Below are 115,343 nucleotides of genomic sequence, written 5' to 3'. Positions count from 1 at the left end.
GGCTTTCCAGCTGCTCAAGGCTCTTGCTTTTTCGACTGGCCTGCGTCAATTGCTGATTCAACTCCTCTCTGTTGGTGAAATTTGCTTTCTCCAGCTCTTTCTCAATCGGGATCAGCTGCGCCTTAACATCATCAATCTTTACTTGCAGCAGGTCTATCTTTTGCGCCCAATTGCTGCCTTTACGGATTTGATCGCGTAATTCTGTGCTTTTTAATGCTGCGGCTTCCTCTTCCAGTTTCGAGTAAGTCCTTTTTATCTGATCCAGTTGTTGATTCACCAAAGGCAATAGGACAGGAACCTCTTCAAGAGCTTTGTCCCTTTCCAATATTTTTTCTATTTCCTCTTTCGATTTTCCACAGCCTTTCAAATCGAAATTGTATTGCTCCTGTTTGGTTTTTAATTCTTTGTTTGTTCGAACGGCCAGGTCCAATTCTGCCTTGCGTTCTTTCACCTGATTTGCAAGCATTTTTAATTGCTCATCCAACTGAGAGACTTTACTGAGGATAGGACGCAATTGTTCCCGTTCTTTTACCACAGTCTTCTCATTTTCAAGATCGTTTTTCAGCTGTTCCTTACTTTGCTCCAGCTCTTTCTTCTTCTTTTCTATTTCTGCTTTGTATTCCTCAATCTGTTTTTTAAGCTGCTTAATCTGCAGCTCCTGTTGTATGTTTTGCTGCAAATCCCCTTTACTATGAATTAACTTGTTGTGTTGCTCAAGTTGCTGCAAGAGAGGCGTAAATGCCGTAATCTCCTTTCGAAGTTCTTCTTCATCCGTCTTGTTTTTATCAAGGGAAAGCTTCCACTCTGCTTCTTGCTTTCGAACAGAGACCTGCTCTTTGGTGATTTTGATTTGCATCTCTAAATTTTCCAGCTCTTGTTTTAGGGTCTTAGCATTCCCTTCGATACTGGTTTTGTCTTCCGGGCTTAGCAGTTCAATACCCTGCATTTTATTATTGATAGCGGCAATAAAATCTTCTTGTTCCTTTAGCTTGGCATAGGCCGCTTTTCCAATCTGCCGGTAAATTTCGGTTCCGGTGATTTTCTCCAACAATTCGGAACGTTCATTGGCATTTGCTTTCAGAAATTTGGCAAATTCACCCTGCGATAAAACAATCGATTTTACGAACTGATCGTAATTAAGCCCTGTTATTTCTGCATTTCTGCCGGGAATAAGTCTTTTTGCCTGCTCCAGAATATCCCATTCACCATCTGGGTTCAATTGGGAAAGCTCCATTTCGTAATCGCGGAGATTGTGATTTCTGTTTCGGCTAATGCTCCATTTTGATCGGTAGCTATTGCCATTTACCTGGTATTCCACTTCGGCATAACAATCGGATGTGCCGCGTGTGATAAGAGTCCCGAAATTTTCAATATTGTTTCTCGATAGTTTGCCGCTTCTGGGAATTTGATTGTACAGGGCAAGGCTGATGGCATCAAGTAAAGTGCTTTTGCCTGCTCCCGTTGGGCCGGTAATGGCAAATAAACCTGTTTCACTCAGTGGGGCCTGATTAAAAGGGATCACGTGTTCCTCTTTTAACGAGTTCAGGTTTTTTATTCTCAATTGGGTAATCTTCATTTTATCTGATATAAATCTTACTGTTCCTTGTCATTCATTTCCTGCAGCAATTGCTGATAGCTGTTCTGTAATTCGGCACCATCCTCAAAATTCGAACGCTCAAGTAGTTTGTCAAATACTTCCTGATCGGTTAAATCTTTTAAAGCAACCTGTTCTTCGTACAATTCAGAGACCCCTTTTACTCTATCCTTAAAGCTGATGGATGGTTTCACAATTTCCAGATCAAAATCCATTTCCAAAAGTTCCTTGTATTTCTGCAGAAGATTTGGATCGTAATTTTCTTCCTCGATATGAATTTCGGCCCAATCGGTATCTTCTCCTTCTGAATGGTGCTGCTGCAGTTGACTGGCAACTTCATCCAAACTTCCGCTAAAACCAATCAATCGTCTAAATAGAGGGACTTTTACTGATTCAACAGAGCTGAGTTTATTTTCCATAAATTCGATCACGACAACTTCTTTTTGATCATTCTTCTCGCTAAAACTTAAGGGGATAGGAGATCCTGAATAGCGAACCTGTTCCTGATTCGAAATGCGCTGCGGACGATGGATGTGTCCCAGAGCCACGTAATCGAAGTTTTGAGGAAAAGAATCCCATCTAAAGGCTGCCTGATTTCCCATTTGAATGTCTCTTTCACTATCGCTGGTTGAGACACCTGCCATGTAAAGATGCCCCGTGGCAATAACCGGCAACTGATTTGTATTGATTTTTTCTACACAATCCGCCACTTCTTTGTAATGATTCGCAATGCCCATGCTTGTGGCTTCTATTCTTTCTTCGTGGCTTTCCCCAACAATACCTTTACGGATATCCCTGTCGCGCAGATAGGGAACAGCACAAACAAAAGCCGCTAACTGTCCGTTTTTGTCCTTAATTTCTACAATTTCCTGTTCAATAGAATCGGGTACACCCCCAATTACTGAAATGTTCAAGGCATCCAGAAGACTTTTGGGCGCGTTCAAAGTACTCACATAATCATGATTTCCCCCGGTAATAATTACCTTCTGACAGGTGCTTTCCCGGCATAGGGTTAAGAATCGGTAATATTGCTGCAGAGCTGAATTTGAGGGGTAACCTACATCAAAAATATCTCCTGCAACCAATAGTAAATCAATTTGTTTATCCTGCAGGACTTGCAGCAACCAGGAAAAGAATTTTTCATGTTCTTCAAATCTGTCTTTGCCATGCAAGCGTTGTCCGATGTGCCAATCGGAAGTATGTAGTATTCTCATGAATCAATCATATTTATAGGAATGGTGAATATAGAAAAAGATTAAGAAGATAGGTACATAATACTTGAATAATGAGAGCATTTTATAAGATTCGGTACTTGAGTGAATGCAAATTTAAGAATGCTCATCGCCAAACTGTGTCGAATTGGTTGCTTTTATACTATTTTTCTCTTCAGTATTCATCCGTTCCCTTCCTCCGATTGAAAGATTTCTAAAAAGCAGGAGATTTTTTCACCGCTCTCCAAAATATTCAATTCGTCGATGAAATCATAGTCTGCTTTCATTGCTGATCATTCAACAAATTTGCATTAATTGTGACGAATAATTAGAATTGAGGATCATAACAAGCTTCGTCAATTGAAACCTAATCAAATATTACAGGCATTAAAAAGGCTTCTCCAACAGCCATCAACACAATGCCCGAAGTTTTGTCTTTTCGGACACAGAAGAAAAGAACACCTAATTCAATAGCAATGCTGGTCAATAAAAGACAATAGGTCTTAATTCAGATGGGAAAAAATCACATTTTCCAAATAAGTAGGTATCCGGAAATGATTAAAATAATACCGAATACAACTCAATTATTTAAGTTTAATTGACAATATAGTTTCATAATAATTCCTACCTTAAATAAACGTTTGTCATTTGTTTGTATGGTAAAAGTAAAATATCAGGCTTTTTTAATGGTGTAATCAGTTAGGTGGCAATAAAGTCGCTAAATGGTTTAGAGGTATGAAAATATCGCAATGTAGATAGTTGTATTAGGTGTTATTTTAAATTCGATAAGTTTTTTATAGTAATAATACATTCAAATTATGATTTATATTAAGATGTGCCTATTGTGTAGCTTTTTTGTAATGATACCATTTTTGATGTTTTGCCAAAATAAAGACAGTATCATACAGAAAAAAGAGCGCAATGATTCGATTGTGTTTGTGATAACCAATAAGGTTTTTGACAGCTTGCAAAATAGATTTAGCATTTTTGAGAATCATACAGATACTAAAGATCCATTGAAGTGCTATACGTTTACGAGTCAGGATTCAACTTTGAATGACCATTCAATACATAAAATGGAAAACCTAAATGAAATATTGAATTGTGATAAGGATTTATTGATTTTTATTCATGGTGATGGAAAGACAACTAACAATGCGGTTATGAGAGGTCTTAAAATTCAAAATTTATATGATTTGAAGATTATAGTCTTTAGCTGGACATCCAAAATGGAGAAAGTAAATGGACTTAAGAATTTTAAAAATTCAAAAAAGAACATAGAGCTGGGTATATTAAAATTTAAGGAAATGTTATTGCAAATACAAGAATTGAAAAAAATGAGAGATTTTCAAACGAAGAAGATTCATATTAGTCTTTGTATGCATAGCCTTGGAAATTACTATATGGAAAGAATGGTGAAAGATAGTTTATTAAGCGGTTTGCATGATGAATTATTTGACAATATAATTTTTAATGCGGCCGCAGTCAATCAGAAAGAGCATTCTAAGTGGATGAATCAACTCCATATTCAAAAACGAATTTACATTACAAGTAATAAGAAAGATTTTAATCTAAATGGGGTCCGAGTTTTCACAAAATCAAGAAAACAGTTAGGAGAGCGTCTCAAATTACCACTTTCAGAGAATTCCAATTATATTAACTTCACAAAAGCGATTGGATTTATGTTTCCAACCCACTTGACACATACCTATTTCCTGGGAGGAATAAGAGGGGAAAATATCAATCAGTTTTATTTCAATTTATTCCATGGTAAGGAAATCCAACTAAACGACAGTACATTATTTATCCGAAGAAAAGATGGATTGGGCCATAACATCCTGGTCAATTAACTTAAGAATTGTTTGCTCCCCTTAACTTTTAATAAAGTAATTAGCGCCCCAAAGTTATATAATTCCATTCAGCCAATATTACATTCACAGACTTAAGTGCCACAACTTCAGACTGTCTATTAATTGCTGCTTCTTTATTTGTTTTTTGAGCGTTTTAGTAACTCAAAAGGCCTTTATTTATTGTTTCATTTGTATCTTTGCACCGCTTTTTAATAGCATTTACATTGTACTATAATTGTGAGATTTTAGTTTTTATCTGCAATTGGAATTATGGTAGTATAAAGATTATAGATAATGAGTTTAGTCGTTCGGAAAACAATAGATATACGGTTTAGTGAAGTTGATTCAATGAGAGTTGTTTGGCATGGCAGTTATGTCAAATTTTTGGAAGATGGACGCGAATGTTTTGGTGATAAATTTGGTTTGGGGTATTTGGATGTAGCTGCGCAAGGTTTGTTAATCCCAATCGTGGATATGAAATTGAGTTATAAAAAATCCGCAAAATATGGCGATAAATTGGTTGTCGAAACCAGATTTATAAGTTCATTAGCCGCTAAATTAATTTTCGAATATACAATTTATCGAAAAGCTGATATGGCGGTGTTAGTAAAAGCTCAAACCACACAGGTTTTTACTGATAAGGAAGGTCAACTGCTATTGTGTTGTCCTGATTTTTATATTGATTGGAAAAGTTCGGTTGGAATTTTGAAGTAGAATAATATTATACGCTTTACCTATAGGTGTGCATTTAAGTTGACTAGAGCAAAGGGGAAAAATAAAATGAATAAAGTATTTATAGCAGGAAGCAATATTATAAGTTCATTGGGTTTTACCTCAAAAGAAAATTTCAATAATGTTTTGAAAGGAAATTCAGGATTACGTTATCATTCTGAAGGTGAGATTCATCCAATTTCATACATAAACAGATCATTCTTTAAAGAACATTGTTTAAAAAATAAAGTAGAAGCCAAAGTATCTCTTTTTGAGAAATTGTGTATCCTTTCGATAAAGGATGCTGTCTCTAAAACGATAGTTGATCTTAAAGAAGAGAATTGTTTGTTAATTATAGCAACAACAAAAGGGAATGTAGGGTTTCTTGAGAAAGCAAATGAAAGAACTCAAGACATTCATCTGTGGGAGAGTGCTAAGAAAATAGGGGACTATTTTGGAGCTGTAAATCGCCCCATGCTTATTTCAAATGCTTGTGTGTCCAGTATTTTAGCTCAAGTAACGGCAGTACGATTATTGAAGGCGGAAAAGTACAAACATGTGATTGTTTGCGGTGCTGACTTGATCTCGGAGTTTGTGTTATCGGGCTTTACTTCTTTTAAAGCACTAAGTAATAATTCATGCAGACCATTTGATAAAAACAGAGATGGTCTTTCATTAGGTGAAGGCGCTGGAACTCTTGTCCTAACCACAGATTCCACACAAGCAATTTTCAATGGAGCTTCATGCGTTGCAGGGGCTTCTTCTAACGATGCAAATCATATTTCCGGGCCTTCTCGCACCGGTGATGGTCTTGCAAATGCCATTACATCTACTTTGAATCAAGCACAAATTAAACCGGAATTCATTTCAGCACACGGTACTGCAACAATGTACAACGATGAAATGGAATCGAAAGCAATAAATTTAGCTCAGCTAAATGATGTGCCGGTAAATAGTTTGAAAGGATTTTTTGGGCATACTCTTGGTGCAGCAGGAATAATTGAGACAATAATAACTCTCTGTGCTATGAATGAATCAAAGGCTCTGGAGACAAAAGGATTTGTTGATTATGGTGTGTCCGAACAAATTAATTTAGTGACAAGAACAGAGGATTTAAACTTCAATTCATTTCTGAAAATTGCTTCAGGATTTGGTGGTTGTAATGCTGCAATTCTTTATTCAAAATACTAATCTATGCATATTTTAAAATATTGTTCTGTATCCGATGCAGAAATTACGGATGGTTCTGAGGTCCTTTTTAAATCGAATGAAAAAGATTTAAAACCTTTTTTAAAAGAGTTTTATAAATCAGAAAAATTAGAATATCCAAAGTTTTATAAAATGGATGCACAGTGTAAACTTGCATTTATAGCTGCTGAGGTTCTGTTTCGAAATATAGGCCGGGAACAATATCAAAATGAAGAGATTGCATTGGTATTTGCGAATTCCGAATCTACATTAGCAACCGATATGTCTTACTGGGAAAGCACTAAAAATATTGCGAGTCCGGCATTGTTCGTATATACGTTACCTAATATCTTAATGGGTGAGATTGCGATAAGAAACAAAATAAAAGGAGAGAATTACTTCTTCGTATCTGAAAATTTCGATGCCCAATTGTTGCATCAGCAAACCGAAATGGTGTTTCAAAACACAGCGACTAAATTAGTTGTAGTCGGGTGGGTGAATTACGAAAGCGAAACAAATTATTCCGCAAAATTATTTTTGATATCTAAATCAGAAGTAGGCTTGTTCCCATTTACTATAGATAATATTAACAATTTAAATAAATAATAGAATGGATTCATTAATTGAAGAATTAAAGATCAAGTTAATTAAGGAATTAAACCTGGAAGATATGGAACCGGATGAGATTGAAGCTGATCAAGCTCTTTTTGGTGATGGATTAGGCCTTGATTCTATTGATGCTTTGGAATTAATTGTTTTAATGGAACGTGATTACGGAATTAAAATAACAGATCCGAATAAAGGACGTGAAGTGTTTGTTACTTTAACAAGTATGGCAGAATACATAAAGGCGAATTCATAAATAGTTCAACTCAGCATTATGTCGAGAAAGGTTGTTGTAACAGGTTTAGGCATTGTTTCCGCTCTAGGTTTAGGGGTGAAGCAGAATATCCATGCACTTCAAAATGGGCATACGGGAATTGCCCCAATTAAATACTTGCAGACAAGGCTTCGAGACAAGTTTGTTTTGGGAGAAGTTAAATACTCCAATACAGACTTGAAATCCATTTTAGGCATTGATGAAGATGAATTGATTTCCCGAACCAGTATGTTGGGGATTCTCGCTGTTCGTGAAGCCGCTAATATGGCTGGTCTAACGCTTGATGAGCTAAAAACATGTGCTTTAGTTTCAGGAACAACCGTTGGAGGCATGGATTTGACTGAACAGATTGTCGATTTTGATTCGGAGAAAGACTTGCATAAAGTTCTGAATCTTCACCCATGTGGTGATTCTACCGAAAAAATAGCTTCCTATCTGGGAATAGGAGGATTCGTTACGACTTATAGCACAGCTTGTTCATCGGCGGCAAACGCCATAATGATGGGTGCTCGCCTGATTAAATCGGGTAGAGCAGATCGGGTAATTGCAGGAGGAACAGATGCATTATCTTGTTTTACTTTAAATGGATTTAATAGTTTACTGATACTCGATTGTGAGTATTGTCGACCTTTTGATAGATCCAGAGCTGGCCTAAATTTAGGCGAAGGAGCTGGTTTTATTGTTTTGGAGGCTGAAGATATTGCCAAACCAAACAAAGCTCTTGCTGTTTTATCAGGATATGCCAATGCGAATGATGCTCATCATCAAACAGCATCCTCGCCCGAAGGGATTGGAGCCAGTCTGTCTATGCAAAAAGCGATGGAAGTTGCTGGCTTAAAATGTGCCGACATTTCCTATATCAATGCCCATGGCACTGGCACACCAAATAACGATTCATCAGAGGCGAGAGCAATTGGTAATTTGTTTGGAGATAATCCACCTTTTAGTTCTACAAAAGCATTTACAGGTCATACTTTAGGTGCTTGCGGAGGTATTGAAGGTGTTTTTTCAATCATGGCGATACAGAATCAGGAACTTTATGCTGGTTTAAACTTTTCTGAAGCGGATGAAGATTCACATATTGTTCCGATAGATCAGTATGAGAAGTCTGAAATAAAACACGTGCTGTCAAATTCTTTCGGTTTCGGAGGGAATAATAGTAGTCTTGTGTTTTCAAAAATATAAAAATGGCCATATATATAAATGCATCATCAATGGTTTCAGCTCAGGAAACTCTGGGAACTACAAAATGGCCGGAGAATACTGTTTTATCTGAAAACTCGGGTCTTAAGGTGATCGATCCTGTATATAAGGAATACATACCACCAGCCATGTTGCGACGCATGAGCAGACTCGTGAAATTTAGTTTGGTGTCAGCATTTGATTGTTTAAATCAAGTTGAACCAAATAGTATTGATGCCATAATAACAACAACCGGACTAGGTTGTATTGATGATACAGGTGTGTTTTTAAAACAAATGCACGAGAATGGTGAGAAATTAATGAATCCCACTGCTTTTATTCGATCGACACACAATGCCGTGGGAGGACAAATTGCCTTGATTAAAGGTTTGCGAGTACCAAATTATACTTTTTCGCAAAAAGAAACGTCTTTTGAAACGGGTTTGATTGATGCGATAATGATGATTGAGGAAGGAGAGGCTAAAAATGTATTGCTTGGTGGTTTTGATGAACTGACGCCTCTCAGCTTAAATCTGTGGAAACAAATGGGTTGCCTGGCAGAGAAAGAACTGGATAAGAATGGACTAAAAAAGGCTTCTAATTCAGGTGTAATAGTAGGCGAAGGTGCTGGGTTTTTTGTTGTATCCTCGAAAGAGGGAAGCTCAAAATCGTCCAAACTGGTAGATATTGAGATTCATCGTACTGCAAGCTGCGATTGCAATAGTTTAGTTCAGAAATTTTTAGCCAAGCACAATTTACATTCCAGTGATATCAATTTATTACTATTGGGTCTGGATGGAACTCCTAACACCAAGAATTTAGTTCCTTTGCTAAATACCGATTTTGAGAATTCGATAGTAGCAGGATTTAAACATTGTTCGGGCAGTTTCGATACAGACACTAGTTTTGCTTTGTGGATGGCACACACAGCCATACAGAACGATAGTATTGGCGAAGCGACTTATTTACAGGGAGAAAAAGATCAAGAAATTGAAAAAGTTTTACTTGTAAATTCATCAAGACATAATTCATATACATTTATTTTATTGACAAAATGTCGAAGTTCACAATAAGCAATATAGTCCTTACTTTACTTGCTCTGCTTTCCTTTATTTTGGAAGTTGTTGAGTTTTCCTATTCTTGGGTCGTTCTGATTTTGGGTCTGTTGGTATATGTATGTGTGTTGATTTGTGGAGTGGTAAATGTAAGATGGCAATTTTTTATGCCAATTATTTGTGAGATTCCTAATTCGGAGAAAGAAATATTCTTAAGTTTTGATGATGGTCCGCAAGAACAAAGCGAAGCTGTTTTGGATTTGTTGAAAAAACACGAAATAAAAGCCAATTTCTTTTGTATCGGAAAACATCTTGAAGAAAATCCCATATTGGCACAACGCTTGTTTACCGAAGGTCATTTTGTTGGCAATCACAGTTATTTACATGAAGTGAAATTCCCCGCCAAATCGGTCACCAATATTATTGCAGAACTTGAAAAAACGAATGAGCTTATTGAGCGCTTATCAGGAAGTAAATCGGAATATTTCCGACCTCCTTTTGGCGTTAGTAATCCAAATATTGCAAAAGCAGTGACAAGCCTTAATATGAAATGTATCGGTTGGACGATCCGTTCTTTTGATACGTCAGACTCTAAGGGAAGTAAGGCTTTGCAAAAAATAAAAAAGGAATTAAAATCGGGGGATATTGTTTTGTTACATGATCATTCACCTCATGTTCTCACAATTTTAGAAGGCTTACTGCCTTTTTTGAAAGAAAATAATTACAAAACTCAAAGGATTGATATTGCTTTGAGAGTAAATGAAAAAAGCTAAGTCTTTTATATGAAAACAGATTGTATGAATAATATATGTTTAAAAGCTTTATTGTGTTTTGGTTTTATCTTTTGCATAACAACGTCAGAAGCAAAGGCTCAAAATTTCACTTCTGTGAAAGATATAGAGGCTGTGCAAATAGAGATTAATAAAGTGGCTTCGTCTATTGAAACCATTAAAAGTCGATTTGTACAAGAAAAGCATTTGAGTTTTATGACCGAAACAATTGTCTCAGAGGGACTTTTTCGTTTTAAAAAGGAGAATATGCTTCGATGGGAATATACTCAACCATTTGAGTATCTAATTTTATTTAATGGCGATAAAATCATCATTAAAGACAAAAATAAAACGAATCAATTTGATGCAAATTCCAATGCCGTATTTAAGCAAATAAACGATTTGATGTTAGGAGCTATCAAAGGTGATTTGGGTAAAAATAAAGATTTTGAAATGAGTTTAAAGGAATCTGCCAAGCAATACCTTTTAACTCTTAATCCGCAGAATGAAGCTTTGAAAGCTTACGTTTCTGGTGTTGAGATTCGGTTCGAAAAAACAGATTTGGCCGTTAGCAGTATTAAAATGATTGAATCTACTGGTGATTTTACTGATATCAGGTTCGAGAATAGAGAATTTAACACGATAATTGATGAGAGTACTTTTAGTCCTAATTAGTTCCTGCTTAATTTGTTTTTCATGCAGTACAAATAGAACAGCCTCTAAATTATCAAATAGCAAGAGGGTTGAAGAGAGAACTCCACTGTTTAAGGAGGGATTGAATGAAGCTGTTTTTCGGGGAAGTATTAGTGTTTATAAGCATTATTTTTCGGGAATTTTTGCTTTGAAACAAGATGGCATTGATCAATACCGCATGCTTTTAATGTCGGAGGTTGGAATGACTTTATTCGACATGAGCTTTACGTCAGATAGTTATGATCTGAATTATTGTATGGAGCCAATTCGGAAAAAGAGTTTGTTTAAGTTGATGCATCAAGATTTTCTTTTGCTTGTAAAAGCTCCGAAACAAGAAGGTTTACGATTTAAAGATGAAGAGAAGGCAATCTTAAAGTATCAAAAAAAGGAGAGTAGGGATTTCTATTTTTACGAGAATACACTGATGCAGAAAATCGATTCTAAAGGATTTTTTAATCGAATACATATTGAATTTAATGAGCAGGAAAAAGGTGTTTCAAATTCCATTCAAATACAACACTGGCCAATAAAGTTGAAAATGGAGCTTAAAAGAATTAAGTAGTTATGTTGCTAAATAAATTATATACATACGAACAGGTAGAGAGTGAATTGCCTTCTACTTTAAAGTTTAAGGTGAGTATTAATGCTGGCCATGAGATTTTTGAGGGACACTTTCCCGGAAATCCAATCACTCCAGGGGTTTGTCAAATGGAGATGGTAAAAGAAATTCTTAGTGATCATTTAAGTCAGGATTTGTTTTTCAATTCAATTTCCGATATGAAATTCATTAGTATGTGGGAGCCTAAAGAATCTGAACTTGTTTTTGTGGATATTGCGCATAAAATGACTGAAGATGTTTACAAAATAAATGCAAAAATTTATGGTGAAAGCACCGTTTATTTTAAACTAAAAGGGAATGCGAATGTCAGTGAATAAGTTGTTTAAAGACCTAAAAGTTTGCGTAATTATTCCAAGTTATAATAACGAACGGACAATTGCTGATGTAATCGATAGGGTATTACTGCATACAAGTAATGTAATTGTTGTAAACGATGGAGCGACCGATTCAACGGATTCCATTCTGAAAAGCTATCAATCATCGCTTGAAATTGTAACGCATAGTAAGAACAAAGGAAAAGGATGTGCTTTGCGAAATGGATTCAAAAGAGCATTGGAATTGGGTTACGAATATGCAATCACCATAGATTCTGATGGGCAGCATTTTCCCGAGGATCTTCCAAAGTTGATTCAACGATTGAAAGAGGAACCTAATTCATTAATTATAGGAGCTCGAAATATGAGCCAGAAAGATGTTCCTGAAGGAAGCAGTTTTGGGAATCGTTTTTCGAATTTTTGGTTCCTGGTCGAAACTGGTGTAAGACTTCCGGATACTCAATCCGGCTATCGGGTTTACCCAATAAAAAAACTTGCGGAAATTACTTTTTACTGTACAAAGTTCGAATACGAAATAGAGGTTCCCGTACGAGCATCATGGAGTGGTATACCTATTATTTCGGAACCGATACAAATTATATATGATCAGGGAGAGGATCGAGTTACTCATTTCCGACCATTTAAAGATTTTTTTAGAATCGGTGTTTTAACCACAATTTTATGCTTCATCGCTTTTGCTTATATCAAGCCACGTGATTTTTTCAAGAACCTGACGTGGAAAAATATAAAAGCTTTTTTGGACATTAAAGGTGAAAACAATTTCAAGTTAGCAACATCAATAGGTTTTGGTGTTTTTATGGGAATTGTACCTATTTGGGGGTATCAGATGATTGTTGCGCTGGCCTTGGCATACTTATTAAAATTGCATAAACCCTTCGTAATTGTTGCCGCGAATATTAGCATTCCACCCATGATTCCATTCATTATTTTCGGGAGCATAGCAACCGGAGCATTAATTATGGGGATTCCCATGGCTAATTTAAGTTTTTCGGATGGTTTTGGTCTTGATTCAATCACCAATAACTTGTTGCAATATGCCATTGGTAGTATGGTATTAGCTAGTGTTGCAGGTATTTTTAGTGGGAGTTTTTCATATTTATTGTTGTTAATCTTACGAAGAAAATAGAAGATTTGATGGGAACTTTCTTTTGGAGTATATTCTTATTTATTAAGCGCTTTCGTATTGTTAGTTCTATTGCTGTTGCAGTATTGCTGGCTTTTTTGTGGCTTGGTACCTCAAAAATTCATTTCGAAGAGGATATTTCTAAGGTGCTGATGAGTAGTGGGGAAACGAAGGTCGTCAACCAACTAATGGAGAACATCGATTTCTCAAATAAAATCGTTTTAATAGTTTCCCAAAAAGACACCCTTTTAGCACCCAATTACGATTCCTTAATTGTTACTGCTACTCGATTTGTTGAATCAATGAATCCAGCTGACTCTTTAATTAAAAAGATGAGCTTAGGCCTTGGGAAAGACAAAGTGAGTCAAGCCTATGATGTTTTTTATAGAAACCTTCCTCTCTTCTTGGAAAAGGAAGATTATGAAGTCATTGCCAAACGCATTGATGAGTCATCTATTAAAAATACGATTGAAGGGAATTTTAAAGCTTTAATGACACCTGCCGGCATTGGAATGCGCTCCTATATTTTAAATGATCCGCTTCATTTTACGCCATTGGTTTTGGAGAAGCTAAAGCGTTTGCAACTAGGCGATGCATATAAACTGTACCAAAACTATTTGTTTTCTGATAATGGTTATCATTTGTTCTTTTTCATGGAGTCGGCTTTTGCTTCTTCTGATACAGGAAACAATGCCCTTTTGGTTGAGAACATTGCTCGAGCCAAAACCGAAGTCGACAATGCAATTTGCACTTTAGATTATTATGGCGCTCCGGTTGTTGCAGTTTGTAATGCAATTCAAATAAAGAGAGATATACTACTGACTGTTAGTTTGGCTTTGGTTCTTTTAATTTTACTAATTAGTCTGTTGTTTCGCTCATGGCGGATTTTCATACTCGTGTTTTTGCCTGTTGTTTTTGGCATTTCTGTTAGTTTGGGGTGCTTTTACTGGGTGAAAGGATCCATATCAGCAATTGCCTTAGGTGTTGGATCTATTTTAATGGGAATAACCATAGATTATACCCTTCATGCATACGTTAATTTCAGATCTAAACGATCGGTAAAAGGACTTTTAGATACATTGTCACAACCTTTATTGATTAGTGGTGTCACCACTTCCATTGCATTTTTGTGTTTGTATTTTGTTGATTCGCCAGCACTACAGGAGCTTGGAGTCTTTGCCGCCCTTAGCATAATTAGTGCTGTACTATTTGTGCTCATCATAACACCTCAGTTTTTAGAGTCTGAATCGACAGCCAAAAAAGTAAATGAGATTCCATTCTTAGATAAAATTACAGCAATAGAATTTGACAAGTTTAAGTTGACGAAATGGATTATCCTTGCTTGTACAATAGCTTCTATATTTACATCTAGTCGGGTTGTTTTTAATACCGATTTGAATGCTTTGAACTACCAAACTGAGTATTTGAAAAATACAGAACAGAAATTAAAGGAGATTAGTTCTGTCGCTTTTCGTTCAGTTTTCTTTGTTGTTGGAGGGGAGTCGGTCGATGCTGCCTTAACTAAATTTGAGACATATACTGCCGTAATAGATTCTTTACAAACTCAAGGAGTTATTCGTAATATTTCAAGTCCCGGTTCTATTTTAAAATCAAAGAAAGAACAACAGATAAGATTAGATCGTTGGAATTCTTTTTGGACAGAGAATACAAAGAAGAATAGTATTCGGTTAGTAAAGGAAGCCGGTGCTCAAAATCATTTTAAACCAGAAGCTTTTTCTTCTTTCGAGAACATATTGGCAAAAGAGTATACCTACCTGTCAGAAAGCGATCAGGAATTCATTATTGATGGATTGTTCTCATCCCTGCTTAAGAAAAAGAAGGATAAAGTCTATCTTTTAAATACCCTTCGGGTGGATCAGAAAGATAAAAAAAGCTTGTATTCAACCATTGAAACAGACAATGATGCGGTGCTTTGGGACAAACAATATTTTTCGAACCATCTGGTGGATACCTTAAAAGATGATTTTAGCCGATTGGTATGGATATCGTTATTTGCAGTATTCTTTGTGCTTTTAATTTCTTACGGTCGGTTCGAGCTGGCAATAATTGCCATGATTCCTCTTTTACTTAGCTGGCTGTGGACACTTGGTTTGATGGGGCTGTTTGGCATCGAATTCAATATCTTTAACATCATTATTTCAACCTTTATTTTTGGATTAGGTGTTGATTACGCCGTTTTTATTCTAAACGCACTCATCGAAAACCGAAAATATGGTACTAATGAACTTAAATCCGCTAAGCTTTCCATTTTATTATCAGCAATAACGACTTTTGCGGGCATCGGAGTCTTGATATTTGCCAAGCATCCTGCTCTACAATCCATTGCCGCCTTATCAATTATCGGAATCGGATCCATTCTGTTTCTGAGTTTTACCTTATTACCTCTTTGTTATCGCTTTTTGTATTTTACGAATGGTAAAGAGCGAACCAGCCCGGTAATTATCTCCAATTTGTTTTCTTCGGTATTCGCATTGATCCAATTTGTAACCGGATGTTTAGCATTAACATCACTGATACCTGTTTTACTGATTTTGCCCATTCGAATGAAAACGAAGAAGTATATTTTTCATTCTTTGGTTCAGTTCTGCAGTAAATTTATAGTCTACAGCATCTTTGGAATTAAAAAGAGGTTTATCAATCGCGAAAAATTCGACCTAAGCACTCCTAAATTAATTGTTAGCAACCATCAATCTCATCTCGATTTGGTTTTGCTTTTCATGTTACATCCAAAAATTGTAGTGATTACGAATAATTGGGTTTGGAACAATCCCTTCTATGGGTTTATTGTGAAATTTCTTGATTTTCATCCAACAAGCAAAGGAATGGAGGAGGTTGTTGAACCTCTTCAGAAATGTGTTGACAATGGCTACTCGGTACTTATATTTCCCGAAGGACGCAGAACAAGAGATGGTGAAATAGCTCGATTTCATAACGGAGCTGCATTTTTGGCTGAGAAATTATCACTTGATGTATTGCCCGTTCTAATTCATGGTGCAAATCATTGCATGGATCGAAATGAATTCTTCCTTAAAAATGGTCAGATTACACTGCAATTTTTTGATTTGATAAAGAAAGAGGAGTTTTCTAAAACAATAACCTACGTTCAGCGAAGCAAACAATTGTGTTCTTTTTTCCGATCAGAATTTGATAGAATGAGACAAGAGCTTGAGACTCCTGATTATTTTGCCAATAAATTGGTTCAAGCCTATATCTACAAAGGCCCGGTATTAGAATGGTATTTACGTGTGAAGATGAGACTGGAACACAATTATAATTTTTTTGACAAAACAATCCCCAGAGAGGCTGTTGTTTGTGATATTGGTTGTGGATATGGATTTTTAGCAGCCATGCTTAAGTTTGTTTCTCCAAAGCGTGAAATTTATGCATTGGATTATGACGAGAAAAAAATTAAACTGGCAGCGCAGGCTCATGCTAAAATCGAAGGATTGCAATTTGAGATTTGTGACATCTCAAAAGTTGATCCGCCAAAAGCGGATGCCTATATTTTAAATGATGTACTGCACTATATGCCAGAATCGCTGCAATCGGTTTGTATCAAAAAGTGCATGCAGAATCTTAAGCCCGGAGGACAGATTATTATTCGTGATGCAGACACCGATTTGGAGAAGCGCACGAAAGGAACAAAACTAACAGAGCTCTTCTCAACAAAATTATTGCATTTTAACAAAACAAAATACAAGAACTTATTCTTCTTTTCGGGAACAAGAATAGAGAAAATTGCTGGTGAAAATGGATTCGAATTTGAAATTTTTGATCAATCCAGGTATACTTCAAATATCATTTACAAACTAAAAAGGAAGACTGGGATATAAGTGGGGGAATTCGATGTTATAATAATTGGTAGTGGCTTAGGCGGTTTAATCTGTGCCAACATTCTTTCGAAAGAAGGAATGAAGGTTTGTGTATTGGAGATGGACAAACGAATTGGTGGAACCCTTCAGTCGTTTGCCAAGGAAGGTGTTCTTTTTAATACAGGCCTTAATTATACCGAAAGTTTGAGTGAAGGCGAAGTATTGTATCGATACTTTAATTTTCTGGGTTTGATGGATGATTTAAACATCCAGCGATTGGATGTAGATGCTTTTGATAAAATTTCATTGGGAGAGGATGGAATTGAATATCCATTTGCTCAGGGGCATGAGAATTTTATTGAGCGAATGAGTGCGTTTTTTCCCAAAGAGAGAGCCAATCTGCAAAAATACTTCACTGAAATGGGCGAAGTATGCAATGCCTTTCCCTATTACAATTTAGAATCAGATAATTATTCCTTACAAAGCCTAGGCAAGCAACAAAGTGTTTCCGAATTTTTAAGAAGGAGTACTCCGGATGGTAAACTTCAAAAAATCTTGGCCGGAATGAATTCCTTGTATGCCGGTGTTGAAGGACAAACACCCATGTATATTCATTCTTTAATCAATTATTCATTTGTAAAATCAGCATGGAGATTGGTGAATGGAAGTTCTCAGTTGGCTCTCTTATTGGCAAAGGGGATCAAAGCAAATGGAGGTGTAATTAGAACAGAGGCTCGTGTAGTTGCATTGGAAGGCGAGAAGAATACAATTCACAGAGTCCAATTAGAAAATGGAGAGTATTTAAATGCAAAACAAGTCATTTCAAATGCTCACCCAGCCTCTACAATAAAGCTTCTTTCTGAAAATATGCTTCGGAAAGTGTATCGAAACCGGATTCTTTCCCTGGAAAATTCAGTGGGAATGTTTAGTCTCTATCTGGTACTTAAAAAGGACAGTTTAGATCAGTTCAATTACAATCACCATCATTTCCCAAATTCGAATGTTTGGGGAACTCAATATACTGCAGAAAATTGGCCGGAGCATTTTATGCTCTATTCTCCTGCAAACTCGAAGGGCGGAAAATATGCCAATGGTTTAACCGTGATTAGTTACATGAAGTTTAGTGAGATCAGTCAATGGCAGAACACAAGGAGAGAATCAAGACCTCAGTCCTATCATGATTTTAAAGATCAGAAATCAGAGATCTTGCTAAAAGCAGTGGAGAAAAGGTTTCCTGGTATTCGAGAGCATATTAAGTCAGTATATTCCTCAACCCCTTTGTCTTATCGTGATTACACAGGTACTCCTAATGGTTCGGCCTACGGAATTAAGAAGAATGCAGAGAATCCAATGCTGTCATTGCTTAGCCCAAAATCGAGGGTGAACAACCTTTTATTTACCGGTCAGAATTTAAATATGCATGGCATTTTAGGGGTTACAATTGGTGCGGTAATGACCTGTCAGGAATTACTGGGCAATGATTATTTAATTAATAAGATTAGAAACTACTAATGATACCATTTTGAAATCAAAACAAGTCGGTAGTAATAGTAGTTTCAGAAAATAAAATATGGCTAAAGAAAAATACGATATTGTAATTGTTGGAAGCGGACTGGGAGGACTGGCCTGTGCATATATCCTGGGAAAATTCGCTTATAAAGTTTGTGTGCTTGAAAAGCATTTTAAAACGGGCGGTAACTTACAAACCTTCAATCGCAAGGGTTGTAAGTTCGACACAGGCATGCATTACGTAGGTAGTTTAGGAGAAGGAGAGGTCTTGCACAAGTTTTTCAATTATCTTGATTTACTGGGAAAGGTAGATGCCCGTAGATTAGACGAGGATGCCTTTGATGTGATTAATATTGCCGGGCGGGAATACAATTATGCCATGGGCTACGAAAAGTTTACCCAAAGCTTACTTCGTGATTTTCCCGACGAGGAGATTGCTATTTTGGCCTATGCAGATAAAATAAGAACGCTTGGGGAAGGTTCTGATATCTTCAATTTGCGTGAAGTAGATTTGATGGATACATCCAATATGTCGTATTATGGGCAGAGCACTTCTGATTTTATTGCTTCGCTGACCGAAAATTTTGAACTGAGATCTGTGCTGGCAGCATTGAATCCTTTATATGGTGGTGGTGAACATACTACACCACTTTATGTGCATGCATTGGTTAATCACTTTTTTATAACCAGTGCCTGGCGCTTAACCGAAGGTGGAGATCAAATTTCCGATGCTCTCGTTGACTCCATTCAGGGAATGGGAGGTAAGGTCTTCACTAAAGCTGAAGTTGTGAAATTTCATTTTGAGGGAAAGCTCATGTCGGCCGTGGAAACCCAGAACGGAGATCTATTTGAAGCAAAGCATTTTATTTCAAACATGCATCCTTCAATCACAATGGATTTGGTCCCCGATGAAAAAATCAGAAAATCATACAAGTCAAGATTGACCAATCTGAAAAATACCATATCCGCATTTAGCGTGTATATTGTCTTGAAAAAAAATCATATCCCTTATTTGAATAAAAATTATTATTACTACAAAACAAATAATGTTTGGGGTGTTGATAATTATGACAAAGGGGATTGGCCACAAGGTTTGATGCTTTATTTTGCTGCTGATAAAAACAATCCCGAATATGCCGAGAGCCTAACAATTATAACTTATATGAAATATGAGGAAGTAAAGAAATGGGAGGGCACTAAGATTGAATGTCGGGGGGAAGAATATTTGGCCTTTAAATCAGAAAAAGAAAGAGAAGTGATGGCTTGTGTATCGGAGGTGTTTCCAGATATTATAGATGCTATTGACGCAAGCTATACATCCAGTCCGTTAAGTTTTAAAGATTACACGGGCACCAAGGAAGGCAGTATGTATGGGATTGTAAGGGATTGTAACAATCCAATTGAATCCTACTTACCATCGCGCACCAAAATATCAAATTTACTTTTAACCGGGCAGAGTGTGAATTTGCATGGCATTACCGGAGTGCTTTGCGGGGCCTTGCTAACCTGCGGACAACTTATAGATATTAATGCCATTCTTCAAGAAATTAATTCTTGTTATCCTGAAGAATATACGATATAAAATAAAATTGATGAGAAAAAGAACAAAACTGTTATTGGCTGTAATCATACTGCTTGCTGCATTTTTAATTTACCTTTTTACGGTAACAAAAATGGAAGAGCCAGAGCACATTCGGGTAAGCGATCAGGATTTGCCTGTGCATAGGATAAATGACTCCTTGTTGGTTTGTGGAGACAGCTGGATGAAGTTAAACGAATATGGTTTATGGGAATTGTTCGTACAGGGCGATCCTTATACCATGGGGTTTAAGAATGGACAATTAAGTAAAAATTTGGTTCAGTATCAGGAGGAAGCTTTTGTTGCCCAACTTGACAAATTGGTGCCTTCAAGATTCTATCTTCAGTTTCTTCGTGTCTTTTTGGGTTGGTTTAACCGCGATTTACTAAACTACATTCCCAAAGAGTATCAGTTGGAAGTAGCAGGTATTTCCAAATCTGCATCCGATGAATTTAATTTTATAGCACCCCCTTTTCAAAGAATCATGTCCTATCATGGAGCCCACGATATGGGCCATGCACTGCAAAGCATGTGTTTGGTTGGTTGCACTTCTTTTGGCCTTACAAATGATTACAGCGCTGATTCAAGTGTACTGATCGGTCGTAATTTTGACTTTTATGCGGGAGATAAGTTCTCAGAAAATAAGATCATTGCTTTCATGAAACCCGATGATGGTTATCCATTCATGTCGGTTACCTGGGGAGGGATGATTGGAGTTGTTTCAGGAATGAATTTGGAAGGTTTAAGCATTACCTTAAATGCTGAGCCTACCGGAATACCGAGTAGTAGTAAAACACCAGTTTCTATTCTGGCCCGAAAAATTCTGCAATATGCTTCCACCATCGATGAGGCCTATGCAATTGCTCAGCAATACGAAACATTTGTTTCAGAATCATTCCTAATCGGGTCGGGCAAAGAGAATAAATTTGCATTGATCGAAAAAACGCCGGATAAAATTGCTCTTTTACATCCAAAAGAAAACTATTTGGCCGTTACAAATCATTTTCTTGATTCAAGTATGCTGTTGAATCGTGAAGACAGTCCATCCAATTTTGTAGATGCCTCTCACTACCGACTGAATCGTGTTGAAAATTTAATTGATAGTACGGGTAAATTCTCAGTACAACAAGTCGCTGATTTACTTCGCGATCGAAAAGGAACAAAAGGGGCGAATATTGGATTGGGAAACGAAAAAGCAATCAATCAGTTGATTGCTCATCATGGAATTATTTTTAAACCTGAAGAGAAAAAAGTTTGGATCTCTGCAGCACCCTTTCAGTTGGGCGCTTTTGTGGCTTACGATTTGGATGAGATTTTTGCCGACCCTCAAGCTTATCGTTCTAAAAACTTGTATCTATCTGATGATGTAATTGAAGCGGATGCAATCTTGCAAAACGAGGAGTACGCTAACTTTTTGAAATACAAAGCCGAACTGCTGAAAGTTCAGAAAGGAATAGAGGAAGAAAGAGATTTTCCCAAAGAGGAATTGGATGCTTTTATTGCTTTAAATGAGGCATTTTATTACCCTCACTTATTGGTTGGTAAGTATTATTTTGAAAAGGGAGAATTTGCTGTAGCAAAAATACATTTCGAAAAGGCTCTGCAATTAGAAATTCCGCAGGAGTCAGAATACGAAGAACTATCGAAATTAAGTAAGGAATCAGATGAGCTCATGCTCAAGGAAAAATAAATTAGAAGCATAACAAAACTTAGATCTACTATTTAAAATATGACTCTACTGTCCGACTAAATAATGAGCATGCATCGCAAAAGAATTCTTTTTACTTGGTTTTACACGATATCGCCACCTACGGGGCTCTTTTCGTTGATTGTCTGTAAGCTACCATATTCTCGCTCCTCTGGAGCTGTTCAGAATCCCGTAGGGATGTTATTATGGTAGTAGTCAATTAATATCAAAATAAGAAGTGCTGTAAGCACGAAAGGAAATAATATAATGGCAAATGTATCCGGTTAGTAATGAAAATATTATATTTTTTGAAACGTCCATGCCAAAGTAATTTATATACACAGGGAGATGATTATCCCACCATGTTAATCCCGAAAGCTTTCGGGACCATATAGCAACTAAAAAACAAATAATAAACATATGAATAAAACAGTTTTAATTATCGCCATTATTTTATCTTCTTCAGCTACATATGCATTGGATACAATAAAGACAATACGAGGTGAAAAAATACCGACAGAAGTGATTGCTTATGAGTGGTCTTGTGACTCAAAAGGATTAAATAAGGCCATTGAAACTGATGATTTCTCACAATTAACAAAGGCGGAGAATAAAGTTTTTATTGAATCAACGGATAAGAACGGGACTATTCATGCAACTAAGGCTCTTGCAAGTTGGGGATATTGGATTATTACTGACGATAAAGAGGAAGCTGATTTTATTTTGAATTTCACATATAGGTTCGTTGGTGTGGGAGATGTTTTTGGATATGTAGAATTCCTAAATCCTGAAAATGGAAATATTATGAAGACTACAAAAGAAGTAAATTCAATGATGTCGATGGATTTTAATTCAAAAAGAGCCGTTATAAAGAAACTTGTAAAGAAGAGGATTAAGCCCCTGTTTCGTTAATAAATAGGAGATAGACATCGATTCTGGTTCACTATCAGAACTAATATTTTATCCTTTTTTATTTCTAATTAATATCCTTACTAAAAAAGAACACTTTATTGTCTCATTCTATTTTTAGGTATGAGAATTTTAAACTTGTTCGAATACAAAAATAAACCATGTTTATACCCGAAATAGAAAAAGCCAGTCAGGAAGAGATCGTGAACTATCAGGAAGGTCGTTTGCCTGAACTGTTTGATTACTTAACTGAAAACTCTCCTTTTTATTCCAGATTTTTTAAAGAGAATAATATTAAAACGGAGAGCATAAAAACCATGGCTGATTTCGCCACAATTCCTGTGACTACAAAGGAGATGTTGCAGGAACACAATATGGATTTTTTATGTGTAGACAAAGGCAAGGTGATTGATTACATTACAACATCAGGTACTTTAGGCGATCCGGTTACATTTACCATGACCGATTTGGATTTGGATCGATTGGCTTATAACGAATACATATCCTTTTTATGTGCGGGAGGATCTTCGGCTGATATCTATCAGTTGATGGTGACCATGGACAGACGATTTATGGCCGGAATGGCTTACTTTTTGGGCATTCGGAAAATGGGAGCGGGTGTTGTTCGTGTCGGCCCAGGAAATCCTGAACTGCAATTTGACAGCATTCAGCGCATTCAACCCACAAGTATTGTAACCGTACCCTCATTTTTGATTAAGCTGATCGAATTTGCCGAAACAAACAATATCGATCTCAATAAAACGTCGATCAAAAAAGCCATTTGTATTGGTGAAGCCATCCGTAATAACGATTTCTCATTAAACAAACTGGGCGCACGAATAAAAGAGAAGTGGGATATTGAATTGTATTCTACTTACGCTTCAACCGAAATGGGAACGGCTTTTACCGAGTGTGAGTATGGAAAAGGAGGACATCATCATCCCGAAATGATCATTGTTGAGTTTTTAGATGAGAATGATCAGCCTGTTAAAGAAGGGGAAGCCGGAGAGGTGACCATCACGAATTTGGGTGTTGAAGGAATGCCGCTGCTTCGCTTTAAAACAGGAGATATTTGTCATCATTACACCGATGCATGTGAATGCGGAAGAACAAGCATGCGTTTGGGGCCGGTAATCGGTAGAAAAAAACAGATGATCAAATTTAAAGGAACCACCCTTTACCCGCCAGCCCTATACGATATATTGAATGATATTAAGCTGGTGGAAAATTATGTGGTAGAAGTTTCGACAAATAGTATTGGAACCGATAATATTTTGCTGAAATTAGGCGTCGAATCTCCATCGAAAGAGCTTGAAAAATTAATTAAAGATCATTTTAGAGCCAAGATACGAGTAGCTCCCTTTGTGGAGTTTTTAGATATTATTGAAATTCAAAAAATGCAATTCCCGAATTTGAGTCGAAAACCAATCACATTTATCGATAAGCGATAGCGATCTGGAAGGGAAGAAAACGAATATTCACCGCATAGATTACAACATATATGACAAATCAGACCAAGGAAAATACTTTTGATAGAATTAGATGCTATAACGATTCGGAAGCCGTTGATGCTTTAAAAAGAATGGTTGAGTACGATGAGTTTTATCCGGTTTTTAAGCATGTATTTCCTAATCTTGATCAGTCTGCACTTACCAATTTATTCTTATCAGTTACAGGTTCATACGATTTTCAAAAGAGAGTCATGAATGATGCTGTAAAAACAGTAATCAAATTCAGTATGGATGAATTCTCTTGCGAGGGAATCAAAAATCTGGATAAAAATGAAGCTTATTTATATGTGGCCAATCATCGCGATATTGTGATGGATGCGGCATTATTACAGCATAGCTTGGTCACCAATGATATGAATACAACTCAAATAACCTTTGGGGATAACTTGATGTCTTCAGATTTCATCATCGATTTTGGGAAGATAAACAAGATGTTTACCGTAATTCGCGATGCGGATGGGAGAGAGGCTTTGCGAAATTCTCAAGAGCTATCGGCATACATGCGCTACGTAATTCGAAGTAAAAAGGAATCGGTGTGGATTGCACAGCGACCCGGACGTACCAAGAATGGATTGGATAAAACCCAGGAAGGTTTACTGAGAATGTTTAGCATGAGCGGCGAGGGGAGTTATAAAGATCGTTTAAAAGACCTGAACATTGTTCCCTTAGCAATTTCGTATGAGTTTGAACCTTGCGATTATTTAAAGGTTTATGAGCTTTGTGAAAAGAAAAGAGGAAAGTATATCAAGAAAAAGGGTGAAGATTTTAATAGTGTTGTTGAAGGAATCAGAGTATCTAAAGGCCGCACAAAACTGGTAATGGGTACATCTTTATCTCCCTTTATAGATGCATTGCCTGATGATATTGATAAAAAAGAAATTCTAAAAGTAGTTGCTGGTGAAATCGACAGACAGATTTATAGCAACTATCAGCTTTGGCCTACTAATTATATAGCTCACGACATGTTGAACGATGGCCAGCAATATGCTTCGGAGTACACGCTTAAAGAGAAAGACCGCTTTGTTGCGCATATGACGAGTTGTGCCGCCAAGCTTGATTTGGATGCCGACGAATTCAAAACAGCTTTTCTCAGTCTATATGCCAATCCGATTAAGCAATAAAATCTAAATAGATTGCATTAAAAAAGGAGAAACTCTGGGAAGTTTATCCTTTTTTTTTGTGCCCTATTTTAAATTAAGTTTTTTCGGTGGTGTGAGAGGTTTTCCGCTAGGCTAATTTTAAATAATCACAAAATCAAGCTATATTATTGTCTTTAACCAAACACCAAATAGATATCCACTTTTAACTAAAACAATAATAGAAAAAACAATCATTATACCAATGACTATTTGCATTGGCTTAGAAATGGATTTATAATCCTTAAATATTTTTTTCATTTTTTAAGTTTTTGATTATTAACGGTTCGGCTATGTGTAGGCCGACGTTAGGAGGCTTGTCATATAGCCATTAGCCACCGTTTTTTAATTTGAAGTTTACATTCTCTGCGAAATAGCTAGTTCCTTTCGTGTCATCTTTTTCGATTTGCTCAAAAATTTCACTTCCTATACTTGATGTTAGATACAATTCACCATTATTTCTAAAATATTTAATTTCAAGTGATTTGCTGTTCGTAAGTAGCCAAAGCCGATTAAGCAATTGTGAAGAATGAATCCCTCTATCTTTTGGGTCACCTTGCGTTAAGTCGAATAGCTCTAATGATGCATTGGCTGAATCATAATTGACATTCTGAATTTCAAACCCTTGACTCATTAAAGCTGAGGAAAACATTAGAAATCCAATTTCAGGTCTTGCATTTCTTTTGTCTTTATCAATTCGTTTACTTATTTCTGGAAGGTTATCGAATCCAAATATTTTATGTGCCATATTTAGAATTTCTGTAGTCCTCATACAGTAATTTATTCTTTCAAATAGCTCATTTCTGTCTATATCAAAAGTGACTTTTCTTATTCCTTCGCCTGACTCACAACGGATTCTATCATCAATAATTGAATAGGTATGATGTGCACCAATATTTCTCCAATCAGATAGTTTGATATTCTCTTTCGGCACGATGAAAATTGAGCCATAATCAGAGTTGTCAATCAAATCTTGGATTAAATTCCCAAGTTTATTCGACATTGTTTTTTCAACATCAATCAGTTTACCTCGTCTAATTTTATTGATTAAGACATTTTCGACATAAACTGATTTTGAAATACCTTCAATAATGTTTGAAATATCCTTCATTGAAGTTTGAGCAAACTCATAAATTTCTAATCCTTTTTTGTTAACTTCTAGATTAAGAAAACTCCAATATTTATTCCCCGATTCCAAGTGAAAAGGAATCATTTTCGACAAAACATCGGTTGTGCTCTCATAATTCTTCACCTTTGCTTGGTCATATGCATCCAATACAGTTTTGATGTCATTTTCAATTCCTGTATGTATTATTGATATTCTTAAAAAATTTATCCAATCTGGCACAAGAAAATCTATCGCATACTTTTCGAGGTTAGAATGATTTTTAAAATACGGTTTGAATGTTTCAATTATTTCAGTTTTGATAGTCAAAGGCGTATATCCATTTTCCAAGAGTAATGGAATTGGACTTTTGTCTTTCAATCCTTCAAGTATCTTCTGAAATTTCTTCATTTTTTTCTTAATGGTGGCTAGCGGTTTTGCCAAGTTTCTTCGGCGAATTAAAACAGTTGCCTTATCAATGCGCCAAGTAAGCAAGCCTATTAAATTTCCTATATATTTTTAACAAACCCTATTTTATGGGCTTGCTGGTGTTTAATAATTGAACTAAACTTTCAAATGGCTCATCAACGCCCATGAAATTTAGTTCCCAACTGCTTTTTTTATTTACAACTGACTCTATATAATTTTTTAAAAGAGTCAACACTTAGAACAAAGTTTATTATTGCATTAGCAATTTCAGATTCTTCACCACCTAATATTTCATGAAGATTCTGGGATTTTAAAGTATTCACAGATGTACCCCAAATTGTGTCATAATATCCATTACTTCCTTGCTGAAATTCAATGTTTAATTCTTCAATAGGAATTAGAATACTTGGATTAGTATTTAATTCCTGAAATTCCTTTCCAGATAATATTCCTGAAATTCTTAGTTTATTTTGCTTTGAATTATAAATAAATACAGAATAATTATTTGTTCCTGTGTTTAATTGAAAACCTTCATCGTTATGCTGAATTCGAACATCTCTTTGCAATTTTTCCGACAAAGTTTGAATCAGAAAGTCTCTCCAGTCTACATTAAATTTTGATTCGGATGTTTTAGTTTTATTAAATTCATAAAATAAATGTCTGGTACAAAACTCCTTTAATTCATTATATTCCTTCTCGTTTTCAGTTTGATAACCTATTTCTATTGAATTTATCTCAGAACTTAATAACAGATTCATAGAAGAAACAATCGCATATTTCTCATTTAAATACAGTTTGCAATGCAAGTCCTTTATTGAAGAGTATTTTAATCCTAAATCGTTTAGTTCTTTAAAGGAATTATGATTTGTCTGATCATCTCTAATTATTAATTCAATATCAATATTTCTTTGTTTGGCAGCCTCTAATTTCTTTAATAGTTTATACCACTTCGATATTTTTACATAAGGAGAAACCAATAAAACGAATTCATCGCTTTCTTCAAGCAAAGTCATTATTTTACTAGAAATTTCACTCGGCTTTATTAACTTCATTGATTTAGTTTAAAATTGTTGGTAACGGCAGTCTGTCTAAAACTGATTAAACTGCTCAATTAAGTCTTAAATATAGCGGTTTAAAGCATACATAAAATTGAAAACACCTTCAAAATATGAAATGCAAATTATTATATGTGGCTAAAGCCTATCTATTAATTTGACAACCCCAGTTGGCTAAAGCCAAACTGCAATAGATGTTTTGCATTAGTTTCATTTCAATCATTTACATTTCTATTATCTGTTGCCTGAAAACAAGTGCAATAAACACTCTAATTTTCTACTTACAACAGTAAATAGTTTGTGTTATTTATTGCAGTTCGGCTTTAGCCAACTGAATTTAAAATATTCCTAGCCTTTTGCTTTAGCATCATTCTACTCCTTCATTAATGTAAAGCTTCGAGATTTTTAAGCTGAAAAAATGAAGCTTTAAAAGCTCGCTAATCAGCAAACTTTTAAAGCTCTCATCTTATTTTGTAGAAATATTATTTGCTTGCGCAACGCTTACTTTTGTTAGCATTTGTTGTTTTTGCCTCAATATAATTATTTGCCTTCTCAGCTATCAAATTCAGAATATGTCTATTTGATTTGTATTCTTTCTCCTTATTCAGATTTGTTGGATAAATATAAATTTTTCTTCCTAGTGTAGTTTCTTTTTGAAAATTAACAACAATTATATCTTCAGTCATAAGATGTATATAAAATGGATGATACTTCAAATATTTAATATTACTCAATTCAATTTTGTCTGTCAGCTTACCATTTTCTAAATACAAATATTCATCATCAATATATGCCTCACATAATCTCGAAGAGTATTTTCTCGATATTAAGGTAATTGTTGAAAATAAAACAAGGATCATTAAAGCAAGTAGGATGACTAAACTATTCCCCTCTATTATATTGACAATAAGAACAACAAGTATGGCAAGGTCAACTAGATAAAATACATAAACTTGTATTTTGTGCAAATCAGTGGCTGAGTTTGATAGTTTAATCTTCATCGTTCTTAAACAATTAATGCTAACTTATTAGAATGTGCACCAGTGCACTTATTCTTAATATGCCAGTAGGCAGGTGCACAATACATTGTCTTATGCTATGTCTTGTGCCTTGCTACCGCACAATTGCTATCCCTCCAATAAACCAGAACAACAACAACAACAATTTTCTCTAATGGCCATTAAAACTAAGCATTAAATGAACTAAACAGTAGTAATTAGCTAGAGAAAGCAATTTGTAGAACTAAAAAAGAACTGCTCTACATAAGTTGAGGTGAAAAAAGCAGAAGAAGGTGCGATTTATTGCGGAAGAATATCTGTACATAATCATTTTTGGACTGGAAATGCCCGTTTTTACTGCTGCAGCGTCCATTTTAACCCCTACAAAGTTCATTATGAGTGTGTAAAAAAGTAGGATAGGATCGTGTTTTATGCTGATTATAATTAGTTAGTGATCGGTCGCTATCTCGTTGCTTGGGGAAAACTTCAAATTGAAAAAAAATGCCCTTCCCGAACAGGGGAAAGCTTCGATTTGAAAAAAGACGCCTTTCCCGAACAGGGGAAAGCTTCGATTTGAAAAAAGAGACCTTTCCCGAACAGGGGAAAGCTTCAAATTGAAAAAAGAGACCTTTCCCGAACAGGGGAAAGCTCCGATTTGAAAAAAGAGACCTTTCCCGAACAGGGGAAAGCTCCGATTTGAAAAAAGTCGCCTTTCCCCAAGTGGGGAGGCTTTACTTTTGAATTTTTGGGCTTATCCCCGAAAGGGGGAGATTGGAATTTGAAAATTGCCGGCAATGAAGAGTAGGGGGAGAGGTGATTTTTTTGAGGTCGATTTTACTTTAGACTTTTCAGCTAATTCTTAGGGCTTGTGTCCTTCACTACAATACTCATCTCGCTTGAAATTTCGTCGGCAGCTTCACTAATGAACCGACCTTAAATACAATTCTTTTTTTTTACCAACTCTCAAAAGCGATACTTTAAATTTTAGCTTTCTTAGGTTTTGTCTTCAAGCCAGATGGGCTTTTCATTTTTGATTCATGCCTAATTTTAACGGGTATTCATGATCTCACTACGCTCAATTGAGTGAAACGAAATCGATGAGGCCCGCAAAATTATCTCGATTCAAACAGCTTTTTGTTCTTAACGCTATCTTCACTAAACGGGTCCCGATCTCCGGACTCAATGTCAAATTCTTCCTAATTAATAGACTGCAAGGTGATGCTTTCAAAAAAGACAAAACAAATAATACCACGGTACTCTGTACCTAAAAATCATAACCATGGCTCTTGCTAGTCTTTTCACTTGCTTTTACATTGTATCGCCGCCTACGGGGCTTTTTGTTGTTGATTCTCTGTCAGCTACCATATTTTCGCTCCTCTGGAGCTGTTAAAAATCCCGTAGGGATGTTATTATGGTAGTCTGTAAGCACGAAAGAATATAATGGCAAGTTTATCCGATTAGTAATGATAATTTATTAAAGTTTTATGAAGGACAATAAATCTTCATGTTACAACTTGCAATCAATTCATCATTCAGAAAAACCTCGCCCTTAATTAAATTATAGTCCATCACTCTGTTTTCCTGAGTAACAATTGTTTTAAGAATGCTAAGCACATCAGGAAGACGAATGATTTTTACCTTTTTAATTCCGGCAATAAATCCTATCGGCACTTCCATTCCCAATTCCTTAGCCTGATATCCATTGCCTGCAGCTGCTGTTTGTGCAATGTTTTCGACCAAGCCGCCTTCGCTTAGTTTTCCATTATCTACAAGAGGATGATTTTCGGGAACCGTAAAATGACAAATGGTTATTTTATCGGAGACTGAAATGATCTGATCCACCAAAACAAAAGGATGTTTTTGAGGAATTAGGCCATTGGTGGTATGAGGTAATGTCATCATTTTATTTTTAGACAAAAAAACGGAAGAGTATGGCTTTATTGATTGTTATTGCAAAAGCCATACTCTGATACTTAAGCTTTTATTTTACACTTATAAAGGCTATGGCTGACACCTATGTCATGAATTTCTTCATCAACATAAAGTCCTGCATTGTCGATAATGGCTAGCATATCTTCAGAATGATACATTTGCGAACAGCCATTTGCCAAGCACGTGAAATATAAAGATGTAGCATGCAAACTATAGGTTGAAGCCTCGTATTTTTGTTTGTCCCAATAGGTTTCCAGAATATATACAGAACCATCTTCTACAATTGCATTTTTTGCTCTCTGAAGCAATTCCAGGATATCCTTTTGTGAGAAACAGTCCAAAAACTGACTCATCCAAACAATATCAAAGCCCTTTGGAAAAGGAACAGAATGATCGAGTAGATTTAGAGGGATACCCCTAACACGATCGCTAAGATTGTTCGATTCTATATTTACATAGGCTTTCTCCAATTGACCTGGTAAATCGAGTATGGTAACCTGAACATCCTCGTCGTATTTTCCACATTGAATCGACCATTTTCCTGTATTGCCACCAACATCAAGAAGCTTTTTAGGCTTATTCGCAAAAACGATGGGTAATACTTCCGGAAAAGCAGTGTCGGAGTAGTAGTGATCAAATTCGAACCAGCTTTTTTGAACTTGATCAGGCAACTGTGAAAGTCCCTCGTATACCGTAGCCCATTCACCAAATACCTTTAAACCCTCAGGCTTTCCATTTTCTATGGATTTGTCAAGATCGAAAAAGCCTTCGTAATTCACATCGTGCACAAAGTTCATGTTCACCTGAGTCAAAGGATCGCTCAATAAAAAGAAACCGGTTTTGGTAAGAAAGTATCGGTTTTCTTCAACCCGAACAATTTCCATGCTTAGGCCGGCCTCAAGCAGAACTTTAACGCCATAAACCGCGATGTCTAGTTGTTTGGCTATCTCTGAAATCAGAATCCCCTTATTTCTTTGTTTTTTAATGATTTCAAGAATGCCCATTTTTTGTAGAGAACGTGCGGCCTGAAACATGATGGGTCCAAAAGCAATCTTTTGAGCATCAAATTTTGCTTGTAAAGCAGTCTTATTATCGTTACCAAAATTCATATGTTTTGCTTTATAGGTCTTTTAGTTGACAGAGTTTTTATCACCCCAAAATGAATAGAAATTGAACCATTGATTCGGATTTTCGAGAACAATTTGCTCCAGATTCCTCACATAAGGTTCAATCATATTTTTAAGATCTTGATTTCTTGTTTTTAGCTTGTTAGGGTAGGGAAGTACCTCTGGTTTGGTGGCCTTAAAATGATAGTGATATCTACTTGTTTTAATTGCAGAAACATAACAAACAGGAGCCCCGAATTTAGATGCCATATAGAAAGGACCACTTGGAAATTGTGCTTCCTGCCCTAAGAATTCAGTACAAATTGTTTTACTGCCCGGTAAAAAGCGATCGCCATGTAAGGCAATAAATTCGCCTTTTTTAAGAGCTTCTTCTATGGCGTGCAAATGATCGAAATTGTTTTTTATGGGAATGATCGCCATTTGTTTATCACGCAGTACATTTTGCATTAATTCCTTTATTTTTTGATGTTCAGCATCGAGCATTACAACATGTACTTTGGTGTTGATTCGCGTTAGTAAATGACCGGCAATTTCCCAATTTCCAATGTGTGCACCAATTAAGATTCCTCCTTTTTTATCTTTGGCCAGGGCATGTAAATAGTCTTCTCCATCAAAGTCGAAGGTAAATTTGTTTTTAATTCCAGCCATAACAACAATTTTGTCGAGCAGGCATTCGCCAAGCATTACGTAATTTCGGTAAATCGCTTTATAGGCATCAAATTTACCATGCTGAAGGCGATTTTGATAGAAATACATCAAAGGACCCTTATCAGAAAAAAACCAAAAGTAGACAGCAACCGCTCGCAAAAGAGCGTAAGAAAACCGAATATTCACCTTCTTTAGTAATAGGATAAATATTCGGTATCCCGTTGTACCACCCCGGGTTTTACCTTCCCATGAAGCCATTAGGAGTGTACTTTTACTTGTTCTTCAATATAGTCGTATAGATCGGAAAGCTGACGAATGTGAGTCATTTCCTCGCCTTTTACTTTAAATCCAAATTCTCTTTCGATGATTACTACGATATCAACAAAATCAAGACTTTCAATCTCCAAATCATCTTTAAAATTGGCATCAGGTTTAATCTGATCCGCTTCAATTTCAAATTCATCAATTAAAAAGGCATCCACTTTTTTGATTACTTCTTCTTTAGTCATATAGGTTGTTATTTTACTTTTTTCACGATTAAGGTTGAGTTTGTACCTCCAAAACCAAACGAGTTGGAAAGGAAAGTATCAATATTTTTTTCAATTCGATTTCCTGAAATATTTAGTTTGGCCGAATGCTCATCAGGGTTTTCAAAATTGATGGTTGGGGCAATGTATGAATTTTGCATCATCAGTATCGAATAAATAATTTCACTGGCACCGCACATCCACATTTCATGACCCGTCATCGATTTGGTTGAATTGATAGGTGTTTTGGAGCCGAAAATATTGTATAAAGCTTGCGCTTCATTCGTGTCACCAACAATAGTTGACGTGGCATGAGCATTTACATAGTCGATATCCTGAGCGCAAATACCTGCGTATTTAAGTGCTTTTTCGAGCGATTTGCTTGGCCCTTTAATATTTGGAACCGAAATATGCTCACCATTCGATGAGAAGCCATAGCCGGTTAATTCGGCAAGAATTGGAGCCCCGCGCTTGATGGCCGATTCGTAGCTTTCAACAACTACTGTTGCTGCACCACCACTAGGCACAAGTCCGTCACGATCCCTATCAAATGGGCGAGAGGCTTTGGTCGGATCAGCTGTGTTCGTCGAGAAGGCACTTAAACCATCGAAGGAACCCATCGATTCGGCATTCACCTCTTGTCCGCCACCACAAATAATAATGTCCTGTAAGCCTTGCTGAATAAGAATCATTGCCATTCCAATGGCGTGCGAACTACTGGCACAAGCTCCACTAATGGTGAAATTCACGCCTGTTAGTTTTAAAATAACCGACAAATTCATGGTTATGGAGGAGTTCATCGACTGAAAAATGCTTCCTGATCCCACCAAAGTGGTATCTTTTTTGGCACGAACGATATCAATTGCATTAATTACCGGAACTGCAGAACTATCATTCCCATAAAGAATACCAACCTCATTCTTGAGTCTGAATTCTTCATCAAGTTGAGCCATTTCCAAAGCTTCCATGGTTGCAACGTAAGCATATTCGCCTTGTTCGGGCAATCCGATCCGCATTCTTCTTGGCAATACCCCTTTCAATATAGGGCGTTCAATAATTCCTGTTAAGGGAGATCTAAAACCGTCATCAATTCGTTTTGCATCAATTCCGATTCCAGAAACACCATTGTAAAGGGAATCGTTTACTTCTTCAATATTTTTTCCTATTGTGGAGTAAACTCCCATCCCTGTAATGACTACTCTCTTCATATTTTTTGGTTTGTCGAATACTATTTAATGTTTACTTACTAGCTGTACATGCCACCATTAATAGAAATGGTTTCTCCTGTTATGTAAGCTGCTTTATCTGAGGCTAAAAATGACACCGCATAGGCTACCTCCTGGGCAGTTCCAAATCTATTTAGAGGAATTAGTTTTTTAAGTTCTTTTTCGTCTAAATCAGCAGTCATATCTGTTCTGATAAAGCCGGGAGCAACAGCATTTACTGTTATTTTTTTCTTGCCAATTTCCATTGCCAGCGATTTGGTTGCACCAATAACACCCGCTTTTGCAGCCGAATAATTCGTTTGACCAGGCATTCCTTTTTGTCCTGATAAAGAAACCACATTTATGATGCGGCCCCATTTATTAATAACCATATTTGTTAGCAACCTACTGGTAATGTGAAAGAAGCTATCCAAATTCGTTTTTATTACTGATCCCCATTGATCCTCAGACATAAATACCATCAGGTTATCTTTGTTGATGCCGGCGTTGTTTACCAGTACACTAATGTGTTGATCAGGATTGGAAGTATGCCAATTATCCAGGCTACTTTTAATCTCATCACTATCGGAAACATCAAAGGGAAGGAGTTCTCCATTACCTCCTTGATCTTTAATTTCCTGTAAGGTATTTTCAGCTTCTTCTTTGTTCGAACGATAGTTGATAAGAACATACATTCCATCGGCAGCCAGTTCTGTACATATCGCTTTACCAATACCTCTTGATCCCCCTGTTACAAGCGCATATTTCATAAGAGTCTAATTTGTTGCTTTTACTATATTTTGAGATCTAATTGGCAAATTTTTCATTCCCAATTTTAAATATTCTTACTTCTCATCTAAATATTGTAGCCTATACCGTAAGGCTCATTTCGGACTCTACAAAAGTAGGAAGTTTAATTTCGCATTCCTTTATTAGTTTTTCAATAGCAGCCATCTCCTCATACTTAGGAGTATCCTCGATAAATACAGGCACAATATCTCGAGCCATGCTATATAATTTCTGAGTAAAAGGCGACAGCTTTGATTCTATTTTCAAGTAATCAATAGCCTGGCAAACAGCAATTATTTGTATGGCCAGCACTTGTCTGGTATTGTTTAAAACCCTTTGACACAATATTGCCGAGTTGGTTCCCATGCTCACAATATCCTGATTGTCGTTATTGTTAGGAATAGAATGAACGTACATTGGGTTTGATATTGTTTGGCATTCGGCGGTAGTAGAGGTTGCTGTAAATTGCATTGCCTGCATGCCTAAATTCAATCCCAGTTTTCCTAAATTGATAAAAGGAGGAAGAATTTTATTGATCTTATTATTGAAGAGAAAATTTAGTTGTCGTTCCGAGAGCATGCTCATTCGGGTAGTAACCATTTTTAGTTTGTCCATTTCCAGGGAGATATAATCCCCATGAAAATTACCACCATGCAATACATTTTCTTCACTAAGCGACACAATAGGGTTGTCGTTTGCCGAATTTAGTTCGTCCTCTAAAACATGCGCACAATTGTTTATCGTATCGAACACCGGACCTAAAATTTGCGGAACACAACGCAAAGAGTAATACTCTTGTACCTTCTTCGAGAAAATATCCTGATCCAAATTTTGATCCGTAAAGAAATGCTCTTCCCGTTTCAAAATTCGCTTGCTGTTGCCAAGAATGGCTTGCATTTGTCTGGCAACTTCTCGCTGTCCTTTATGTCTTTTAGCAAAGTTGAGTTCATCTGAAAAATGATCATCGAACGATTCAACAATTTCATTCATGATACAAGATAAACTCAAGGACCAATTGAATAGATTCTTAGCTTCCTGCAAATTGTTGATTCCCATACCCGTCATTACCGAAGTTCCATTTATGATGGCCAAACCTTCCCGTAATTTTATTTGAATGGTCTGAAGTTCTTCCTTTTTGAATACTTCCTCAGTAGAACACCATTCTCCCTGATATTTTACTTTGCCTTCGCCAATGAGATTTAATCCTAAATGTGCTAATTGAACCAGATCACCACTTGCTCCAACACCACCATGTTCAGGAATAAATGGAAGAATATTTTTCTTTATCATCTGACTAAGCAGTTCGATACACGAATAATGAACGCCCGATTTACCTTGAAGAAAAGAGTTTAGCCGGGCTAGCATTGCAGCTTTTAGTGTTGCATCATCAAGAGGATTGCCAGCTCCAACGGCATGACTTCGAATAAGATTTAATTGCAGTTGAACCTGTTCGTCTTTTTGAATCTTATATTGAGCCATGGGTCCCAAGCCCGTATTTATACCATAAATTATTTTGTCTTTAGAAAAATCGAACAGAAAATTATATGATTCCTTTAGCTTCTCGCATCTTTCTTCTGAAATTTCGAAATCATGATCATTATTAATAATTGAGATAAAGTCGTTTAGTTCTAATAATGAATTATTTAAAAGTAGTGGCATTTGCTTGCTTGAGTTGTTTTAACAGGTTGCAAAAATAATAGAATAATAACTAAAATAGCAACGGTTTTCTTAAGTTAATTGCAACTAATCGATTTCTATATTCAATAAATTATTTGATTGCGCTATCCGTATTTTGTAACCAAATGATTATAAGCGTATTTTATCCTTATAATCATATTTGCCCAAGCTTCGCTATATATTCTCTAGTCTTGATAAAAGCATTCTTTGTTCGAATTGCTCTTTACTATAAATCAATTGCAGATCATTTTTCGCCATATCTTTTATGGTGAGAATCATATTTCCCAATTCTTATTTGATTAAAATGCCTACACATCTTGTTGAATCCATCCATGTAGGATTGCCTGAAATTAAATAATCAGATCTTGTAAAAGGAAATTGATCAGTTTATGCAACATTTGGGCTATGGTGATCAGACCTAATTACCAGAGAAACACAAATGCGAGCTCAGCGTCTCCTGGTTTCAATTAACGAATAATGCTTTCTTCTTTTAGGATGAGCCTTTTTAATGATAGGCAGCATTTACATAGAAGAAAGTAATCCATTGTGTATTTTATTTTAGGTTTTGTGTTTTAATAACGACAAGTTTTGGCGAAGTGTTGACATAAATTTATGCTTTTAAAATTGAATCGGTAAGTTTAAGATAAACAATTGTTTATAACTTATTCTTAAACTTGGCAGGTTTGACACCTTCTTAATGAAGTGCAAATTAGTATATTGTAAAGCCAACATAATAAGAGTGTGGTTTTGTGAGGGTTTTATTGCTCAATATGGGGCTATTAGATGCCGTGGACAGATAACAATTACCATCTGCAATACCTTATTTATAGCATTGCACTAAAGCGTTACCTGGAAATGCGTTTGCCAAATTTTACTTACGAACGTGATTTTGGTGGCGTGTATTATCTGTTTTTGCGTGGTTGCAGGGCAGGAGGCAATACCGGTGTATTCTATGCCAAACCAGAAAAAGAAATGATAGAGACTATTGATGAGTTGTTTTTAAGTCCGACAGTTTATGGCGAATAGTAATGGAAACACAAGCGCAGATAATAATAAGTAAGAACCCATATTGAAATCTAATATATCTTGAAATGAATAAACAATGGTACTATGTCGAGAATGGAGATAAAAGAGGTCCCTTTTCGATAAATGAATTAAAAGGAAAAATTGAAAAAGACAGTTTGCTTTGGTGCGAAGGCATGAAAGACTGGGAAAAAGCCGAACAAATTGCTGAATTTCAAAGTTTTTTTGAAGTAATGCCTCCTCCTGTTTGTTTAAATTTATGAGGTCATCTTTTAAACCCTTAATCATATCACTATGGATACAAAAGAAATACACCAATTAGAAGCACTTGAATTGAAAGTTGCTCAAGCTCAAAAAGAAGTCAACGCTTTACTTTTGCAGGCTAAAGAAAAGAGGTTGCAGCTTGAGAATTTAAAATTTCATCAAAATAATGGAATTGCTGAAATTCAGAAAAGGAAAGAAAACGAAAAATAGTAGAGACAAAAAAGATTATTGACTTGGAAGAAAATTTGGGTGGCATTAGTCAATTTGAAACAGATGTTCAAATAATACTTGTGTGCATGTAATAAGATATTGAAAAAAGAAATTATCAATTTAGTATTTAAACAAATAAACAATTCAAATTTAATTATGAAAGAATTAAAAACTTTTATTCTTGTTGCTTTATTCTCAGCAGCCTGCTTTTCTTGTTCAAAGGATGATTCTCCCGAAAAGGACATAGAATTATCCGGAAAAGGAATGTTAGCAATAGGTGTTTCAGAAACAGGAAATACCAAATCTTCAGCAGGAACATCTTTTGAGTTAGAAAATTTAAAAACTGCAATTATTAGCATTGAGAAAGATGGAGCAGTGTTAGATGGTTTCAACTCCAAAGAAGTTCAACTTGAAAATTGGGGAGACAATAGCTTCACCATAAAAGGAGTTGATCTGGATAATGGAGATGGCTATGCCATTACCGGTTTTTTACTTAAAAATGAGGATCGTGCTACTACTTTTGCCTCTCCTGTTGATGGTTCACTTGCTGCCGCTTGGGTACAGGAAGCATTGCCAATTAGCTTTAAAATAGCTGTTGATGAAACAACACAAATAGATATACAGGTTGTAACTACACTAGGATCGAAACCACAAGATTTTGGATATAGTTCACTTTCATTTTCTGATAAAACGCCAAATGTGCAATCGTACCTGAAGAACATTGAAACTTTCTTTCTTGATAAGAATGAAAAAATTGTTCATCATTTTACCCAAAGAGGTATCCCAACTTATTCAGAGATTTATAGAAATCATGCAGTAAATAAAAATATTACTCTTGATTTTATCGGCCAAACGATTAAGCATTATTACCCTGTAGATGGAAGTTTGCCAGAAAAGATAACTGTAGAGGATCACACAAGAACAAATACTCAACCAACAGTTGATTATTTCTTCACTGAGCATTATGAATCAGGAAATATTAAGAAAATAAAAAATAATTTAAGTCTGTTGACCCTAAATGAGGAGGGCTTCGTAACTAAGAATGAAAGTCTGAATGCGACAGGTGTTGCAACAGGGCATATAGACTACCTATACAATGAGGATGATTACATCACAGAATATAAATATTATAATGTTGATGGAAGTTTTTCTTCTGCACTTAAACTAACGGTAGATAGTGATGGAAATGCATTATCAAGAATTAGATTTAATCAGGACGGAGAGATACTATATCCAAAATATGAATCAGAATATACCAATGGTTTAGAGGTGAAACTTATTCGGATTGAATTAAATGAAAATGATGAAGAAACAGAGAGTTTCGTATATGATTTTGAGTACAATTCCGAAAATCTACTTGTAAGAGAATTGCAAACTCAAATATATGAGGAAACTCAGGTTAACACAATAGAATACAACTATAGTGGCAATAATCTTACTTCTTCAACCAGTACAAGTCAAGCTTATAGCTATACAACTTATTATGATGAGATAGGAAGAACGCTTTATGATGACAAAGAAGTTATAAATGTTCTTGATTACAAGGGCAGATTACTTGAAAGACAGTACGAAGATGATGGATACAATGTAGTTGAAATATTTGATCTTTATGAGGAGTTAATGGAGAAGAAATTTTACGATTCTAACGAGAAACTGGTGAAGAAAATTGATAACAGTGTAGTAATAAAATACTGGGAGAATGGTCATCGAAAATTTATGACTTCTTTTGCTGTTCGAAATATGAATTTAATTGAAAGTTTCTCTAAAACTGATTTTGAGTATCATCACCCAACGCAAAAAGAGCAATTTGAACTATTAAGTTATGTTGGGAATCATTTTAGTTATGATGAAAATGGAGTTAAACTTGCGGATTGTCAAATTCGATGGCAAAACAATAGTGAGTATTCAGAAGGAATAGAAATTCATGTTTATGAAAATCAATATGAAAAAGTGGATGGTAAACTTTCGGCAACTAAAAGAGTAACTTCGATATTTTCTTATAGCCAAGGCGATCGCAGTTTACGTATAGTTAATACTGATGACTTGTATCAATATGTTGTAGTAACAGAAGATTTATTAACGGGTGATATTACGTCTAAATATTATGACGCTCAGGGGACTGAGTTTTAATAATATAACACAAAGACTTGCAGTTAACTAGTAATATAGATAGCAAGAATTGAAATACTACTGACCCGACAGGTTTTGGAAACCTGTCGGGTCTTATTTTTTGAACTATCACCTTCAAACTCCTATAAACAGGTGGCTCCGTAAGCATTAAAAGCCCTGCAGACAGTCGTTGAGCCGAAAAAAGGCAGTCTGCTAAAATGGCGAGTTTAATTAAGGAGTTAGATCTACCAGAAAATCAGGTATTGATAACAATATTGGAAGCCACTCCGTGGTATCTTGAAATGATGGAGGACAACAGAGCCTTTAATCAGCAAAGCGAGGAGAGAAGTATTGCAAAAAATGATGACGTGGATTACGACACCCAAGAAGTATATAAATATGTACGAATTGCTTGCGAAGAGTTGTTTGACGCTATTGAGGTACTTAATTGCATTGCTTCGAATGAAAAAAACGAAACAAGAGCTAATTTCATTAACAAATGCAATCAAAAATATTTGACCGTTGTACGCACAAGAAAAACAAGAACTGGGAATGCTATGGAAGTAATAGGGGCTTAATAAAAAAGCAGAGACTTCTGAAATTATCTTGTAAACCGACAAAAGTTTAAAATGGGAATTGAGGGCCTCGGCTTGTTGGTAAAAATGCAATCAATTTTATTAACATTAATTATTCTTCAATTTAATTTACAAACCGATATCTACTTACAGACAAATCCTCCAAGTGTTAGAGGATTTTTTTTATGAAGAAAAAGTGACGAACTGATCGTGCAGGGTATTACTGTTTTACAGATTTGTAATCTGCGACCAAAGAGTTCAGGATTTTTAATCCTGCTTCCGAACCCTAAAGGAAATAAAACTAAAAAAAAACGATAGTGGCTTTTCACCCTAAGGGAGGTTTCAAATTTCACATCTCATTGCGGGGAGGTAGAGCTTGTTCCGAAAAATAAGGAACGTGGCAATCTGTTTAAATTCAGGAAGTTCTCTTTCAAAACCTTAATCATATCACCATGGAAACAAAAAAAACGCACCAATTAGAGGCACTTGAATTGAAAGTTGCTCAAGCTCAAAAAGAAGTTAACGCTTTACTCTTGCAGGCAAAAGAAAAGAGGTTGCTGCTTGAGAATTTAAAATTGCATCAAAATAAGGAAATTGCTGATATTCAGAAAAGGAAAGAAAACGAAAAATAGTAGAGGCAAAAAAGATTATTGCTGAAAATTCGTAGTGCTTTGCTTCCGATTGTAAAGTCATAAGTAAATCAACTCATGGCCTTATGCGATAGTTTAGAGCAGGGGATCGTCAGCAACAAACACGCTGCTCAGCAATTAATGCAGTCGGTACTGTGGGCGGTTTTCAGGGGAAACCTGACAGCGTTGAAAGGGAAGAACTACTAATGGCTGCGAAACCAGAAGCGAAATACAATTAATAGTTCAGACCTGACAGGTTTAAAAAACCTGTCAGGTCTTTTACCGTGAGAATCATATTCCTCAATTCTTATTTGATTAAGTAGATTAATAAACTTCGGAACAGCTTGTCTATATTTTTTTAACTCAATCCGAATTAGTTGATAGCAGCTTATTTTGTTTTTGAATTAAAAATATAAACGATATTAGCTGATCGACTCATCATTTTTCTTTTTCCATTTGTGAAGATATAAATGGTATTCTCGGGGCAAGAAAATATCCGGTTAAACTTGCAAATAGTATGGGAACGAAATATGTAAATCCTGTTAAAGTTGCCAATAAAATAGTCGTACTCATAGGAGTCCTGGTCACGCAGGCGTTGATTGCCGCCATACAACTGATTACAGTTAAAGCCAGATTGATGGATGGAAATAATTGGTGAAGAATCAGCCCTAATGTAACTCCAAGAAAGAACATGGGGATAATAAATCCACCTCTCCAACCGGAAGTGACGGCCACAGATATGGCGAGGATTTTAAAGATCAGAATTGCAAGCAGAAAATCAATTGATAAATTGCCAATCATAATCTCATTAATTTCCTTGAGTCCAAAATACCGGGTTAATGGAAAATAAAGAGCAATAACACCGAGTATTATTCCGCCGATTAATGTTTTGAGGTAGGTTGGAATATTCAATTTTCCAAAAAGATATTTAAAACCCTTCGTACAACAAATAAATAACCATCCTATCATCGTAGCTAAAAAAGCAAAAAAGACCACATATACGAAATCAAATTTGTCAATCATTTCATAGGCATCAAAATGCCACACAGATCCTGATTTTAAATGGATGATAAAAGCAAATGTAATATAGCTAAAAGAACTTGCCACAAGTGCTGGAACAATAGCTTTATAATATTCAATAGCATATTTATGATGCAGAATTTCCAGTGAAAAAAGACTTCCGCCTAATGGAGCGCCGAATAATGCGGTAAATCCAGATGCCATACCGGCAATGCTAAGCGATCGGAGTTCTTCTCCTTTTAAGCGCAATATTCTCCCTAGCCATGAGCCGGTTGAACCTGTCACTTGCACTAATGGTGCTTCGGGACCCAGGCTTCCTCCTGAAGCAATACAGAGTAATGAGGACAGAACCATTGATGGATTTTTCTTTGGATCGAGCTTGCCTTTATTAAAGCGAATATTATTTACAATGAGATTTATTTCACCCGGATCACCTATAAAATGAGAGACCAAACCTGCTAATAGGCCACAAATAGCCATCACTGGAATAACCAGCCAGCCTTCAAAATAGGCGATACTATTTGTCAGATATTCAAGAACAATCAAATACACTGCTGCAATGATGCCACCGACTATGCCAAGAAATGCCCATAACAAAAATGTTCTGCTGAATACAAATGGGTTAAACCGAATAGGGTGATCTAAAATATCTAAATATTTATCAAATTTTCTTCTTTTCTTCAATTTCATTATTCGATGTCTTATTAGGCAATTCAATATTTGTGGGGCAGAGCTTTGTAATGAAGAACTATTGAAGATTAGCTGTTACAATATCAATAGAAACGTAAGCTGATTGCAGGTCTCGGTAATTTAAAACATCCCTTTCTATTTGTGATTGATGATTGATGATTGAAAACAATCCGTTTTTTTATTTATTTTTCACTTTCGAATGATCAAAAGACAAAATTCTTTTTCGAATGTTCATATTACAGCTAAAGAAAACTAGTTTTCCTTTGTTATCGATAAAACACTCATCGTATCAACATTGATCGAAAAACTTCTGATAATACTGAAAGAGCCTAAATCGATATGATTCAGGCTCATGGCAATAAAGAGAAGTGTATTTATATCTTTATTACTTTCCGATGCAGAAAGTAATCAGATGTTTATTAAGTAGAGTGTTGTCTTATTTGGGTAACAAATAAGAAGCAATAAAACTTTATAATAGCCTGTTTGTCAGTTGGTTACATTTGAATTAATTTGACATGAAATGATTTGTTAAAATGCTTGTTAAGTCACTTAACTGTATTAAATTTAAGCAAAAGTACCTAAAAAAAGGATAATTTCTTCCCTCAATATCAATCGCGTCCTAAACGAATAAAAAAAGAGAGAAAGAATTTAAGTATCTCAAAGTATCTTTGAGTTGCACAACAAAAACCACTTTCTGCATCGACAAATTTAAATATATTCCCACAAATCGTATCTAAATTGGATCGAACAAGTTTTAAAAAGATTGTTTCAACTCCTGCGAATTTGATGACACATTAATGATATTGCGTACTGTGAAACCCCTCCTCGCAGATAATCATTAATAGGTGAGTAGTTTATGGCTGGCAGAAAAGCATTAACCTTATGATATTTATCATTCTGAGCTGTTTTTGAAGCGGAAAAATCATCACTAACTTAAGGAGGATATTAAATCTCTTTAGTCATGGAATCAATTTCAATAATCTGCAAAGAATTATATGACCTAGTATGGTCTAAGCCAAAAACTCAACTTTCGAAAATTTATAGTATTCCTGAATCAATACTAAGGAAAACATGCCATGAAAATGATATACCTCTTCCTGCAAATGGCTATTGGTCCAAACAAAAAGTAAATTGGTTGGATCCTTTAAAAGATCAATCTGATGATTTTTTATCAGAGGAATATAAAGTTAAGTTTTTTCAATATTTGAATAAGGGAAATAGCTAATTGAATAGGAAATATGGCGTTCTCCCGAATTTTCGGGATTGGTCGTTCCATTTGTTCTCCAAATCGGCTCTATTTCTTTAAGAAAGGAGCTGCACAACCAAAAGGAATTTATCACAAAATAGCTGTAGATTTAATAATTTAGGAGTCCCACTTTTGTTGGGGCTCCCAATTGTTTTTAACTGCAATACTAAAATCCGGTAAGTTTATTCTCTTTATTGCTTTGCAATTAAAGTTATAAAATCCGTCTCTAATTAGTTTTCTAAGTATAATCTTTCAAATTATAAAGTTGATCCTTTTAAAAATGCAATTAAATTTCTTCTGCTTAGGTTGATCCTGTCTCAATAGTTTTTCTTACTTTGTTTATTTGGCAATGCATCACAATATGGATGATCTTGATTCTTAATAAATTCAAAATAGTGGTACTTAATAGCATATAATTAAAACTTTATAAATGGGAAAAAGTAAAATTCACATTAAGAACATGGTGTGTCCTCGATGCATATCTGCGGTAAAAGATGTTCTTGAAAGATTGAATATTAAGTATATTGAGATTGACCTTGGAACTGTTCTTTTTCAGAATACAATAAACGAATTGCAGTGCAATGATCTTAAAAAGGCTTTAAATGAGATTGGATTTGAATTGTTGAATGACAAAAAATCTCAATTGATTGAGCAGGTAAAGAACGAAATTATTAAAATGGTACACCACCAGGAATCATCAGAACATTTAGGGAATTTAACAGAGTACTTGCCAAATACCATAGGGCATTCATATTCATCTTTAAGCAAACTATTCTCAGAAATTGAAGGAACTACCATTGAAAAGTATCTAATTCTTCAGAAAATAGAAAAAGCAAAAGAGTTACTTTGCTACGAAGAGTTAAATGTTAGCGAAATAGCCTACCAATTAAATTACAGCTCAAGTCAGCATTTTTCTCGTCAATTCAAATCAATAACTGGGCTAACTCCCAGAGAGTTCAGTAAGGATAAGAAAATAGGGAGAAGACCTATTACAGAGGTGTAAATCTCAATGAATCCAAAAATTGTGCACTTCTTTAAAAAAATTATACACACTAATTGGATAAACTATTTTTACATTTGTGCTATATATTAATTTCAATGCTGAAAAAAATCATTCATACATTACTTACTTTAGTTTTATTTGTTGTTACAACAGGTATGACTATCTCTACACATTATTGTGGAGGTAATGTAAAGGATGTGTCTTTTTTATCAGCACCGAAGTCATGTTGTGATATCCCGGAAGGATGCTGTCACGATGAGGCTTTTACATTAAAAATTAAAGATGATTTTTCCATTTCATCTTACACTTTTGATTTTAGTCAATTTGAGATTGTTTTACCAATTTCAAATGAATTAATCGACATGGAGGTCGCAGTTAAGGCAATAGGATATATTTTCAGAAATTCTATTCCGCCACCCAAAATTCAAACCGTACTTTCTCGTTTGCAGAATTACAGATTATGATTTGTAACTTTTCTTTATAAGATGCGTTAGGACAGCTATGCCTTATAGTTTCTAACATGTCAGGTATTTTAAAGTTAAGATTAAATCATAATTGAATAACTATGCTTAATAAGATTATTCGTTTTTTCCTTGAGAATAAACTAGTTACTTTTTTGGTGCTGATTGTCATGATTAGCTGGGGAGTTATAAATTCTCCTTTTGGTTGGGATACCGGGTTTTTACCAAATGATCCTGTACCTGTTGATGCAATTCCCGATATTGGTGAGAATCAACAAATTGTATACACCGAATGGCCGGGAAGATCTCCTCAGGATATTGAAGACCAGATCTCTTATCCATTAACAACATCTCTTTTAGGGATTCCAGGTGTAAAAACCATTCGTAGCAACTCCATTTTTGGTGTTTCAAGTATCTATATCATCTTTGAAGAGGGGATTGAGTTTTACTGGAGTAGAACCAGAATTCTGGAAAAACTAAACTCTCTTCCTACCGGTACACTTCCTGAGGATGTATCACCAGCCTTAGGACCAGATGCAACTGCTCTTGGCCAGGTTTATTGGTATACATTAGAAGGAAGAGATAAGGAGGGAAATCCTGCCGGAGGTTGGGATCCGCATGAGCTAAGAACCATTCAGGATTTCTCCGTTCGTTACTCTCTTACATCAGCAAAAGGAGTTGCAGAGGTTGCTTCCATTGGAGGTTTTGTGAAAGAGTATCAAGTAGATGTTGATCCTGATGCCATGAAAGCGCATGGCGTAAATATCAGTCAGGTAATAGCTGCTGTTAAAAACAGTAATCTGGATATTGGAGCCCGAACCATCGAGTTCAATAAAGTAGAATATTTAATAAGAGCATTAGGTTATATCAAAAGCCTGGAAGACATTGAAAAAAGTGTTGTTGTTGTTAGAAATAATATTCCTATTAGAATAAGCGATGTTGCCAAAGTGAATTTTGGACCAGCCACTCGCCGTGGTGGCTTGGATAAAGGAGGAGCCGAAGCAGTTGGTGGTGTTGTAGTAGCAAGATATGGCGCCAATCCTTTACAAACCATTGAAAATCTAAAAGCAAAAATTGCGGAAATTGAACCTGGTTTACCATCCAAAACATTGGCTGATGGTACCGTATCTAAAATAACAATTGTTCCTTTTTACGATCGAACAGGATTGATTAAAGAAACCCTGGGAACACTGGAGGAAGCTATTTCTTTGGAGCTTTTGATCAGCATTTTAGTGGTTATTGTGTTGGTGTTAAATCTCAGGGCCTCTTTTTTAATATCAAGTTTATTGCCGATTGGGGTGTTAATTACCTTTATCGCGATGCGTCAGTTTGGTGTGGATGCCAATATTGTTGCTTTGTCTGGTATTGCCATTGCAATCGGTGTTATGGTTGATGTGGGAGTTGTCTTTACCGAAAACATCATCCGGCATGCCGAGGCGGTTGAAAATATTGGAGCCAAAGGGAAAAAACTTTTGGAAATTGTTTATACCGCTACAACTGAAGTTGCAGGGGCGGTTGTAACAGCTTTGGCAACTACCATCGTAAGCTTTTTGCCGGTGTTTGCAATGGAGGCAGCCGAAGGTAAACTGTTTAAACCTCTGGCATATACCAAAACCTTTACCATGCTGGCGGCCTTGCTAATTGGTTTAATTATCATTCCAACATTGGCCCATCTGGTATTTTCTATTCGATTTGATAAAAACAAATATTCTAAAATTTGGAATAGCCTGATTATTGTGGCAGGTCTTGTTTTGTCGATTGTTTCAGGGAACTATGTGGCATTAGCTTTGGTTGCATATGGCTTAAATGGTTTGTTTGCCGATAAGTGGGTTGAGTCGAAAAAATCGTGGGTGAACCTAATTAATATTGCAATTACAATTGTGGTGGTGGTCTTTTTCCTAACAAAGGCATGGTTGCCTTTGGGAGCAGGGAATAGCCTGTTTGCAAACTTCCTGTTTGTAATAGTTATTGTAGGAACAGTACTGGGAGTACTTTCTTCAGTGGTATTCTTTTATTCGAGGATATTAAAATGGTGTTTAAATAACAAATGGAAATTTTTATCTGTTCCAATCATGATTGTTGTATTTGGAATTTCAGTTTGGCAGGGTTTTGATAAGATGTTTGGTTTTATGCCGGAATTCGTGCAGAAAACCAGTGTTTATAAAAAATTGGATGCTTCTATTCCAGGAATTGGTAAAGAGTTTATGCCATCTCTTAATGAAGGATCATTCTTGTTCATGCCAACAACTATGCCACATTCCGGGATACAAGAAAACCTTGATGTAATTGCCATTCTTGATAAGAAGATTAATTCAATTCCTGAGATTGAAAGTGTCGTTGGAAAATGGGGCCGGGTAAATTCGGCTCTCGATCCGGCACCAACTTCGATGTTCGAAAATTTAATTAATTACAAGTCGGAGTATATGCTGGATGAATCCGGACATAGAATGCGATTTAAAGTAAACAAAAAAGAAGCGTTTGTGTTGAAGGATGGTTCTACATTCAATCCATGGGAGGAGGAGTTTCGTTTAATTAGTAAAGAAAATCTGATTGAAGACAATAATGGAGTGTATTTCCGACAATGGCGTAAAGAAGTAAAATCGCCAAATGATATTTGGGATCAAATCATCAAGAAAGCGTCAATTCCGGGTCTAACCTCAGCACCAAAATTGCAACCAATTCAAACTCGGTTGGTGATGTTACAAACCGGAATGAGGGCACCAATGGGAATTAAAGTTTTCGGTCCCGATTTGGTGTCAATTGAAAAAGTGGGCTATGATATAGAAAAGCACTTAAAACAGGTAGAAGGGGTGCAGGCAATGTCTGTTTTTGCTGACAGAGTGGTTGGAAAACCTTATCTGGAGCTGGAAATTGATAGAGATGCTATCTCACGCTATGGCATTTCAGTTAAGGGGCTACAAACGGTAATTAGTAGTGCTATTGGAGGAATGAAATTAACGACAACGGTTGAAGGAAGAAAACGATTCCCGGTACGTTTACGTTATGCAAGAGAATATCGCGATAACCCAGAAGATTTAAAAAAGATATTAATTCCCACAGCAGGTGGAGCTCAAATTCCATTAGGGGAATTGGTTAAAGTAAATTACATCAGGGGACCGCAGTTAATTAAAAGTGAAAACACCTTCCTGGTAGGTTATGTTATTTTTGACAAAAAGGAAGGCTTTGCGGAAGTTGATGTGGTTGAAAATGCACAGGCTTACTTAAAAGAAAAACTTTCTGAAGGCGAATTTGTATTGCCTGCAGGTGTTAGTTATGTCTTTACAGGTAACTATGAGAATCAAATTCGAGCAACAAAAAGGTTGTTGATTGTTGTGCCGATATCTCTAATGATCATTTTTCTAATTCTTTATTTCCAATTTAAATCTGTTGTATCTACAGCTTTAGTCTTTACAGGGATTATTGTTGCCTTGTCAGGTGGGTTTATAATGCTTTGGTTGTATGGTCAGCCTTGGTTCATGAACGGAGAGTTAGGGGGTATTAATCTAAGGGATTTATTTCAGGTACGAACCATAAATTTAAGTGTGGCCGTTTGGGTTGGCTTTATTGCTCTCTTTGGAGTGGCAACTGATGATGGTGTATTGATCAGTACTTACATCAAACAACTACAGGAAAAAAAGGCTCCTAAATCAATTCAAGAGGTACGCGATTTGGTTCATGAAGCTGGTTCAAAAAGAGTACGTCCTGCAGTGATGACAACTGCAACGACCATTATTGCACTGGTTCCAATTTTAACATCAACAGGAAAAGGTTCCGATATTATGGTGCCAATGGCAATACCTCTATTTGGAGGAATGACAATAGCGGTATTAACTATGTTTGTTGTACCGGTGTTGCATAGTATGTGGCAGGAAGCTATAATTAAGAAGGAGTTAAAAAAACTAAAGGAGTAGAATCATGAGAAAAGTAAATATAATTATCACAGCCCTGTTTCTTTTGACCTCCTCAGTTGTTTTTGGTCAGCAGGAACTGTCAGCTTACTTGAATACAGGAGCAGAAAATAACCCGGGATTGCAAGCCCGATTTAAGGAGTATATGGCGGCTTTAGAGGTAGCACCTCAGGTGAAAGTATTGCCTGATCCTCAACTTGCATTCGCTTATTTTATTAAACCTGTTGAAACAAGAGTGGGACCTCAGGAATTTAAATTTTCTGCCTCCCAGATGTTTCCGTGGTTTGGAACACTAAAAGCAAAAGAAAATATTGCTATTCAGAATGCGAAAGCAAAATATGAGGTTTTTCAGGATGTCAAGTCAAAATTATTTAGTGATATCAGTGCAAACTATTACAACATCTATTTTAACAAGAAAGCGATCTCAGTCACTAAGGAGAATCTTGAGATTCTAAGTGCATTTAAAAAGCTGGCTGTTATTAAAGTAGAGGCAGGTTTGGTTTCTGCTGTTGATGAGTATCGAATTGAAATGGAAATTGGTGATTTGCAAAACCAACTGGATCTATTAACAGATAAACAGCAGGTATTGGAAATTGCTTTTAATAATCTATTGAATGCAGATAAATCAAGTATGGTGAATACACCTGAAGTCTTGTGGGAAAACAACATTCGTTTTACAAAAGAAGCCTTGTTGGATTCTGTGAAAAGCAATAATCACAAGTTGTTGGGGATTGCTCTTCAGCAGGAGTCATTGAAATATCGAAAGGTGTTGGCTGACAAGCAAGGCAAACCCAGTTTCAATTTAGGTTTTGATTATACCATTGTCGGAAAGGGAGGTAATAATCTTGCAGGAAAAGATGCCTTTATTTTCCCGAAAATTGGGATTACAGTTCCTCTTTACCGAAACAAATACAAGGCAATGATTAATGAAGTTGTTTTGCTGGAAACCGCCAAAGAGATGGATAAAGCCAATACATTAAACATGTTAGAATCCATATTCGAAAATTCATGGAAAGATTATAAAGATGGACATAGAAGAATTGCTTTGTACATCACTCAGTTAGAATTGGCCAATATATCTTTAAATCTGTTGGGAACCGATTATGCAACAGGGAATAAGAATTTCGAAGAAATTTTAAGAATGGAAAGAAAGGTTCTAAAGTACAATTTGGAGCTGGAAAAAGCCAGAGCAGATAAACAAGCTGCAATTGCATTCATCAACTACTTAATGGGTAAATAAATCGTTCTGTTATGAAAAAAATAATCAACAATATAAAAGGGAATTACAAATTAGTAATTGCAGTTTTAGTAATTGGGGTTCTTCTTGGACTTGTGTTTTCAGGATCGTCTGATAAAACGATGACACCTTCAAATGGTATTGAGGGGCACAATCATGAATCTGAAGATCCAACGACCTGGACTTGTTCAATGCATCCACAGATTAAACAAGATAAGCCAGGGAAGTGCCCGATATGTGCAATGGAATTAATACCCCTTACCACTATGCAGTCATCTGGAGATGATGTTGATCCGAATGAACTTGTTATGTCTGAATCTGCAGCTAAATTGGCGGATATTCAAACCATGAAGGTTCAATTTGGAGTTCCTGAAAAATCAGTTCGATTGCAAGGTAAAATTCATGCTGATGAAAGAAATATATCGGAATTAACGGCTCGCTTTGGAGGGAGAATTGAAAAATTATTTGTCAATTTCACAGGACAAACTGTGCGTAAAGGGGAAAAACTAGCTACCATTTATTCTCCAGACTTGGTAACAGCGCAACGTGAATTGTTGGAGGCTATTAGTTTTAAATCTTCACGTCCGTCGTTATACCAGGCTTCTAAAGGAAAACTTAAATTATGGAGTCTTACCGATAAGCAAATTGAGGCGATTGAGATTAAAGGAGAACCGATGCTTTATTTTGATGTATTGTCTCCAATTTCTGGAACGGTTACTATGCGGCATGTTGCTGTTGGTGAATATATAAAGGAAGGAACCAAATTATTTGAAGTGGTTGATCTATCAAACCTTTGGGTGATGCTAGATGCGTATGAAAGTGATTTACCATGGATAAAGATGAATGATAAAGTTGAATTTACAGTTCAGGCTTTACCGGGTAAAAATTATGTGGCCAATGTAACTTTCATCGATCCTTTTATTGATGCTAAAACCAGAGTTGCTAAAGTGAGGGCTGAAGTATCGAATACCAATCAGCTGCTCAAGCCGGAAATGTTTGTGAATGGATCAGTTAAATCTGAAATTGGGAAAGGTCTAAATAAATTACTCATTCCGAAATCAGCCATTCTTTGGACAGGGAAAAGAGCCGTGGTTTATGTGAAAGTTCCGAATCGGGAAACACCATCATTCTTGTATCGTGAAATCGTTTTAGGCCCTGAAGCTGGATCATTCTTTGTTGTTGCAGAAGGCTTGAAGGAAAATGAAGAAATAGCCATTAATGGTGTCTTTAAAATTGATGCTGCATCTCAGCTAATTGGACTTCCTAGCATGATGAACCCCAGTGGTGGAGCAGGTTCTACTCCTCACGATATGTCCAAAATGGATATGGGAGCTTCAATAAAATCTAAGACTCTAAAAGGCGATTCCAAATCGGTTGATGAAAAATTTAAGAGCCAACTAACATCAGTATATAAGGCATACTTGAACATGAAAGACGGGTTTATTGATTCTGATGCAGATAAAGTTAAGAAAACAGCCAGGGTAGTGAAAGAAGATTTGAATAAGGTGGATATGGCTCTGTTAAAAGGAGATTCTCATATGCTTTGGATGAAAGAACTACCTACTTTGAAAAAATCTATTGGCGAGATTCTGAAATTTGATAATATTAAAAAGCAAAGGGAGGCATTTGTTACTTTTAATCAAGTGTTTTATAATGCGATAAAAGCTTTTGGATTAAATAAAGTTACTACTTATTATCAATTCTGTCCAATGGCTAATGATAACAAAGGCGCCTATTGGTTTAGTAATTCTGAAGAAATCAAAAATCCATATTATGGAGAAGATATGATTGGGTGTGGTGAAGTTAAGGAAACTATTAAATAAGGTTTTATAAAAAGGAGGGAGTGGGAACTCCTTCCTGAATTTCAATCTTAAAAATAGATAGTAAAGAGTAATATTATTTTTTATTTAAGAACAGGTAATGTCACAAATCCTCTGACTACTAGCGAAACAGTTAGGTATCTACAATCAAGACAAATCATTAAAAATTAAAATTATGAAAATAAATACGTTATTAACCATTCTTCTGCTTTTTATAGCTACAGTTGGTTATACCCAGATTAAATATGAAGCAAAAATTGATTCAAAATACAAATCCATTCAGTTGGATGACGGATCTTTTAAGTATGTGAAATATGATAAGAAAAAGCAAACTATTTTCATCTATAATATTGATAACACCCTTTGGAAAACTGTTATGCTACCTCTGCCTAAAAACCATCTTTTAGATGAGGTTAAATTAATTTCACAAACAACTTTCAATAAAGACGAAAAAGTTGAGGTTGTATATTCTTGTTTGGAATTTACAGTGCCAGATAACTTTGAAGATCCTAATGTTGACTATAGTAAAGTCAATTTTACACTAAACGTAATCACCGAAACAGGGGAATCCTTGTTAAAGGTTGATAACAGTAATATGATGGAAATAATCCATACAAAAGGACAAACCAAAATGCTTATTTACAAACATGTTGGAGAGAGTTTTAATAATAATGATGAAACTCTAATATATAACCTACCATAATTTATAGTTATGAGTGCCATTAGATGTTTTGAATTCCATACTGATCTGGATTTGACTTTATTTGAAATAAATTCAATTAACATTCTATTCTCTGGAATAGAAGAGGTTAGAAAGGTTGTTTGTTCAGAAAATAGAATACAGTTATTCTACGATTCATCGACAATTAGTATAATGGAAATGGAACAAATAATTTCAGATTTAGATATTAAAAAGGAACCAGTAATTGCTGGGTATAGTAACGGATCTCGGCTGTTCAGCTTTCTAAAGGGATTTTTTTTAAAACTGTAGAGCTTAGGTTTTTCATAGTTTGGTGACGTGTTTAAATGGAGGTTTGGACACTTGGGTTTTATTTTTGATCAGATGGGATCAGACCTTGCTAGAGTATTTTATTCAAATTGGCTTGATTCCATCTATCACCAACTAAATATTTAATCATTAAAAAAGGAAAGTTATGAAATCAAAAACAATAGTAGCGGTACTGCTTAGTTTGGTCATTTTTGTTGCTTGCGGCAAAAATGATGATGAGCAGTTAAATGAAATTACAGGAAAATATACTGGGACTTTATCAGTGAAAAGTTTAGTGAAATCGGGATTATCTTCAGATGATCATGCGTATGCAGATGTAATGATTATTGGTGACCAAATTCAGATTCATTGTTCTGGAGGAGAATTAGACACAACATTTATGCTTGATTATTACCAGCATAGTGATAGTGTTTTCGTTTGCCACACAGGAGAGGAATTTGAACAAATCTACGGTCACATGAAAGGCGAAAATCATATGGCAGGTGGAATGATGAGTGACCTTCAGAATGGAGAAACAGAATGGATGCATCATTTAAGTGATGAACATGAGGAAGACGATGAGCATTTTGGAAATTTCGATATGCGACACAATACCTTTAACTATTTATTTAAAATGAGTGATGGAGACTACCAATTTATGGGTACTAAATAGGCTTTAAGAGGTTTGTACATCAATTGAAAATAAATAATACTATACACTATGGAAAAGAAGAGTAAAAAGAATCCTGATTGTTGTTCGGGGCACGCTAAAACAGTGGATACGATTCATAAGGTTTATTCTTGTCCTATGAAGTGTGAAGGTGAAAAGGTGTATTCCAGTGAAGGACGTTGCCCGGTTTGCAACATGAATCTTAAGGAAGTAAATATAGATCTGAATCATGCTCATGACAGGCATGAAAATATTCAGAACACACACTCAGAAGCAAATGGTAAATATTTTTGCCCGATGCATTGTGAAGGAAATAAGATGTATGAAAAATCGGGTGATTGTCCTGTATGTGGCATGCATCTGGTGGCTGCAGAGGTTGAGGGGGCTGACGACGACACTACTTATGAAGTGATGAAGCGTAAGTTTCGCGTTGCACTTTTTTTAAGTATTCCGGTTTTCATTATTGCTATGTCGGAGTTTTTCAGTTTTTTGAATTTGGATCTAATAGCTACTAAATATACTTGGGGATGGGTTGAATTTGTTTTAGCAACACCTGTTGTTTTTTATTCCAGTGGAGAGTTTTTTATCCGTGGATGGAAATCCATTCGAACATGGAATCCAAATATGTGGACATTGATACTAATAGGTGTAGGTAGCGCTTATATTTTTAGTGTAATTGCACTCCTTATGCCAGGTATTTTTCCTGATCAGTTTAAGGATTCGGTGGGGAATGTTCATTTGTATTTTGAAGCAGCCGCTGTTATATTGACTTTGGTTTTGCTTGGGCAAATGCTTGAACTGAAGGCACACAGCAAAACTAACTCTGCAATAAAAGCACTTCTTAATCTGGCACCGCCTATTGCTCGTAGGGTCAATAATGGCGAAGAAGAGGAAATTCCACTTGAAAATGTACAGGTTGGTGATATTTTACGTGTAAAACCAGGAGAAAAAGTGCCGGTGGATGGAATCATTATAGCAGGAACAGCTTTTATTGATGAAAGCATGATAACAGGAGAACCTATTCCTTCTGAAAAATATAATAATGATAAAGTTACAGGTGGAACAATTAATGGTAAGACTTCTTTCGATTTTAAAGCAGTGAAGGTTGGTTCCGACACTTTATTATCTCAGATTATTGAGATGGTAAATGAAGCAAGTCGTTCTCGGGCACCAATCCAAAAACTTGCAGATGTGGTAGCCAGGTATTTTGTGATTACAGTTATTGCTATATCACTGCTCACTTTTGTTATCTGGGCGGTATGGGGACCTGAGCCAGCCTATGCATATGCTTTTATAAATGCTGTTTCAGTACTTATTATCGCTTGTCCCTGTGCATTGGGTTTAGCAACTCCAGTTTCAATAATGGTTGGAACCGGACGGGGTGCTCAGTCTGGTGTCTTGGTGAAAAATGCCAGATCGATTGAAGAAATGAATAAGGTAGATATTCTAATTGTCGATAAGACAGGTACGATAACAGAGGGAAAACCTTCTTTACAATCCTATGAATCCTTCAATAAATTAACAAATATCGAGATTCTTCAGTTGGCAGCATCTGTTGACACCTTCAGTGAGCATCCGGTTGCTGAAGCCATTGTGAAGGGAGCGAAAAAAAACGACATCGAATTTTTACAGATTGAAAGTTTTGAATCTGTTACCGGTAAGGGAGTTAAGGCTGAATATCAGGGAGTGAGAATCGGATTGGGAAATAAACGTTTGATTGAGGATTTTGGTCTTAGTCTAACTAAAGAACAGGAAAATAGATCAAGTCAAAAACAATTGGTTGGTCAAACTGTAATGTATTTGATTGTAGGTAGTCAGGTGGAAGGAATCATTAGCGTTTCGGACAAGATTAAGCCAACTTCAATTGACGCGATTAAAAGACTGCAAAAAATGAGCGTAAAGGTATTGATGTTGACTGGTGACAATGAGAATACCGCTAAGGCAGTTTCTCGGGAATTAAATCTGGATGGATACGTGGCAGATTGCCTACCGGAAGATAAATACAATAAGGTAAAAGAACTGCAAGAAAAAGGTCACATCGTGGCAATGGCTGGAGACGGGATTAATGATGCACCTGCTTTGGAACAGGCTAATGTAGGCATTGCTATGGGAACAGGTACCGATATTGCCATGCAGAGTGCCGAAATAACTCTGATTAAAGGTGATCTTAATGGTATTGTTCGTGCAAGGGAGTTAAGCATTCAGGTAATGAGAAATATTAAACAAAATCTATTTTTTGCCTTTGTTTATAACGCTATAGGAATTCCTATCGCCGCGGGTATATTATTTCCATTTTTCGGTATTCTTCTTAGTCCTCTGATTGCGGCTGCAGCTATGAGTTTTAGTTCAGTCTCTGTAATTACAAATGCTTTGCGTTTAAGGAAAGTTTAATATTCACATAAAATAGAAAAAGGATGTCGTACTATAATTCCAAAGTACTGAATTCAAATTTCGAAAAAGTAGAGGTACAAGTTAGAGAATCGCTGCACAAGGTGGGATTTGGGATTCTAACCGAAATTGACATTCAACAAAAACTCAACGAGAAGTTAGCTGTCGAATTCCATAAATACAAAATATTAGGTGCATGTAATCCCAAGTTTGCTTAGGAGGCTTTAAAATACGACAGCAGGATTGGAACGATGTTACCTTGTAATGTTATCATTCAGGAACTTAATAACGGTAAAATTGAAGTTGCTGCAATCAATCCAATAGCCTCGATGAGTGCCGTTAATAATGAGGATATTGAAAGGGGTGCAATAGAAGTGTCAATACTTTTAAACAAGTTTATAGCTTCTCTTGAAGATTAGGTCAACTATTAAAAGGGGTAATGGTAAAAGGGGATAAATCATGAAAAAAATAAATAGTAAGAATAAAACTAAGATTCGATTAGAAAGTAAAAGCAGAACGAGAGGATTGCTATTGTTGGGAGGAATAATAGTAATTGCAGCTATAGCATTATATGGTCCTCAATTGAATAGTAAATCAATTCCTGATGTAATTAATTATTCATCTTTTGAGGGAGAAATTATACCTGATAGTATAATCTGTATGGTGAGAGGTGATATTAAAAGTAAAGGTAGTTTGCCAATTCAAATTGGAGCTAAGACTTATTATGGTTGTTGTGAGAAATGCTTGTTGAAGCTGGAGCAAAATATAGACAATATTCAATACGCAGTTGATCCGGTATCAGGTCAAACGTTTAGCAAAGCAGATGCCATAGTAAGGCAAGATCCGCAAGATCATAAAAGAGTATTGTTTTTTAAGTCAGATGAAACTTATGATCAATATTTGAAATTAATTAATAAAAAATAAGCTGATCTGTAATGGCTTTAATTCTGGTGTCATATTGGATTTTTTAGCCTGTTTTGCACTGCCGGATTGTTGCAAGTATAAAAGAGAATCAGTAAAAAAATGGATGTTGTAAGTAATAAATAATTTAGAAATTAGAGAAGATGAAAATTAAAGCAATTTATATTGTATTAGTAATGGCCTTTATGAGTTCAGGATCAGTGTTTGCACAAAATAATGCTGAGAAATTTAAAGTTTCCGGTAACTGCGGAATGTGCGAGACAAGAATTGAAAAAGCTGCATTAGCTGTTGATGGAGTATCATTAGCAGATTGGAACAAAGAATCAAAAATGATTGATGTGACTTTTGATAGTTCTAAGACAGACATCCATAAAGTGCATATGGCCATAGCAATGGCAGGTCACGACACTCAAATGCATAAAGCGAAAGATGAGGTTTACAATAAACTTCCAGTATGTTGTCAGTACGAAAGAGGTGCTCTTACACAGGCAACTAGTCATGAAGGGGATGATCATTCAACTTGCAGTCATAAATTAGAAAAGAAGGATTCAGATCATTCAGAGTGCACTCGTCCAAATAAGAAGAAAAGTGGCTCTTGTTGCAATAAATAGTTAAATGAATTAGTAACGATAAAAATTAAACATTATGAAATTAAAATTAGTAGGATTAATCGGATTGTTTTTAGTGATTAGCCTTGGTTTATCAGCTCAGGAAGCTACCAAAAAATTTAAAGTATTTGGTAATTGTGGTATGTGCGAGAATCGTATCGAAAAAGCGGCTTTAGCTGTTGATGGAGTATCATTAGCAGATTGGAACAAAGAGACAAAAATGATTGAAGTTGCTTTTGATACTGCCAAAACAGACATTCATAAAGTGCATATGGCTATTGCCAATGCGGGCCATGATACTGAAATGCATAAAGCTAAAGATGAGGTTTACAATGAACTTCCCGGATGTTGCAAATATGATCGTGCTAAGAGTAAAATGGAAGGTCACGAAGGACATAGTCATAATTAGAAAAAAGGAATTTCTTAAGGCTCGTTCTGCAAATGATGAGCCTTAGGATAAATATTGTTTTGATGATTTTTAAAACAGTATTCTTAAAGTGCTTTAAACTTGAAGTAATAATAATTTGCCTTAAAATGGGAAAAATAAGGAGCGATTTGGGGATACAGATTAGGCAAGTAAGGATGTCAAAAAAGATGACACAATCTAAATTGGCCGAACTTATGGGATGTAATCAAGAATACATTTCAAAGATTGAAAATGGATTAGTGAATACAACAGTTGAATACCTTATTCACATAGCTAACGTACTAGAGCAAGATTTGAATTGTAACTTTATACAGAAGAGCGATGTGTATTGGAATGAAAGTAATTGAATCTTTCCTTGGTCAGGTATAAAGAAATGAAGCTTTGGATACCGAAACAAAACAAGTGTCCCAATTGGTTTCGCTTTATTTCCACACATCCAAGTTTATTTCCATTGGTGTTTTTTATCCTAGTTATCAGTCTTGAAGGTAAAAGTGAACTTATGGAGGTTTTCATATACCTGCTTGCCCTCTTTTATGGATGGGGTGTGTTATTGTATAGTAAACACATTCATTTGTGGGAAATATCTATGAAAATGTAAAGATGGTTGATGTTGCATGAATTGTAATTTTTAAAAACTAAATGTGATGGATGTTGTTAAGCTTGTGATATGGGATTTGGATGATACGTTTTGGTCTGGAACACTTTCAGAGGAAGAGGTTACTCCCATACAGTTCAATATTGATTTGGTGAAAGAATTGGTGGAGCGGGGAATAATGAACTCGATTTCTTCAAAAAACAACCAATATGAAGCAAAAAAGAAACTTCAGGAATTAGGGGTTTGGGATTATTTTATATTTCCTCGAATAAATTGGCAACCTAAAGGGAAGAGTGTTAATAGTATCATAGAGTTGGCACAGTTACGACCTCAAAATGTGTTGTTTTTGGATGACAATCATTTGAATTTAAAAGAAGTTAAATTTTATAATGATGCCGTGTGGGTTGAGGATCCTAATTTCATTTTTAAGATTACCGATCATGATGCTTTTATTGGGAAAGAGGATAAGGAACACAGTCGTCTTCATTATTATAGAATCTTAGAGAAAAAAAATCAGGAACGAACAAATTATTCTGATAATAAGGAATTTCTTCAAACGTCAGGGATTCAACTTGCTTTTATCAGCGAAGTTTTATCTGGTAAGGGCCGGATATTCGAATTGATTCAAAGAACAAACCAAATCAACTATACGAAAAATAGGATTGCCGAACATGAGCTTGATGAGCTGCTTGAAAATACAGATTACGAATGCAAAATGGTTCGGGTAAAAGATCGTTTTGGAGAATATGGTATTGTCGGTTTTTATGCTCTGCAATTATCTACCAACAGACTGGAGCACTTTCTCTTCTCATGCCGTGCAATGAATATTGGATTAGAACAATTTGTTTATGCACATTTAAATTATCCTGAAATTATTAGAGTTGGGGCGGTTACTGCAGAACTGACCAAAGAACCTAAGCCTGATTGGATAATCGTATCAGAGGATTGGAATCAGATTATTGATGAGAATAATGAAACAAAATCTATTCGCTTATTACTGAAAGGAGCTTGCGATCTGAATCAAATGCTGCATTATTTGAATTATAAGAATTTGAACTTACAGTCGGAATTCAATTTTGTGAATGTAAATAATCATCCTGTACCACAAGCTCATTCATTCATATTATTACAATCGGGAATTGTTAGTGATACTACAAAGTCCTTCCTAATTGATAAATTGCCTTTTTGGGATGAATCGATTTTTTCCACCAGCGTATTTGAACAGGAGTATGATGTACTGGTATATAGTCTGCTTGTAGACTACACAATGGATTTGTACAGCTCAAAAAGAACCAATGCACTTGTACCTTATGAAAGTTATTCTGATTTTATAAATGAAACGAAAGAACAGTTTGTTTCACGTTGCAAAAGGCATGGTTTTGTAGGTATGGATGGAGATTTTTACGATGATTTTAAACATGATTTTATATTTCAGGGACAGATTAGTCCTGAGGATCTCAGAAATAATTTGGTGAGTTTGAGGAGTCAAATAAGCAAACCAATCATTTTTATTAATGGAGCGGAAATAAGCAGTCCGAAAAACAATGCATCAGAATTCGGAAAGGCACAAGATCGACACAAAATACTAAACAAAGTATTGGATGATTTTTGTGCTGAACATGACAATGCATTCTTGTTAGATGTGAGAAAGTTTGTAAATGATGAAGATATTAATCATAGCATCCGGCATTACAAAAGACATGTGTACGAGTTAATGGCTCAGGAACTTATTCGAATTGTAGGCGAAATAAGCAAGGTTGAATATAAAAGGGATGAATTTAGGTTTAAATTTAAAAAAATATCAAAAGTCGTTTATGAAAATACCAAGGATATTTTTTTAAAACTTAAAAGGGTATTATTGGCTAAATGAAATTTAAGGTTCTACAAATTTATTTAAAGCAAATTGCATTTCTCGATGCAATAAAAAAAACAAATTATACTAAAAGCAAGAACTAGATTACAATGAAAATAAGTAAGGTCTTTAATTATTAGTAATTCAGTTTATTTCCATTGCACTTAATTAATCAGAATAATTATTATTTACCGATGCAGAAAGTAATCAGATGTTTATTAAGTAGAGTGTTGTCTTATTTGGCTAACAAATAAGAAACAATAAAACTTTACAACATCCTGTTTATCAGCTGGTTGCATTTGGGTTATTTTGATGTTAAATGATTTATCAAAATGCTTGTTAAGTCACTTAACCGTATCAAATTTAAGCAAAAGCATCTAAAAAAACGATAATTCCCGCTGAGAAAGTCATCTCTTTCTAATTATGTCCCATCGCGCATTTCATCTTCATTCTAAAATTCTAAAATTCTAAAATCAAAATTGATCGAAAAATGCTTGGAGGGTGTCTATTGTGTCAGTTATTTTCAATAATCCGATCAAATTTGTCTATAAATAGACCTTGTTTTTAATCAAAATGGCACCACTTTTCCAAGCATAGTATGTGAAATAACTTCAAAACAGAGATACAAATGTTATTGAAACCTTTCCAACCTATTATTATGAACATCTCAAATGTTTAAAATAGTTAGCTCAAGATCTTGGCAATTTAGGATCAGACAAGTACGCGAAATTTTTAAACTAAATTAACCATTATTTAAGTGAATGATATTAAGTGTTTAGACGTAGAAAGGTTAATAATTTTAATAATAAGTCATGAGTTAATATTTGGTAAGCTCCGATTAAGATTTATATTTGTAGTACCCAAAGCCACTAAATTTGACTACAAACACTGACATTAAAGATCAAACCCTAGTGATTCAATTAAAAGATGGATCACAGCTTGCCTTTAAGCAACTATTTGATCGATATACACCTAGAATATATCGTTTTGCCATATCTTATCTTAAATCAGATGCAGATGCGGAAGAATTAGTTCAAGATGTTTTCCTAAAGCTTTGGGAAAAAAGAGAAACTCTTGATGAATCTCAGAATATTCGCGCTTACATTTTTAAAATAGCGATTAATAGCATTTATAATTTATCCAAAAGGAAAAATTACAAGCAAGTCTATAATGAGTTTGTCAAAAATAACTTTACGCTGGATAATGAATTCACATGGAATGATGTTGTATACAATGAATTAGTGGATTCTTTAAATCTGCACATTGATAAAATGCCAGCTCAACGTAGAGATATATTTTTAATGAGTAGAAAAGATGGCCTTTCAAATCAAGAAATAGCCAAAAATCTTAATATTTCTCTTAGAACTGTAGAAAATCAAATTTATCGTTCTGTCTCTTATCTCAGGGAACAGTTAAAACCTAACTCAGTATTTTTGCTATTGCTATTTTTCCTTAACAGTTAAGGATTGTTTAAACTACATGCACGATGTTTCTTTATTCATAGAAAGATATAAGTTTTCATTATAAATATTCTTTAATCTGATAATTTCCGAAATAAACTTCAATTCAAATATGCTATTACGGCTTGTTTGTAAGATGTTTGCGAGGAGGTTTTTGTTTGTTTTATATCTTTTTCGAAAAAAACTTTCACTTTGGTGTGAGTAGTTTTGTGAGTGAGTTTGTATTACTGTTATAACGATGATTTAGACATGAAGGAAAATTACAACAATATATTTGGACGAATAAAGCAAAACATATCTTCGAATGAAGATCATGAAAAAGCATCATCCCTTTTTGGGAAGCCAGAATTGGAATATGAGATTTCTGATGCCTTATTCGGTCAATTGGAGAAAATGGACGAAGAAAATACTGATGGGATCGATTTAAATTCATTGTACAAAAGGCTTTGGCTTAAGATCATAACCAGAGAAAAAGAGAGTAAATCCAAGAAACACCGTATTTATTTAATAAGGGCTGCATCAATTGCGGCACTCATAGCTATAGGACTAATAGTTGGAGCAATTTTTACTCCTTTAAATCAAAATTCGGATTTGGCCTTTGTTACTATAGTAGCACCAAAAGGATCTATTTCTCAAGTGTATTTACCAGATAGTACCCTAATTTATTTAAATGCAGGTTCTGAGATAAAATATCGGATGGATCATGGAGATGGAAACAGGGAGGTTTTCCTTTCAGGTGAGGCATGGTTTAACGTCACTAAGAACCAGAATAAGCCTTTTGTTGTTAGTACAGCATATTATAATGTGAAAGTTTTGGGTACTGAATTCAATGTTAAGGCATATGAAAATGACAAGGATGTTACCACAACATTAGAGGTAGGGAGTATCGAAATTATTTCAGGAGAAGAACTTTCTATACAGCAACCAATTTTGATTAAACCAGGAGAGCAGATTTCTTACAATAAGCTTGATCGAAAAATTGATATTAAAGAAGTTAACTCTTCATTGTATTCCTCATGGAAAGACAATAAACTGATTTTTATTAATAAAAACTTTAGTGAGTTAACTGATATTCTGGAACGTAAATATGGTGTTGAAATTCAAGTGAAAGATACATCGATCAACAAATATCACTATGATGGAACAATCAAAGATGAATCTATATTTGAAATGCTGAATCGAATTCAGTCGACTCTTCCCATAAAGTACCGGATAGAAGAACAAAAAATAATTATTGAAAAAAAATAATATACCAGAAAACCGCTAAATATGAATTGGAGAAATGGACCTTAAACAAGAAAAAAAGCCGGAGATGCTCTAACATCATCCGGCCAGTATTAAATTAATCTTCAGGTGCTGTAACACCTGGAAAGGTATTAACTCAACATCCTAAAATTATGAAAAAAAACTCATGTATTCACTTTTCCTTGGGGAAAGTGGGACGAAAATTTTTCTTAGTCATGAAGATCACAATCTTTTTAATGTTTGCTTTTATGCTAAATGTTACGGCAACAGTCTATTCACAAGTTGGAAAAGTATCCTTGCAGCTTGAAGACCAGGAAATTGCAGATGTGCTTCGTGAAATTGAAGAAAAAACAGAATACAGTTTTTTCTATCAAAGAGAACAAATCGATGTTACCCGAAAGGTATCCGTTCAAGTTGAAGAGCAAAGTGTGAAGAGTGTTCTGGATCAAATCTTTGAAGGAGAAAATATTCAGTATCATATCTCTAAAAATAACACTGTAATTCTTCTCCCAAAACTGGAACAAGATTCTAAGTCTTTACAAGGTGTTAAAGTTACAGGACAAGTGTCAGATAAAAATGGTGTTACACTACCTGGTGTAAATGTTGTAATTAAAGGTAAAGATATCGGAACCATTACAGATATTAACGGTAATTTTTCGATTGTGGTTGAAGAAGGAGAATTACTTGTATTTTCTTTTGTAGGATTTTCTCCGCAGGAAGTTAAAGTGAATGCAGAAGTAGCTATTAATATTATTTTAGAGGAGGAAACTATTGGTCTTAACGAGGTGGTTGCAATCGGTTATGGTAGTCAGCGTAAACGGGATTTAACTGGATCTGTTGTTTCTGTTAATAGCGAACAGCTTCAATCCATTCCTGTTGCAAGTGTCGGAGATGCATTACAAGGAAAAGCTGCGGGTGTTCAAGTTATTTCTTCAGGAGTTCCCGGAAACGATGTCGTATTCCGAATCAGAGGTATTGGTACCATAAACGACAATAATCCATTGTTAGTAATTGATGATGTTCCAACCTCTTCCGGTTTAAATCAATTAAACATGAATGATATTGAGTCTGTTCAGATTTTAAAGGATGCTTCTGCAACAGCTATTTATGGTTCCCGAGGTGCTAATGGAGTGATCATTATTACAACCAAAAAGGGGCGTTTAGGGAAAAGCAGCATAGATATAAATTACAATTATGGAATTCAGGAAGCAACTAAAATGGTTGATGTCTTAAATGCATCTCAATTTGCGTCTCTGCATAACGAAATGATGGATAATGCCGGTTTGGCAAAAAATCCTGCTAATGCAAGCCCGGAATCTTTAGGGAAAGGAACTGATTGGCTGGATAAGTTATTTAGTCCTGAATCAATGCATAATCTTTCACTATCTTTTTCAGGGGGTAATGATAAAACTAAATATTATGTGTCTGGAAGTATTTTAGATCAGAAAGGAATCGTTACTGAAACCGGATTTAAGAGATACACTGTAAAGTTTAACCTGGAGTCTAAAGTGCTTAAGAATATAAGAATTGGGAATAATATCACCTTGAATCACGATAAGAAATACAAGGGAGATTATAGTGTTAAAAATACGATGCTTGCTTTACCTACTCAGGCGATTTTTAATGAAGATGGTACTTATACGGGTCCGAAGGAAAGGCCATCGTGGGATGGTGATATAACAAATCCAATTGGTAAAGCAAAATTAGTTGAGACCACTACCAAAGGTTATAATTTATTGGGTTCTGTATTTGCTGAAGTTGATATTATTAAAGGCCTTAAATTTAAAACGAACCTGGGATTACAAGCTAATTTCTGGGATGACAGGACATGGTCGCCTCAATACAACTGGCTTCCTTCTCCACAGGAACAGTCTTATCTATTCCAACAATCAAATAAAAGCATTACGTGGAACTGGGACAATACTATTACCTACAACAAGATAATTAATGTAGATCACCGGATTACCTTGATGGCAGGAACCAGTGCACAGGAAAATCGATTTGAATTCCACAATGGTTCAATTCAAAATTTTGCAAGTGATCAAACCCAACAATTGGCTAATGGTATTTCTCAACCAACCGTAAATGGGAATGCATCAGAGTGGTCATTGATGTCCTACATTGGACGATTTAATTACGTGTATTCTGATAAGTACATGCTGACTGCGACTATACGTCGTGATGGTTCATCACGTTTTGGTTCTGATAACAAGTGGGGAACATTCCCATCTGCTTCAGTTGCATGGAGATTATCAGAGGAGAATTTTCTGAAGGATGTGAAGCTTATTGATGATTTAAAACTTCGTGCAGGATATGGTATTACAGGAAATCAGTCAATTGGAAACTATAGCTTTGCGTCGGTATTCCAAACGAACAAATATAATTTTAACAACAATGTTGTTTCAGCTGTTGTACCTGATATGATGCCAAATCCAAATGTACAGTGGGAATCGCAGAAGCAAACGAATATTGGGTTGGATGCAACTTTGTTCAATCAAAGAGTCAATCTTACGATTGACGGATACATTAAAAACACGGAAGATATGTTGGTTCCAATGTCGGTGCCTATTTCAACAGGTTACTCTGACATCAATGTACCATATATCAATGCTGGTAAAATTCAGAACAAAGGAATTGAAGTTAATGTTTCAACTCGCAATATGAAAGGCGAATTCATCTGGAATACTGATTTTAACTTTTCATACAATAAGAATGAAGTCAAAAATTTGAACGATACCATACCAATGGTTACTGGAAATGGTTTTGATTTTAATTTTGCTGTATCACGAATTGCACCTGGCCATCCTGTAAATGCTTTTTATGGTTTTATTACTGATGGAATATTCCAGACGCAGGCAGAAGTAGATGCTCACGCGCAACAAGTTCCTGGCTTGGATCCATATAATAGAACCTCTGCTGGAGATATTCGATTTAAAGATTTGAACAGTGATGGTATTATTGATGACAGTGACCGAACTTATATGGGAAATCCAACTCCAGAGTTGATCTTTTCGATGAATAATTATTTTAGCTACAAGGGATTTGATTTGAATATTTTTCTACAGGGTGTTTACGGGAATGAAATATTCAATGCCAATCGAATATGGAATGAGGGGATGGCCGTAGCCGTAAATCAAAGTGCCGAAACTCTTAACCGCTGGACCGGACCAAATACAAGTAATAGTATGCCTAGAGCTGTATTCAATGATCCTAATAAAAACACCAGAGCTTCCGACCGATGGATCGAAGATGGATCATACCTTAGGATTAAAAACATATCTCTTGGTTATACTTTGCCAAAAACTCTTATTTCCCAAATTGGTTTGGAGTCGCTTCGACTATACGTATCAGGAACAAACCTTTATACATTTACTAAATACAAAGGTTTTGATCCTGAGGTTTCTGCTAATGGAATCGATCATAACATTTACCCCGTTACCAGAACTATCAGTATGGGTGTTAACGTAAGGTTCTAATCTAAGTAAATTCTAAACACATGAAAAAGATACTATATATTCCAATTTTGATTCTGGCACTTTTTGTTAGTGCTTGTGGAGATGATTTTTTAGATAAAGCTCCTCTTGATTCAATTAATACAGAAAATTTCTATCAGACTGAAGCTGATGCTTTAGGTGCAATAAATGGTGCTTATCAACCATTACAGTGGCCAAAATTATACAACATGAGAATGTGGACCACTGATATTATGGCTGGAAACAGTAATGTTGGTGCCGGTGGTGGAGATGATGGCCGGGAGACACAGGATATGGCAAATTTTGTTACTGCAACTGATAATCCAGGAGTTTTAGACCTTTGGCGAGGACCTGCCCCAGGAATTCTTCGTTGCAATTTAGTACTTCAAAATGTTCCCGGAATGGATATCGACGAAGAGCTAAAAGACCAAATACTGGGAGAAGCACACTTTTTGAGAGGATTATACTATTTTATTCTTACTCGAATGTTTGGTGATGTTCCTTTGATTTTAGAGCCTCAAGCACCGGGTGATGATTTACGACCTGTTCGAACAAAAGTAAGCCTGGTTTATGAACAAATAATCAATGATCTTGAGGAAGCAAAAAACATGCTTCCAGTTCGTGAAAGTTACTCAGATGCAGAAAAAGGTCGTGCATCTAAAGGATCTGCGACGGGCCTATTGGCTAAAGTGTATTTGACATTGGGAGAGTGGCAAAAAACTGTTGACCTGTGTAATGATGTATCAGTCTTAGGCTACTCGCTAAACCCATCATACGCAGATAGTTATGATGTTTACAATAAAAATTCAGTCGAATCATTGTTTGAAATACAATATACAAATGATGCAGGCGAAGGTTTTTGGGGGAATGAGAATCAGGCATCTTGGCTAAGTACTTTTACCGGACCGCGTAACTCAGATATGGTTGCTGGTGGATGGGGTTGGAACCAGCCAACACAGGAGTTTATAGACTCATATGAAGCTGGTGATAAGCGAAAGGATGTTACGGTTTTATACGATGGTTGTCCTCAGTTTGATGGTCAGGATTATGACATGGCTTATTCTACAACAGGTTATAATTTAAGAAAATTTTTGGTGTCTAAAACCATTTCGCCAACCTCTGATAACAGTCCAATGAATTTCCCGGTATTGCGCTATGCAGATGTGTTGTTAATGAAAGCTGAAGCCTTGAACAATTTAGGGCAAACAACCGCCGCTGAAGTTCCTTTAAATGAGGTGCGTTTGCGTGCAGGCCTTTTGCGTATTTCAGGTCTTTCACAAGGAGCCTTTTTAACCAAAGTACTGCATGAACGAAGAATGGAAATGGCCTTTGAAGGACAGAGATGGTTTGATCTTGTTCGAGTAGAAAATGGTCAGTACGGATTAGATTTCCTACACTCAATTGGTAAAGTGAATGCTGGTTCAAAGCATTTATTACTACCCATTCCTCAGAAAGAGATTGATGCAAATCCAAATTTGGAGCAAAATTCCGGATACTAAGCAAACTAATCTTTTTTATAAGAATATTGTTTTTGAAGCATCCACTGGAATAAATTTTAACCAAGTGGTTTTATTGATTGTTTATTGTAATTCATTACGTCATATTATTTAATGAATCACTTGAATGGTGGATGTTTTCAGTATACTCTATAATCAAATTATAAACACATGAAAAATATATATACAACACTGGGTTTTATCCCCAATTGGAAAATTGATAAAGGCGGAATTTTTATTACACTTCTGATCAGTATTCTATTTTCTTTTTTCTTGTTGTCTTGTGACGAGAATGAAGACATTGTTATTGAAATGGGAAAACCTGTTGAGCTATCAGCATCCGCAACTGAAGTTCAATTAAATCAGAAATTTGCCACTTCAACTTCTGTTGAACTTAGCTGGACTCCAGGATCAAATGAAGGAACAGGTGCCTCTATTTCATATACAGTCCAATTGGATATGGAGGGGAATAACTTCACGGAACCTAAAACCTATGAAATGGGAAAGACTGTTTTCTCTAAAAAATACAGTAATGCAGAATTAAATAAAATTCTTCTAAATGATTGGAGTGTGGCCGCAGGAACATCAGTCATGTTAGAATCACGTGTTATTGCAGTTACATCTTCAGATTTCGTAGTACCTGACACGTCTAATTTTGTAGCATTTTCTGTAATGTCATATGAACCGGTTTCGAGTACTCTTTATATGCTTGGTGATGCAACACCAAACGGTTGGGATAACACGATAGCAACACCTCTGGAATCCAATACAGACAATCCAACAACCTTCACTTACGAAGGGAATTTGAAAGCTGGAGAATTGAAATTCATAACGCAATTGGGTGAATGGCTCCCATCTTATCAAAAAGGGGAAGACGAGCAACACATCTTGTTAAGAACAGATGATTCTCAACCTGATGAGAAATTTGCTATTGCAGAATCAGGAGTTTATAGAATTACTCTTAACCTTTTGGACTTAGATATTTCTTTTGAAAAATTAGATCAATCTCCTTATAATGAACTTTGGATTGTTGGTGATGCAACACCAAATGGTTGGAACATTGATAGTCCGAATCAAATGGTTCAGGATCCTACCGATTCATTTATCTTTACTTACAATGAGTATTTGAATGTTGGTGAATTTAAATTCCCCACATCCTCTGGGGACTGGGGAGCTGATTTTTATATGCCTCTTACCAATTATCCTGATCTTTCAGAAACTACAGTTCAATTAGTCTCTGGAGGAGATCCTGACTACAAGTGGCAAATTACAGAAGCAGGACCTTATAAGATTCAATTGAATTTAAGAGATATGAGTATTTCAATTAAAGCCTTTGAACCTTATGCCATGATATGGATGGTGGGAGATGCAAGTCCTGCAGGATGGGATATTGATAATCCTACAGAATTGGTTCCGGATGCAAGCGATCCAAATGTATTTACTTACACTGGAGCCTTAACTGTTGGCGAGTTTAAATTTCCAACTTCAACAGGAGATTGGGGTACCGATTTCTTTATGCCTGTAGAAAATTATCCTAATCTTACTGATACAAGAATGAAGTTTATTCCCGGTGGCTCACCGGATACTAAATGGAAGATTACTACAGCGGGTAATTATTCCATCACGATTAATCAATTTTATGAAACAATTTCTATCATTAAAAACTGATTGATATCATAACACTTTGAAATTTCGTTGAAAGCATATTGCTGTAATAGCAGAACTTTCAACGAAGTTTTAAGCTCAGCATTACGAACAGATTTGTTGTAAAGGCAATTGGTTCATTAAAATTTAGAACATGAAGAATTCGTTAAAATTTCTTTTGATAATAGTAATTACTCTATTTGCTTGTGAGAAATCAGAAAACAATCCAAAAGAGAATCCGGCACCTGTTGCTCCAGAATATTCAGAGGTTTCCTTTGTCACAAATAAAGCGCGTTACAATCCGGGTGAGGAGGTTGACTTTGTTATTGATAAAGAGATTTCTTCATCTGCAAGTATTCGCTACCGTCATCTGAATGAGATCATAAAAGAAAATTCTTATTCCGGAAGGAACTGGACGTGGAAAGTTCCTGTAACGGATTTTACAGGATATATGATTGATTTATATGAAATTGTTGATGGCAAGGAGATTGTATATGGCAGCATTGCTGTCGATGTATCCTCAGATTGGACGCGTTTTCCAAGATATGGATTTCTATCAGAATTTGATTCTGCTGTTTCAACTGAGGAGATCAGAAACACCCTTGATCAGCTCACAAGATATCATATTAACGGATTGCAATATTACGATTGGCACAACAAACATCATAAGCCTCTTAAAATGGAGGGGAATACACCGTCTGAAACCTGGCAGGATATTGCAAGAAGAAATGTATCATTCAAGACGGTTGAAAATTACATTCAAAATGCAAAATCCCGCAATATATCCTCAATGAGTTACAATTTATTGTTTGGAGCATGGGAAGATTTTGAAACTGATGGAGTGGACAAAGAGTGGATGATTTTTAATGACGCCAATCACCAAAACATTAACAAACATGAATTGGATGACAATTGGGCTTTGAGTGATATTTTGGTTGTTAATCCTGCTAATGAAGATTGGGAGGAGTATATTTTTGCTGAGACTGAAAATATTTATCAGTTTTTGGATTTTGATGGATGGCATTTGGATCAACTTGGCGATCGAGGGAAAGTATATGACTATCAAGGGAATTCGGTTGATTTAAAACAAGGCTACAATTCTTTTTTGAATAGTCTGGATCAACATTTTGAGGGGAAAAAGATGGTTATGAATGCCGTTAACCAATTTGGACAGGCTCAGATCTTAAATACAGGTGTCGATTTTGCCTATACTGAAGTCTGGTATCCAAATGAGAGATATGATGATCTTGGTCAAATTATTATGGATAACAATGCCTTAAGCAGTAATACTAAAAATACTGTATTAGCAGCTTATATGAATTACGATTTGGCTAACAGTAACGGCAATTTTAATACACCTGCCATTCTTTATACTGATGCTGTAATCTTCGCTTTTGGAGGTGCACATCTCGAATTGGGCGAACATATGTTGGGAAAGGAATATTTCCCCAATAATAATCTCTTAATGAGAGCCGATTTAAAAGAATCTTTGATCGAATATTACGATTTTATGGTTGCTTATCAGAATCTTCTTCGAGATGGAGGAAACTTTAATTCTCCGTTAATTTCATCTACGGATGGGAAATTAAATTTAAATGCATGGCCACCACAGTATAACAATGTTGCAGTAATTGGAAAAGAAGTAGGGAATAGGCAGATCATTCATCTTTTGAATTTTGCAAATGTTACAAGTCTTGACTGGCGTGATAATTCAGGAACTCAAACTTTCCCTCAAACAGAAGAAAATTGCAATCTCCAAATTAGCGTTGATAAAACAGTTGCCAAACTTTGGTATGCATCACCCGATAGTAATTTCGGAATTGCAGTCAATATCAATTTCACCCAAAATGGGAATAAGCTTTCTTTTCAGCTACCATATTTGAAATATTGGGATATGATTGTTGTGGAGTTTGAATAGCCTTCAAGAACGTAAACCATATAGTATTATTTGATTTTAGGAATATCAAAAACATGATATTCCCAGAGAAATTATTGCGATAATTAATCAGCAATATGAATATTTGGCGACTTCCATGTGGCCGTAACATGAAATTATATAAATATGAAATATTATATCATTTTAACTCTATTGTTGGGCATAATTCCGAAAGGGAACGCCAGCTCACAGAGGACTAACCTTGATGCACGTACTCCTGGTAAATGTATAGCTTATACAAATCTCGAGGATAGAGTTGTATTCACCTGCGAAAACAACATAAAGGCTACTCTTCAATTATTGGGTGAAGGAATTGTGAGGATGAATTTTGAAGAGTTGAATGATACTCTTATCAGAAATACTTCTTTTGCTTTAACCGAAAATGCTCTTGCAAAAAGCCAAAAGATTAACGTATCAGAACAAGTTCAGAGTTATGAGATTTTCACCTCTAAATTAATCATCAGAATAAATAAAGATCCCTTTCAAATCAGATTTTTCGACAAATATCAGAAACTATTATTGGAAGATTACGAGGATAAGGGCTTTACATTGGAAGGGGAAAATATTGCGTCCCGTAAAACCTTACGGGCAAACGAAGAATTTTTCGGATTAGGAGAGAAGAGTGGATCTATTAACCGCAGAGGAAAAAGTTTTAAGATGTGGAACAGCGATAGACCTTGTTATGGAGTAAATGAAGATCCTTTATATAAAAGCATTCCATTTTTTATGAGTAGTTACGGTTATGGAATATTCTTTGATAATACTTATAAATCGGAGTTTAAGATGGGCAGCGATTCTGAAGAGTATTATTCATTTGAAGCTCCTGGTGGGCAGATGACCTACTATTTTATTTATGGTCCAACTTATAAGCAAATCCTGAAAGGTTATATTCAATTAACAGGAAATCCCATAATGCCACCTTGTTGGGCCTTAGGGTTTTCGCAAAGCCGGGGAATGTTAACCAATGAGAAGCTTACCCGGGAAATTGCTTCTCAGTTTCGAGAGCGGAAAATCCCTTGCGATATTATTTACCAGGACATCGGCTGGACACAGCATTTGCAGGATTTTGAATGGAAAGAGGAAAACTACGATGAACCTGTTCAAATGTTAGCTGATTTGGATGAGAAGGGATTTAAAGTGATTGTATCGCAGGATCCTGTTGTGTCCCAAGACAATAAAAAACAATGGAAGGAAGCAGATTCTCTTGGCTATTTTACTACAGATGTACGTACAGGGAAAAGCTATGACATGCCCTGGCCATGGGGAGGCAATTGCGGAATAGTAGATTTCACTAAACCGGAAGTTGCTAATTGGTGGGGAAACTATCAGCAAAAAGTTATAGATGATGGAGTGCGAGGATTTTGGACTGATATGGGCGAACCGGCATGGAGTAACGAAGAAGATACAGATCGATTGTTTATGCAGCATTATTTGGGAATGCACGATGAAATTCACAATGTGTATGGTCTTACCTGGGATAAGGTGGTAACTGAGGAATTTGAGAAACGGAATCCAAACACAAGAATTTTTCAAATGACGAGAGCTGCCTATGCAGGAATGCAAAAATACACTTTTGGATGGTCGGGTGATTCTGGCAATGGAAATGACGTACTAAGTGGTTGGGCGAACTTAAAGCAGCAAATTCCAGTAGCGCTGTCGGCAGGTATGGGGCTAATTCCATTTTGGACAAGCGATATATCCGGTTATTGTGGTGATATCTCAGATAAAGAAGAAATGGGTGAATTGTATGCTCGTTGGATGCAGTTCGGTATTTTTAATCCATTGAGTCGTGCTCATCATGAGGGAAATAATGCAGTTGAACCTTGGGAATTTGGACCTGAAGTAGAGCAAATCTGTAAAAAGGCAATCGAATTGAAATATCAGCTCTTTCCTTACATATATACCTATGCACGAGAAGCATATGAAACTGGTCTTCCGATAATGAGAGCTGTCGTTCTAGAGTATCCTGATGACAAAGAAACCTATCATCTAAACAATCAGTTTTTATTTGGAAAAGATATAATGGTTGCACCTGTGGTTGAGAAGGGTGCTTCACAAGTTAAAATATACTTGCCGGAGGGAGAGTGGATCGATTTTTCAAATGGAACACGTTTGTATCAGGGAAAAACTTGGATTGAATATCCTGTTGAAATAGAGACCATTCCGATCTTTGTAAAAAAAGGCTCAATTATTCCGACAATGCCAGTAATGCAATACATTGGTGAAGATCCGAATTATCCTTTGTTGTTGGATGTATATCCGGCAGCAAAGAATCGAAAGGCCTTACTAAATGTATACGAAGATGATGGAATATCTAATGATTACAAACAGGATGTTTATGCCGAAAGAATTTTGGAGTGTAAGACTACAGAAGATGCCTTTGAAATTAGTCATGAGATTAAAAATCACAATGAATTTCATTGGGTAAAAAGGAACGTATTGATTCGTTTGCATTGTCAGCAAAAACCAAAAAAGCTTTTGTTGGATACTCACAAAGTAAAAAGGTTCCGTTTGAATAAAACAGGACAAATCGATTTTGACAAACAGGATAAAGCTGTTTGGGCATGGGATGAGCAAAAAAAACAATGTTTGGTGATGATTCCTAACACTATGGAATTTTCTAAACTACATGTTGAGAAATAAGGCAAATGGTGACTTTAAATAAAAATATCTCAATAAATATTTACCAATTCTTGTTAAAATAATTAGTTGTGGAAAGAAATATCAGTTTATTACTAAGCCTTTGTTTTTGTGTCCTTTTTTCAGGATGCAAGAAGGAGGTATTATATCAGAATCAGGATTACAAGATCACCAAAACACAGGTGATACAAGGTGATTACAAGGGCAAAGCGTTAAGCCCAACGCATTTGCAGTCCAATTATCGGAGCAAATCAAATGCGAATTTTAGTTCTCTGTTGCAATTCAAATTCAGTATCAATGGCAAGGATAATGAGTTGGGCTATAATACAAATCATCAGGCTAATATTTATACGGATAAAAATGGTGAAGTTGTTTTAGATTTCATTTTTGGTGAGCAACGAAAACTGCCTGAGAATGAGAAAAAGGAACGCTTTCTCGAAGAAAATACCAGAGTGAAATTTAGCTTGGATATGAGTTCCGTTTTAAAGGCATTTTCCACTCAAGGCTTTTATGTAGATGTGCACGGTGAAAAAATCTATGAGTCGGATTTTAAAGGGGTTTTTATTGCAGGGAGTTCTTTTCCATTGAATTGGGATTTTGAAAATTTGGCATCCAATTCGAAAAGTGAGCTTAAAGACGCCGATGGTGATGGCGTTTTTGAATGTGAATTGGTTTTTAATACGTTTAATCCCGATGCTCATACCTCTAATGAATGGACTCTAGCTCATGATCTCTCTAGCTATCCTGAATTTAAATGCGGCAATGAACTTCTCAATGCCATTTATAACTTGTCGCTCGATGAGGTGATTCTGAGCATTGAATCTGATGGAACCTTTAGGACAGGAGAAAAATGGGCGGGCGTTTGGACTCGCGATATTAGTTATAGTGTGCTTTTAAGTTTGGCTCTGATTGAGCCTGAAATTGCGAGGGTTAGTCTGATGAAGAAAGTTAAAAACGATCGGATTATTCAGGATACGGGAACAGGGGGAGCATGGCCTGTTTCAAGCGACAGGGTTGTGTGGACATTGGCTGCTTGGGAGATTTATAAAAGTACCGGAGACAAAAAATGGCTTGCGAAGGCTCATCAGATCATCGAAAATTCGGTAAAGGATGATTTCAAGACTTTGGTTGATAAGAAAACGGGACTTATGAAGGGAGAATCATCTTTTTTAGATTGGCGAAAGCAAACCTATCCCTTGTGGATGGAACCGGCTGATATTGCTTCTTCTCTTAATTTGGGAACCAATGCTGTTTACTATCGGGTGTTAACCACCTTAGATAGTATGAGGAAGGATTTGGGTTTTGATGAGAAATGGACTGCTTCTGCTAAAACTGTAAAACAAGGAATTAACAAATGGATGTGGAGTGAGGACGAAAATTTTTACGGCCAATATTTGTACGGGCGTATGCATCAAAGTCTTTCTCCGCGTTCCGAAGCTCTGGGGGAGGCTTTCTGTATTCTTTTTGATGTAGCCAATGAAAAGCAAAAAGAGCAACTCCTCCAAAATGTACCTCTGTTGAGCTACGGAATACCATGCATTTATCCACAAATACCAAATATATCACCTTATCACAACAATGGGATATGGCCTTTTGTACAAGCCTTTTGGACATTGGCGGCTAAACAAGAGAAGCATAGCAGAATGGTAGAGTATGGTTTGGGGAGCATGCTTCGGCAAGCTGGGCTGTTTTTAACGAACAAGGAGAATATGGTTGCTGAAGATGGCGATTTTGCCGGCACTGTATTAAACTCCGACAGACAGTTGTGGAGTGTTGCGGGGCAACTGGCAATGACTTACCGTATTTTATTTGGTATGAACATGCATGCGGATAAGCTTACTTTTTCACCTCTTATTCCTGAATCTTTTGCAGGCACATACCATATGAATGGGCTTAAATATAGGGGAGCTGTGCTCAATATTTCTGTTGAAGGTTATGGTGATGGCATAGCATCTTTTAAAATGGACGGAGAAGAGAAATCTAATTTTGAGATAACCGCAGACAGTAAAGGTAATCATCGTATCGAAATTGTTTTGAATTCGAAAACCAGCGAAAAGACAGTGAACTTATTGAATAATGTCACTGCTCCGGAAACACCGGTCCTTGTATATGAAGAAAATCAATTGGAATGGACAAAATCGAAAAAAGCAGTTGAATACCAAATCCATAAGAATGGGAACCTATGGAAGACTCAAAAAGATAACAAAATATTGCTTTCTGATGATAAGGAGTTGAATGAGTATCAGGTATCAGCAATTGATGAAAATGAAGTCCCTTCCTTTTTAAGTAATCCCGTATATAGAGTTAACAGCGGAAATGAAATAACAATTCAATGCGAGCAAAAAACGAGCTCTGTTAATCAACAAGCTAATGGTTATCATGGCGATGGATATGTTTTGTTGGAAACGATTGAGAATACCAGTTTTAGTTTATCTCAGAATGTAAAGAAACGGGGTGAATATCAAATTAAGATTAGATACGCTAATGGAAGTGGCCCTATTAATACTGATAACAAATGTGCAATTCGAAGTTTATATGTGAACGGTCAGTTTATAACTTCTCTAGTATTTCCACAACGGGGAAAGGATGAATGGTCCAACTGGGGATATACACCTTATCAGTGCATATTTCTTAGGAAAGGCGAAAATAAATTTAGCTTGAAATTAGAGGCTTGGAATGAAAACATGAATGGTGAGGTTAATTCTTGTTTGATTGATGAAATAATACTTTTGCCTATGTAAGATTGTTCTATCGATAAGAAGTTAATTTGAAGTAGTATAAGTAGTTAAAGTTTTAGGCCTGATAGTCCAATAAATTAGGGCTGTCAGGTTTTCATATACTATCATTTTTAAACCCGATGCAACAATTAAAGCCAAATTATACTAAAAGCAAGAACTATATTATAATGAAAAGAAGTAAGCAGGTCCTTAATTATTAGTGATTTAGTTCTTCCTACTGTTATTTATTAATCAGAATAAATATTATTTGCAGATACAGGAAATGTAAGTTATTGTAAGCTAAAATATCATATAGTCACAGTTCAGATAAACCTAAAAATACAAATTCAACGAATTAAAAATAAACCTATTGCGTGCAGTATGTTATCTTTTGATATAATATAGTTTATTGAAATTTATTTTCACCAAATTCTTTGTATTAAAGTTAAGCAAATTGCACTAAAAAAACTAAAGTAGTTACATGTTATATTGAGGACTTTCCATTAAACATGCATAATAGTTTTCAGAGAAAAAATACATTATTTTTTTTTCTGAAATTTGGGCTTTAAATCTATTATTATTATTATTATCGTTTATACCGAAATAGAATTATCAGTTGTCTACACTATTTGTCCTTTTTTTTTGGATTTAAGTAATTTCGCCATAGCAGATCCGAACAATCCATAATAGATAAACTTATTACCGTAATTCTAAAATTAATCATCCAAACATTCTAGATTGGATTATTTTAAGAAATATTGACCTTAGAATTTGAAAATTACAATAGTAAGAAGTAGAGCTAACTACAGTGCGCTGGTGATTTGAAACTCCCTTCTTTCTGCTTAAAATGACACTCGCGTATATTCATTCTCATTACCTTCTGAAAGAATAGATATTTTCCACATTAACCAATGGTTTTAGCAAATTGCAATTAATAAAGCGAAAAAAAGGCAAGGAGAAATCTTAAATTATCATATGAGAATTATTGAGCAAATATGATGATGATTCTTTTTAAGAACTCGCAAGCCTGTATATTGATAATAATTTTAGCAATGCTTACTTAATTTAAAATGATTGGAAATGAGATGTAGAAAATTACTACCTATAGGGGTGATGTTACTAGTGACTTTAGCATCCTGCCAAATTGGGAGTCAGACAGAAAAACCTAATATAATTGTTATTCTTGCTGATGATGCAGGTTATGCAGATTTTGGATTTAATGGCTGTGAAGATTTAAAAACACCTAATATCGATAATTTGGCGCAACAGGGTGTCGTATTCTCCGATGCACATGTGTCGTCATCGGTATGTAGCCCATCAAGAGCAGGAATTATTACAGGAAGATATCAACAAAGGTATGGTCATGAATGTAATGAAGGAGATGGATTTACAGGATTGCCAAAGACAGAAATAAGTCTGGCAAAAAGATTAAAAACTCAAGGTTATAACACTGCAGCTTTTGGAAAATGGCATTTAGGATATGCGGAAGGATATCATCCTAACGACAGAGGCTTCGATTATTTTTATGGTTTTTTAGCAGGTGGAAGAAGTTATTTTCCCGATGAAAATAATGATAGACTTGGTGATACTCATGCGATATTGGAAAATAAAAAGCACGTTTTATTTGATGGGTACCTAACTGATGTCTTGGGGGTTAAAGCTTCTCAGTATATTGAGAAAAATGAAGGCCAACCATTTTTTATGTATCTGGCCTATAATGCAGTACATACTCCCATGCATGCTACAAAAGAAGATTTGGCATTATTCGAAGGCCATTCCAGACAAACGCTTGCTGCCATGACCTGGGCATTAGATCGTTCGGTAGGTAATGTAATTAAAACATTAAAAGACAAAAAAATGCTCGACAATACAGTTATCTTTTTCTTAAGTGATAATGGAGGTGCTCATAATAATCAGTCGTCGAACTATCCGTTAAACGGATTTAAGGGAAACGAATTTGAGGGGGGACATAGAGTGCCGTTTTTAGTGTATTGGAAGGATAAGTTGAAAGTAGGAAGTTATGATGGATTATCATCGTCGCTTGATATTGGTGCAACAGCATGTGCGTTAGCAGGAGTAAAGGGTGATTTTAATTTGCCTTTAGATGGAGTAAATCTAATGCCATATATTTCAGGTGAAAAATCGGAACCGCCTCACGATAAACTATTTTGGAGAAAAGATAAAATGGCAGCTGCTAGAGTAGGCGATTACAAGCTGGTAAGAGTGCAAGGTTTGAAAAGCACAGTTTATGATTTGGATACAGACTTAGGGGAAAAAGATAATTTGGCTATTGAAAAACCAGAACTAAAAGATCAATTAGAAAATGAACTTAAAAGCTGGGAAGAACAGATGATAAGTCCGCTTTGGACCGAAGGACATAGGTGGGATACGATTACTTATATGATTCATGAAGATTTAATGTTGAATCGTACGGTTAGAGTGAAGGATCCATCGCAATTGAAAGAATATAAGGCGATGGTAAAAAAATCTAAAATGGAAATGAAATGAGAAATTCACTATTACTATTACTATTAGTTTTTGTTTTTAGTGCCGCCTGCACGCAAAAGGCAAAGGTATTTACACCTGGAGAATTATGGTTGGATAATAATCAGGAGCACATTAATGCGCATGGAGGGGGAATACTATTTCATGAGGGAAGCTATTATTGGGTTGGAGAATACAAAGGGGAAGGGAAAACAGGAAATAAAGCTAAGGTTGGCGTTAGTATATACTCCTCGAAGGATTTAGTAAACTGGAAAAATGAAGGGATTGCCTTAACTGTTGTGGATAGTATCGGTCACGATATTGAAAAGGGATGCATCCTGGAACGACCAAAAATTATTTTTAATCAGAAAACAGAAAAGTTTGTAATTTGGTTCCATTTAGAGTTGAAGGACCAAGGCTATACAGCAGCTCGAACAGGTGTTGCTATAAGCGATAATATTACAGGACCTTATCAATTTATACGTTCCTACAGACCCAATGCAGGACTTTGGCCAATGAATTATCCAGATAGTTTAAAAGCAATTGTGTATGACGAAAGTGCCAAAGCCTGGAGTGAAAAGGACCGGGAAGACGTTCGTTTGGGAAAATATTTACATCGCGATTTTGAACAGGGGCAAATGTCAAGAGATATGAGTGTTTTTGTCGATGAGGATGGAAAAGCATATCACATACATGCATCTGAAAATAATCAAACCCTGCATATTTCAGAACTTACCGATGATTATACCGATTTTACAGGACGATATATTAGAGTATTATCCGGCGATTCGAATGAAGCTCCTGCAATTTGTAAAAGGAAAAATAAGTACTACATGATTTCATCGGGTTGCACTGGTTGGACGCCAAACCCAGGAAGATCAGCAGTTGCAGACTCGATGCTTGGAGAGTGGAAACCCTTAGGAAATCCATTTATAGGTGCCGATGCGAATACCTCTTTTCATTCTCAAAGTACTCACATTATAAAAGTGAATGGGGAAGAGGATAAGTATATTTATATGGGAGATAGGTGGAGACCTAAAAATGCTATTGATGGAAGATACATTTGGTTACCAATATCTTTTGAGAACGATTCATTAAAAGTGAATTGGAGTGATACCTGGAAACTTTAAACGATTGATGAAAATGAATTATAAAAATAAAATTGTGCTGGGAGTTATAGCGTTCACAACTCTTACTCTTGCAAAAAGTGTTCAGGCTCAAGATAGATCTGATAAACCAAATATTGTTGTCATCTATGTCGATGATTTGGGGTATGGAGATGTATCTTGTTATGGTGCGACCGATGTTCAGACTCCAAATGTTGATCGTTTGGCCGAAGGTGGAATTCGATTTACGGATGGGCATGCTGGTGCTGCAACTTGTACACCTTCCCGGTTTTCATTATTGACAGGAAGTTATGCATTTCGAAAAAATGCTGCAATTCTAGAGGGGGATGCTCCTGCATTAATTAAACCAGGAACACCTACTTTACCTGGAATGCTGCAGAAAAACGGATATAAAACAGCGGTGATTGGAAAATGGCATTTAGGATTAGGAGATGGTAATGTTGATTGGAATGGTGAAATTTCACCAGGGCCACTGGAAATTGGTTTCGATTACTCTTATTTAATTCCTGCAACAGGAGATCGTGTGCCATGTGTTCTGGTCGAAAATCATCATGTTGTCGATTTAGATCCAAATGATCCGATACAGGTTAGCTATAAAAGGAAAGTTGGTACGGATCCTACCGCAATAGAAAATCCTTCTTTAGTGAAGTATCCGGCAGATTATCAGCATGGTAAAACGATAGTGAATGGGGTAAGCCGAATTGGTTACATGACAGGAGGAAATTCGGCCCGCTGGAAAGATGAAACGATCCCTTACCAAATGTTAAGAAAGGCCAGAAACTTTATCGATGAAAGCAAGCAGCAACCGTTTTTTCTCTATTTTGCATTTCACGATATTCATGTGCCTCGTTTGCCGGATCTTCCATTTGAAGGTGCTACAGACATGGGGGTAAGAGGGGATGCGATTGTTCAAATGGATTACATTACCGGAGAATTGGTGAATTGTTTAAAGGATAAAGGGGTACTTGAAAACACCTTAATTATTTTTTCTTCGGATAACGGTCCCGTATTAAACGATGGTTATGAAGATCAGGCAGTAGCAAGAGTTGGTAATCATCAGCCATCAGGACCTTTTAGAGGAGGAAAGTATTCTTGTTTAGAAGGAGGGACAAGAGTTCCTATGATTGCTTATTGGCCCAAAAAAATACTCCCAGGACAAGTTAGCGATGCATTATTCAGTCATGTGGATTTATATGCATCTATTGCACAACTTCTGGATTATAAATTGAAAGAAAACGAGGCTCCGGATAGCCATTATAGCTTGGAAACGATCTTGGGAAAAGAGAAAGAAGGTCGGCAATTTTTGTTGGAAGAAGCCTATAGTTATTCGCTGCGATATGGAAAATGGAAGTATATTCAACCCGTTAAAAATGCAAATGCGAATGGCTGGATCAAGGACAATAAAGGAATTGATTCGGGCATTTCTGCAGTCCCTCAGCTTTTTAATTTAGAGGAGGATCCTAAAGAGGAAATAAATGTAGCAGATCAGAATAAAAAAATACTTAATCAGATACAAAAGGAACTTCAAAGTATTTTTACCAATGAAATTACCAGATAGAATATTAATAACAGATATAAATTGAAACTATGAAACGTCGAACGATTTTCAATTTCTTGTTGTGTGCACTAGCTATTGCAAGTGTGTCGTGTACGCCTAAGAATAAGTATGAGAATGTTCCATTCGAGGAGAAAACTCCTGCCGATTGGGAAAATCAACTTGTATTTCAAATTAATAAAGAAGAACCAAGAGCTTCGTTTATTCCTTACGCAAGCAAGGATCAAGCTTTGGCTGATAACCAATGGGAATCCACTTTTCTTCAATCGTTAAATGGAAAATGGAAGTTTAACCTTTCCATAAATCCATCGGAAAGACCATTTTATTTCTTTAAAGATGATTATGATACGAGTGATTGGACTGAAATTAAAGTTCCTTCCAATTGGGAGATAGAAGGATTTGATGTTCCAATTTATACCAATATGAAATATCCTCACGAAAAAACGCCTCCTACCATTCAAGATGATTACAATCCGGTTGGTTCCTACAAGAGAAGCTTTACAATTCCTTCGGACTGGAAAAATAAGGAAACATACATCCATTTTGGCGCTGTAAGCTCTGCATTTTATATCTGGGTAAACGAGAAAAAAGTGGGATATAGCGAAGACAGTAAAACGCCTGCAGAATTCGATATTACAAAATATTTGAAAGAGGGAGAAAATACCTTAGCTGTTGAGGTGTATCGCTGGAGTGATGCAAGTTATATGGAAGATCAGGATTTTTGGCGTTTAAGCGGAATGACTCGAGACGTATATCTATTGGCAAGAAACAAAACACACGTTCGTGATTTTGCAGTAATTGCAGATTTGAATGAAACCTACACGGATGGATTACTTAATTTGAAGGTGGAAGTAGCTAACCATAGTGCCGATAATGGAAGTAAGACCCTTATTGCTGAAGTTTTAGATCAGGGTAAAAAGGTTGTTGATCTCACTGTTGTGGATATGGTGAAAGCAAATTCTTCCACGACATTTTCTTTTGAAACAAAGCTGGATAAGGTTAAAAAATGGACTGCTGAAACGCCAAACCTTTATCAATTGGTGATTACTCTTCAAGGAGAAAATCAGGAGATATTGGAGGTAATTAAGCAAGATGTTGGTTTCCGTAAGGTGGAAATTAAGAACAGTCAGTTGCTTGTAAACGGCAAGCCGATTTATATTAAAGGGGTGAATCTTCACGAGCATAACGATAAAACGGGTCATGTAATGGACCGTGAAACAATGCTTTTGGATATTAAAACGATGAAAGAGCACAATTTGAATGCTGTTCGTACCTCGCACTATCCACAAGCTGAAGAGTGGTATAAACTATGTAATCAATATGGTTTGTATTTGGTTGATGAAGCTAATATTGAATCTCATGGTATGGGATACTATAAAGAATCATTGGCAAAAGACTCCACTTGGATGGGTGCCCATATTTATCGTACTAATAACATGTATCAACGCGATAAAAATCAAGCTTCAGTCCTAATTTGGTCTTTGGGGAATGAAGCAGGTAATGGAGTAAATTTCCTGGCAACCTATAAAATGTTAAAGGAATATGATTCAACACGTCCGGTACAATACGAGCAAGCACATGGAGGGGAAAATACAGATATCAATTGCCCAATGTACATGAGAATGAAGAATATGGAGACCTATGCTAAGGGAAACACAAATAAGCCATTGATTCTGTGTGAGTATGCACATGCCATGGGGAATAGTGTTGGTAATTTTCAGGATTATTGGGATTTAATTGAAAGTTATGACTGCTTGCAAGGTGGTTTTATTTGGGACTGGGTTGACCAGGGATTATTAACCAAGAATGAGCAAGGTGAAGATTATTGGGCCTATGGAGGTGATTTTGGACCAAAAGATGTGCCTTCGGATGGGAATTTTTGCTTGAATGGTTTGGTTGATCCTGATCGTGGTGTTAAACCTCATTTATTGGAAGTAAAGAAAGTGTACCAATATATTGGATTCAAAGCAATTGATTTGAAAAAAGGAAGCGTATCGATTCAAAACAAATATGCATTTATAAATCTTGATAAATTTAATTTTGTTTGGGAAGTATCTGGAGATGGTAAAGTTGTTGCGAATGGTTCATTTATATCAACTTTAGAGGCCGGAAAATCAGAAAAATTCGATTTGGATTATAAATTTGTTCCTGAAGCTGGTGTGGAGTATTTCTTGCAAATTAATGCAGTTCTAAAAGACAATTGGACCATTGTAGAATCGGGTATCGTTTTAGCAAGTGAACAATTTGAATTGCCGGTTTATATTCCCGTTCAAAAAATGGATGTGGCTAAATTAGCAGTAGTAAACCTGGTCGATGGCGAAACAAGTGTAAGTATCTCGGGAGATAAATTCTCTTTGATTTTCGATAAGGAAAAAGGGGAGCTACAAAGTTTCAAAACAGGAGAAACAGAGTTGTTTAAATCAGGTCCTGTTCCTAATTTTTGGAGAGCTCCAATCGATAATGATTTTGGAAATGGTTTGAATAAAAGAGCTGCGGTATGGAGGAAAGCTGGTCAGAATAGAAAAGTAAAGAACATTTTAGTGAACCAACTAGCGGATAATAAAGTTTCAATAATTGCTGACTTTATATTATTAGATGAAGAGAACGAGGAAATCGCTAACTATACATCTGAATATACTGTTTTTGGCTCTGGAGATGTTTTAGTGAATAATCATTTTAAAATGACCAAAGATAGTTTGCCTGAGATCATTAGAATGGGTATGAATTTAGAAATGCCTCGCTCTTTCGATCAAATGTCATGGTTAGGTCGTGGACCACAAGAATCTTATGCAGATCGGAAAACCAGTGCTTTTGTGGGTTTATATTCCGGTAGTGTAGCCGACCAATATTGGGCATATGTTCGTCCGCAGGAAAATGGAAATAAAACAGATGTTCGTTGGATGACAATTACAGATACTAATGGACTTGGTTTATTTGTAAGTGGAACTCAATTATTAGAAGTTAGTGCACATCACAATATCATGGAAGATTTTGAATCGCCTGAGCGCTCAGATGGTCGCCAAGTGGATGGTGTTCCTGTTGTTAATCGTCATACTACTGACGTAAAACCAAGGGATTTAACTTCCGTTAATATCGATTATCGACAAATGGGTGTTGGTGGCGATAATAGTTGGGGAGCTTTAACTCATGATGAGTACAGGCTAACTGCCAAAGAATATAATTATTCATTCAGAATTAGAGCGATTACAGCAACTGATAAAGCTTCTGATTTGTCGAAATTGCAGTTTTAATAGAACAAAAAAGCCAGGATATACGCATTGTATATCTTGGCTTTTTTGTTTTTAGATCAGTTAACTAATAAATTTGTAGAAATGAATTTAAAACTAATTCCTTTAATCACACTCGCAGTAACGATGTTTTCTGGTGTAGCTGCAAAGACAATAAGTTTAGAGAAACAGAAACCAAATATCATATACATTTTGGCGGATGATTTGGGGTATGGAGATTTAAGTTGTTATGGACAAACAAAATTCTCTACACCGAATATAGATAAAATGGCAAGGGAAGGAATGGTATTTACTCAACATTATGCTGGTTCAACGGTGTGTGCTCCCTCCCGATCTTGTTTAATGACCGGTTTGCATACCGGGCACACTCCAATTCGAGGAAATAAAGAAGTTAAGCCCGAAGGTCAGGTGCCGATCTCGAAAGAAACTGTGATTTTGCCTGAAATACTTAAAGAGTCTGGCTATGTAACTGGTGCATTTGGAAAGTGGGGCTTAGGTTATCCTGGTTCGGAAGGAGATCCAAACTATCAGGGTTTCGATGAATTTTATGGATACAATTGTCAGCGTTTAGCTCACAATTATTATCCAGATCATCTGTGGCACAATCAAGAGAAAGTTATTTTAGAAGGGAATCAAGGAAAAGACATGACTGAGTATGCTCCTGAACTGATTCATCAAGAGGCTATAAAATTCATTGTAAATAATCAGGATAAACCATTTTTTATGTATTATCCTAACGTAATTCCTCATGCTGAACTTTTAATTCCTGAGAAAAACTTAAAGGAATATAGAGGGAAGCTTCAACCAGAAAAAATTTACGAAGGAGCCAGGTCAGGTGATAAAGGATTTAGAGAAGGTGAGTATGGATATCAGGAAGAAACTCATGCAGCATTTGCAGCAATGATAAAACTGTTAGATGATCAGGTTGGTGATATATTGAATAAATTAAAGGAGTTAGGAATAGATAAAAATACAATAGTTGTATTTTCTTCGGATAATGGTCCACATCAAGAAGGTGGAGCTGACCCTGATTATTTTAATAGTAATGGCATTTATCGTGGCTACAAAAGAGATTTATACGAAGGGGGAATATTAGAACCAATGATTGTTTGGTATCCAGGAAAAATAAAGTCAGGTTCAAAAACAAATCATGTATCTGCTTTTTGGGATGTATTGCCAACATTTGCAGAAATTGCAAATTCGAACTGTCCTAAGGAAATGGATGGAATCTCTTTTCTACCCACTTTGTTAGGAGAAGGAGAACAGAAACAACATGAATCGTTGTACTGGGAATTTCATGAAAAAGGAGGAAGACAAGCGATAAGAAAGGGGAATTGGAAATTGGTTCGTTATAATGTTTTCATGCCATCTAAAACGACTACAGAATTGTATGATTTATCGATAGATCCAAGCGAAACGAATAACTTGGCAAATGATAATCCGGAATTTGTTAAAGAGTTAATGAAGAGGATGAGTGCTTCTAGATTTGAATCTGATTTATTCAAATTTGGAAACAATTAAAGCCATGTAAGTCAAATATTTGTGATTAAACTAATTAAGGTAGATGTTAAGAAGGATTTGGACGTTTGGCTAAAAGAGGAGAAAGCACAAATGTCACTACCCAATCCTGATTATTGAGCTTGATTTTAATAAAGCTCTTTTTCTTTACTTATGGCAATAAAAAGAGTGATAATAAAATGGGGAAAACACAATAGGTATTATTTCTTGTTAAGAAGAGGAAATAGTCCATTTATTTCATATTGGAAACCGTCTTTAAATTTAGAGATTGAATTAGAATGAGTCATTATATGCAGATTTTGCGATGTTTTTTCATCGAAACTTGTTACATTTCGAAGTATATCAGATGATGATTTTGCTATAAATTGATACTCTCAAATAAATGGTAGTTGCCTAATAACTGCCCAGAAATTGGAAAGAATGAAAAACTATCTGTTGATAATATTTGTTTTTGTAACCTCTTTGCTTAATGCTCAAAAGCAAGTTGTGAGCTATCTTACTGTAGAAGATGGTTTAACACAGAATGAAATTACCGGAATTGTGCACGATACCAAAGGATTTATGTGGTTTGCGACACGAGGGGGGTTAAATCGTTACGATGGCTATGAGTTCGTGCAGTTTAAACGTAAATCAGGCGATACCAATAGTCTTTCCAATCCTTCAATTGAATGTCTTTATGAGGATAGTCACGATCGCTTATGGATTGGGACAAAGTCTGGGGGTGTCGATCTTTATAACCCTAAAGCAGGTTTATTCAGGCACTTTCGAAATGAGAGCAATTCCAACGAAATGATTGGGGACAATAGAATCATATCAATCAACGAACAAAAAAATGGCAACATGTGGTTTGGTGGCTGGTCGGGAGGTTTGACTATCTGGAATGAGGAAAGCAATACGTTTGAATATCACCTTAAAAATCATAGGGTCTCGGCCATTAAAGAAGATGCAAATGGGAATATTTGGATTGGAACGAATAAAGGGATTTATGCTTATGACTCAAATAATAAAACCTTTACACGATCAAATTTTAAAGATGCCAGCTTATATGATGTGAATGACTTGGTGATTGATTCTAAAAGAAATATCCTATGGGTAACAGCTTGGAATAAAAAAGGTTTGATAGGGTTTGATCTTGAAACGGGAGAGTCTGTTAGCTATATGCCGAAATGTTCTTCAGAACCAAATAAAGTGTATAATAGTAATTCATACTCCCTACTCTTAGATTCAAAAGGTGAGATATATATGGGAACTTGGGGCGGGGGATTATATCGTTTTAATCTTGAAAGCAAACACTTTTCAAAAGTTAATATTAAACCTGGAAATCTTGGGGAATTAAATACTGATTACGATATTATACTTAAAATTATTGAAGATAAAAGTGGAGCTATTTGGATCGGGACTGATGGTGGTGGTGTATGTCGAATAGGAAATCAGTTACCTTTTCAAGGAGTTGCTGTCAATGATGATAATCAGTCAGGAATAAAGAATTTCCATGTATTGACACTTATTGAAGATAAAGATTCAAACGTTTGGCTTGGTACAAAAGGAGGAGGTTTATATTATTCCGAAGATCGCAAGCATTTTATAGGGATTAATAATTTGAGAGGTGATGCCATTACACCTGATTTTAAGGTTGTTAAATGTATCTATGAAACTTTGGATGGTACCAAATGGGTGGGAACTGATTATGGCCTACACCAATTGGTTTTTCAAAAAGGGAAATACTACTTAAAGAATCAAATTGCCACAAAGAAAAAACAAATTAGAAAAATACAATCACTTTTCGAGAAGGATGGCGTTTTATTTCTTGGAACGCAACAGCATGGCTTTTGGTTGGGGAAACAAATAAATACACCCGAAGAGAATTGGAAACAATTTGTTCCTGCGAATGACTCTATTCTTCGAAACGAAAGAATTTCATTGATTCAGTCTGATAATCAAAATAGAATATGGGTTGGTTCTTATAAGGGGATCTATTTTTTTGATGATAAGAAGGAAACGTTTGCAGGTCTAAGCTTCGCACAAAATCAAAAATTAACCAGTGATATTATTTTGTCCTGGTGCCAACTAAACGATAGTACTTTTTTTATAGGAACTCCCAGCGGATTGAATTTGTTAACAGAAACGAAATCGGGAGAATTTCGAATTGAGCATTTTTATCAGGAAGATGGTCTGCCCGATGATTATATTCATGCTTTAGTTACTGATAATGAAAAAAAACTATGGATAAGTACCAATAGCGGCGTAGCTCGTTTTAATCCCAAGAACAGAAGTTTTAATAATTACGATAAAAGTGACGGCTTGCAAGGGCGAAGTTTTTCTGAAGGCTGTGTATATAAAAATGCGACTGGCGAAATTTATTTCGGAGGGGCGAGTGGATTTAACTATTTTCAACCCAATAAAATTAGGGATAATCAAAAGCTTCCTAAGCCTGCTATTATTGGTTTTAGTATGCACAATAAAAAGGTAAGCATTGGAGAAGAGTTGCACGGAAGGGTGATTTTGGAAGAGGATATTAGTCACACACAGAAATTAGAATTAACGCATCGAGAGAGGGAGTTTACGCTTACTTTTTCAGCTTTAGGCTTCGATGCGCCGGAACGGAATAATTATGCCTACCGTCTTTTAAATTACGATGATCATTGGAATTATTCTGGAACAAACAGAACAGTGACTTATAATCAGTTGCGGGCAGGTAAATATATTTTTGAGATGAAAGCTTCCAACAATCATAGCGTTTGGAATGAAGAGCCTGTGCGTCTTCATATAAAAGTTATTCCAGCACCGTGGAAATCATGGTGGGCTATAATGATATATATATTTATTGCACTAGGATTGGTAGCTCTTATTCGTTGGGTAGCAGTTCGTCAAAGTCGCTTGGCCCATAGTCTCGAATTGGAAAGTGTAAAGGTAGAACAGGCACAGGAAATTAATGAAATGAAACTACGGTTCTTTACCAATATTTCACATGAATTTAGAACGCCTTTAACTCTAATTTTAGCACCAGCAACAGAACTGTTATCTGTAGACAATATATCACTTGCAAGTAAGAATAAATTGCGACTTATTGAGCAGAATTCCAGGCGTTTGCTGAGATTGGTTGGTCAGTTGCTTGATTTTAGAAAAGCAGAGACGGGCAAAATGGAAATAAGTGTGTCTAAATTGGATCTAGTTAAATTTTTAAAACAGGAAATTAAAGGATTTCAGGGCTTAGCTGAAAACAATCAGATTAAACTTTCTTTTCACTCAGATGCCAATCAAATGATATTATGGTTTGACATCGAAAAAATGAGTATTGTGATGAATAACTTGTTGGCCAATGCCTTTAAGTATGTCTCTCAAAATGGAGAAATATCCGTCAAGTTAATCAAGCAGGAAAAGAGTGTCAAAATTGCAGTTAGGGATAACGGCAAAGGGATTCCCCAATCAGAACTTAATCGCATATTCGATAGATTTTATCAGGTTGATAGTTCTTTAAACAGATCTGTAGGAGGTTCCGGTATTGGCCTGGCTATTACAAAAAAAATTGTAGAGCTTCATCATGGAAGTATTATGGTTGAGAGTATTAGAGATGTTGAAACAGTTTTCTCTATTGATCTCTTATTAGGAAAAGAACATTTCTCAGAAGATCAAGTTACTCAGGATTTTGTAGTCGAAGTCCCTTGTGATGATTTTATTAAAATGGAGCAGGGAATTCAAAGTGTCAGGCGAGAGATTGCAAAAACAACAAAAGAAAAATGCACTATCTTGATTGTTGAAGATCAGGAAGATATTAATAATTATATCACAGACCTTTTTCAGGAGGAATATAATGTGATACAAAAATTTGACGGTATTGAAGGTTATGCAAATTGCATGCAGACCTTACCTGATTTGATTATTTCGGATGTGATGATGCCGGGGATGGATGGGTTTGAATTTTGCGAAAAAGTGAAAAAACAGGAGCGTACGGCTCACATCCCAGTGATATTATTAACTGCAAAAACTGCCGATCAGTTTAAGATTAAGGGGATTACTACTGGTGCCGATGCATATATTACCAAACCCTTTAATACACAGGAATTATTAGTTCAGGTACAGACTTTACTTAAATGTAGAAAAATACTCAAAAACACTTTCAGTAAAAAGGTAATTTTGAAACCTACGGATATTGAGATTTCTTCTTATGAAGAAGAGTTCCTAAATCAGGCGGTTAAAATTGTGGAAGATCATATGGATGATCATGATTTTAATGCCGAAGTTCTTGCTTCATCTCTAAATATGAGTACTTCAACTTTGTATCGTAAACTAAAACTCTTATCATCTATGTCGACAAATGTTTTTATCAGATCGATTCGATTAAAAAGAGCAACTCAATTATTAGCTGATCCACATAAAACGATTGCGGAAATTTCAGTTCAGGTTGGAATAGCTGACTTGAAATATTTCCGGAAATGTTTTCGAGACATGTACGGAAGCTCCCCGTCAGAATACAGACAAGGTGTTGATAGCTAGTCCGTAATCCGTGTGTTGTGAAGGTTTAACCCTACCATGATGCAATAAATGCCCCTGCAATAAATGCTTGATTTACCCCTTTTTTTTGCCGTAATAGATTCTGAAAATGGAATGTTTTCGGCCAACTTGCCAATAGAAATTATTTGTAAGTGAAATGAGGAAATCAAATTTTTTGAAAGGACAGAAAAGCAAATCAAGGAGTCTTAAAGTATTAAACTTTGTGGCTATTGTCCTACTTGTTGCTATTCTGTGTGTAATATTTATTGCTATTTTAATCTAATTACTAGTTATGAAAAGAATTATGCAAAAACTTAGTCTTCTTATCGTGATGCTGTTATTAATTGGTGGGTCAGTGAATGCTCAACAATTAACAGTTATCGGTAGGGTTACGGATCAATCCGGTTTGAGTATCCCCGGAGTAAACATTGTGGTGAAAGGCACCACTAATGGCACAGTTACCGATATAGACGGTAATTATTCCATTAATGTAGAAAGCAAGGATGTTTTGCTATTTAGCTTCATCGGTTTTACCAATCAGGAATTTATTGTAGGAAGCAAGTCTACTATAGATGCAGTGATGGTTGAAGAATCAATTGGAATGAATGAAGTTGTGGTTGTTGGATACGGCACTCAAAAGAAGGCCAATCTAACGGGTGCTGTCTCGTCAGTTGATTTTGGTAATCTTGAAACTCGACCGGCAGCTAACACAGCAACATTATTGCAAGGACAAATGAGCGGTGTGACCGTGAGCAATTTTAGTAATCAACCTGGAGAAGATAATCCACAGATTCGTATTCGTGGTATTGGTACTTTGAATGCAGGGCAGGAGCCATTGGTAATTGTTGATGGTATTGAATCTTCATTAAGTCAAATACCAGCGGCTGATATTGAAAGTCTCTCTGTTTTAAAGGATGCGGCTTCAGCTGCGATCTATGGAGTTCGTGCTGCAAATGGTGTTATTGTTGTTACTACTAAACAAGGAAAAAGCGGAAAACCAAAAGTAAGCCTACGTCAATCTTTTGCATGGCAACAGGCGATTGTTGAGCCAAGCTTTGTTGATTCATGGGATTTTGCTACACTCCAGAATCTCGATCTAACTGAACAAGGACAGGATGCGCTTTATACTGAAGAACAAATTCAGACGATGAGAGATGGTGCAGATCCTGATCGTTGGGCCAATACAAATTGGTTTAACGAAATGTACAGAACTGCACCAATGAATACAACCTATTTATCGGTAAGCGGTTCAAAGGAAAATGTTCATTACATGTTTTCAGGGGAATATCTTGATCAGGAGGGAATAATGATTAAGACAGGTCAGAAAAGATATAATTTCCGATCAAATATAAGTGTAGATATTTCTGATAGAGTGACGATTGGTATCAATCTCTCTGGAAATAAAAGAGATATAGAAGCAACCCTAAATAGTGCAAGTTCCTCTAATAATGGGGATGATGATTTGAATTATATTATTCGTCGATTTGCAAATCCAACTATTCCGGTTAAGTATACCGATGGGAATTGGGGACAAGTAAATGGGTTATATTATTTACCTGGAAGTACTGTTGGAGGAATTAAGAATCCTGTAGAATTTGCTAACAGAGGAGAGAATACTACAGAAAAGTACAACTTCACAGGAAAGTTATTTGCTGATGTTGAGGTTCTGAAAAATCTGCATTTTAAGCCAAATTTTTCATATGTGTATAATTCATCTTTACTTTCTAAATTTACGCCAACCTACGAAACCTACGATCTTGAAGGAAATGTTATTAATGAGAATGTGCATAATAAGCTAATCAACAACAATCAAACAACAAAAAGATATCAGTTTGAGAACCTGCTAACTTATAATGTAACTCTTAATGAAAAACATAAGATTGGTGTGTTAGCAGGACAATCAGCACAATTATACCGTCTCGATTTCTTCGAAGCATCAGTAGAAGATTTTCCTAATAATAATATTCATGAATTGAGTGGAGGGATTAATAATAAAGATGTAACAGGAAATGCAAGAGAGTTGGCATTGAACTCTTTCTTTGGAAGGGTTAATTACAACTTTGCAGATAAATACCTTATTGAAGCGAATTACCGTTATGATGGAACTTCGCGGATGAGTTCAGACAATCGCTGGGGAGGATTCCCATCTGTTTCTGCAGGTTGGGTTGCAAGTAATGAGAATTTTTTATCTGATTTTGGGCCTGTTTCTTTCTTAAAAGTAAGGGGAAGTTGGGGACAATTAGGTAATGAAAATATTGGAGGTAGCAATTTTTATCCGTATGCACAAACAATTGCAACAGGCCAAAACTACTTATGGGGAAATGATATTGCTCCTGGTGTTTCTGTTACTAGTTTGGCAAATTCAAATCTTACATGGGAAACAACAACAATTACTGATATTGGAGTAGACCTAAACTTGTTCAATAATAAAGTACAAATTGTTGCGGACTGGTTTGACAAAACTAGTTCGGATATACTAATTCGTTTGCCCATTCCATCAACATTAGGTAATGTATCTGCTCCTTTCCAAAATATTGGAGAAGTGAAAAATACGGGTTGGGAAATTGACGTGAAAATGAATCAAACATTTGGAGACTTTAATGTGTTTGGAGGTTTTAACTTAACCCACGTTAAGAACGAAGTAACTAATTATGGTGGATTAGAATCCATTAATAATAATTCTATCACGAAAAAAGGTGAAGCAATTTCATCGTATTATGCATTTATTGCAGATGGATACTATCAGTCGCAGGAGGAGTTGAATAATGCACCTACACAATTTGGAAAGCCATTGCGCCTTGGGGATGTAAAATATCGCGATATTAGTGGACCCGATGGAATACCTGATGGTAAAATCTCTGATGATTACGATCGTACTATTATCGGGAACCAGTTCCCTAAACTACAATATTCGTTCAATCTTGGTGCTAGCTATAAAGGATTTGACGTATACGCATTTTTCCAAGGAATTTCAGGAATAGATCGTTACTATTGGTATAATACTGAAACCAGTGGAACTTTTACCGAAGTAGCTAAGGATTACTGGACAGAAGATAATCGTAACGCTCCAACTCCTAGATGGGGTAATCTTGGTAATAATACAAAATACTCGACATTTTGGTTAAAAGATGCTTCCTATTTACGTTTGAAAAATCTTGAAATTGGTTACACGATACCATCAGAACTGACTAAAAAAGTGCATATTGAGAATGCTCGTATCTATTTCTCAGGTATTAATTTATGGACAAAGACTGATGTGGAAGATTATGATCCAGAGAAACTTACCGGTGATGATCGTAACAGGGATTATCCACAATCCAAAATTTATTCTATGGGTGTAAATATCACTTTCTAATCAAAAAAATGAAAATATCATGAACAGAATATATTTAATATTATTTTTAGTGACGATTTTTTTGGCTGGATGTTCGGAGGAGTATCTAGACCGAAATTCGTTAACCGAATTGGCAGATGAAAATTTTTGGACCACTCAGGCAGATGCAGAAATGGCATTAGCGGGATGTTATTCAAATTTACAGAGTGCAAATATTTATGATTCCGACCCGTGGGCGGGAGGTACTGTCCGATGGGATTATATGTCAGACGACGGTTGGATACGTTGGAGCTGGATGCAGGGAGGAGCAATGTCTCGAGGAGAGCATTCAACAAACGATGGACTTACTACAAATTTTTGGAAGAGCTGCTATCAATCAATTGTAAGGTGCAATCGTGTAATTGAGACAGTTCCTACATTAGGAGCAGATGTTATTTCTGAAACTACTGAAAAGCAGATTATTGCCGAAGCTAAATTTGTCAGAGCATTGGTTTATAATCTGATGAGCATGACTTTTGAAAATGCACCATTAATTACTAAGCTTCAAACTGTCGAAGAGGCAGAAACTCCTGTTTCTCAGAAATCCGAAATTGTCGATTTTATCTTAACGGATTTGGAGGATTGTGTGGAGGATCTGCCAATGCCAGGAGAAGCAGAATGGGGTAGAGCAACCAAAGGAGCAGGTTATGCATTGCTTGCAAGAATTAATTTGTATAATGAGAACTGGACGCAGGCTGCAAGCTGGTCTCAAAAAGTAATCGACCTTGGGTATTCTTTGTATCCTGATTTTCAAGGTCTTTTTCAAAATGCCAACGAAATAAATGATGAGGTGATATTCCCTGTTCGTTTCATGAGAGGGCCAGACGAAGACGGTGCTAATTTTGCCGGATATTGGGGAACTGCTGTGAAAAATTACGAGGAAGTGTTACCTAATCTTGCTAATGATTATTTTTGTACAGATGGAAAAATAATTTCTGAATCGGCTCTTTATAACACCGATATGCCATCTGAGAACAGAGACCCACGTTTTGATGCTTCTATTCTAAGTAAAAATGCAATATGGAGAGGAACTCCTCTTAATACCTTCTCAAAAACCACAACAGGTTACGCACAGCGTAAATACATGGAGGAAGAGAATAGTGAGAATCATTTTGATGCAGAAGAAGATTTCTATGTATTCCGATTGGGCGAGGTTCTGTTAATGAAAGCTGAAGCTCTTGCCGAAAGTGGAACTGCACCAACTGAAGTATTTGCTTTAATTAATCAGTTGCGTGATCGAGAAAGTGTACAAATGCCACACGTTGATCAAACTGAAGTAGATAATTATTTTGGTGGTAGTTTAGTCGATATGGTTCGACATGAACGTAGAATTGAGACTGCATTTGAGGGACTTCGTTATTTAGATCTAAAAAGATGGGGTATCTTAAAAGAACGTGCGATTGATTATTATATGACATACGAAAGACCAAATAATGGAAAATTAAGCGACAGATACTGGTTGGGACCACAACAACTAATCTGGCCAATTCCTCAGTCCGAAATTGATGTCAATCCTTCATTAGTGCAACATTTGGTTTGGCAATAATATACTTTGAATAAGATTGTTTGATAAATAGTTCCGGAGGTATATCATCTACCTCCGGAATAAATTTTCAACCATATTTTTATACCTGTTTCTATTTCTTCAAGAATAAAAATACACAGTAAAACTATTGTACACTTCGAAAATACATTGTCGATGTTCTTTTGAAAAATATCAGGTAGCGTAATTATTCTTAAGTTGAGTAGTATGGTAAGTTTGATAAATCTTTCTGAATAAAAACATTAAAGAGGCAATCGATTTTTTTAAAAAATAATAATTAAATCTGCTAATTTATCTCACTAGCATTAAATAGAAAATGCTATGATTAACGATTTGAAATAGAAAGAACCCGAAGGAACATCAGATTTGTAAATGTTATCACTTGATATGGATAATGTGGAGATAAAGAAAAAGACATATAAAAGAACAGAAGATTGATCGAATGGAAAGTTGTCAGATCTATCGAAATAAAAGTATAACTATAATGGGTGTAGGTAAAATAGGATTGGTTTTGGGATTGATTTTCACATTATTTTCGTGTTCGGAAGTGGAACAAGCCAAAATTCAACCAGGAGAAATCTTTAAGGATATTGATGGAAATCCAATAAATGCCCATGGAGGTGGAATTTTACTTCATGAAGGCACCTACTATTGGTATGGGGAAATGAAGCAAGGTGAAACTTGGCGCGTTCCCTATTTAGATTGGGAATGCTACCGATGTAATGCTGGCGGTGTAAACTGCTATTCTTCTCAAGATTTGGTAAACTGGAAGCACGAAGGCGTGGCATTAGCAGCGGCGAAAATTGATTTGACTCACGATCTGCACACGTCCAAAGTAATTGAAAGGCCCAAAGTCATCTATAACGATAAAACACAGAAGTTTGTTATGTGGATGCACATCGACTCCGAAGATTATCAGTGTGCCAGAGCTGGCGTTGCAATTAGTGATACACCTCAGGGGCCATTTACATACTTAAAAAGCATGCGTCCAAACGCCTCTATGAGTAGGGATATGACTTTGTTTAAAGATAATGATGGAAAAGCTTATCATTTTTATTCTTCAGAGAATAATAAAACTATGCATGTTAGTTTGTTAAACGATGAATATACAGCACCATCAGGAAAATACAAACGGATTTTAGAAATGGAATCCCGTGAGGCTCCAGCAGTTTGGAAGCACAAGGGGCAATATTATATGATTTCATCCGGCTGTACAGGTTGGTCGCCAAACCCTGCACAAATTTCTATTTGCGATTCTGTGATGGGGGATTGGAAAACGGTATATGATCCTTGCGAAGGTTTGGATGCAGATAAAACATTTACCTCACAAAGCACTTACGTACTGCCCAATCCAAATAGAAAAGGTGAGTATATCTATATGGGAGATAGATGGAATAAAACCAATTTGGAAGATTCACGCTATGTGTGGTTACCTATGACTTTTGAAAAGGGGAAAGCAAAAATCACATGGCACAAGGAGTGGAATGTTAATTAAAAGATGATTGAAATTAACAACAAAGTGGAATTCTGATATTTTTAAAATAATGAAGCTTTGGTGAAAAAATAAAATTAGTAGTAAACTATTTTATTTATAGCGATTTGCATGAAATTAAAAAGAGAGAAAGGATGCGAATAATTGTACATATTACATTGCTTGTTTTACTAATCAGTTCAGGATTCGAAGTGACAGCTAAAACTTATTATGTGAATTCAAAAATAGGGAATGATGATAACACTGGAACTAGAATTTATTCTCCTTTTAAAAGTTTGGATAAGTTAAGTTCTCTCAATTTTTACCCGGGAGATAGTCTATTGCTCGTTTCTGACTGCACCTTTTATGGTTCCTTAGAATTAAGAGATGTACATGGAAGTCAGAAAAGGCCAATTGTAATTGCCAGCTATCCAATCGATAATACTAGAAACAATCAGAGAGCAAATATTGACGCCAAAGGCAATTTAAATGGAATTTTATTGGAAAATTGCAGTTTTGTCGAATTTGAAAATATTAGCATCTCAGCCAATGGAGGAGCTTCCTACGATAGAAATGAGAAGGAACTGATGCGATGTGGTGTTCTGGTTATGCTGAGTAAAAGAGGAAGTTATGAACACATCTATCTTAAAAATTTACTGGTAAACGATGTGTTTTTCGAAGAGAAAGGATTTTTAAGAGGGGTCAATGAAGTAAAAACTGCCAATGGATCCCAAAATTATGGCTGGGGTATTCGTTTCATTAATACATGTGAGGGAGCTTTCATGAATGGTATTAAAATAGAAGGCTGTGTAGTTAAAAATATTGCGCATACTGGGATTAAATTGACTAGTAAAACAGAAAAGCATAGTCTTCGGAATATTGAAATAAAAAATAATACGGTATTGGAGACAGGAGGCCCTGGGATTCAAATGTCAGGTGTCGAAAATGTTTTGGTTCGTAATAATTTCATTAATTATTCGGGAAGTAATAATGATTCAAGAAAATGGGGACGTGGGAGTTGTTTGTGGACTTGGGGATCCAATGAGGTACTAATTGAAAAAAATCATTTTTTAAACGCAAAAGGTCCTGGTGATTCTGCCGGAGCGCATATTGATTATAACTGTAAGAACATTGTCTTGCAATATAATTTTAGCGCTAATAATGCTGGTGGATTTTGCGAGATATTAGGCAATAATTACAATTGCGCTTATCGGTACAATATTAGTGTAAATGATGGTTACCGGGTTAAAGGCGAAAATGGGGCATTTCAGGAAGGAAAAATATTTTGGTTAAGTGGTTACAATGGCAAAAGAAAACGCAGTGGGCCATTTAATACCTATTTTTATAACAATACCATCTATGTGAATAAGGCTATCAAAGCGAATATAGCCATTGATAATGGGGCTTCAGGGATATTTATTGCCAATAATATATTCTGTATTGAAGGCGAAACTAATGCCGTCTTAGGCGATCAATACAATCCTGAAAAGGAGAGTGAAACTAATATAGAAAACTTAGTATTTCAAAATAATCTATACTTGAAACAAAGTAATTGGCCTAAGGAACTACCAATACAAGATGAACAAGGGGTTATTGGAAGTCCTGACTTTATGAATGCCGGAGGAGACCAAATTGAGGATTATATACCTATTCATGCGAAGCTTATTAAGAATAAAGGGATGGAGATATTCAATATTCCAAATGATAGCATTGGTTTATCCATAGGCTTAAAGGTCGAATATGATATTTTAGGAAATAAAATCAAAGGACTTCCAGATATGGGAGCGATTGAATTAAAGAATATAAGATGATCAGAAAAAATATTACAAATATCCTCCTGACTGGAATGATGTTGGTAGCAATACTAATGGGAACCAACACACTTAAAGCACAGGAGAAACCTAATGTTATTGTCATACTAACGGACGATCAAGGGTATGGAGATGTAGGATTTAACGGTTGTAAAGATATCCCTACACCTAATATTGATAGAATAGCACAAAATGGCGTTAAATTCACCAATGGCTATGTAACCTATGCTGTTTGTGGACCTAGCAGAGCAGGTATTATAACTGGTAGATATCAAGACCGATTTGGGTTTGGACGAAACCCATTATGTGCACCAAGGGATACAGCTCAAGGTCTACCATCTACCGAAGAAACATTGGCTAAGGTACTGTCCCGCTCAGCTTATCAAAGCATGGCATTAGGAAAATGGCATTTAGGCTCGAATAAATCACAATATCCGCTGAGAAGAGGATTTGATGAGTTTTATGGTTTCTTAAGTGGTGGGCATAATTACTTTCCAGAAAAATGGACATTAAATGATGTAAGTGAAATTAGAGCTCAGTACGATGCATACAATACTCGTTTAATGCAAGACGATGGCAGAGTTGACGAAAAGGAATATCTTACAGATGCTTTAAGTCGCGAAGCTGTCTCCTTTATTGAACGCAAGGCAGATGCACCATTTTTTATGTATTTAGCATATAATGCACCCCATACACCTTTGCAGGCAACAGAGAAATATTTAAAACGATTTTCTCATATTAAAAATGAAAAAAGAAGGACTTATGCTGCTATGGTGAGTGCTGTCGATGATGGCGTTGGTAAGGTCCTCGATAAGTTAGAAGAGCTTGGAATTAACGAAAATACCATTGTTTTCTTTTTATCGGATAATGGTGGACCAGAACACGATAATGCATCAGATAATGGTGAATTGAGAGATGGGAAAAGCAGTCTGTATGAAGGTGGTATTCATGTTCCTTTTGCGATGCAATGGCCAGCGAAAATTCCAGCAGGAATGGTTTACGATAAAACGGTAAGTTCTCTTGATATTTTTGCAACTGTCGTGGCCTATGCGGAAGCTACTCCGAAAAATAAGTTGGATGGTGTTAATTTGGTTCCCTATATCAATGGCGAGAACATAGGACAACCGCATAAACAATTGTTTTGGCGCAAATACGATCAAAAAGCGTATGCAGCCCGATTTGGAGATCATAAATTGGTGAAATATAAATCTGTTACCGATGAAATCTACAACTTAAAGGAGGATATCGGTGAAAAGAATTCACTTGCATTAAGTGATGAGAATCACTATTCGGATATGAAATCAAGATATCAATCTTGGGAAAGTGAAATGAAAGATCCCGTTTTCTTTGGTTTAATGGAGGGAGAAAAATATGATAAACTTCACCCTGAAAGGTATGCTATGCTAAGTCCTTTTAATGTGGATACACTTGGTGCACAAGTACCTGACGAGTATCAATTACTTTGGGCAGAAGAATTTGACCAGAAGGGGAAACCAAATTCAAAATATTGGTCTTATGAAGAAGGATTTGTACGAAATAATGAATTGCAATGGTACCAATCAGATAATGCAAATGTATATGGTGGTGCACTGGTAATTGAAGGAAGAAAACAAAAGCTTAAAAATCCTGAATACAAAAAAAACAGTAAGAATTGGCGAGTAAACAGGAAATACGCGAGATATACCTCTTCTAGTATTAGGACAAAAGACAAGTTCAGTTTTCAATACGGCATTATAGAAGTAAGAGCTAAAATAGACCCTCGAATGGGGATGTGGCCAGCTATATGGACTTTAGGTATCGATAAAAAGTGGCCTGCCAATGGTGAAATTGATATCATGGAATTCTACAGACATGAAGGGGTAGCTAAAATATTGGCAAATGCAGCTTGGGCCGATTCCAAACATCAGGTTGTTTGGGATTCTGAAAAGGTGCCTTTTCAGAAGTTTCTCGAAAAAGAGAAAGACTGGGCTGAGAAGTTTCACATTTGGAAAATGGACTGGACAGAAGAGTATATTCGAATTTACTTGGATGATGAATTGTTGAATGTAATAGATTTAAATAAAACGATATGTGCAGATGGATTTAATCCATTTAGTCAAGAACATTATATTCTTCTTAATTTAGCGATAGGCTCTAATGGAGGAGACCCTTCTGAAACCAGTTTCCCTGGAAAATACGAAGTAGATTACGTAAGAGTTTATCAGAAAAAATAATTACATATAGAGTGTCTGAAATAAGGAACATTAAAGGCTTGGCTAAGTTGTTCTATTTTAGATACTCTTTTTTTATGTAGAGAATAGATCATAAAAGCGGGATGGAATATCTTAAATAATAGCCTGTTTTTTTAATGGCAAAAATGGTTTGGGATGAAATTTTGAAAATCTTTCAAGATGAGAATTAAATGCTACTTATTATGCGTAGGAATCCTGTTATTTGGTTTCGTTCAAGGAGCACCATCAAATAATTCGGACACACTAAACCGCTCTAAGCCAAATGTCATATTTATTTATGCTGACGACTTGGGGCGTGGATTGCTTTCGGTTGAAGGTCAGAAAATAATTAAAACCCCCAATATTGACAAGCTGGCTAGTCAAGGAATGCGTTTCGAAAATGCCTATGGATGTATGTTATGCGCTCCAGCGAGAGCAAGTCTTCTTACAGGTTATCATGACTGCCATAATGATCGCTGGAAGTTAAGTCATGGGGGAGCTTATCTGAAAATATCTTCAGGTGCGATGAATCAGGAGGAAATAGAGAGGAAACTCAATGACCAATATGGTCCGATTCCTGACGATGAAGTTTTTTTGGCTGAGGTTTTTAAGAATTCAGAATATACAACAGGAGAAATAGGCAAGCTTGAATGGGGATTCTCTGTAACCGACAAGCAAATGAAACGGCATGGCTGGGATTACTATTATGGCTATTTAGATCATGTAAGATGTCATGGGTTTTATCCTCCATTTCTTTTTGAAAATGGAAAATTGGAATACATCGAAGGCAATACACGAGTAGATTGTGGAAAAAGTATAGAGAGGGAAACTGATAAAACATTTGAAGAGCGGTGGAATAGGGAAGGTAAAGCTGTATATTCTCAAAATTTGTTTTTGGAAAAGATCCTGAATTTTATTCGAGAGAACAAAGACAGACCTTTTTTTCTTTACCATCCCACGCAATTACCACACGGACCAGTTGCGATTCCAAAAGTGGACGATGAGTTTCTAAATGATAGCAGATTAACCCAAATCGAAAAAGAATATGCCTCTATGGTAAAAATGCTTGATGATCATGTTGGGATGATTATGACTGAACTCAAAAAATTAGGGCTGGATAAAAATACAATACTTGTCTTTAGTGCAGATAATGGCCATGAAATTTATTACGCACAGGAAGGTCGAATACTAAAGCCGACAAGAAATATGAAAACTGGAGAATTTTTCGATGATATCACCACCAAATATTACAGCGGTCTGGCAGGCGACGTATTTGATGGAAATGATGGAATGGCGGGTATCAAAAGAAGCAATTGGGAAGGTGGGGTGCGAGTGCCTTTAATTGTAAGCTGGCCCGAAAAGATTGAGAAAGGGGTTAGTTCCAATGCCTTAGTTGCAAATTACGATTTCATTTCAACAATGGCCGATTTGGTAGGATTTAGCTTGCCTACCGCCAAAGATGGCGTTTCTTATTTACCCACCTTGCTTGGTGAAAAAAGCAAACCGCATGACTATGTGGTATATTCTTCGTATTTGGGACCGGCATTGGTGACAAAGGCTGGTTGGAAGCTACGGTATTTTGCCCCTAAAGATATTTTTCAGTTATACTTTCTTCCGAATGATTATAGGGAAGAAAAGAACTTGATTACCGAGAATCAAGAAAAAGCAGAACAATTAATAAAACTACTAAGCAAAGAGTGCAATGGAGATTTTAAAAATGGGTGGTTCCGGGATGAAAAATCTTTATTACCTCCGATTAAAAACTAAATAGAGAAACTATTTAAAGCTTGATAGTCAAATAATAATTCTACAACCTCTTATTTGAACCAGGTTGGCACTTATTGTCAAAAAAACCATTTAATAAATAGTAATGATACACAACTTCAATAAACAACTTATTAAATACGCTAATGTTCTATTAGCCTTCTTATTGATAGCTTGTCATCCTCAAGAAAAGCCCCATGATGATTTATTATGGTATAAGGAACCCGCCAATAGTTGGAACGAAGCTTTACCCTTGGGCAATGGTAAGTTAGGAGTTATGGTATTTGGAAATACGTCTAACGAACGTATTCAATTAAATGATGATTCTATGTGGCCGGCAGGGAGCTCCGATTGGAACGAACCTGAAGGGAATAAAAACGATATTGACAAGATTAGAGCCTTATTATTTGAGGGGAATAACGAAGAGGCTGATCAGCTTTTTGTAAATAAGTTATCCCGAAAAAGGGTAGTTAGGTCACATCAAACCTTAGGAGATTTGTTTATTGATTTCGATCATGAAAACATAACTGATTATCGAAGAGAGTTAAATATTAGTGAAGCAAGCTTACTAGTTTCCTATAAGTCGAATGGTTCACTCGTTACAGAACAAGTGTTTGTTTCTCATCCTCATAAAGCCATAATTATTCAACTGACTTCAGAAGCACCAGAAGGATTAAATGCTAAGCTTAGACTTAGTAGACCAAACGACAATGGATTTAAAACAGCCAAAACACTTACAACGAATGACGGCCTCCTTCTGATGCAAGGAGAAGTAACGCAACGTGGAGGGGAATTTAATTCAAAATCCGCTCCCATTTTAGAAGGTGTTCAATTTGAAACGAGGTTAAAAATAAATAATGAGGGTGGTATCGTACAAAAAGGCGAAGATTATCTTGAATTGAAAAAGGTAAAAAAGGCAACCCTTTATTTAGTTTCTAATTCTTCTTATTACTTTGACGAATACAGCAAACAGAACAAAAATGATTTGGTAGCTATTGGTTCAAAAAGTTTTGACGTTTTAAAAAAAGAACATTGCGAAGATTATCAAAGCCTCTATTCAAGACTAAAATTTCAACTAGGCAACAATGATTTGAATTCCATTCCTACGAACCAGAGAATTGAAAGAGTGAAAAATGGTGCTGTCGATTTAGGATTAGAGGCATTACTGTTTAAATATGGACGTTATTTGCTCATCTCTTCATCAAGAGAAGGAACAAATCCTGCTAATCTTCAAGGTTTATGGAATGAGAACATTCAAGCCAGATGGAATGCCGATTACCATCTTAATATTAATTTACAAATGAATTACTGGCTTGCTGATATGACAAATCTTGGCGAGCTTAATAATCCTCTTTTTGACTATATTGATCGATTAGTTGAAAATGGAAAAGTAACAGCAAGTAAAAATTTTGGTTGTAGAGGTGCATTTATCCCACATGCAACTGATTTGTGGGCATCAACATGGTTAAGAGCTCCTACAGCTTATTGGGGTTGCTCGATAGGGGCAGGAGGCTGGTTAATGCAACATTACTGGCGACATTATGAGTATACAAGAGATAATGAATTCTTAAAAGAAAGAGCTTTTCCTGCTATGCAAGAAGTGGCTCGATTTTATAGCGATTGGATTATTGAAGATCCTAGAGATGGCACGCTAATTTCTGCACCTTCCACTTCACCAGAAAATAGCTTTTATAATAGCGAAGGGAAATCTGTTGCCACCTGTTTAGGTAGTGCTATGGATCAGCAAATAATCTACGAAGTATTCGAGAATTACCTTAAAGCATGTGAAATACTACATATCGAAACCGAGTTTGTGAAAAAGGTGAAACAGCAAAAGAACCAATTACGTCCAGGCTTTGTTATTGGTGATGACGGTCGAATACTGGAATGGGATAGAGCTTACAAGGAACCAGAACCAGGACATAGACACATGTCTCATTTATATGGATTTTATCCTGGAAATTTTGTTGATCGAGAAAAAAATCCAGATTTAATAATTGCCGTTAAAAAAACATTAAATCATCGTTTAGAGAATGGTGGAGCAGGACCTGGATGGAGTCGGGTATGGTTGATAAATTGTTTTGCCAGATTACTAGATGGAGACAAAGCACATAAACACATTCAATTGTTATTGAAAAAATCCATTGGAAAAAACCTTTTTAATATTTATCCTCCATTCCAAATTGATGGAAATTTTGGATACACGGCTGGTGTTAGCGAAATGCTCCTGCAATCGAACGAGAAAAATACAATTCGGATATTACCTGCATTGCCTAAAGTATGGCAATCTGGTAAAATAACAGGTTTAAAAGCACGAGGAGGTTTAACATTGGATATCTTTTGGAGCAATAACCAATTAGATAAAGCAATAATTAGCTCTGAATTTAGGAATAGTTTTAATCTAATTTACCAGGATAAAATAATTCCTATCGATATGCAAAAAGGAGACACCTATACATACGAACTTTTTGGGTACGAAAAATAATAAAACTTTAATCTTATAAGTCAGGTAGCGGACAATTGACCACCATCTGACTTCTCACATCACCCTATACTTCGGCAAGCTCTGTAAAAACCTTCGTTTTTATACTTATTTGGAGAATATGCCGATTATCTTTTTTAGGACATTACCTTCTATTTTAACCTATTTAAATTCTTGTTTCAATAGGGAAATCTCTTTTTCAAAATCTGTGATTTGATGTTTTTTATAGTTCTCGATTTCCACGATGCAGGAAAGAGAAAAATATGGCGTTTTCTCCTCGGGCCTCAGCAAAAAGTTCACCAGGCTTTCTCCTGGATTTTCGGGATTGGTCGTTCCGATTGTTTTCCAAATCGGCTCTCTGTCTTTAAAGTAGGAGCTGCACAACCAAAAGGAATTTTCACGGTATTGCTGCATACATAATAATTTCAGGCACTTACTATAGTTGAGACTCCGAATAAAATTTAGTGTCATCTTCGTACTCCCCTGTCATTATTTAAGTAAGAGTCATTACATGGGCATAATTTCATGAAACGTCCATCCCAAAGCGATTTTGACACTCAGGAAGATGATTACTCCAGCATGGTAAGTTCCATATGGCAAATCAAAAACAAATTATAATCAGATGAAAAATATCCTGTAAAAAAATATTGTTAATTTTTCTTATCCTCACAAATGAGGATGCTTTGAATTTGATCAAAAAGTTAAATTATTTTTTTTCCTTCCCACCATTTTTGCGTCTGTATCTTACATTAAAGTGATCGAAGTTTTACCGACTTTTATGGAATAAATATTTGCATTTATAAAGATATTATCGACTTATAAATGTGAAGTATAAGTTGGGGACTGCTAAATATGTGATGTAAATAACGCTATTAATTTATTGTAGATCAAGTCTTAATGTTGTATATTATGCTTTCTTTCAAGAGGCAAGTCTTAGTATTCCTTGCAAAGGAAATAATTATTGAGTTAAACAGTATCTTTTTAAGAGAAATAAAAAATTGCATACGATTAGGTGTTTTAACTAAAAATACAAAGAGCCAACTTCCATTATTATTGGAAGCCTATATCTCTCACGAGAAGAAGTTTCTTGCTTCCATCTCCTATCTGCCTCCAGCAGATACTACTTCATTCAATATTTTGACTTTTTAACAACTATTTTGTTATGAAAAAACTTTACTTAAGTGTATTGTATCTATTTTGGTTTGGGCTAGTATTTGCTCAAGTAGATCAATCCGGGGTTAAAATTTCAGCTTTAGGTGTAGAATTTAAAGCAGATCCGATGCAGAGTGATTACTATGTTTATCTTCAGTGGGCGAAGCATTATAATAAATGCGGTACACCTTATGATTTATTTGTGTATACAAGTTTGACCAACTACAGGGCTGATCCTACAATCTTTGATATTGGAATAATAAATCACGATAGAAATTTTGAGTTTAAATATGAAGGTACTGATCATTGGTATGCTCAGGGACCAGGGACCACAGAAACTTACTATTTTTGGGGGCGTTACAGAGGAGCATGGGAATGTGATCATTATCCTTTAATTGCTGATGACTCGGTCACAACATCTTTGCCACGAATAAAGCCACCAGGAACTTTATCTGCAAGTGATGAAGAGTTTGATTCTAAAATAAATTTAAAATGGGATTCCAGTGATACAGATGTTCCGCCTGACTATTACAAGTATAAAATTTACCGAAATGAAGAATTGGTTCAAACAGTTAATTCGGACGTATTTGAATGGAATGATTCAAATGTTGAGACAGGAGTGGAATATGCGTATGCAGTTACAACTTATTCCAAATTTGATTCGGATACCTTAAGCTGGGATAGTGAATCTATAAAAGTGGAAGATAAGGGGAAAATATTTGATCTTGGAGTATCTGCTTCAAATGATTTCTCCGATAGAGTGCTTATCGAGTGGAATGTAGCAAATGTAATTGGTGCTACAAAATATGCAATAGAAAGGAATGATGGAGGGAGTAGTATTACTATAAAAACGATTGATAATCCAACTGGAAGTAGTTGTGAAGATTTTGATGGTATCCCGGGGTATACATATTCTTATTTGGTTAAGCCGTTTAAAGATAACGTAATATTTAAAACGGGAACGGCTGAAGGAAAGAAAAAATCTAATGGTAATATCTCTGGTTATATAAAAGCACCTGGAGGAGCAGGAATAACGGATGTTCAAGTACGAATAGATAGGTTGGATTCTATTCCTCAGGGGGATACAGTATCAAATTATGCAACAACTAATGCAAGTGGATATTTTGAATTTGAAAATATTTATTATTATAAAGGAGCAAAGTTTAAGTTAACTCCAAGTAAGGGAAATCATGGTTTTATTCCAGAAACTTTTACGGATAGCATTCATTTGCTTGCTCCAATATTGGATATTATCAACTTTACCGATACAACCTCATTTACATTAAGGGGAAAAATAAAATTTGCGAATACAGACTGTGGTGTTGAGGGAGTAGAAATAATTAAAAATAGCATTCCAACAGGAGTATTTACTAATAATATGGGTGCTTTTTCACTCGCAATAGAGGAGCAAGGAGATTACGAAATTAAACCAGTTTTTAGTGATTCTACATTTGCACATAATTTCGAGCCTGCAAAGATAAATTTAGTAGTATCAAAAGATAGTACAGGAATTGATTTCTATGATCTGCAAACTAATATGTTAAAAGGATTTGTGTTGGGGCCTTGCGATGCGTTTATTGGCATTGCTGATCTTCAGATAAAAAGTGTTGATGAAAATGCAGGGTGTTTTCCCGATACGATAATTCGGACTAACAATGTGGGATATTTCGAAATTAACTTGCCTGCGCAAAAATATACCATTGGTTTGGTGGCACTAGATCCTGCAAATGAAGTTATTCTTAATTATTTTATGCTGGATTCTGTTGATTTAAGTAAATGTACAATTACGAATAATTTTATTTTTAGAAATCCACCTGAAATTCATCTAAGTCAATTATCGGATTTTGGAGGTGGAGATTATAATATTCCAATTTGGAAACAAAAATTTTGGAAAGAAGTGAGAATTGAGGTCATACAAGGATGGGAAGATACAACCTGTCATGTAAAGAGTGGAATGTTGACTATTATTGATGAAATAAGCGATAATGCAGAAGGAGCAGTGGAGCTTGAGATGGATTCTACTGGAATTGCTTATTATGCATTAGTTCCGGGAATTCCGAATGTATATGATTATCCGGTAGAGCATCCCTATCAAAAGAAATTGAATGTTCGTGCAGATGTCGGACAAGAAACTACAAATATAGATCAATGGGTGCTTGTAACTGGATACAGTCCAAGGGAGCCTGCATTCTATAATACATCGCCAGAATTAGTGCATTGGGTACTACGGGATCCTCCTGGGGATAATAGCTATTCTTTTTTGAAAAAAGATTCAACTTTCACAACATTTATCACACAAAATATAATGTCGTCTAGAGGAGATGGGACACAAACTTCTGAGCAATTGGGTTGTGTTGCTAGCGTTGGTCTTTCGGTTGGGGGCGAAGTGTCTATTGATGTTGGGGGATATTATTATGGTCACGGTGATTTTTATAGAATTACCGAAAGTGAAACAATTACAGGTAAAAAAGTATCTCTAACCGCAACGGAAGAATTTAGTACCGCAGATTCAGATAAAGTATTAGGAGATGCGGGGGATGTTTTTATAGGTGTGACCTATTCCATAGGTTATTCACTTGCCGATGCTATTGACTTTGATTGGAATACAAATCAGGTGGTAAAAGATACTCTAGTAGCATGGGATATAGATAAGGTCGAAAGTACTTTTATGTACACCGAATCCCATATTCGAAATTATATTATTCCTGAACTTGAACTATTGAAAGAGAAGGCTGATCAGGTAAATGCCAAACAATTCGATGAGGATATTAAAAGATGGCAAGAGGAGTTGTTATATAATGAAAGACTAAAAAATGATGCTAGTATTGAAAATAATTTCTCGTTTAGTGCTGGTACTAAACATGATTTCACATCAACTTGTCAAAGAGACTCAGTAGATACCCATATTGTAAAAGATGCCTGGGATGTGAATTGGAATGCTGGATATGCGGGAGTTATTTCAGGTTGTTCATGGGAGGTAGGTTATCAAGGTTCTTATTATCATCATACAGTGAATGATACTACGATAGAACAGGCTTCCAGTTTGACTACCGGCTACCATTTAGAAGATGATGATCCTGGAGATGAGTTTAGTGTTTATATTAAGAGCGATTCGTATTATGGGACACCTGTTTTTGAACTTTTTGCAGGAACCAGTAGTTGTCCTTGGGAAAAAGGAACACAGCCTCGGGAAGGGGTGCACCTTCTATCTGATATCTATTATCAATACCTTGAGGATCCTGAGGATACAGCAGTTTTCAAATTAACATTAGGCAATACCAGCCAATCCGATGAGGAAAGAGAATATAACCTATTGTTTTTACAAGAGAGTAATCCTGATGGAGCTATTATTAGTTTGGGTGGTAGTCAGGTTCAGGGCGGTATTCCAACGCCTTATACAATTCCTGCAGGTGGTTCGGTAGATCAAACAATAACAGTCAATAGAGGTCCATCCGCTTATGCATATAACAATTTAAGATTTGTACTTGTATCTCCTTGCGATGGAGCAATATCAGATGAAGTGGCAATTAGCGTTATTTATGAGAGTCCTTGCAGCGAGATTACCTTGGCCAAACCTTTCGACAATTGGTTGATAAATAATACTGGTGGCGATGTGTTAAATGTAAGCTTTCTTGATTATGATTTGGGCCAAATGAATCAGGTAGAGATTCAGTATGCTGAATCTTTGGCTAACAATTGGATTCCGGATGTGATTTTCGACAAATCACAATTGGAAGAAAATGCTGGTTCTTACGAAATGTCTTTCGTTAACATTCCCGATGGAGCTTATGATATCAGGGCAATGGTTAAATGTGAAAGTGGAGTAAACTATTCAGAAATAAAAAGTGGTACGGTGGATAGAACTCCTCCTCATGTTTATGGGCTCCCTGAACCAAGTGATGCTGTGCTTGATAATGGAGATATTATCTCTGTAACATTCGACGAAACCATTAATGGCAATCGTATTTCTGCAGATCAGATTTCTTTAAAAGATATTGATTCCGGTTATGAGTTCGATCTGCAGTTTGGTGTCTCCGGTGATAAGCTTATTATTTTGCCGGATGTCACTGGTCTTACAATTGAGGATAACACCTTAATGGCAAGTGTAACTGGAGTGGAGGATATGTACGGAAACAAATCTGACACTTTTACATGGACTTTTACTGTGGCAAATGCTCAGAATCTATCAGGAGGAGATGATCCTGACGAAGATGATATCTTGACTTCCGATGACAATTGTCCTTTAGCTTATAATCCAGGACAAGAAGATGAGGATGAAGATGGAGAGGGAGATGTATGTGATTCAGATATTGACGATGATGATATTCTGAATGAAAATGACAACTGTCCTTTTACGCCAAATAGCGATCAGGAGGATACAGATCAGGATATGATTGGTGACCTTTGTGATCCGGATATGGATGGTGATGGTATATTGAATGATGAGGATAATTGCCCGCTTACTGTCAATCGAAATCAGAAAGATTACAATTCAGATGGTATTGGTGATGCTTGTCAACCGGTGGGCATTGAAGAGTTGGAGATAAGCGAAGGTTTTGAGTTGTTTCCAAATTATCCTAACCCATTTAATGACATCACGACTATTAAATATGCCGTTCCTAAAACCTGTTACGTAAAAGTAGGGATTATTAATGCAGTAGGCCAGACAATTAGAATTCTTCAAAGTGAGATGGTAGACTCAGGAACTTATGAACTTGTTTGGAATAGAAATGAGTGTTTGACCGGGATTTATTTTTATTCTATTGATGTTTGGGATGTTAATAATGACTTCCTGTTTTCAGATGTGAAAAAAATGATCATTATGAGATGATAATTAAATACTCGCTCAGTTCTTTTATTTATTACTGGGCTGAGTGAGTGTATTTCGACCTTTAGTTAAAAAGAAATATTAATAATACCCATGAATAATACCAATTTAATTTAAAAAGTATCTTTAAATAAAATGGAATTATTTTTAGTTAGATCAAGGCAAAAAAGTAAAATATAGCCGGGTTACGTTGCATCTTTTTTAACGAAGATATAGCTGAAAAGAAACATTTTAGAAGATCAGTTTTGATGTTAATTTGGTATGAGAGGTGTTTAATTTAGAAATATCATGAAATATATACTATTGTTATTAATAGCAGTTTCCGTTTGTGCTTGTGGTAAATCCAGCTCTGATGATGAACCGCCGGAACCAGATTATACTTTAGTAAAGCAAGAATTACCGAAAAAGATAAGTGCTTGGAGTAATTACATAAATGCTAAAGATTATGAATCTGCCAAATCCATGGTGATGCCAAATGAAGATTTTTGGTTGCTTGCCGATGAGGCTGCAAGTGCATGGCAAACTTATGAAATTGAGATTACCTATTCATTTACCAGCGTCACGATTGAAGAAGAACAATTTAAACCGGACTTGGGGACGGCTCAAATAAGTGGGTTCGCAAGCATAACTCAAACGCAGACAAAAAGTGTTCAGGAGATTGATTTTACGGCAACAGCATCCTGTAGTAAAGAAACTACCGATCCTGTAAATTGGATGTTAAAAGATATATCTTTTGAGAACTAATTTAAAAGGGAAGATACACTGACAAAAGGCATATGTTATGTTTTTCTTCACTTATTGTAATATTCCGACTCCCCACTGATTGGTGGGGAACCGAATGATTTCCAGCTCCCGCATATTTGTAATTTGCGGGCAAAGCGTTTTGGTTTAATAATCCTATTGGATAAAGAAAAAAATGAAAGGGAAATATTGTGTTCTCTCCTCGGGCCTCGGCAAAAAGTTTGCCAGGGGTTCCAAAATCTTTTTGGTCGTTCCGCTTGTTTTCCAAATAGGCTCTGTTTCTTTAAAGTAGGAGCTGCACAACCAAAAAGAATTTTCACGGTATTGTTGCACAAATAATAATTTCGGAGTCTCACTTTACTTGTGGCTCCGAATTGTTTTCAACTCCAGCTTTGTAAGCCCGCAACCCTGTCACACTTTTCGCTCTCAACCACTCGTCGTTCACAGCAAATCCCAACCTTCTTGTCTAAACATCAAACTCAGGCATTTCAATTCAATAAATGCAGTATTCACAATTCACCTTCCATCAACTCATTAATTTCTTTTGAGATGGATAAGTCCAATCCATTGCCTACAAAATTTGCGGGTAGAATGCTATTCTGCCTGACGGAAACGTCCAAAGATTATTTTCTGTTTTTTTCCATTCCGATTTTCTATTAAAGTGTTTGGCTAAATAATCTTTTGATCTTCAGAGTAAATTCGAAAGATCCAACAAACTCTTCTTAATTATCGAGCAAGTTCCTGGTCATATGTGAATTCCAGGAATTAAATTTCAGGAAAAATCTTCTATGCTTTCGCATTAGGTTTGGTCAGTGCGACAGAATCAACTTGACAACTCGTTTTAGGTCTTTACACATTTGAATTGGCACGTATTTCGGGGGGGGACAGTCAAAACAAAATTGAATAAATCCCAGGAAAATATGCTGGTATGTTATTGGTAATTATGAATCAATGATTCAGTATTATTGTATTAGATAGTAATTCTTTATGTTGTTTTTAAGGGGATGAAGTAAAAGCTAATATTCTGACCTTGTGATTATTCGGTTGGTGTTTTTATTTTTGCATTGAATTTAATGTTTTGGTATATTTATAACTACAGTATAATATTTATGGTATTTGTTTGGAGCTGGAAATGTTAATTTAAATAACTGATTGTATAATTACAAATATATGAAATATGTTTACAGAAGAGATTTTTTTCAGGCTAATAACCGAATTGACAAAGGCTGTCGTTGTTTTCGAGAAAAATGAGGTTGAGTACAAGCTCTATTTCGACAAGTATTTAAGTTTTCATGAATTCAAGGATAATGTGAACCATTTGTATTGGAATTTCATTCGTGAAGTTCGAAATAATTTATACAGTTTCAAAACGAACGGGGAGGTCCGTTCCTATCTGGATATGTTAATCCATATTTTTGAAATG

General features: G+C 35.8%; 77 protein-coding genes and 2 pseudogenes (2 of these 79 running past the window's edge). 65 read left to right on the top strand and 14 right to left on the bottom strand.

Annotation, left to right across the window (positions count from 1 at the left end):
• Together ALGA_RS21350 and ALGA_RS21345 are read right to left on the bottom strand one after the other, a co-directional pair.
• On the bottom strand, positions 1 to 1,576 hold the 5' end (the start) of the coding sequence (locus ALGA_RS21350) for an AAA family ATPase (RefSeq protein WP_096432801.1). 1,982 nt of this gene lie to the left of the window's left edge; the window shows 1,576 of its 3,558 coding nt (coding positions 1-1,576); the start codon lies at positions 1,574 to 1,576; its stop codon lies off the left edge, out of view.
• A gap of 17 nt (positions 1,577 to 1,593) precedes the next feature.
• On the bottom strand, positions 1,594 to 2,808 hold the full coding sequence (locus ALGA_RS21345) for an exonuclease SbcCD subunit D C-terminal domain-containing protein (RefSeq protein WP_096432799.1): 1,215 nt from the start codon (positions 2,806 to 2,808) through the stop codon (positions 1,594 to 1,596).
• Between the two features lie 857 nt (positions 2,809 to 3,665).
• On the opposite strand from ALGA_RS21345, the gene ALGA_RS21340 reads away from it, so the two are divergent.
• The 19 genes from ALGA_RS21340 to ALGA_RS21250 all read left to right on the top strand — a co-directional run bounded on the left by ALGA_RS21340 (position 3,666) and on the right by ALGA_RS21250 (position 25,360).
• Positions 3,666 to 4,655, top strand: a complete 990-nt coding sequence (locus ALGA_RS21340; protein WP_162845511.1) for an alpha/beta hydrolase — start codon at positions 3,666 to 3,668, stop codon at positions 4,653 to 4,655.
• Between the two features lie 294 nt (positions 4,656 to 4,949).
• Entirely contained in the window at positions 4,950 to 5,369 is a 420-nt protein-coding gene (locus ALGA_RS21335; protein WP_096432794.1) for an acyl-CoA thioesterase, read from the top strand.
• A gap of 66 nt (positions 5,370 to 5,435) precedes the next feature.
• On the top strand, positions 5,436 to 6,557 hold the full coding sequence (locus tag ALGA_RS21330; RefSeq protein ID WP_096432792.1) for a beta-ketoacyl-[acyl-carrier-protein] synthase family protein: 1,122 nt from the start codon (positions 5,436 to 5,438) through the stop codon (positions 6,555 to 6,557).
• Positions 6,558 to 6,560: 3 nt separating this feature from the next.
• Positions 6,561 to 7,160, top strand: coding sequence for a beta-ketoacyl-[acyl-carrier-protein] synthase family protein (locus ALGA_RS21325; RefSeq protein WP_096432790.1), 600 nt, complete (start codon positions 6,561 to 6,563; stop codon positions 7,158 to 7,160).
• A gap of 4 nt (positions 7,161 to 7,164) precedes the next feature.
• Positions 7,165 to 7,416: a phosphopantetheine-binding protein gene (locus tag ALGA_RS21320; RefSeq protein ID WP_096432788.1), complete on the top strand. Its 252-nt coding sequence runs from the start codon at positions 7,165 to 7,167 to the stop codon at positions 7,414 to 7,416.
• An 18-nt stretch (positions 7,417 to 7,434) separates the two neighbouring features.
• Positions 7,435 to 8,619: a beta-ketoacyl-[acyl-carrier-protein] synthase family protein gene (locus tag ALGA_RS21315; RefSeq protein ID WP_096432786.1), complete on the top strand. Its 1,185-nt coding sequence runs from the start codon at positions 7,435 to 7,437 to the stop codon at positions 8,617 to 8,619.
• Between the two features lie 2 nt (positions 8,620 to 8,621).
• The gene (locus ALGA_RS21310; protein ID WP_096432784.1) at positions 8,622 to 9,689 is read left to right on the top strand and encodes a beta-ketoacyl synthase chain length factor; all 1,068 of its coding nucleotides are present in this window, start codon (positions 8,622 to 8,624) and stop codon (positions 9,687 to 9,689) included.
• Positions 9,671 to 10,444 (top strand): polysaccharide deacetylase family protein, encoded by a 774-nt coding sequence (locus tag ALGA_RS21305; RefSeq protein ID WP_096432782.1) that lies wholly within the window; start codon positions 9,671 to 9,673, stop codon positions 10,442 to 10,444. Before ALGA_RS21310 ends, ALGA_RS21305 begins: the two co-directional genes overlap by 19 nt.
• Before the next feature lie 114 nt (positions 10,445 to 10,558).
• Positions 10,559 to 11,116: an outer membrane lipoprotein carrier protein LolA gene (locus tag ALGA_RS21300; protein ID WP_162845510.1), complete on the top strand. Its 558-nt coding sequence runs from the start codon at positions 10,559 to 10,561 to the stop codon at positions 11,114 to 11,116.
• Positions 11,091 to 11,696, top strand: a complete 606-nt coding sequence (locus ALGA_RS21295; protein ID WP_096432778.1) for a hypothetical protein — start codon at positions 11,091 to 11,093, stop codon at positions 11,694 to 11,696. The genes ALGA_RS21300 and ALGA_RS21295 overlap by 26 nt, the downstream gene beginning before the upstream one ends.
• Before the next feature lie 2 nt (positions 11,697 to 11,698).
• Positions 11,699 to 12,070 carry a hypothetical protein gene (locus ALGA_RS21290; protein ID WP_096432776.1) on the top strand — a complete coding sequence of 124 codons (372 nt, stop codon included), beginning with the start codon at positions 11,699 to 11,701 and terminating at the stop codon, positions 12,068 to 12,070.
• Positions 12,057 to 13,214: a DUF2062 domain-containing protein gene (locus tag ALGA_RS21285; RefSeq protein WP_096432774.1), complete on the top strand. Its 1,158-nt coding sequence runs from the start codon at positions 12,057 to 12,059 to the stop codon at positions 13,212 to 13,214. The genes ALGA_RS21290 and ALGA_RS21285 overlap by 14 nt, the downstream gene beginning before the upstream one ends.
• An 8-nt stretch (positions 13,215 to 13,222) precedes the next feature.
• Positions 13,223 to 17,065: a trifunctional MMPL family transporter/lysophospholipid acyltransferase/class I SAM-dependent methyltransferase gene (locus tag ALGA_RS21280; RefSeq protein WP_096432772.1), complete on the top strand. Its 3,843-nt coding sequence runs from the start codon at positions 13,223 to 13,225 to the stop codon at positions 17,063 to 17,065.
• Positions 17,066 to 18,556, top strand: coding sequence for a phytoene desaturase family protein (locus tag ALGA_RS21275; protein WP_096432770.1), 1,491 nt, complete (start codon positions 17,066 to 17,068; stop codon positions 18,554 to 18,556).
• Positions 18,557 to 18,614: 58 nt separating this feature from the next.
• Positions 18,615 to 20,135 (top strand): phytoene desaturase family protein, encoded by a 1,521-nt coding sequence (locus ALGA_RS21270; protein WP_096432768.1) that lies wholly within the window; start codon positions 18,615 to 18,617, stop codon positions 20,133 to 20,135.
• 10 nt (positions 20,136 to 20,145) lie between these two features.
• The gene (locus ALGA_RS21265) at positions 20,146 to 21,822 is read left to right on the top strand and encodes a C45 family peptidase (RefSeq protein WP_162845509.1); all 1,677 of its coding nucleotides are present in this window, start codon (positions 20,146 to 20,148) and stop codon (positions 21,820 to 21,822) included.
• Positions 21,823 to 22,239: 417 nt separating this feature from the next.
• Positions 22,240 to 22,731 (top strand): hypothetical protein, encoded by a 492-nt coding sequence (locus tag ALGA_RS21260; protein ID WP_096432764.1) that lies wholly within the window; start codon positions 22,240 to 22,242, stop codon positions 22,729 to 22,731.
• 158 nt (positions 22,732 to 22,889) lie between these two features.
• Complete coding sequence (locus ALGA_RS21255) at positions 22,890 to 24,179, top strand: phenylacetate--CoA ligase family protein (RefSeq protein WP_096432762.1); 1,290 nt, start codon at positions 22,890 to 22,892, stop codon at positions 24,177 to 24,179.
• A 50-nt stretch (positions 24,180 to 24,229) separates the two neighbouring features.
• Entirely contained in the window at positions 24,230 to 25,360 is a 1,131-nt protein-coding gene (locus ALGA_RS21250; protein ID WP_096432760.1) for a 1-acyl-sn-glycerol-3-phosphate acyltransferase, read from the top strand.
• Between the two features lie 346 nt (positions 25,361 to 25,706).
• Here ALGA_RS21250 and ALGA_RS21245 read toward each other — a convergent pair whose 3' ends face one another.
• The 10 genes from ALGA_RS21245 to ALGA_RS21200 form a co-directional block, all read right to left on the bottom strand.
• On the bottom strand, positions 25,707 to 26,831 hold the full coding sequence (locus ALGA_RS21245) for a hypothetical protein (RefSeq protein ID WP_145957696.1): 1,125 nt from the start codon (positions 26,829 to 26,831) through the stop codon (positions 25,707 to 25,709).
• A 269-nt stretch (positions 26,832 to 27,100) separates the two neighbouring features.
• Positions 27,101 to 27,961: a phospholipase D-like domain-containing protein gene (locus ALGA_RS21240; RefSeq protein WP_096432756.1), complete on the bottom strand. Its 861-nt coding sequence runs from the start codon at positions 27,959 to 27,961 to the stop codon at positions 27,101 to 27,103.
• Positions 27,962 to 28,446: 485 nt separating this feature from the next.
• On the bottom strand, positions 28,447 to 28,965 hold the full coding sequence (locus ALGA_RS21235; protein WP_096432754.1) for a hypothetical protein: 519 nt from the start codon (positions 28,963 to 28,965) through the stop codon (positions 28,447 to 28,449).
• A gap of 1,479 nt (positions 28,966 to 30,444) precedes the next feature.
• Positions 30,445 to 30,861, bottom strand: a complete 417-nt coding sequence (locus tag ALGA_RS21230) for a 3-hydroxyacyl-ACP dehydratase (RefSeq protein ID WP_096432752.1) — start codon at positions 30,859 to 30,861, stop codon at positions 30,445 to 30,447.
• A 74-nt stretch (positions 30,862 to 30,935) separates the two neighbouring features.
• Positions 30,936 to 32,003, bottom strand: a complete 1,068-nt coding sequence (locus tag ALGA_RS21225) for a class I SAM-dependent methyltransferase (protein WP_096432750.1) — start codon at positions 32,001 to 32,003, stop codon at positions 30,936 to 30,938.
• A gap of 21 nt (positions 32,004 to 32,024) precedes the next feature.
• A complete protein-coding gene (locus tag ALGA_RS21220; protein ID WP_096432748.1) occupies positions 32,025 to 32,927 on the bottom strand; it encodes an LpxL/LpxP family acyltransferase in 903 nt (300 codons plus the stop codon).
• Positions 32,927 to 33,178 (bottom strand): acyl carrier protein, encoded by a 252-nt coding sequence (locus ALGA_RS21215; protein ID WP_096432746.1) that lies wholly within the window; start codon positions 33,176 to 33,178, stop codon positions 32,927 to 32,929. Before ALGA_RS21215 ends, ALGA_RS21220 begins: the two co-directional genes overlap by 1 nt.
• A gap of 8 nt (positions 33,179 to 33,186) precedes the next feature.
• Positions 33,187 to 34,404, bottom strand: coding sequence for a beta-ketoacyl-[acyl-carrier-protein] synthase family protein (locus ALGA_RS21210; protein WP_096432744.1), 1,218 nt, complete (start codon positions 34,402 to 34,404; stop codon positions 33,187 to 33,189).
• Positions 34,405 to 34,442: 38 nt separating this feature from the next.
• Entirely contained in the window at positions 34,443 to 35,171 is a 729-nt protein-coding gene (fabG, locus tag ALGA_RS21205) for a 3-oxoacyl-ACP reductase FabG (RefSeq protein WP_096432742.1), read from the bottom strand.
• Positions 35,172 to 35,271: 100 nt separating this feature from the next.
• Positions 35,272 to 36,849 carry an HAL/PAL/TAL family ammonia-lyase gene (locus tag ALGA_RS21200; RefSeq protein WP_096432740.1) on the bottom strand — a complete coding sequence of 526 codons (1,578 nt, stop codon included), beginning with the start codon at positions 36,847 to 36,849 and terminating at the stop codon, positions 35,272 to 35,274.
• An 801-nt stretch (positions 36,850 to 37,650) separates the two neighbouring features.
• Here ALGA_RS21200 and ALGA_RS22880 point away from each other — a divergent pair.
• The 6 genes and pseudogenes from ALGA_RS22880 (at position 37,651) to ALGA_RS21175 (ending at position 41,680) form a co-directional block, all read left to right on the top strand.
• Entirely contained in the window at positions 37,651 to 37,893 is a 243-nt protein-coding gene (locus ALGA_RS22880; protein WP_145957694.1) for a PDDEXK family nuclease, read from the top strand.
• A gap of 65 nt (positions 37,894 to 37,958) precedes the next feature.
• Positions 37,959 to 38,153, top strand: coding sequence for a DUF4339 domain-containing protein (locus tag ALGA_RS21195; protein WP_096432738.1), 195 nt, complete (start codon positions 37,959 to 37,961; stop codon positions 38,151 to 38,153).
• Between the two features lie 31 nt (positions 38,154 to 38,184).
• On the top strand, positions 38,185 to 38,364 hold the full coding sequence (locus ALGA_RS21190; protein WP_096432736.1) for a hypothetical protein: 180 nt from the start codon (positions 38,185 to 38,187) through the stop codon (positions 38,362 to 38,364).
• Positions 38,365 to 38,520: 156 nt separating this feature from the next.
• Positions 38,521 to 40,494: a hypothetical protein gene (locus ALGA_RS21185; protein ID WP_096432734.1), complete on the top strand. Its 1,974-nt coding sequence runs from the start codon at positions 38,521 to 38,523 to the stop codon at positions 40,492 to 40,494.
• Between the two features lie 191 nt (positions 40,495 to 40,685).
• Positions 40,686 to 41,051, top strand: a pseudogene (locus tag ALGA_RS21180) (DUF6261 family protein); the annotation flags it as partial.
• Between the two features lie 449 nt (positions 41,052 to 41,500).
• Complete coding sequence (locus tag ALGA_RS21175; RefSeq protein WP_096432730.1) at positions 41,501 to 41,680, top strand: hypothetical protein; 180 nt, start codon at positions 41,501 to 41,503, stop codon at positions 41,678 to 41,680.
• Between the two features lie 435 nt (positions 41,681 to 42,115).
• On the opposite strand, the gene ALGA_RS21170 is transcribed toward ALGA_RS21175, so the two are convergent.
• Positions 42,116 to 43,387: a chloride channel protein gene (locus tag ALGA_RS21170; RefSeq protein WP_096432728.1), complete on the bottom strand. Its 1,272-nt coding sequence runs from the start codon at positions 43,385 to 43,387 to the stop codon at positions 42,116 to 42,118.
• 961 nt (positions 43,388 to 44,348) lie between these two features.
• Here ALGA_RS21170 and ALGA_RS21165 point away from each other — a divergent pair.
• From ALGA_RS21165 to ALGA_RS20980, 37 genes and pseudogenes are all read left to right on the top strand, one after another.
• On the top strand, positions 44,349 to 44,612 hold the full coding sequence (locus tag ALGA_RS21165; RefSeq protein ID WP_096432726.1) for a hypothetical protein: 264 nt from the start codon (positions 44,349 to 44,351) through the stop codon (positions 44,610 to 44,612).
• 451 nt (positions 44,613 to 45,063) lie between these two features.
• The gene (locus ALGA_RS21160; RefSeq protein ID WP_096432724.1) at positions 45,064 to 45,636 is read left to right on the top strand and encodes a helix-turn-helix domain-containing protein; all 573 of its coding nucleotides are present in this window, start codon (positions 45,064 to 45,066) and stop codon (positions 45,634 to 45,636) included.
• Between the two features lie 95 nt (positions 45,637 to 45,731).
• The gene (locus ALGA_RS21155) at positions 45,732 to 46,100 is read left to right on the top strand and encodes an HYC_CC_PP family protein (protein ID WP_096432722.1); all 369 of its coding nucleotides are present in this window, start codon (positions 45,732 to 45,734) and stop codon (positions 46,098 to 46,100) included.
• A gap of 101 nt (positions 46,101 to 46,201) precedes the next feature.
• Positions 46,202 to 50,008 (top strand): efflux RND transporter permease subunit, encoded by a 3,807-nt coding sequence (locus ALGA_RS21150; protein WP_096432720.1) that lies wholly within the window; start codon positions 46,202 to 46,204, stop codon positions 50,006 to 50,008.
• Positions 50,009 to 50,012: 4 nt separating this feature from the next.
• The gene (locus tag ALGA_RS21145) at positions 50,013 to 51,245 is read left to right on the top strand and encodes a TolC family protein (RefSeq protein WP_096432718.1); all 1,233 of its coding nucleotides are present in this window, start codon (positions 50,013 to 50,015) and stop codon (positions 51,243 to 51,245) included.
• An 11-nt stretch (positions 51,246 to 51,256) separates the two neighbouring features.
• Complete coding sequence (locus ALGA_RS21140) at positions 51,257 to 53,065, top strand: efflux RND transporter periplasmic adaptor subunit (protein ID WP_096432716.1); 1,809 nt, start codon at positions 51,257 to 51,259, stop codon at positions 53,063 to 53,065.
• A gap of 172 nt (positions 53,066 to 53,237) precedes the next feature.
• On the top strand, positions 53,238 to 53,765 hold the full coding sequence (locus ALGA_RS21135) for a hypothetical protein (protein WP_096432714.1): 528 nt from the start codon (positions 53,238 to 53,240) through the stop codon (positions 53,763 to 53,765).
• 9 nt (positions 53,766 to 53,774) lie between these two features.
• Complete coding sequence (locus tag ALGA_RS21130) at positions 53,775 to 54,053, top strand: hypothetical protein (protein ID WP_096432712.1); 279 nt, start codon at positions 53,775 to 53,777, stop codon at positions 54,051 to 54,053.
• Between the two features lie 163 nt (positions 54,054 to 54,216).
• Positions 54,217 to 54,723, top strand: coding sequence for a hypothetical protein (locus ALGA_RS21125; RefSeq protein ID WP_096432710.1), 507 nt, complete (start codon positions 54,217 to 54,219; stop codon positions 54,721 to 54,723).
• 48 nt (positions 54,724 to 54,771) lie between these two features.
• Positions 54,772 to 57,111: a copper-transporting P-type ATPase gene (locus ALGA_RS21120; protein ID WP_096432708.1), complete on the top strand. Its 2,340-nt coding sequence runs from the start codon at positions 54,772 to 54,774 to the stop codon at positions 57,109 to 57,111.
• 23 nt (positions 57,112 to 57,134) lie between these two features.
• Positions 57,135 to 57,527 (top strand): annotated as a pseudogene (locus ALGA_RS21115) (DUF302 domain-containing protein).
• 40 nt (positions 57,528 to 57,567) lie between these two features.
• Positions 57,568 to 58,032 carry a hypothetical protein gene (locus ALGA_RS21110; RefSeq protein WP_096432706.1) on the top strand — a complete coding sequence of 155 codons (465 nt, stop codon included), beginning with the start codon at positions 57,568 to 57,570 and terminating at the stop codon, positions 58,030 to 58,032.
• Positions 58,033 to 58,172: 140 nt separating this feature from the next.
• Positions 58,173 to 58,640 (top strand): heavy-metal-associated domain-containing protein, encoded by a 468-nt coding sequence (locus ALGA_RS21105; RefSeq protein ID WP_145957693.1) that lies wholly within the window; start codon positions 58,173 to 58,175, stop codon positions 58,638 to 58,640.
• Between the two features lie 34 nt (positions 58,641 to 58,674).
• Positions 58,675 to 59,046 carry a heavy-metal-associated domain-containing protein gene (locus ALGA_RS21100; protein WP_096432704.1) on the top strand — a complete coding sequence of 124 codons (372 nt, stop codon included), beginning with the start codon at positions 58,675 to 58,677 and terminating at the stop codon, positions 59,044 to 59,046.
• 32 nt (positions 59,047 to 59,078) lie between these two features.
• Positions 59,079 to 59,411, top strand: coding sequence for a helix-turn-helix domain-containing protein (locus tag ALGA_RS21095; protein WP_096432702.1), 333 nt, complete (start codon positions 59,079 to 59,081; stop codon positions 59,409 to 59,411).
• 297 nt (positions 59,412 to 59,708) lie between these two features.
• Positions 59,709 to 61,529: an HAD-IIIC family phosphatase gene (locus ALGA_RS21085; RefSeq protein ID WP_096432698.1), complete on the top strand. Its 1,821-nt coding sequence runs from the start codon at positions 59,709 to 59,711 to the stop codon at positions 61,527 to 61,529.
• 857 nt (positions 61,530 to 62,386) lie between these two features.
• Positions 62,387 to 62,974, top strand: a complete 588-nt coding sequence (locus ALGA_RS21080) for an RNA polymerase sigma-70 factor (RefSeq protein WP_096432696.1) — start codon at positions 62,387 to 62,389, stop codon at positions 62,972 to 62,974.
• A gap of 246 nt (positions 62,975 to 63,220) precedes the next feature.
• Positions 63,221 to 64,219 carry a FecR family protein gene (locus tag ALGA_RS21075; RefSeq protein ID WP_096432694.1) on the top strand — a complete coding sequence of 333 codons (999 nt, stop codon included), beginning with the start codon at positions 63,221 to 63,223 and terminating at the stop codon, positions 64,217 to 64,219.
• A 212-nt stretch (positions 64,220 to 64,431) separates the two neighbouring features.
• Positions 64,432 to 67,692: a TonB-dependent receptor gene (locus tag ALGA_RS21070; RefSeq protein ID WP_231706011.1), complete on the top strand. Its 3,261-nt coding sequence runs from the start codon at positions 64,432 to 64,434 to the stop codon at positions 67,690 to 67,692.
• A gap of 20 nt (positions 67,693 to 67,712) precedes the next feature.
• Positions 67,713 to 69,188 carry a RagB/SusD family nutrient uptake outer membrane protein gene (locus ALGA_RS21065; protein ID WP_096432690.1) on the top strand — a complete coding sequence of 492 codons (1,476 nt, stop codon included), beginning with the start codon at positions 67,713 to 67,715 and terminating at the stop codon, positions 69,186 to 69,188.
• 168 nt (positions 69,189 to 69,356) lie between these two features.
• Positions 69,357 to 70,853 carry a SusF/SusE family outer membrane protein gene (locus ALGA_RS21060; protein WP_096432688.1) on the top strand — a complete coding sequence of 499 codons (1,497 nt, stop codon included), beginning with the start codon at positions 69,357 to 69,359 and terminating at the stop codon, positions 70,851 to 70,853.
• 130 nt (positions 70,854 to 70,983) lie between these two features.
• A complete protein-coding gene (locus tag ALGA_RS21055) occupies positions 70,984 to 72,747 on the top strand; it encodes an endo-dextranase (protein WP_096432686.1) in 1,764 nt (587 codons plus the stop codon).
• A 144-nt stretch (positions 72,748 to 72,891) separates the two neighbouring features.
• A complete protein-coding gene (locus ALGA_RS21050; RefSeq protein ID WP_096432684.1) occupies positions 72,892 to 75,408 on the top strand; it encodes a glycoside hydrolase family 31 protein in 2,517 nt (838 codons plus the stop codon).
• A 68-nt stretch (positions 75,409 to 75,476) separates the two neighbouring features.
• Positions 75,477 to 78,146, top strand: a complete 2,670-nt coding sequence (locus ALGA_RS21045) for an alpha-L-rhamnosidase-related protein (protein WP_096432682.1) — start codon at positions 75,477 to 75,479, stop codon at positions 78,144 to 78,146.
• Between the two features lie 1,056 nt (positions 78,147 to 79,202).
• The gene (locus tag ALGA_RS21040; RefSeq protein WP_096432680.1) at positions 79,203 to 80,630 is read left to right on the top strand and encodes a sulfatase-like hydrolase/transferase; all 1,428 of its coding nucleotides are present in this window, start codon (positions 79,203 to 79,205) and stop codon (positions 80,628 to 80,630) included.
• Positions 80,627 to 81,736 (top strand): glycoside hydrolase family 43 protein, encoded by a 1,110-nt coding sequence (locus ALGA_RS21035; protein ID WP_096432678.1) that lies wholly within the window; start codon positions 80,627 to 80,629, stop codon positions 81,734 to 81,736. The genes ALGA_RS21040 and ALGA_RS21035 overlap by 4 nt, the downstream gene beginning before the upstream one ends.
• A 13-nt stretch (positions 81,737 to 81,749) precedes the next feature.
• Entirely contained in the window at positions 81,750 to 83,291 is a 1,542-nt protein-coding gene (locus ALGA_RS21030) for a sulfatase family protein (RefSeq protein ID WP_096433805.1), read from the top strand.
• Positions 83,292 to 83,320: 29 nt separating this feature from the next.
• On the top strand, positions 83,321 to 86,539 hold the full coding sequence (locus ALGA_RS21025) for a glycoside hydrolase family 2 TIM barrel-domain containing protein (RefSeq protein WP_096432676.1): 3,219 nt from the start codon (positions 83,321 to 83,323) through the stop codon (positions 86,537 to 86,539).
• An 81-nt stretch (positions 86,540 to 86,620) separates the two neighbouring features.
• Entirely contained in the window at positions 86,621 to 88,057 is a 1,437-nt protein-coding gene (locus tag ALGA_RS21020; protein WP_096432674.1) for an arylsulfatase, read from the top strand.
• A gap of 417 nt (positions 88,058 to 88,474) precedes the next feature.
• The gene (locus ALGA_RS21015; protein WP_096432672.1) at positions 88,475 to 92,548 is read left to right on the top strand and encodes a hybrid sensor histidine kinase/response regulator transcription factor; all 4,074 of its coding nucleotides are present in this window, start codon (positions 88,475 to 88,477) and stop codon (positions 92,546 to 92,548) included.
• A gap of 289 nt (positions 92,549 to 92,837) precedes the next feature.
• Positions 92,838 to 95,900, top strand: a complete 3,063-nt coding sequence (locus tag ALGA_RS21010) for a SusC/RagA family TonB-linked outer membrane protein (RefSeq protein WP_096432670.1) — start codon at positions 92,838 to 92,840, stop codon at positions 95,898 to 95,900.
• 19 nt (positions 95,901 to 95,919) lie between these two features.
• Positions 95,920 to 97,464: a RagB/SusD family nutrient uptake outer membrane protein gene (locus ALGA_RS21005; protein ID WP_096432668.1), complete on the top strand. Its 1,545-nt coding sequence runs from the start codon at positions 95,920 to 95,922 to the stop codon at positions 97,462 to 97,464.
• 481 nt (positions 97,465 to 97,945) lie between these two features.
• Positions 97,946 to 98,956 carry a glycoside hydrolase family 43 protein gene (locus ALGA_RS21000; protein ID WP_096432666.1) on the top strand — a complete coding sequence of 337 codons (1,011 nt, stop codon included), beginning with the start codon at positions 97,946 to 97,948 and terminating at the stop codon, positions 98,954 to 98,956.
• A 131-nt stretch (positions 98,957 to 99,087) separates the two neighbouring features.
• Positions 99,088 to 100,743, top strand: coding sequence for a right-handed parallel beta-helix repeat-containing protein (locus tag ALGA_RS20995; protein WP_096432664.1), 1,656 nt, complete (start codon positions 99,088 to 99,090; stop codon positions 100,741 to 100,743).
• Positions 100,740 to 102,956 (top strand): sulfatase-like hydrolase/transferase, encoded by a 2,217-nt coding sequence (locus ALGA_RS23290; protein ID WP_197705639.1) that lies wholly within the window; start codon positions 100,740 to 100,742, stop codon positions 102,954 to 102,956. Before ALGA_RS20995 ends, ALGA_RS23290 begins: the two co-directional genes overlap by 4 nt.
• A 177-nt stretch (positions 102,957 to 103,133) precedes the next feature.
• Positions 103,134 to 104,720 (top strand): arylsulfatase, encoded by a 1,587-nt coding sequence (locus ALGA_RS20985; protein WP_096432662.1) that lies wholly within the window; start codon positions 103,134 to 103,136, stop codon positions 104,718 to 104,720.
• A 103-nt stretch (positions 104,721 to 104,823) separates the two neighbouring features.
• The gene (locus tag ALGA_RS20980; protein WP_096432660.1) at positions 104,824 to 107,202 is read left to right on the top strand and encodes a glycoside hydrolase family 95 protein; all 2,379 of its coding nucleotides are present in this window, start codon (positions 104,824 to 104,826) and stop codon (positions 107,200 to 107,202) included.
• 159 nt (positions 107,203 to 107,361) lie between these two features.
• Here the strand turns inward: ALGA_RS20980 and ALGA_RS20975 are convergent, their stop codons facing one another.
• On the bottom strand, positions 107,362 to 107,613 hold the full coding sequence (locus ALGA_RS20975; RefSeq protein WP_096432658.1) for a hypothetical protein: 252 nt from the start codon (positions 107,611 to 107,613) through the stop codon (positions 107,362 to 107,364).
• Positions 107,614 to 108,361: 748 nt separating this feature from the next.
• Between ALGA_RS20975 and ALGA_RS23710 the strand changes: the two genes are divergently transcribed.
• From ALGA_RS23710 to ALGA_RS20955, 3 genes are all read left to right on the top strand, one after another.
• Positions 108,362 to 113,182: a thrombospondin type 3 repeat-containing protein gene (locus ALGA_RS23710; protein ID WP_197705638.1), complete on the top strand. Its 4,821-nt coding sequence runs from the start codon at positions 108,362 to 108,364 to the stop codon at positions 113,180 to 113,182.
• 285 nt (positions 113,183 to 113,467) lie between these two features.
• Positions 113,468 to 113,923 carry a hypothetical protein gene (locus ALGA_RS20965; protein WP_096432656.1) on the top strand — a complete coding sequence of 152 codons (456 nt, stop codon included), beginning with the start codon at positions 113,468 to 113,470 and terminating at the stop codon, positions 113,921 to 113,923.
• A 1,174-nt stretch (positions 113,924 to 115,097) separates the two neighbouring features.
• A protein-coding gene (locus ALGA_RS20955; protein ID WP_096432652.1) for an RteC domain-containing protein crosses the window boundary here: on the top strand, positions 115,098 to 115,343 show its 5' portion. It continues 912 nt past the right edge of the window; 246 of the gene's 1,158 nt are visible here — the first part of the coding sequence; it begins with the start codon at positions 115,098 to 115,100; its stop codon lies off the right edge, out of view.

Origin of the sequence: Labilibaculum antarcticum (assembly GCF_002356295.1) — a bacterium.
Classification (GTDB): Bacteria; Bacteroidota; Bacteroidia; order Bacteroidales; family Marinifilaceae; genus Labilibaculum; species Labilibaculum antarcticum.
Note: the sequence above shows the minus strand (reverse complement) of the source record. Positions and strands in the feature narration are given on the sequence as shown.

Excerpts from the sequence above, each read along its gene's own strand:
- ALGA_RS21345 (WP_096432799.1), bottom strand. The coding sequence starts at position 2,808 with ATGAGAATACTACATACTTCCGATTGGCACATCGGACAACGCTTGCAT.
- ALGA_RS21340 (WP_162845511.1), top strand. The coding sequence starts at position 3,666 with ATGATACCATTTTTGATGTTTTGCCAAAATAAAGACAGTATCATACAG.
- ALGA_RS21335 (WP_096432794.1), top strand. The coding sequence starts at position 4,950 with ATGAGTTTAGTCGTTCGGAAAACAATAGATATACGGTTTAGTGAAGTT.
- ALGA_RS21330 (WP_096432792.1), top strand. The coding sequence starts at position 5,436 with ATGAATAAAGTATTTATAGCAGGAAGCAATATTATAAGTTCATTGGGT.
- ALGA_RS21325 (WP_096432790.1), top strand. The coding sequence starts at position 6,561 with ATGCATATTTTAAAATATTGTTCTGTATCCGATGCAGAAATTACGGAT.
- ALGA_RS21320 (WP_096432788.1), top strand. The coding sequence starts at position 7,165 with ATGGATTCATTAATTGAAGAATTAAAGATCAAGTTAATTAAGGAATTA.
- ALGA_RS21315 (WP_096432786.1), top strand. The coding sequence starts at position 7,435 with ATGTCGAGAAAGGTTGTTGTAACAGGTTTAGGCATTGTTTCCGCTCTA.
- ALGA_RS21310 (WP_096432784.1), top strand. The coding sequence starts at position 8,622 with ATGGCCATATATATAAATGCATCATCAATGGTTTCAGCTCAGGAAACT.
- ALGA_RS21305 (WP_096432782.1), top strand. The coding sequence starts at position 9,671 with ATGTCGAAGTTCACAATAAGCAATATAGTCCTTACTTTACTTGCTCTG.
- ALGA_RS21295 (WP_096432778.1), top strand. The coding sequence starts at position 11,091 with ATGAGAGTACTTTTAGTCCTAATTAGTTCCTGCTTAATTTGTTTTTCA.
- ALGA_RS21290 (WP_096432776.1), top strand. The coding sequence starts at position 11,699 with ATGTTGCTAAATAAATTATATACATACGAACAGGTAGAGAGTGAATTG.
- ALGA_RS21285 (WP_096432774.1), top strand. The coding sequence starts at position 12,057 with ATGTCAGTGAATAAGTTGTTTAAAGACCTAAAAGTTTGCGTAATTATT.
- ALGA_RS21280 (WP_096432772.1), top strand. The coding sequence starts at position 13,223 with ATGGGAACTTTCTTTTGGAGTATATTCTTATTTATTAAGCGCTTTCGT.
- ALGA_RS21270 (WP_096432768.1), top strand. The coding sequence starts at position 18,615 with ATGGCTAAAGAAAAATACGATATTGTAATTGTTGGAAGCGGACTGGGA.
- ALGA_RS21265 (WP_162845509.1), top strand. The coding sequence starts at position 20,146 with ATGAGAAAAAGAACAAAACTGTTATTGGCTGTAATCATACTGCTTGCT.
- ALGA_RS21260 (WP_096432764.1), top strand. The coding sequence starts at position 22,240 with ATGAATAAAACAGTTTTAATTATCGCCATTATTTTATCTTCTTCAGCT.
- ALGA_RS21255 (WP_096432762.1), top strand. The coding sequence starts at position 22,890 with ATGTTTATACCCGAAATAGAAAAAGCCAGTCAGGAAGAGATCGTGAAC.
- ALGA_RS21250 (WP_096432760.1), top strand. The coding sequence starts at position 24,230 with ATGACAAATCAGACCAAGGAAAATACTTTTGATAGAATTAGATGCTAT.
- ALGA_RS21240 (WP_096432756.1), bottom strand. The coding sequence starts at position 27,961 with ATGAAGTTAATAAAGCCGAGTGAAATTTCTAGTAAAATAATGACTTTG.
- ALGA_RS21235 (WP_096432754.1), bottom strand. The coding sequence starts at position 28,965 with ATGAAGATTAAACTATCAAACTCAGCCACTGATTTGCACAAAATACAA.
- ALGA_RS21230 (WP_096432752.1), bottom strand. The coding sequence starts at position 30,861 with ATGACATTACCTCATACCACCAATGGCCTAATTCCTCAAAAACATCCT.
- ALGA_RS21225 (WP_096432750.1), bottom strand. The coding sequence starts at position 32,003 with ATGAATTTTGGTAACGATAATAAGACTGCTTTACAAGCAAAATTTGAT.
- ALGA_RS21220 (WP_096432748.1), bottom strand. The coding sequence starts at position 32,927 with ATGGCTTCATGGGAAGGTAAAACCCGGGGTGGTACAACGGGATACCGA.
- ALGA_RS21215 (WP_096432746.1), bottom strand. The coding sequence starts at position 33,178 with ATGACTAAAGAAGAAGTAATCAAAAAAGTGGATGCCTTTTTAATTGAT.
- ALGA_RS21210 (WP_096432744.1), bottom strand. The coding sequence starts at position 34,404 with ATGAAGAGAGTAGTCATTACAGGGATGGGAGTTTACTCCACAATAGGA.
- fabG (WP_096432742.1), bottom strand. The coding sequence starts at position 35,171 with ATGAAATATGCGCTTGTAACAGGGGGATCAAGAGGTATTGGTAAAGCG.
- ALGA_RS21200 (WP_096432740.1), bottom strand. The coding sequence starts at position 36,849 with ATGCCACTACTTTTAAATAATTCATTATTAGAACTAAACGACTTTATC.
- ALGA_RS22880 (WP_145957694.1), top strand. The coding sequence starts at position 37,651 with ATGCCGTGGACAGATAACAATTACCATCTGCAATACCTTATTTATAGC.
- ALGA_RS21195 (WP_096432738.1), top strand. The coding sequence starts at position 37,959 with ATGAATAAACAATGGTACTATGTCGAGAATGGAGATAAAAGAGGTCCC.
- ALGA_RS21190 (WP_096432736.1), top strand. The coding sequence starts at position 38,185 with ATGGATACAAAAGAAATACACCAATTAGAAGCACTTGAATTGAAAGTT.
- ALGA_RS21185 (WP_096432734.1), top strand. The coding sequence starts at position 38,521 with ATGAAAGAATTAAAAACTTTTATTCTTGTTGCTTTATTCTCAGCAGCC.
- ALGA_RS21175 (WP_096432730.1), top strand. The coding sequence starts at position 41,501 with ATGGAAACAAAAAAAACGCACCAATTAGAGGCACTTGAATTGAAAGTT.
- ALGA_RS21170 (WP_096432728.1), bottom strand. The coding sequence starts at position 43,387 with ATGAAATTGAAGAAAAGAAGAAAATTTGATAAATATTTAGATATTTTA.
- ALGA_RS21165 (WP_096432726.1), top strand. The coding sequence starts at position 44,349 with ATGGAATCAATTTCAATAATCTGCAAAGAATTATATGACCTAGTATGG.
- ALGA_RS21160 (WP_096432724.1), top strand. The coding sequence starts at position 45,064 with ATGGGAAAAAGTAAAATTCACATTAAGAACATGGTGTGTCCTCGATGC.
- ALGA_RS21155 (WP_096432722.1), top strand. The coding sequence starts at position 45,732 with ATGCTGAAAAAAATCATTCATACATTACTTACTTTAGTTTTATTTGTT.
- ALGA_RS21150 (WP_096432720.1), top strand. The coding sequence starts at position 46,202 with ATGCTTAATAAGATTATTCGTTTTTTCCTTGAGAATAAACTAGTTACT.
- ALGA_RS21145 (WP_096432718.1), top strand. The coding sequence starts at position 50,013 with ATGAGAAAAGTAAATATAATTATCACAGCCCTGTTTCTTTTGACCTCC.
- ALGA_RS21140 (WP_096432716.1), top strand. The coding sequence starts at position 51,257 with ATGAAAAAAATAATCAACAATATAAAAGGGAATTACAAATTAGTAATT.
- ALGA_RS21135 (WP_096432714.1), top strand. The coding sequence starts at position 53,238 with ATGAAAATAAATACGTTATTAACCATTCTTCTGCTTTTTATAGCTACA.
- ALGA_RS21130 (WP_096432712.1), top strand. The coding sequence starts at position 53,775 with ATGAGTGCCATTAGATGTTTTGAATTCCATACTGATCTGGATTTGACT.
- ALGA_RS21125 (WP_096432710.1), top strand. The coding sequence starts at position 54,217 with ATGAAATCAAAAACAATAGTAGCGGTACTGCTTAGTTTGGTCATTTTT.
- ALGA_RS21120 (WP_096432708.1), top strand. The coding sequence starts at position 54,772 with ATGGAAAAGAAGAGTAAAAAGAATCCTGATTGTTGTTCGGGGCACGCT.
- ALGA_RS21110 (WP_096432706.1), top strand. The coding sequence starts at position 57,568 with ATGAAAAAAATAAATAGTAAGAATAAAACTAAGATTCGATTAGAAAGT.
- ALGA_RS21105 (WP_145957693.1), top strand. The coding sequence starts at position 58,173 with ATGAAAATTAAAGCAATTTATATTGTATTAGTAATGGCCTTTATGAGT.
- ALGA_RS21100 (WP_096432704.1), top strand. The coding sequence starts at position 58,675 with ATGAAATTAAAATTAGTAGGATTAATCGGATTGTTTTTAGTGATTAGC.
- ALGA_RS21095 (WP_096432702.1), top strand. The coding sequence starts at position 59,079 with ATGATGAGCCTTAGGATAAATATTGTTTTGATGATTTTTAAAACAGTA.
- ALGA_RS21085 (WP_096432698.1), top strand. The coding sequence starts at position 59,709 with ATGGATGTTGTTAAGCTTGTGATATGGGATTTGGATGATACGTTTTGG.
- ALGA_RS21075 (WP_096432694.1), top strand. The coding sequence starts at position 63,221 with ATGAAGGAAAATTACAACAATATATTTGGACGAATAAAGCAAAACATA.
- ALGA_RS21070 (WP_231706011.1), top strand. The coding sequence starts at position 64,432 with ATGAAGATCACAATCTTTTTAATGTTTGCTTTTATGCTAAATGTTACG.
- ALGA_RS21065 (WP_096432690.1), top strand. The coding sequence starts at position 67,713 with ATGAAAAAGATACTATATATTCCAATTTTGATTCTGGCACTTTTTGTT.
- ALGA_RS21060 (WP_096432688.1), top strand. The coding sequence starts at position 69,357 with ATGAAAAATATATATACAACACTGGGTTTTATCCCCAATTGGAAAATT.
- ALGA_RS21055 (WP_096432686.1), top strand. The coding sequence starts at position 70,984 with ATGAAGAATTCGTTAAAATTTCTTTTGATAATAGTAATTACTCTATTT.
- ALGA_RS21050 (WP_096432684.1), top strand. The coding sequence starts at position 72,892 with ATGAAATATTATATCATTTTAACTCTATTGTTGGGCATAATTCCGAAA.
- ALGA_RS21040 (WP_096432680.1), top strand. The coding sequence starts at position 79,203 with ATGAGATGTAGAAAATTACTACCTATAGGGGTGATGTTACTAGTGACT.
- ALGA_RS21035 (WP_096432678.1), top strand. The coding sequence starts at position 80,627 with ATGAGAAATTCACTATTACTATTACTATTAGTTTTTGTTTTTAGTGCC.
- ALGA_RS21030 (WP_096433805.1), top strand. The coding sequence starts at position 81,750 with ATGAATTATAAAAATAAAATTGTGCTGGGAGTTATAGCGTTCACAACT.
- ALGA_RS21025 (WP_096432676.1), top strand. The coding sequence starts at position 83,321 with ATGAAACGTCGAACGATTTTCAATTTCTTGTTGTGTGCACTAGCTATT.
- ALGA_RS21020 (WP_096432674.1), top strand. The coding sequence starts at position 86,621 with ATGAATTTAAAACTAATTCCTTTAATCACACTCGCAGTAACGATGTTT.
- ALGA_RS21015 (WP_096432672.1), top strand. The coding sequence starts at position 88,475 with ATGAAAAACTATCTGTTGATAATATTTGTTTTTGTAACCTCTTTGCTT.
- ALGA_RS21010 (WP_096432670.1), top strand. The coding sequence starts at position 92,838 with ATGAAAAGAATTATGCAAAAACTTAGTCTTCTTATCGTGATGCTGTTA.
- ALGA_RS21005 (WP_096432668.1), top strand. The coding sequence starts at position 95,920 with ATGAACAGAATATATTTAATATTATTTTTAGTGACGATTTTTTTGGCT.
- ALGA_RS21000 (WP_096432666.1), top strand. The coding sequence starts at position 97,946 with ATGGGTGTAGGTAAAATAGGATTGGTTTTGGGATTGATTTTCACATTA.
- ALGA_RS20995 (WP_096432664.1), top strand. The coding sequence starts at position 99,088 with ATGCGAATAATTGTACATATTACATTGCTTGTTTTACTAATCAGTTCA.
- ALGA_RS23290 (WP_197705639.1), top strand. The coding sequence starts at position 100,740 with ATGATCAGAAAAAATATTACAAATATCCTCCTGACTGGAATGATGTTG.
- ALGA_RS20985 (WP_096432662.1), top strand. The coding sequence starts at position 103,134 with ATGAGAATTAAATGCTACTTATTATGCGTAGGAATCCTGTTATTTGGT.
- ALGA_RS20980 (WP_096432660.1), top strand. The coding sequence starts at position 104,824 with ATGATACACAACTTCAATAAACAACTTATTAAATACGCTAATGTTCTA.
- ALGA_RS20975 (WP_096432658.1), bottom strand. The coding sequence starts at position 107,613 with ATGCAGCAATACCGTGAAAATTCCTTTTGGTTGTGCAGCTCCTACTTT.
- ALGA_RS23710 (WP_197705638.1), top strand. The coding sequence starts at position 108,362 with ATGAAAAAACTTTACTTAAGTGTATTGTATCTATTTTGGTTTGGGCTA.
- ALGA_RS20965 (WP_096432656.1), top strand. The coding sequence starts at position 113,468 with ATGAAATATATACTATTGTTATTAATAGCAGTTTCCGTTTGTGCTTGT.